The following is a 115,343-nucleotide window of genomic DNA, read 5'->3' as shown; positions in this document are numbered from 1 at the left end:
CAGGCAAGGAAATGGTTGAAGAAAACTTCTACGGGGGTATTTGGCGTGATTAATGTAGCGAAGCTGTATGAATGCAAGCCTTCATTCGGGTTTTTCGCCCAACAACTCATGTACCCGGAAAAGCTGGATTTTCATCCGGCTTTTCTGGAAGCATCATTTGATCCGGACCATCCTGCGTATACGCACGCTAATATGTATTGGTCTCTTATGCAAGAGTTCAGCATCGAAGAGATTCAGGAGATGTATACGGAAACCTTCGATTTTCAAAAAAATTGCGCATTATATATGACTTACTTCAAGTTTGAAGATGCAAAAGAAAGAGGACAAATGCTAGTCAAGTTAAAGGTTCTGTATGAGATGTACGGCCTTGAAATGTCGGATGGGGAGCTTCCGGATTACTTACCGCTCATGTGTGAATTTCTGTATGCCGCCGAATGGGTGCAAGATCCGAAGACGACAGAAAACCTCCGCATGCCCGTTGCGATTTTGGAAGACGGCACCTATCATTTGCTTATAGCGCTGGAAAAAATGAAAAGCCCGTATTTTCATCTGGTCAAGGGACTGCGCGAAACGCTTAAAGCTTGCGTAGAACAGGAGGCAGCCGCGCAATGATGATGCTAGAGCAGTTTTTATGGGTCATTTTCCCGTATATGTGTGTGGTCATCTTTATTGTAGGCCATATTTTCCGCTACAGAACTGACCAGTTCAATTGGACAGCGAAATCGAGCGAATTTATTGAAAAGAAACAATTGATGATCGGAAGCCTTTTATTCCACCTGGGAATTATCCCGGTTATTTTCGGTCACGTGTCCGGTTTGGGTATTCCAAAAACCTGGATGCATGCACTGGGTGTAAACGATCATCTGTATCACATTGGAGCAGTTTATATTGGTGGAATATTTGGAGCCATAACGTTTCTCGGTATGTTGATCCTCACATCTCGCCGTTTTACAATACGCAATGTGCGCCGTTTAAGTACAGCGTCTGATTTGATTGTAAACGTATTGCTTTTGGCCATTGTATGCATGGGGCTGTTTGCGACTCTTGTAACGAATGCGGTACAGCCGGAATTCGATTATCGGGAGACCATCTCGATCTGGTTCCGCGGTTTGTTCATATTCCGTGTCGACCCAACACTCATGAGAGACGTACCGATATCTTTCAAGCTTCATGTACTTATGGGCTTTGCCATTTTTGCATTTTGGCCCTTTACCCGGCTTGTGCATGTGTGGAGTGTTCCGTTGAATTATGTGCGCAGAAGTTATATCCTTTACAGAAGACATAAATCGAATTAGGAAAGCGGGCTCTGCCTTCTTTCCTAATTTTATTAGGAGAGAGTGATGAATAATAGGATGGATTATCAAAGGGAGCTTGAGCGAATACGCGAACATTTCGGTTATGATTTCATGGCGCTTGCTCTGGTTGAACCGGCCGAATATCAATACGTAATTAAATGGAAAAATGCAGCCGGTAATTTAAATGATCGCTTTAAGCGGATTGTGCTGCAATCCGGTAAGGGCATAGCAGGAATCGTGTTTAAAACCGGGAAATCCGTTTTCATTCCATCTGTTTATCAATATGTGGGGGCAGACAACCTGTTTAACTATCCGATCGTTCAATCCGAGAAACTCAAGAGTCTCGGGGCTGTTCCCCTATGGAATGATGCTCGCGTCGCGGGCGTACTGCTTGGTGGATTTCGGGAAGAACAGCTGATGACCGAAGCCATGATGCGTGATTTGGAAGCCTTGGCGCATAGGGGAATTGGAGAGTTGAACGGGAAGGAAGTGATGTGAATTGACATTGTCTGTAGGGACTGGCTCTTTGAGTGCGCTAATGGTGAAGTTGTTTGAGAACAGTACGGAAGCCATTTTCTTTTTTGATAGGCAAGGGAATACCCTAGCCATGAACCCGGCAGCTGAAGAGATTGTGGGCGATGACGTCCTCATTCAACTCTATGAAGGGAAGAACAGAGCTTTATGTGGAACATGCAGGGGCTATACAAGCGAAACGGAGCCCCGTACCTGCCTTAACTGTTATTTCAATATGCCAGAATCCAAGGATTTCGCTTCTTTTCAGGTGTATCTGGAAACAAAGAGCAACGGAATGGTTCCCTATGCAGCTTCTTTTCACACGATTGATTCTGAACATGGAACACGGGTGTTGATGTTGAGAGATTTGACCCCGCAATTTCAGACGCAGGAAAAATTGTATGAAAACAAAATGATGAAGCATGTCATTGAAGCGCAGGAAAATGAGCGTAAACGGCTTTCCAGGGAACTGCACGACAGCGTCGCCCAGGAATTGATGAGCGCGGTTGTTGAACTACGGGTGTTAAAATACATGACGAATGATGAACAGCTCCTAAAAAATATGAAGCAGACCGAAGCATCCATGACGCGGTTGCTGGATGATATCCGCAACCTGTCTGTGGAACTACGCCCCGCCACACTTGATGATTTTGGACTTGAAGCGGCATTTCGTTCTCACTTTAAGAGGGTTGAACAAAGCTTTGGTCTGGTAGTTGAATTTGTGTCGGATCTTCCCCAAAAGCGATATGGAAGTGAAAAGGAAACGGTCATTTACCGTGTCTGCCAAGAGGCTGTTCTCAATGCCTTGAAGTATGCCCAAGTAGACATGGTTAAAGTTTCTTTGACTGAGCACGATCATATGCTTCGTTTGACTGTAGAGGACGATGGAATTGGCTTTGAAAAGGGGAGCAATCCTATTGGAACGGGATTAGGTTTATATGGTATGCAGGAGCGAGCAGAGCTGGTAGGCGGAAGTTTTGGCGTCCTTTCAAATGTTGGTCAGGGAACCAAAGTCTTTTTACAAATTCCGATTGGCCAAGAGGAGGAATAGAGACTTGATCAAAATTGTGTTAGCGGATGACCATGCTATTGTACGAAGCGGATTTTCCATGATTTTGAACTTCCAATCGGATATGGAGGTTGTCGGAACGGCTGCAGATGGCATTGAAGCGTATACGATGGTAGCTAAATATCGTCCGGATATTCTAATCATGGACCTCAGCATGCCCCCAGGCGAAAGTGGATTGATCGCCACAGGCAAGATTAAAGAGGACCACCCTGATACTAAAATTCTGATTCTGACCATGCATGACGATGAAGAATATCTATTTCATATTTTGAAGAATGGTGCTTCAGGCTATGTTTTGAAAAATGCTCCAGATGAGGAGCTATTGCTTGCTATACGAACCATTCATGGGGGCGGGATCTATATCCATCCTAAAATGGCTACTTCTCTCGTTCGTGAGTTCATCAAAAAAGATACGACGTCACAATCAGAAGATCCGTATGAGATCCTGTCCAAGCGGGAACTGGAGATTCTGCCTCTGGTCGCAAAGGGTTACGGTAACAAGGAAGTTGCAGAAAAGCTGTTCATCTCTGTCAAGACGGTGGAAGCGAACAAAGCGAAAATCATGGAGAAATTGAATTTAAGAAGCCGGCCTGAACTGGTCCAATATGCATTAAAGAAAAAAATGCTGGACTTTTAGGTGATGAAGAAGAACATTTTAAAGAAAAAATCTCTTGAACAAACCAAGTCGCTTCTTAATAGAGGCGTCTTTTTTTATTTTCAGGGACTCCCCCGTTAGGGAAAGGGGAGTCCCCTATATTCGATAAGATCGGCTAGCGGCTACAATGGGGACAGAAAATTCAAATCAATAATTCGACAGAAAAAACGTTGAAAAGGTGAGTTAAATGATTAGAAAAATGCAGTTGCCGTTACAAACATTGAACTTGATTCTTGGATTCATGGTATGGGTTATCATTTCTTCTCTTATGCCGTTCATTACGGAGGATATTGTGATTCCACCCGGAAAATTGGCTATGATCACGGCGATTCCGGTCGTACTTGGTTCGATTCTGCGCATTCCGCTTGGTTATTATGCCAACATCTTCGGAGCAAGAATCGTTTTTCTCGTTAGCTTTATTTTGCTTTTGTTTCCCGTCTACTATATCAGTGAAGCTTCTACGATGATGGATTTAATTATCGGTGGCTTGTTCCTTGGGATTGGAGGAGCTGTGTTCTCGGTTGGGGTGACTTCGCTGCCGAAGTATTACCCAAAGGAAAAGCATGGGTTTGTAAATGGGATGTATGGTATAGGAAATTTGGGAACAGCCATCACTACCTTCTCGGCCCCTATTGTGGCTACCCAAATTGGCTGGGCCCCTACAGTGAAGCTATATCTCATTGTGCTGCTTGTTTTTATCGTTTTGAATTTCTTCTTAGGGGATCGTCATGAAGCTAAAGTAAAGACGCCAATTATGGAGCAGATTAAAGGCGTTTACAAAAATGAGAAGCTTTGGTTTTTCTCGCTCTTTTATTTTATTACATTTGGCTCATTTGTAGCGTTCACGGTGTACTTGCCGAATTTCCTGGTATCGAATTTTGAGCTGACTAAAGTGGATGCAGGGATGCGTACAGCAGGCTTCATTGCGATTGCCACTTTCTTCCGCCCCATCGGTGGCTGGCTGGCGGATCGGTTTCAGCCCCTGTTCCTGCTGGTAGGTACGTTCTCTGTTTATACGGTCGCTGCGATTCTTTTGGCTTTTTCACCAGGGATCACCCTTTATACAGTAGGCTGCTTGGCGATCGCTGTATGTGCTGGAGTGGGGAACGGCGTCATTTTCAAGCTAGTTCCATTTTATTTTAATAAACAAGCAGGTATAGTTAACGGAATTGTATCCATGATGGGCGGTCTCGGTGGCTTTTTCCCTCCGATCTTGTTGTCGACGATTCATGCCGTTACTGGCCATTATTCCATTGGATTCATGCTACTTTCCCAAGTGGCGCTGGCTAGCCTGATCCTCGTCATATGGCTGTATTATCAAGGGACACAATCTAATGAATGAGCGTTATTCCAGACAAATCTTATTTAGACCCATTGGTGGCGAAGGGCAGCGTAATCTATCCGTTGCTGTCGTCACCATTATCGGTTGCGGGGCACTGGGTTCCGCCATTGCCGAAACACTGGTAAGAGCGGGCGTTGGGGAGCTTCATCTTGTTGACAGGGATTATGTAGAGATGTCGAATCTGCAACGCCAGCAACTGTTCACGGAGCAGGACGCCGCGGAAATGCAGCCCAAGGTTATGGCAGCCGAAAAAAGGCTGAAAGCCATACGAGAAGACGTACGGTTGCACACATATCTCGATAATTTGGATGCCGAGCTTGTTCAAGAACTTGCCAGCAAAAGTATATTGCTGATGGATGCTACGGACAATTTCGAAACTCGTCTGCTTATCAACGATGCTGCACTGAAGACAGGAATTCCATGGATTTATGGAGCCTGTGTTGGAAGCACAGGCGTTGTTTTTCCATTCGTGCCGGGCGAGTCAGCTTGTTTACGCTGCCTTCTGCCATCGCTGCCTGCGATCAATCAGACCTGCGATACGGCTGGAATCATCTCGCCTGCAGTCCAGGTGACAGCCGCCCTCCAATGTGCAGAAGCCATGAAGTGGCTGAGCGGCAGACATGATAAGATGCGCCGCAAGGTTCATCTATTTGATCTATGGGAGAACACGCAGATGGACATAGGGATTTCCCGCATCCGTAACCAAGATTGTCCAACCTGTGGAGAATATCCTACGTTTCCTGCACTGACGGCATCATGTCGCTCGGCGTATGCTGCGCTGTGCGGACGGGATGTGGTACAGGTTCTTCCAGACCCCCATCGTCCGATCACGCTCGATGATGCAGAGAAAATGGGCAGGCTTATAGCAGATAGTGTAAAAAGAACTCCTTATTTCGTTGAATTTTATGCTTTTAAGCATCGAATGATTTTATTCAAAAACGGAAGGCTTCTCATACACGGTGTACGAAGTGTTGCCAACGGTCAAAAACTATATCATCAGCTGTTCGGTTAAATGAGATGTAGATACAAAAAGCAGAAATATTTATAAGAGTCTGTCACCGGAGAGTGGCTTGTCCGGTGGCTGGAAGGTGGAAAAGATGAGTGTATTTGAAATCGTAACGGAGCCCATTCTCCCGCAGGCTTATGCGGATTATGTCCTAAGGCCGGAAGCGGGAGCGGTGACTGTGTTTACAGGGCACGTCCGAGAATGGACTCAAGGCGTACGGACCTTATACCTCGCTTATGAGGCCTATGTACCCATGGCCCAAAAAAAACTCGCGGAGATTGGCCACGAAATCGAACAGAAATGGGAAGGGACAAGAGTGGCAATTGCGCACCGGGTTGGCGAGCTTCAAATCGGTGATATCGCCGTTGTCATCGCCGTTTCTTCAGCACACCGCTCAGATGCATATGAGGCGAATGAATACGCGATCGAACGAATCAAAGAAATAGTTCCAATTTGGAAACGAGAGATTTGGGAAGATGGAATGCAGTGGGTCGGATATCAAAAGAAAAAGCCGGGGGAGATCAGTCATGATTAAGCTGTACTATTTTGCGGGACTCCGTGAGGTGACGGGGAAAACAGAAGAATTGGCAGACTTGGCGGGCCAAACTGTGGGTGATTTATCCAATTGGATAACAGATCAATATCCAGATATGCCGATCAAGTCTGTACGAATTGCGATAAACGAGGAGTATGCGTTGTCTACGGATGTATTACAGGATGGAGACGTTGCAGCCTTCATTCCCCCAGTCAGCGGTGGCTGATGATAACGCTCCAAAACACTAGAAAAGGAGGGAACGTATGAATTCGTATCCGCTGAAGGACCCATTGCGGCGGCCAATTCGTGATTTACGTATATCTGTTACGGACCGCTGCAATTTCCGCTGTTCCTATTGCATGCCCAAAGAAATCTTCGGCGACGATTTTGCCTTTCTTCCCAAAAGTGAATGTCTGTCGTTTGAAGAGATTCACCGACTGGCGAAGCTCTTTGTGTGCCTAGGAGTAAAAAAAATCCGACTCACAGGCGGCGAACCATTAATGCGCAGGAATCTACCTGACCTGGTCTCCCAAATCCTGTCCATTGACGGAGTGGAGGATGTCGGCTTGACCACCAATGGTTTGCTGCTAGGACAGCAGGCTAAGCCCCTCTATGACGCGGGGCTACGACGGCTTAACGTCAGTCTGGACGCTCTGGACCCTGAGCTGTTTGGGCGGTTGAATGGGCGGGGGATTAAGCCTGATGTTATTTTGAAGCAGATCGAATATGCAAGAGAAGTCGGCTTTGAAATCAAGGTCAATATGGTAGTTCAAAAAGATCTAAATGATTCCGAAATTTTGCCGATGACCGCTTATTTTAAGGAGCAGGGAATAACCCTTCGCTTTATCGAGTTTATGGATGTAGGTAATGACAACGGGTGGAGCTTCAAAAAGGTACTAACCAAAAAAGAAATCGTTGAACGACTTAAGAATGTGTACGAGCTGGAGCCGATGGATCGGGATTACTTTGGAGAAGTGGCAAAGCGTTATCGTTATAGAGACAGCGACGCGCAGGTTGGCTTTATTACTTCGGTTTCTGAATCATTTTGCTCGTCCTGCACACGTGCCCGCTTATCGTCTGATGGCAAGTTTTATACGTGCTTGTTTGCTTCAGGCGGATTGGATCTACGTCAGATGCTTCGTAACGGGACAAATGACGAAGAGCTGCTTGCTGTGATTACTTCAGTATGGGAACAACGCACAGATCGGTATTCCGATGAACGTACTGAACAGACAGCAAAAAACAGAAAAAAGATTAGCATGTCCTACATTGGCGGTTAACATTTTATACCAGAAAAAAGTGCTGTATTTGTCGTGACTGCCCCAAAAAAGAAAGCGCAAACATTTTTGTTGGCAAAGCTTAAATTAAGTGTTATTATGATGTTGGGATTGTTACTGAAAAGGCAAAACCCGAGGCATGGAATTAATATTTCCATGTGTTGGGTTTTGCCTTTTCTTTTAGAAATACAAGATTTGTGATATCCTGCACGATATGAATATCTGGCCCAGCCATAACGCAGAAAGGTGAGTGATATAAAGCCTTACAAGTGCTGAACAACAAAGATGATGACGTCAACCAACGAATCGACATCCGAAAAATGATGTCATAGGACGTGGTTAACCGACTATATCCATTTGCAAAACGGAATATCAGATCGGTTTGAGAGCACTCAAGATCATTCAGGGAAAACGTAAGGCTTTTGTCTCTTGATATGAATGCGTTTTCATAACACGAAGTTGTAAATCAAATACATTTTAATTTGATTTATGACGAAGGTTTGATCGGCTATTACCGTCTTGTGACCTATCTGAAATTTCGCCCAGCAACTAAATCCTTTTTTAAATTTTTGTGGGATAAGGGGGCAGTTAGATGATCATAGCGAAAATATTTAATAATAACGCCATAATAGCCAAAGATTCAAAAAGGGATGAATTTGTTGTTATGGGTCGAGGTATTGCGTTCAAAAAGAGTGCGGGAGAACAAGTAGAAGAGCATTTAATTGAAAAGGTCTTTGTGCTTAAACAGAAGGATGCCTCAGAGAAATTTAAATTATTGCTAGAGGATGTTCCTTCAGAATATGTTTCGTTATGCTATGACATCATTGAATATGGAAAAAGCATATTAGAGGCACAATTGAGCGATTATATATATGTTTCGCTTACAGACCACATGAACAATGCACTTAAAATGTTTGATGTAGGGCTTAAAAATGCAAATCCGTTAATCTGGGAAATTAAAAAATTTTATCCCAAAGAATTTGGGGTTGGATTAAAAGCACTGGAGTTCATTGAAGACGAAACAGGCAAATGCTTGTCAGAAGATGAAGCAGGCAATATAGCCCTTCATTTAATAAATGCTCAAGTAAACAGCTCCTACAATAAGGTAGCGGATGTTGCTCAGCAAACTCAAAAAATACAGGATATCTTAAATATTATTAAATACTCTTATAACAACACCATAGATGAACACTCAATCAGTTATGAACGTTTTATTACACATTTAAGATTCTTCTTTCAGCGATTAAATAAAAAGGAAAAAACAGAACTGGAAGACGATTTTTTGTGGAGGCAAGTGAAAGCCAAGTATAAAAAGGCTTACGGCTGTATGCTGAAGATCGAAAAATACTTGAACACGGTAATGTCAGATGAGGAAAAGCTGTATATAACGATTCATATTCAGCGTTTGACCCAAAGACAAAATTGAATAACTCTTGGATTGTTACTGGTAAAGCAGGCGAAACCAACCTAGATCGAATTTGATCTATTTGGTTTCGCCTTTTTTTATAAATACCATTATTTTGAATAGTTCAATTCCCTCGAAGACACAATATATAGGCAGTCTATACCATTGCTGAAACGCTCTCGAGATGGATGCAAAATGCCAAATACAAATAAAGGGGAAGTTACGATGAAGTATGAGACATTAGCAAAAGACATTATCAAAAATGTCGGCGGCAAGGGAAATGTGAATAGTCTAACTCATTGTGTTACACGTTTGCGTTTCAAACTAAAAGATGAAAGCAAGGCTAATACAGAGGTTTTGAAAAATATGGATGGTGTTGTTACAGTAGTAAAAAGTGGCGGACAATACCAGGTTGTTATAGGTAACCATGTACCGGAGGTTTACGCTGACGTTATTGCTTTAGGCGGTTTCTCGGAAGCGTCTTCAGAAGAGGTATCAGACGAAAAAGTGAGTTTGTTCAATAGATTCATTGATACGATTTCAGGTGTATTTACACCAACGCTTGGTGTCCTGAGTGCCACGGGTATGATTAAGGGCTTCACTGCCTTATTTGTAGCTTTGGGCTTGCTTACCACAACATCAGGTACCTATCAAATTCTCAATGCTTTAGGTGATTGTTTGTTCTACTTCTTTCCTATTTTCCTGGGGTATACGTCGGCCAAAAAGTTCAATGCCAACATTTTTATAGGTATGGCCATAGGGGCATCTCTTGTTTATCCGACATTTAGCACGATAACAGCCTCGGGCAAACCGCTATACACTTTATTTGGCGGAACCATATTTGAATCTCCGGTATATTTAACATTTCTGGGCATTCCGGTCATTCTGATGAGCTATGCGTCAACCGTTCTTCCGATTATCATATCCACCTATGTAGGCTCAAAAATAGAAAACTTCTTTAAAAAGGTTATCCCTAGCGTAGTGAGAACATTTTTGGTTCCGTTTTTCACCTTGTTAGTTATTGTTCCATTAGCACTGATCGCAATTGGACCTCTCTCAACTTGGGCTGGTCAGCTGCTGGGAGCAGGAACCCTCTTTGTGTATAACTTAAGTCCGATTATTGAAGGTATAATCATGGGCGCTTTCTGGCAAGTATTTGTTATTTTTGGATTACACTGGGGACTTGTTCCTATCGCTATGAACAACTTAGCAGTGCTTAAATTCGATCCGATCCTTGCTGCGACGCTTGGAGCTTCCTTTGCTCAGACGGGTGTTGTGCTGGCGATTCTGCTTAAAACAAAAAATGTAAAGCTAAGATCACTTTCCATTCCAGCTGTCATCTCGGGGATTTTTGGTGTTACAGAACCAGCTATTTACGGGATTACATTACCACGTAAGAAGCCATTTATTTTAAGTTGTATAGCGGCTGCAGTAGGTGGCGGTATTATAGGAATGATGGGAACTAAAGGGTACATCATTGGCGGATTGGGTATTTTCGCCATTCCGAGCTATATCAGTCCGGCAGGAATAGACAGCGGATTTTATGGAGCTGTTATTGGTATCCTGGTAAGCTTTGTATTAGGCTTCCTGCTTATGTTCTTTAGCGGATTTAAAGATGATGAAGTGAAAGAAGCGAACAAGGAAGACAGCACAACAGGAGCAGCTAAAGGAGAAATTTTAGTCAAACAAGAGACTGTGATGAGTCCGTTAAAAGGTGAAGTGAAACCTTTATCTGAAGTCACGGACGAAGCCTTTTCGACAGGTGCACTGGGAAAAGGGATTGCCATTGAACCTTCGGAAGGTAAGGTCGTTTCACCTGTAGATGGCGTATTAACATCATTATTTTCGTCAGGGCATGCGATCGGAATTACCAGTGATCACGGTGTTGAAGTCCTTATCCATGTAGGCAAGGATACGGTCAAATTAAAAGGCAAACACTTTTATCCTAAAGTAAAACAGGGGGATGCTGTTAAAAAAGGTCAGCTGCTCATGGAGTTTGATATGGAAGCGATCAAAGAGGCTGGCTATGTTCTGACCACACCTGTAATCGTTGCCAATACTGCGAATTACCTGGATGTAATTGAAACAGAGAAGAAGTCGATTGAGTATCAAGAGGATTTATTGACGGTTGTAGTCTAATTCTGATAATGAGCTTAGGCTTCCGACGCGGTTTTTGTACGAAGCCATTGGAGGGAGCCTAAGCAGATAAAATGTTGAGGAGGAATTAAACAATGAAAAACACAACTAATTTGGAGTTTCCGCAAGGATTTTTATGGGGAGGGGCTACGGCTGCTAACCAATTTGAAGGTGGATATAACGAAGACGGTAAGGGATTGAGCACCGCCGATGTAATTACAGCTGGGACACATACGACTTCCCGAAGAATTACACCTGTATTGGAAGAAGGAATGAACTATCCAAGTCACGAGGCTATTGATTTCTTCCATCACTATAAAGAGGATATCCGTTTATTTGCAGAAATGGGTTTCAAGGTCTTTAGAATGTCCATTGCCTGGTCAAGAATATTTCCTAACGGAGATGATACAGAGCCGAATGAGCAAGGCTTACAGTTCTATGATCGTGTATTTGCAGAATTGAAAAAGTATAATATCGAGCCTTTGGTTACGATCTCACATTACGAAGCGCCGTTTAATCTAACTCAAAAATATAATGGCTGGTCAGATCGCAGAGTCGTCGATTTTTATGTGAGATATTGTGAAGTGCTTTTTAACAGATACAAAGATGTCGTGAAATACTGGTTAACCTTTAATGAAATCAATATCTTAACCTTGTCTTTTGGCGCGTTCATGGCTGGAGCTATGATGCCGGAGGGGAATGGAGAGCTTGCCCATGCTACAGTGAAGGATGAGCAGGTTCTGTATCAAGCTTTGCACCATCAATTTATTGCCAGCGCAAAGGCAGTAAAGCTGGGTCATGCAATCAACAAGGACTTTAAAATCGGCTGTATGATTGCTTATATGTGTTCGTATCCACTTACATGTCATCCTGATGATTTACTGCTGGCCCAACAAAAGGATAACTTGAGCAACTTCCTGTGTTCAGATGTTCAAGTAAGAGGAGCCTATCCCGGATTTGCCAAGCGATATTTTAAAGAAAATAATATTGATATCGCCATGCAAGAAAATGATGAGAATATCCTTAAAGAAGGCTGTGTGGATTTCTATACCTTCAGTTATTATTCATCTACTTGTGTCAGTGCCGATCCCAACCAGGAGAAGGTGGGAGGGAATTTATCCATGGGATTAAAGAATCCTCATTTGAAAGCAAGTGCTTGGGACTGGCAGATCGATCCACAGGGATTAAGATGGTCCCTCAATAACATTTATAACCGATATGAAATCCCATTAATGGTTGTTGAAAATGGTCTCGGTGCCGTAGATACAGTGGAAGAAGACGGTTCAATTAGCGATGATTATCGAATTGACTATCTGAAACAACACATTGAGCAAATGAAAGAAGCGATTGCTGATGGGGTAGACTTGATAGGCTATACTCCGTGGGGATGTATTGATCTGGTAAGTGCAGGAACCGGTGAAATGAAAAAGCGTTATGGCTTCATTTACGTTGATAAGGATAATGAAGGCAACGGTACACTTGCCAGATCCAGAAAGAAGAGTTTCTATTGGTACAAGAACGTGATAGAAACGAATGGAGAGCAGTTGGATTAAATCTTAAATCCTAATGCCTGATTTGCGAGTGGAGAGAACCCAAAAACGGGTCTTAAAAAATATATACAGCCAGCGCGTGCCAATGTTCAATCGGTACGCGCTGTTTGAATTTATTATGAAACGAAAACAATCTTTTTCCAGTAGTAACAGAAAACATGCGAAAATTCTCGGCAGTGATAACTTACATGAAACTACCTAAAAGAAAATGAACATGGTATACGTATGAAGAAAATGAATTGTATTTTTAAATTGACTAAACACATTGGATGAAAATGTCGAAATATAAGATAGGGCATATATCAAAATAAAAGGAAGTGGATACATATTATGAATCAAGTAGAAGCTGTTTTGGCCGCTATGCCGTTTATCAAAGAAGCTGCACGACAAGATGTTTCAATTTCTGTAATGGATGGAGAAAAGTTTCTGTTCTTTCAATCAGGTAAAAGTTTAGTGTATGACTTCAAAGCAGGCGACCCTCTTCCTGACGTCCACAGAAACTTCAAAATGTTAGTGGGTGGTGAAAAGACCAGAGAGCGTTATGCTGCTGAAGTTTTTGGAATCGCTGCTGATTCATATTTTCATCCGATTAAGAATGAACAGAATGAAATTGCGGCTGTAATGTGTATTACCTATAGTATGGATAATCAAGATCAATTGAAGAAGTTGATGACTCAAGCTGAGGAGGTTACCAGCAAGCTAGTTGAAGGGATTCAGCATGTGGCGGCCCATTCGGAGGAGCTTAGTGCGACAGCCGAAGAAATCTTGAGCAATACGAAACAGGCGGTTGAAGATTCCGGTAACGTGACTGAAGTGGCCGGCTACATTAAGGAAATTTCAGAGCAGACAAACTTGCTTGGATTAAATGCAGCAATTGAAGCAGCCCGGGTGGGTGAGGCAGGAGCGGGTTTTGGCGTTGTCGCTACAGAAATCCGCAAAATGTCTACGGGCACAAAGGAAGCAACTGGACGAATTGAACAGTCCTTGCAAGCTGTCAGACAATCGGTTTATAACATGGAACAAGAGATCACGCAGATTGCAGTTTCCTCCCAAGAGCAAGCCAAGCTTGTAACGGAATTTATGAATGTTATTGATCAATTAAATGTAACCAACCACGGCTTGAGAGGGTTAGTAGAAAAAATAACGGATGATGTTGACGCAGAATAAAGCATGAAAAAAGTCTCGGTCTGTGAAATGTGCATTCCGTAATGGAAGTGTAGATCACAGGCCGAGACTTTTTTCTAATAGTCAGTCATTATGAGTAATGTTTGTTTAACAGTGCAGTATCATAATACTCTTCGAAAGATTTAATTTTATTGTTTTCAAATTTAAAGATCTGTACATAGATTCCGTTGTATTTTATTTTTTTGTCTTCTCCCCATGCTCCATTCGCTGTGATATCAATGTGGCTGCGTGTTTTTGTCACAATCGTGTTAGGATTTTCTCCGACCATAAACTCATCAATTGTCCATTCGAATGTCCCTTTCATATCATTAAAAATGGGATTAAAGAAACCTTTTACGGCATCCCAGCCTTCTTGAACAGAATCGTGCAAAACAGCCACATCATCAGTCGTAAATGGGGTAATGACAACCGGATTATCTTCAACCCACAGAGAATAAAATTTGTCCGTGTCCCCTAGGTATAAAGAAAAAAAGTCGATAATGACATCCATATTCTTTTTAGCAACTTCATTTTCGCTGCTGAATGAAGCATTAATAGTTACATTTTTAATTTTTTTTGGATTCATTTTGTCATTCTCCTTTATGAAAAAGATATTGAGTGGCTCCAGCAAAATCTACTTGTATATCTTGCCCGCTAATATAGCTGGATAAGCTACTATTTATTAATAATAACGCATTTGCTTGATCCTCGGGAGTAGCAATTCCTGCGACGGAGGTAAAATCTTCAGATATCACTTTTTTAAATATGATATTAAAATCTTCAGTCATGGCTGTGTTTGTTGCACCTGGAGATATTGTATTTATTCTAATATGCTGCTCTGAATAAGCCATTGCCACATATTTCACCCAGGCCACGAGTGCCTCTTTTGATAAAAAGTAAACTCCGTTTTCTTCCGTTTTCTGTGCCATTACCTTTTCATCAGACAAATGGCTATCCAGCCAGTTTTGTGCTTCTTCATAGGTCTTACAAGAAATAAGCGGCAGCAAAATTTCCTTTTTTGCTTCCCAAGCAAAAGCAGCTACAGAAGCTACAATAGCAATGGCGGAATGTGGATTTAATTTTTCTTTAATTAGCTCAACAAAATGCTTGACTCCAACAAAATTAATATTCATGACTTGTTTAGGGGTAAATGTTTTTCCAGCATAAGAGGTTCCAGCAATGCCCGCACAGTTAAAAACGAAATCGACTGTATCAGGTAATGCGCCTACTGCTTGTTCAATTGATATTTTACTTCCCATATCGATAGGGATGTATTGTTTTACTTTAAACTGAGGTTCCTTGATATCCAGCGCGTAAACCTGTGCGCCCAGTCCAATTAATTTTTGTGCCGTTGCTTTACCGATTCCAGTTGCACATCCTGTAATGACTACTACTTTTCCGTTGTAGCCCAAATCTGTCAAGTTACTGCTCATCGGAACGCCTCCTTAATTATTCGTGATTATATTCACATAATTAGTATAAAATATAGGTAATTAAATAATAATAGACTGATTTTTGAGAGTGTTAAAAATTTAGACAGATGCTCAATAGTGTACAATATAAAATAAAACATCTTGCGAGGGCCTAACATGATTCGAAAAACAACTCCTAAGGAACTTCTTGCTGAATCCTTGATAGACTTAGCCAAAAAACATCCGATCCAGTCGATCACCGTAACGGATATTACTGATAATTGCCAGGTCAGCAGGCAGATGTTCTATTATCATTTTTCAAGTAAATATGATTTAATTTCATGGATTTATAGTGATAAGGCAGATAAAATTATTGAACAATATATAGAGAAAGAGTCTTGGGGACGTGTTGCCGGGAGAATTGTAGAGTTTATTAAAGAGGATTATATCTATTTTAAAAAAGCTTTTGACGATGATACTCATTTGTCTTTTTATAATAATATTTTTGACTATACTGTTGAATGCCACACCAAATATATACTTAAGAAAACCAATAGTACTTCGTTGCCTCCAGACATCCTTTTCGCTATCAGATTCAACGCATATGGGGGAGTGAATGTGACGAAAGACTGGCTTGAGAATGGCATGAAGGAATCTCCGGAAGAATTGGGTGAACTAATATTCTCAGCGATGCCCTTGCCTATAAAAAAGCATTTTTATTTAGATTGATAACCTGACTAAAAGTTATAAATCTGACTCTCCAGTCTTCATTTTACTTGGATGTGAGTTAGTATAGAGAAAGGATAAAAGAAGAAAGAAAGGCAGTCATGAAATGGATATTCAATTAGATAAAGCTCCCTGTGGATATTTTTCGATCTCGGACTCAGGCCTCATTTAATCGGTGAATCAAACTTTTTTGGATATGCTACTTTATGACCGTAGTGAATTGCTCGGACGGCCTAATGCGCAAGTGTTATGCAACAGGAAGGTCTTGAAAACAATACTCTTCTTCATTACTATGAGCCATATCCGACCCAGTTTTCTTCCAGTGGACAAATGATTGAACTACAGTTTGCGCTTTCAGGTCAACGTCATGTGGATGTGGCTGGTCTGGATTATACACTCCCGAAGGGGCAAGGGGCACTTATTTTTCTGCAGGATGTCAAAGCCTGGTTTCATCCTCCATTTAATGAGCAATATACATCATTTGCACTCGGCATCCCTGTTTCGTTGTTTAACTATGCGACCTCACAGTTGGTAGCTCGTCAGCAGGTAGCCATTGAATTTAATCAAATTCTTAAGGGAGCTGCATATGGCCCGGCAAATCCTTGAATCCAGCATGATTGATCCTCCCTCACTGATCACATTATCCAAGAAAGTTGGCCTAAACGATTTTAAATTAAAAAAGGGGTTCAAGGCTTGTTTTGGAACTACTGTATTTGAATATTTGCGTCACATTTGTCTGGACTATGCGATGAAGCTGCTACGAACTCAAGAAAGCAATGTGACAGAAGCAGCGATGGCTGTAGGATACAGTAATGTGAGTGCATTTTCAGAGCAATTTTTCCGCGAATACGGAGTGAAGCCATCATCCATAAAGAAAGTATTTTTAAACTAAAATCCGTTTAACCGTAGAATAATCCGTATATAGGCAGCAGGGTTTTGCTATCACTCGTATACTTCTGCATAGAGAGAATCTATAACAGAGGAGTGTACGAGGATGAATAGAATAAAAGGGAGCATCTTTTTTAGTGTATTTGTGGCTATGCTAGGGCTCATGCTTATTGCTCCAATTATGCCGCCCCTCATTCGTGAATTAGGATTAAGAGAAAGTCATTCCGGGTTAATCATTTCGCTGGGTTCCATTACCATGGTCCTAATGGCTCCAGTATGGGGAAATCTGAGTGATGCAAAAGGACGCAAACCTGTAATCCTGATTGGGTTCATAGGGATGTGTGTAAGTTGCTTGCTATTTACGCTTACTCTTTTTGGCGGGTTAAATGGATGGCTCAGCGGGTGGCTGTTATTAGTCCTGCTGATTGTTACACGCGGTTTGATAGGCGGGTTTATCCCGGCGGTATTGTCATCTTCCCAAGCCTATATGGGAGATGTGACGGAGGGAGAAGATCGAGGTACTGGGATGGCTATCATTAGCGCAGCCAATGGGCTTGGACTGGTATTTGGGCCCGCTATTGCAGGTGCCTTTACTTTAATAGGGCTGTTATGGCCCTTATATTTTGGGATCGTGATTGCCGCTGTTGCATTTGTAGTGGCTCTGCTGGCGATTCCCGCTGCCAAACCCGTTATTCAGCAAAAGCCGGCTCGGATTAACCCATTTCAGTCTGGACTACGGATGTATTTGTTTGCAGGTTTGGTTACGATGATTAGTATTGTGACCATCCAGGTTATAGGCGGATTTTATTTGCAAGATCAATTAGGCCTTTCATCCGAAGAAACAGCAAGAGTCGTTTCCTTTGGGCTCATGTTTTCCGGGGCAGCCATGTTGATTGTACAGATCGTTCAGATGAAATGGCTTAAATGGCAGCCTAAGCCGATGATTTTGCTTGGTTCTCTGTTCCTGATTACGGGAATGGGATTATTTCTGGTGTCAACCAGCTTGATCGTTTACTATGCAGCGTTCTTTATGTTTGGTATAGGTACGGGCTTGCTAATGCCCGGCTTTATGGCTGGTGCTTCTCTGTCTGTCAGTAAAGAACAGCAAGGGGGAGCCGCTGGTTTAGTGGCTGCTGTTCAGGGCATTTCTGCGATCATTGCTCCTATTTTGACGACGACTCTGTATCGGGTGGACAAATATATTCCCTTTGCGTTTATAGCGGTTCTGGTAGCTGTTATGGCCGTCATTCTGTTGGGGGTAAGAAAAGGAAAAAGTGATCAGATCATGTGATCAGCAAATAGGTTTCCCGTAGGCAAACAGCGGGAAGCCTATTTCGCTTGCTCTGTAGTTAAAAAGTCTTAATGTTCCTATTCATCACTGTATAATCCACGCGGGCTCTTTGTCATTATTTTTTCAACGATAGTGATGGGAAAGGCTGGAGATTTTCAGGAACAAAAGGTCTGATGTTTACTCGTACATCTTGGTAAGATCCTTCAGGGAGGTAATTGTACTTCCTTCCCCAAGGGCCCCGAATTTCCACTCACTTCCATAGCGGTATACCTCACCTACACGTATACTGCACATTCCCTTATAGTCGTCCGTCAAATTGAACCGGAGAATCTCTTCTGCATGGGTCGTATCGACCATTCGAATATAAGCGTTGTCTACCATACTGAAATCCTTACTACGGCCAAAACTAAAAAAACGGAAGATATTCACAATAAATACGACCTTGTGCACATCCTGAGGTAGTTGGTGGAGGGACACCGTAATGACTTCATCATCGCCGTCACCATGTCCTGTCAAGTTGTCACCACTATGTACGACGGCTCCACAAGGACTGTTTTTATTGCCGAAATACACTAAATTTCCCCTTTTATCCAGCTTGCCGTTCTCATTGAGAAGAAGGGCTGACGCATCAATATCCATCGTTCTACCCTTCATAGGGTCCCAACCAAGCCCTACATTAAGCACGGATAAGTGCGGATTGTTCTTTGTCAGGTCTACCTTCTGCCCTTTAACTAGATTAATACCCAAAACGGTTCCTCCCGCTAGCAATATTTGGTCCTACCCTGAAATTGTAGCACAATTATCGCAAAATAGCCTAAAAGAAACCGCTTCAGACGTATGCTGCCGCTCCGGGCTTTTTGTCATGTATTACGATAACAAGTATTTCTTTTTTGTCCACTTTTTGGTTCATATTCTACCCTTGGATATAGTATTAGTGTCATACCTTACTTTTTATATGGCTTACGTTTTTTGCAGGTAGATTCATGAAGGTATATTTACAGTGAAAAAGTAAGTTTATTACATTGACAAAATCGACAAAAGACTGCTAGAATCGTAAAAACAATTAAACAAAGCAGAATACTATGATATGAGTGAATATCCACCTTTTGGTAGAATCAAGGAGTCGTCGCTTATGTTTCAGCCAGCACATGTTTTGAAATATGCCTCGATTGAGGAAGCCCTCTCCAGTCAGCCCAGAAAATCAGTTGCAAAAATTGACGATACCTACCAGGATGTTCCCGCCATTTTTTTTCTGATTAAAGGTTATGAAGAAGGCCCAACAGTATGGATTCAGGCTGCTCTGCATGGAGATGAATACGATGGAATCGTAGCTTGCATTCATCTAATAGAGCATCTTGATGTGAACTGTTTGAAGGGGAATATTATCGTTTGTCCGATTACCAACCCGAGCGCTTTTCAGGCCGGAACCAATGAAAGTCCGCTGGACGGCGTTAATTTGAACCGGGTGTTTCAGCAGGAACGGACAGACACGTATTCCTATCGTTACGGAGAATGGCTTGCTCAGAAGATCACGTCTTCGGCCCATTTCTTCATTGATCTGCACGGGGGAGGCAAATATCTGGACGTATGCCCGTTTGCTATGGTGGCCAGCGATCAGACTTTGGCCTATGAAGCCGCTTTGGCAGCGTTAAAGGCTGTGAATCTGACGGCTATCTATACGTGTGAATCCCGGGCCAAGGGGATGCTGATCAATGAGGTTTGTAAATATGGAATTCCTGCTGTGCTGCTGGAAAGCGGAGGCGGTTCGCATTGGACAGAGGAAGGGGTTGCCGCAAACCAACAGTCTCTGTATGCTATTCTCGCTGAACTGCACATACTGGCGGGTACGCCCGCTTCGGTTGTGGGGAAGGGCGACGCGCACCGTGTTACCAAAATTGAAGAATTAAGGTTTGAAGCTTCCGGTTTACAGAGATTCAGGGCGTCGGCAGGTGACGAGGTCAAGCTTGGCGATCCGCTGATCGAAGTCCTGTCTTTCCCTGAATACGAAACGCACCGGATTATTTGTCCCGTAGATCACGCTGTTATCCTGTCCATTCATACGGCATCGGTCGTTCATCAACACGATTATGCCGTCATGCTGGGGATTATTGAATAGAAATTTATTTTGGGGGTTATACATCATGAAAAAGTCCAAGCTGCTAGTTATTTTGACCCTGTTATCCATCATCGTTGCAGGCTGTTCTACGACCAGTACGACACAACCTGCACAGGATGGGAAGTTGGAAATTACCATCGGGAGAGCGTTTGACATTAACGGGCTTGATCCCGGCTTTCTGACGGAAAATGCGCAAGTTGTAGATAATATTTTTGACACTTTGGTAAAACGGGATGACAAGGAGCAATTGGTTCCCGGTCTGGCTACAAGCTGGAGTCAAGTGAACGACACGACCTGGGAGTTCAAGCTGCGCAAAGGCGTTACGTTTACCAATGGCGAGCCGTTTAATGCGGACGTCGTAAAATATACGATCGACCGGGTGCTGAATCCCAAAAATAACGCTCCGACCGCAAGTTACATTTCGACAATTAAAGAAGTTAAAGTGGTGGACGAATATACTGTTCATGTCATTACGAAAAAAGCGGACCCGTTAGTTCCGACCCGCTTTAACCGCTATCCGACTGAAATGGTTCCTCCGAAGTATGCAGAAGAAGCCGGACAGGAGCAATTTGCTCAAAAACCGGTTGGCACCGGGCCTTACCAATTTGTGAAATGGGATAAAGGCAGCAGCGTCGAGCTGGAAGCCAACAAAAATTACTGGGGCGGCGAGCCTGCGGTGAAAAAGGTGACGTTCCGTTCGATTCCGGAAGCTTCCACACGGGTAAGCGCCCTGCTGAATGGCGAGGTGGACATTATTACCGCAGTTTCGCCTGAGGATCGGGACAAGGTGACTTCTTCCTCCACAGCCAAGCTGTCCACGGTGGAAAGAGCAGGCAATACCGTGTATGTGGGCTTGAAAACGGATAAGGCTCCTTTTAACAATAAAAAGGTCAGACAGGCACTGAACTATGCTATTGATGTAAAATCCATCGTGAAAAATGTATTGAAGGATGCGGCTGTCGAAACGAACAGCCTGATTGGGCCAAAAGATTTCGGATACGCCGGCGAGTTTGATGCTTATGAATATAATCCGGAGAAGGCCAAACAGCTGTTGGCTGAGGCGGGCTATCCTAAAGGGTTCTCTATAACGCTGGATACGGTAAACTGGTACATCAAAAATACGGATGTGGCCCAGGTGATTGCCGAGCAATTGAAGGCTGTTGGTGTGAATGTCAAGGTAAATAACGTGGAAAGCTCGGTTTATCGCACGCTGATTCCATCCGGTAAGCAATCTGATATGTACGTATTGGGCTGGAGCAGCACGAACACGCTGGATGCCGATGCCGCGATCTATGCTATTCTGCGTTCCGGGGAGTCTTACTCCACCTATGCCAATCCGAGTGTGGATGCCAAGCTGGATGAAGCCAGATCGGTAACGGATGAAAACCGCCGCAAGGCTCTGTATAAGGAAATTGAACAGGAAGTACTGGAAGATGCGCCGAGAATTTTCCTGTACCAGGAGAACCAATATTATGGCGTATCCGACCGTTTGAACTGGAATGGACGTGTGGACGGCTCTATGCCGGTATCGACCATCACGGCCAACAACAAGTAAAATATGTTTTGTCAGAACATATGGGAGCTTGAATGGGAGTGTGTTTTGATTGAAACGTTATGTGTTTAGGCGCTTTTTACAATCGCTGCTGGCTGTGCTGGGTGCGGCTACCATCGTATTTTTCATTATTCGTCTATCTGGTGATCCTGCTCGTCTGATGCTGCCGCCGGAGGCCGGCGAGGAGCAGGTAGCCGCGCTGCGGGAGAGCCTGGGATTCAATCAGCCGTTATGGATGCAGTATGTGGACTATATTAAAAATCTGGTAACCGGCGATTTGGGGAACTCCTTATATTATAAGGATTCGGCCTTGAAGCTTGTACTGGAGCGAATGCCTGCGACGGTTGATCTGGCCGTTTCGGCGATTGTGATTGCGATCGTTGTCGGATTGGCAGCAGGAATCATATCTGCCTACAAAAAGAACAGCTTCATTGATTATGTGATCAGCATATGGATTTTTCTCACCCAGTCCTTGCCCGTATTCTGGATCGGTATTGTATTGATCATGATCTTTGCGGTCAATCTGCATTTGCTGCCGACCTCGGGCAACCGGGGGCTGGCATCGCTAATTTTGCCAGCAGTTACGCTGGCGGCTTATCCCATTGCTCCGATTGCCCGGACGATGCGAGCCTCTTTGATCGAGGTTATGAATCAAAGTTATATGACCACCAGTCAGGCGCAGGGATTTTCCAAGCGGCAACGGATACTCCGGCGGGGGCTGAAAAATGCCTTCCTGCCGGTTGTAACCGTCATAAGCCTGGAGTTCGGTGTGATGATCGCAGGAGCGGTTGTGACCGAAACGATCTTTTCCTGGCCGGGTGTGGGACAGCTTATTATACAGGGAGTCAGCAACCGGGACTTTCCGCTGGTGCAAGCCAGTATCCTGGTTGTCAGTATCATTTATATCCTGATCAATTTTATAACCGATTTAATATATCTCTGGATTGATCCGAGAATTAAAGTGCAATAACGAAGAGAGGAAACACAATGAAGAGAAAATCTCTGCTTCGGGGGAACGTTAAGGGAGTAGCCAGCATAACGTCACTTTGTTTTATTTTTGCATTATCGATCTTTGCTCCTTTTTTTGCCCCATTTGATCCCTATAAACAGTCATTGCAAGACATCCTGATCCCGCCGTTTAGTCATTTTAGCTCGCAATCGGGGATCAGCCTGCTGGGGACTGACCAGTTGGGCAGGGATGTACTCAGTCGTCTCTTTTATGGAGGAAGACTCTCCTTATGGATGAGTTTTCTTGCTGTTTTTATCGCTGGTATATTGGGCAGTGTCATTGGCATTATTTCAGGGTATTACGGCGGCAAAGTGGATGCTCTCATGATGCGGCTTGCTGATATTCAAATGTCCATTCCAAGTATGCTAATGGCAATTGTTATGGTTGCGGTTCTCGGGTCAGGCTTGACGAATATCGTTATTGTCCTTTCTATTACGGGATGGGTTACTTTTGCGAGGGTGGTCCGAAGTCAGGTGCTGTCGCTCAAGGAACTGGAGTATGTCGAGGCGGCGAAGGCGATGGGAGTCTCCGACTTTACGGTGATGCGCAGACATATTTTTCCCAACACCTTATTTACAATTGTTACGCAGGCCGCGCTCCAGATGTCCCATATGATCTTGTTGGCGGCATCGCTCAGCTTTCTGGGCCTGGGTGTAGATGTGTCAACCCCGACATGGGGAGGCATGATTAATGATGGCAAAAATTATATCAGCTCCGCATGGTGGCTTTCTACACTGCCGGGTATCGTCATTGCTTTCGTAATCTTGACTATCAATTTATTCAGTGACTGGTTGAGAGACAAGGCCGAAATTTAAAGCTGGAGGGAGGGATTGGATATGGTTATCATTTCCCGCGAACAGATTGTACAAAGCGGTATTACCGATGCAAGGGCGGCACAGCACATCATTGAGCGCACCTTTATACAAAAGGCTGCTGGCAATGCGGCGGGTGCGCAGGAAATTGCCATGATTCCGGACAGTCTCGAAGCAGGAGCCTTTTATTCCTTGCCGGCTTATTTAAAAGAGGAAGGTGTGGCAGGCATCAAATGGACCTCGCATGTTCCTAAAGCTTCTGGCAACCAGCCTTACACGCATCCGCTTATTATATTGAATGATTTGCAGACAGGCGTACCTGAAGCTTTGCTGGAAGGCGAGCTGGTCAGCGGATTAAGGACGGCAGCGGTGTCGGCGACAGCCATCAAATACTTGGCCGACCCCATGGCAACGTCTCTGCTTATCTGCGGTTCGGGGTTTCAGGCGAATCATCAGTTGAAGGGTGTACTACCCTTTTTGCCTCATTTGAAAGAAGTACACATATGGAGCCGGAATGCTGCACATGCGGATCGAATGAACCGGGATGTGGCGGATTTGCTCCAAAGCTTGAATATAACCGGCCGTGTGCATAAGGAGCTGCCCGGCTGTTTGGATTTTGCCCAGATCATCATTGGCGCCACTTCTGCGGCCACCCCTTATTTGCATTCCGACCATTTTGTTAATGGACATTTATATTTGCACATTGGGATGCGGGATATTGATTCCCCGGCGGTTGCACAATTCGATGAAATTATCTGTGATGACTTTCGCGGAGGGGTCATGACGAGCAGTCAGTCGCTTTTCCGGTTGGCCAGAGAGGATGATGGGCTGGAGCGTAAAGTAACGCTGCTGGAACATATTTTGTTGAAAAAGGCGGCGCTCAGGCAAAATGCCGGACAAAAGCTGATGTTCAACGGATTTGGCTTGTCCATATTCGATCTGGCTCTGGCTCAGGCCGTATTGAAGCAGCTGCAAGCGCAGGAACCTTCTGCCTTGCCGACATTCCCTTTGTTCAAGGAGATACACCATGGCGGGAAATAAAATCGTTGAAGTAAAAAATTTACAAATTGATTTTGAAAAAAATCAACAAGTGACCTCCGTTTTTTCCAGCTTGTCCTTTGACATCTATGAGGGAGAAATGGTTTGTCTGGTAGGCGAGTCCGGCAGCGGTAAAAGTGTAACGGCCAAAGCAATTATGCAGTTGCTGCCGATACCTACCGTGACGTATTCAGGCGGTCAAATCCTGTTTAACGGACAAGATTTGTTGAAGCTGAGCGAGAAGGAAATGGTTAAAATCCGCGGGAAGCAGATGGCGATGGTGTTTCAGGACGCGCTGAGCGCATTGAATCCTGTTTATACCATTGGAACGCAGATGGTTGATGTCATCCGTTTACACGCATCCACTAAAATGGGCAAAAAAGCTGCGCTGGAGCAGGCCAAAGAGCTGCTGCGGCAGGTGGAAATCCGTAACGTGGATGAAGTGGTAAATCAGTATCCGTTTCAACTGTCCGGCGGGATGAGACAGCGGGTTATGATTGCGATGGCCCTGTCCTCCAAGCCGCAGTTATTGCTGGCGGACGAGCCGACAACGGCTTTGGACGTGACCGTTCAGGCTCATATTTTGAAGCTGATCCGCAGGCTGAAGGAGCAGTATGCCATGACCATATTGTTCATTACGCATGATTTGGGCGTTGTCTATGAGATGGCGGACAGGGTCATCGTAATGAAGCAGGGAGAATTGGTGGAGGAAGGAACCAAGACAGACATTTTCTCTGATCCCAAGCATCCCTATACCAAACAACTGTTGAACAGTATGCCGCGAATTTATTTTAAAGACGTGTTGTAAAGACTGTTACAGAAGGAAGGGGAGTGGAGTCATGAGTCGGCCGATTTTAGAGGTTGCGCATTTGAATAAAAGCTACAGAACGAAAAGCAATACCGATTTTGCTGCGGTAAAGGATGTTTCATTTTCCTTGATGAAAGGGGAAACACTGGGCATTGTTGGGGAGTCGGGCAGTGGGAAAACGACTGTAGCCAAAATGATTGCAGGCATGATTCCTGTGACATCAGGCGATATCTCTCTGGATGGCGAGCGTCTAAGCGGAACGAGGACCCGTTCCAAGGCTACGAAACGGAATATTCAGTATATTTTTCAGGACCCGGTTTCTTCCCTGAATCCGAGATTGCAAATTAAGGATATTTTGGCTGAGCCGTTAAAATTATATTTTAGTCTCACGAAGCAGGAGATAAACACCCGTATTGATGATCTGTTGAATGATGTCGGATTACCAAATGCGTACAGGGAGCGTTATCCCAAGGAATTGTCCGGGGGACAGTGCCAGCGTGTCGGTATTGCCCGTGCGCTGGCGGCTGAGCCAACGATTATAGTCTGTGATGAGCCGACCTCTGCCCTGGATATGACAATTCAATCTCAAATTTTGGAGCTGTTAAAAGACTTGCAGCAGAAATGGGGCATTTCTTATCTGTTCATCGCGCACGGGCTGGAGGTTATTTATAGCATTTCCAATCGGGTCATGGTGATGAAGCAGGGGGAGGTCGTGGAGTTTGGGGCGACAGACGAGATTTTCAACCGTCCCGAGCATGCTTATACACAGTCTTTGATCAACGCTATTCCGCAAATACAAATCCCGTATTTTAATTAATATTTTGAAGGAGGAGTTACCTATGAGCATTGTACCTTTACTGCAGGTGGAGGATATGTCCCCGGAAGCCAAAGACTTTTATGAGGAAAGATCCAAGAACGGAAGAATCACCAATATGGTGAAGACTTTACTGTATTCGATGCCGTCCTTTCGTGCGATGGAATTTTACCCAGTTCGAAACGAATTGCAAAAAATTATCGGAAGCCGGGCCATTTACTTTTACTGCTATGCCATTTCCACGGAAAATGACTGCCTGGTTTGTTCCACCTATCATGCCAAGCTGCTTAGAGATTTGAATCTTACTTTTGAACAATTTGAATTTACAGAGATTGAAAAAATATTGATCGATTATGGCAGAGGTTTGGTTAATAATCCCAACCATATCGAAGACCGGATTTATGAAGATTTGAAGCGTCATTTTTCCAATGAGGAAATTGTGCTGATTACAACAGTCGGGTGCAAAATGATCGCTTCCAATATTTTTAACGAAGCGATGAAAGTGGACCTAGATGAGTATTTATTTGAAGTTGAATTTGACAAAAATATTCTCCCGACCAAGTCGTAACCAAATAAATGAATATTTCAAAAAGATCCTTTGTCCTGTTGGACAAAGGATCTTTTTGCATTATACACACAGTAATCTGGTAACACAGTATCGCTATACTGTAGTGACGTTAGTTATATGACATTATTTTGCTGAATTCAAATATTAAAGTTACATATGATGTAACTTTAGTGCGTGAACGACAAAATTCGTCATTTTTTTTAGTTATTCAGGACGTGGTTCCTTCTCCTGTTCCTTAGTACAATTAATCAAAATAACAAGTGATGATAAAAAAGATGACAAAAAAGAAAACAAGGGAATAAGAACAAGGGGGGGCAGGCTGTGGCCGTTTACACACTACGCAGATTAATACAGATGATTCCGGCACTGCTTGGTATTATCGTCATTACATTCATTATCTCGAGAGTGCTTCCGGGTGATCCTGCCGTGATGCTTGCGGGGGAACAGGCTACACCTGAGACAATTGAAAATATTCGCAGTAGCATGGGACTGGATCAACCGAAGTACATTCAATTTTTTCATTATGTAGTTGGATTGTTTCAAGGTGATCTGGGTCAGGCTTATCACACCGGGCAATCAGTGGCGAGTGATTTTGCTACCCGGTTTCCGGCAACCATCGAGCTGGCGCTGGCAAGCTTGGTTATTGCGATCCTGGTGGCAATCCCGATTGGGATTTTGGCCGCAACCCGAAAAGAATCCATTGTTGACCACATTTCACGTGTGTTTTCTTTGATCGGTGCATGTATGCCGATCTTCTGGATTGGACTGTTGTTCATTTATATTTTTTATGCCAAATGGGGCATTGCTCCTGCGCCAATGGGCCGAATCAGCGGTGACATCAATCCACCAACAAACATTACGGGACTTTATGTAATCGATAGTTTGATGACTGGTGATTTTGTAGCTTTAAAAAGCAGTTTATCCCATTTAGTCCTGCCAGCAATCTGCCTCAGCACAGGTACGATGGCGATTGTGGCACGGATGATGCGTTCCAGCATGTTGGAAGTCATCGGGCAGGATTTTGTCCGAACGGCCAGAGCCAAAGGTCTGCGTGAGGGAGTAGTCATTTACAAGCACGCTCTGATTAACGCTTTTATTCCGACACTTACCGTACTTGGCTTGCAGGTCGGCTATCTGATTGGTGGGGCGGTTATAACGGAAACCATTTTTACCTGGCCGGGAGTCGGCAGTTATGTGACGGATTCCATTTTGGCCGCTGATTACGCGCCCATTCAAGCTTTTACCTTAGTGAGTGCGTTGATTTACAGCTTTATCAACCTTGGAGTCGACCTGGTTTACGGATTAATTGATCCGCGTATCCGGTACGAATAATGACACGAAGCAAAAAAGTAAGGGGAGGTACTCGGATGAGCACTGCAAGTGATTTGGTAGCAAAAGCGGCTGTACCTCAGCCCAATGCAGCCGCTATACCGAAAAGAAAGACCTTTTGGCGATTGTTGTTTAGCAACAAGCTCGCTTTAATCGGATTCATCTTTATTGTGGGATGGACGCTGATCGCGATCCTCTCATCATGGATCGTACCACATGATCCTTACGTAACCGACCCGGCTAACAAGCTGTTGCCGCCAAGTGCAGAACACTGGTTTGGGACCGATAATTACGGACGTGACATTCTCAGCCGTGTTATTTATGGAGCGAGAATCAGCATATGGACCGGGATGATCGCCGTGTCGATCTCATTTATCATCGGCGTACCGCTTGGAGCCATCGCTGGCTTCTACGGCGGTCGAATGGGCAGCATTATTATGCGCTGCATGGATATTCTGCTTGCTTTCCCATCGCTGGTACTGGCTATGGCGATCGCTGCGGCCATGGGACCAGGACTGATGAGCGCACTTATCGCCGTGGGGATTGTAGGCATACCCGAATTCGCCAGACTGATTCACGGACAAACCATTTCTCTGCGGGAAAAGGAGTTTGTTGAGGCCAGCCGGGCCATTGGTGTAACGAACGGAACGATCCTGTTTCGCCACATTCTACCCAATGCGCTTGCTCCACTGCTTGTGAATGCAACGCTGGGGATGGGCTTTGCCATCCTGACCTCTGCCAGTCTCAGCTTCCTCGGTCTTGGCGTCAAACCCCCGATTGCCGAGTGGGGCGCGATGATTTCAGAAGGGCGGGCATATATCATTTCCGGTGAGTGGTGGATTGTGACCTTCCCGGGTCTTGGAATTGCGACAGCTATTTTGGGTTTCAATTTGCTTGGAGACGGTTTGCGGGATGTGCTTGATCCCAGACTGCGCTCTAGCAAATAAAAATAAATAGATCACCAAAGGGGAGAACGTAAGCTATGTTGAAAAAAGGTCTTTCTCTAATTGTCGTCTTGTCTACGTTGCTTTGGACGGCAGGCTGCGCAAGCAATGCCAACAGCCCGTCCGCTTCATCCGGCGAGAAGGGTGCAGAAGCTTCAGCCCCGCCAAAGGCGATTACGCTTGCCTACTCGGAGGGAGGGTCGACCATGGACCCTGCTGAAGCAAGTGATCTTACATCGGACACCCTTGTGCTTGCGCTCTATGATCAGCTTGTGACCTACGGCAAAAAATCTACGGACAGTGGTGAAGTCGCAGACACGGAAGCAATCAAGCCCATGCTGGCTGAGAAATGGGATGTTTCCGCTGATAACATGACCTATACAATGCATCTGCGTAAAGACGTTAAATTCCAAAGCGGCAACCCGCTGACCGCCAGTTCTGTGCTGTATTCCTTGGAGCGGCTTAAAAATTCCGATTCCGGTAGCTTCCTTTATGGTATGAGCTCTATCAAAACCGCTACAGCGCCGGATGAGCACACCGTTGTCATTACATTGTCCCAGCCTAATCATATGTTCCTGCAAATTCTGTCTTTGTATAACTTTTCTATCGTGGATGACGTGCTTGTCAAAGAGAAGGGCGATGGCGAGTATTTGAAAACACATGCGGCAGGCTCCGGTCCGTTCAAGCTTGAAAAATGGGACCCTGCGACAGAAGCCGTCTTTAATGCCAATGCCAGCTACTGGCAAGGTGCGCCAAATCTGAGTAAAGTAACGATGAAGTTTACCAAGGAAGCCTCCAACCGTGTACTCCTGCTGGATAAAGGCGATGTCGATATGGCGATTGAAATTCCTGCAAAGGACGTTGCGAAGCTTGAAACCAACGCTGATCTGAAGGTTCAATCCAACGCAAGTAACCGGATTCTGTATTTCGCCATGAACAACAAAGTAAAACCTTTTAATGATCCAAAAGTACGTCAAGCGATCTCTTATGCCATTCCTTACGACCAATTAATCGACGATGTCATGTATGGTCAAGCGAAGCAAATGAAGAGTTCCGTAGCGAGCAACACACCGGGCTACACCGATGCGGGCTACAGCTATAAGCATGATCTGAACAAAGCGAAACAGCTGCTTACCGAAGCGGGTTACCCTAATGGGTTTAATTTCGACCTGACACTGGGTTCGGGCTTCCAGGACTGGGCGGATGACGCCGTGTTGATTCAAGCTGAACTTGCCAAAATCGGCGTGAAAATGAACGTTGTCAACGTTGCCCGTGCACAGTTCCTTGAACAACAACGAGAAGGCAACCTGACAGCATACATCTCCAAATGGACCTCCTTCGTCAATGACCCGGGTTACCATCTTGGATTCCTGATGTACAGCAGTGGTTCCTCGAACTATATCCATTACGCTAATCCAGAAGTGGATAAGCTGTGGGAGCAAGCAGGCAAAGAGCAAGATGAAAATAAACGAAAAGAACTGTATGGCAAAGCACAAGAACTTATCAATCAAGATTCGCCTTGGGCGTACCTGTATGAATACAATCGGGTTGTTGGCATGGGCAAAGACGTCACTGGATATGTTTACTACCCGGATGAAGTGATCCGATTCTACTCATTGAATAAAGAGTAAGTTGCTCATCTTACCCTGATGCCTACAGCCGAAGGCTATCATTTTACACCTGAAGTATGAAGCTGATCTGTATGGAAAGTAAGGGTTCAGTTAGCGATATGGAAAACGTGAAAGGGTTGAATGGAAATGACAGATTGGAAAACGTTAGTTCTTGATGAAATAGAAAAACGGCAGGATGAACTGCTTGAGCTTTGCTCGCGGTTAATTCAGTTTCCCTCGGAAAATCCTCCAGGTGATTCACGTGAAATCAGCCAGTTTATTATGGACTACCTTAAAGAAGCGGGGATTGAAACAACTGTACATGAATCCGGGCCAAATATGTGGAATCTTATTTCCGACTATGGAACTGAATCCGTAGATGGAAAAAAACTGATCTTCTGCGGACATACGGATGTTGTTCCGGCCGGGGATCGCACTCGCTGGGATTTTGACCCGTTTTGTGGCGAAATCCGTGACGGATATTTGCTGGGCCGCGGCGCTTCGGACATGAAGGCGGGCTTGGGTGGATTGATTTTTACAGTGGCGCTGTTATCCAAACTCGGTGTACCACTTGAGGGCGCATTGTCGCTGCTGGTTGTTCCAGACGAAGAAACCGGGGGCCATCTTGGGGTACCTTGGGTGCTGGAAAGAAAACTGATTGAAGGAACGGCTGCTGTAATTGCAGAGCCTTCGGGCCCGCAAAATCCGACGATCGGTCAAAAAGGAAGCTGCTGGTTTGAGTTTACCGTTGAAGGTACGCCGGGTCACGGCAGTCTGCAACCGATCGCAGGTGAAAGTGCTATTTTGAAAGCAGCCAGAGGAATTGAAGCCCTGCAACAACTGTGGGATATCAAACCGGACATTCCGGAAGAAGTCAAAGAGATCATTGAAATTTCCAAGCGTTATGTAAGCGAACGGGAAAACCCGGCTTATGGGCAAGCCTTTGACCATGTAACAGTGAACATCGGTACGATCCAGGGGGGCACCAAAGTCAATGTGGTTGCCGACCGTTGTACGGTACAAGTGGATTCCCGCGTTCCTTTTGGTGTAGACCACCGGGATGTACTGGCTAGAGCGAAAGAATTACTTGCTAGTGTAGACATTCACGTTGAACCCAAGCAGTTCGGGTTTTTCGGTAATGCCAACTGGACTCCGCCAACCGAACCGATTGTGTATGATCTTGTGGATTCCATCGCTGAGGTTAGCGGTAAAGAAGCCTATGGCGTGTTGCAGTGGGCAACCAGTGATGCACGTGCATTCCGCAAATATAATATTCCGGTATTGCAATATGGACCTGCCGACCTGGGAACCATCCACAACTTCAACGAAAGAGCTCCGGTATGGCAGATCATTCAATCCGCGAAAGTATACGCCTTGACGGCGCTTAAATATCTGAAAACTACAAAAACAGAAGCTTAAGGGGAGCTGGACGTATGATGAAACAAGTTTACGAGGTATATGATCTTTTGGATAGCCCGTCCGCCAGCGGGACGGAAGTAAAAGCTTATTTGGAACAACTGGGTCAAGCGGACATCAGCGTCACAACTGTTCAGGGTGAAAAAGGCTCTACAGATTTTATCAAAGTGGTTATTGCTGGGAAAAACGGCCGTATTCGCGGTGGCAATTGCCCAACTCTGGGTGTAATTGGTCGTCTTGGCGGACTTGGAGCACGTCCGGAAATGATCGGATTTGTATCTGATGGCGATGGCGCGGCAGCAGCGATTTCAACAGCAGCCAAGCTTTTGACTATGCAGTCCAAAGGTGATGTGCTGGACGGCGACGTGATTATCTGTACGCACATTTGTCCGGATGCACCTACCCAGCCGCATGATCCGGTTCCATTTATGGATTCGCCAGTAGATATTTTGACTATGAACCAGTATGAAGTGACTCCCGAGATGGAAGCCATTCTGTCGATTGATACCACAAAAGGGAATCGTGTCATCAACCATAAAGGTATTGCTATTTCCCCTACCGTACGCGAGGGCTACGTGTTGCGGATCAGCGAAGACCTTGTCGATATTGTGCAGACCGTAACCGGCGAACCGTGTGTTACTTTTGCCGTGACCACACAGGATATCACACCTTATGGCAACGATCTGTATCATATCAACAGCATTTTGCAGCCAGCGGTAGCAACATCGGCTCCGGTTGTGGGTGTAGCGATTACCGCAGCCGCCCCCGTACCAGGCAGTGCAACGGGTGCAAGCCACGAAGGCGATATTGCGCTGGCAGCCAAAGTGGCTGTCGAAGCAGCCAAGGCCTATGGACGCGGACAATGCTCTTTTCATTCGGAAAAAGAATTTCAACATATCACCAAGCTGTACGGAGACATGAAGCATTTGCAAACGATGGGCAAGTCCGAATAGGCTCGTTCCTTTTAGATAAAAACGTGAAGATACATTGTGGACAAGGAGGGGGAAGAGGACATGGCACAATTGCTTGAAGTAACCAATCTCCGCACAGAGTTCAAGACTGCGGCGGGTACCATCCGGGCAGTGGACGGCGTCGATCTGTCGGTTGGCAAAGGGGAAACACTCGGGATTGTTGGGGAATCCGGGTGTGGCAAAAGCATCACTTCCCTTTCCATTATGCAGCTTCTCCCCAAAGGGCTTGGGAAAGTAGCTGCTGGTGAAGTGCGGTTTAACGGCGAAAACATACTGGATTACTCAGAACGGAAAATGCGTTCAATTCGAGGCAATGAGATGGCTATGATTTTCCAGGAGCCTATGACTTCGCTGAATCCCGTGTTCAAAATCGGTAAACAAATTGCCGAATCTGCCAGATACCATCACGGTGTAAGTAAACATAAAGCCAAGGACATGGCAGTGGAAATGCTGATTAAAGTTGGCATCCCACGCCCAGAGAAAGTAGCCGTTTCTTATCCGCATGAGCTCTCGGGAGGGATGCGCCAGCGGGTTATGATTGCAATGGCAATGGTCTGCAATCCGAAGCTGCTGATCGCGGATGAGCCGACCACGGCACTCGACGTGACCATTCAGGCGCAAATCCTTGATTTGATGCGTGACCTGCAAAAGTCCGAAGGAACTTCCATTCTGATGATTACCCATGACCTTGGCGTTGTAGCCGAAATGTGTGATCGGGTAGTTATTATGTACGCCGGGCAGGTGGTGGAAGAGACGGATGTCAAAACGCTTTTTAAAGATCCCAAGCATCCGTATACACAAAGTCTGTTAGCATCATTGCCGCAATTGAATAGTGATCAGGAGCGTCTGGCTTCTATTCCGGGCCAGGTTCCCAACCCGCTCGATATGCCAAAAGGCTGCCGTTTTGCACCACGCTGTCAGTTTGCCAAAGAAATTTGCCTTGCAGAGGCCCCGGAGCTTGTGGAAGTGGAAGCTGGGCACAAAAGCCGCTGCTTGCTACAGCAGGAGGGATATCATGAGTACACTGCTTGAAATACGTAACCTGAAAAAACACTATCCGATCAAAAAGGGACTTTTTTCCAAAGAAGTGGGAGCAGTCAAAGCGGTGGATGGTATAACGCTGTCGGTACAGCAGGGCGAAACTCTGGCCATTGTGGGGGAATCTGGCTGTGGCAAATCTACAACAGGTCGGGCAATCCTCAGACTGATCGAGCCGACGGATGGAGAAGTTCTGTTTAACGGTACGGATATACGGAAGCTAAATAACGAGCAACTGCGCAAATTCAGAACGGATATGCAGATGGTGTTTCAGGACCCCTTTGCTTCACTTGATCCAAGATGGACGGTGCAGCAGGTGCTGGAAGAACCACTCATCACCCATGAAAAGTTGAGCAAAGCACAGCTCAAGGAGCGTGTAGAAAACCTGCTCGAAGTGGTCGGATTGTCCCCTTATCACGCTCATCGTTACCCGCATGAATTTTCGGGCGGTCAACGTCAGCGGATCGGGATTGCAAGGGCACTGGCGCTCAATCCCAAATTTATCGTTTGTGACGAGCCGGTCTCAGCGCTCGATGTGTCCATTCAGGCGCAGGTGCTCAACCTGATGAAGGACTTGCAAAAACAGTACGACCTGACGTATATGTTTATTTCCCATGATCTGTCGGTCGTCAAATTTATTAGCGATCGCGTTGGTGTGATGTACCTGGGCAAGCTGGTCGAACTCGCACCGACCAAAGAAATGTTCAAGGAGCCGCTGCATCCTTATACGAAGGCGTTGATGTCTGCGGTACCTGTAGCCGATCCGGAAGCGGAACGGGACCGGATTGTACTCAAAGGCGATGTGCCGAGCCCGGAAAATCCGCCCAGCGGCTGCGCGTTTCACAACCGCTGCCCGGCAGCCATGGACATTTGCAGCAAAGTACAGCCAATCTTTGCCGAAGCTGCACCAGGTCGGCAGGTCGCCTGCCACTTGTACCCGACCTCCACGCCGGAACAAGCGATAGCCGGACAGGCATAAGCTAGCTAAAAAAAATACTTTATAGTAAAATTCAAGCCTGAATTCGCCCCAAACGGATTCAGGCTTTTTTAATGAGCGCTGCTTTGAAAGCATACATATTTTTCTAATAGATCCATTTTAAGATTCAATATATGAGGTGGAATTTCAACACCTGTAAATCAAGCATATAACATGCATGGATACAACATTGACGTATAATCGATGGAAGCGTTTTAATTTAAGTATAGAAATACAAAAGAAGACCTCAGGGAGGACATAAGAATGTTAAAAGTGAAAGCGCTTAGATGCGAGCATTTAAATAATCCGATTGGACTTGGTTGTAAAAAGCCGCGACTCAGTTGGCAGATTGAATCTGACAAAATGTATGTTTCACAAAAACGGTTCCAATTGCAAGTATCTGTTAATCTCACTTTTGAACCGCTGATCTGGAATCATTTTTCCTATTCGGATCAATCCATTTTGTTTCCATATGAAGGCCCTCCACTAGAATCAGGACAAAGATATTATTATCGGGTAAAAGTGTGGGCTCAGGGAGCGGGTGACACAGAAGCAGAAGAATCGGGATGGAGTGAGTCCGGCTTTTGGGAGATGGCGTTGCTCCATGAGCAGGACTGGAAAGCACAATGGATCACGGTGAAGGAGCGGAACATAAATGAAGAGTTTCAGACGCGCGCTCCTTTTGCCACTTCCAAGTGTTTTTCAGTTGAGGGAAAAGTGAAAAAAGCAGTCATTTATGCTACAAGCCTGGGTCTGTATGAACTGGAGTTAAATGGACAAAGAGTGGGCGATGCTTACTTTACCCCAGGATGGACGGATTATAACGATCGTGTCCAGGTGCAAGCGTATGACGTGACTTCTGCCATTCAAGAACAAAATAACCGAATCACAGCAACGGTGGGAGAAGGCTGGTATAGCGGTTATCTGGGCTGGCAGAAGCGCAAGGACACCTACGGGGACACGAATGCATTGCTACTACAAATGGAGATTAGTTATGAAGATGACCGTTCTGAACTCATTTGCTCTGATTCTTCTTGGGAGGAAACGAGCTGTGCCATTTTAATGTCGGATATTTATAACGGCGAAATCTATGATGCCAGACTTGAGCAGCGGACACCCGAACATAGCTCTTTAACGGAACGGAAAATGATGCAGGTCGTCCCGTTCCCATTAAGTCATCTGGTTGCTCAGGAGAATGAGCCTGTCCGTGTGATGAACCGATTGAAGCCTGTTGAGCTCATTCGAACCCCCAAAGGCGAGCTTGTGCTTAACTTGGGTCAAAATATGGTAGGATGGCTGGAATTTAAAGTTGAAGCGCCCGAAGGTACGGTTTTGAAGCTGGTTCATGGTGAAGTGCTAGACCAGCAAGAGAACTTTTACAGGGATAACATTCGTGATGCAGCTCAGCAGATTACGTACATTTGCAGTGGGAAGGGGAAGGAGATATTTCGGCCACATTTCACTTTTCAAGGCTTTCAATATGTAAAGCTTGAGGGCTTTCCGGATGGCGTTACAATTGAAGATTTTACGGGCGTTGTTCTGCATTCGGATATGGAGAATATCGGGGTGTTTGAGACATCCGATCCAAAGCTCAATCAATTACAGCACAATATTGTGTGGGGGCAAAAGGGGAATTTCCTGGATGTGCCAACCGATTGCCCGCAGCGCGATGAGCGATTAGGCTGGACCGGTGATGCACAGATTTTTGCCAGAACGGCCAGCTTCAATATGAATGCGGTTTCCTTTTTCCGAAAGTGGCTGAAGGATTTGGCTTATAACCAGCTGGAGAATGGGGCAGTGCCTTTTGTAGTGCCGGATGTCCTCAAAGGAACCTTTGCCGATAATATGGACAAAACGACGGCAGCATGGGGAGACGCGGCGGTTATATGTCCGTGGACCATGTATCAATGCTATGGGGATAAGCAAATTTTAGCTCAGCAGTATGACAGTATGAAAGCATGGGTGGATTACATCCGCGCCCAGGGGAACGAAGAATATCTTTGGGATACCGGCTTGCAGCTTGGAGACTGGCTGGCGCTGGACAGTGAAGAAGGAAGTTATTTTGGGGCGACCGACGGAACGCTGGTGGCAACTGCTTACTTTGCATATTCGACTCATATTTTGGCGCAGACGGCCAAACTGCTTAATCGTTATACCGATTACAACACATATAAAAGCTTACATGAGGGGATTAAAACTGCTTTTGCGAACCGCTACTTCGATGACGCTGGCCAACTGACCTCCAATACTCAGACTGCACAGATTGTTGCTCTGCACTTTGGATTGGTGCCGGACAAGTATAAAAAGCAAGTGATCCAGGAGCTCGTACGGCTTATAGAAAAAAATGATATGCATCTGGATACCGGCTTTGTGGGCACACCCTACCTATGCCTGGTTTTATCCGACAATGGCTATACGGATGTAGCTTATAAGATTTTATTCCAAAATGATTATCCTTCATGGCTCTATCAGGTTGAACGGGGGGCAACGACCATGTGGGAGCATTGGGACAGCATCAAAGTGGACGGCTCGTTCTGGAGTACAGATATGAACTCGTTCAATCACTATTCATACGGTTCAGTTGGAGACTTTATGTACCAAAATATTGCCGGAATCGATGTGGTTGAAGCGGGTTATAAAAAATCACGATTAGCTCCTAAACCGCCTGCTAATCTTACTTCGGCCCACGGGAAACTGGAAACGCCATATGGTGCGCTGGAAGTCCATTGGGAAATCGTGAATGAAGAAATGCAGATGACGGTTCGCGTTCCGCATAATGCGACGGCTGTGATTACACTTCCGGGAGTTATGGAGCCGGATGCATTACAGCAGACCATTGCAACGCAATATCCGTCGATTCAGAATCCGCCTGTTTATATACCACAGGAGCTGGCTGGGAGAATGGGGATTGCAGGTGAACAGGAGATTTTCCAAAGGAGCGGAGATCATGAAATTACGTTTACGGTCGGTTCAGGGAAGTACGTCTTCCAGTACAGATACTGCCAGACTACCCAAGTTCCTGCACATACAACCAGAGGCTAAATAACATAGACTAGAGGTGAGAGTAACTTGATGAATATAAAAAACAAAGTATTGTTTAAAACAGCGTTGCTGTCCATTTCGTTAGTACTGACATCAGCGAGTGCCATTTCGGCTATCATACCGATGATGCTGAATCAATTATCAGGGGTTTCTAGTTCTTTGATTGAAAGTGTAGTTACTATTCCATCCTTCACGATGATGCTGTTTGTGCTGTTGAGTGGTCCGATCTCTTCCCGATTGGGCAAAAAAAATACAGTCATGCTAGGACTTTTGCTCGTGGTCATCGGCGGAATCCTTCCTATGTTCACTACTAACATTACATGGATTCTCGCGTTGCGACTGGTATTAGGTGCAGGTCTCGGGATGTTCAATTCGCTGGCTGTTAGCTTAATTAGTGATTTTTTTGAAGGGGACGAACGTGCCCAATTAGTAGGCTTTCAAAGCGCCGTTCAAGGGCTTGGAAGCAGCTTAGCTACTTTTGTGGCAGGACAGCTTGCCTTAATCGACTGGAAGTTTGCCTTTTTATGCTATGCTATCACCATTCCTGTTGCGCTGTTATTCTTTTTTATCATTCCCGAACCAGAGCGTGTGGAGCCTACAGCGGAGCGTTCAACAGGAACGGACCACAAGAGCGGCGGAGTATCCATACCTGTACTTGGATTAGGAGCTGCACTTTTCCTGTTTATGACCTTTATCATGATTGTGTATACTAAAACAGGTATTATGATTGCTGAAAAGAATATGCCTAATCCTGGTTTTTTAGGAACCGCGTTAACGCTGTTCTCCTTGGCAACTATGATTGCAGGCTTCTTGTTTGGTAAAATATATAAATGGTTTAGAAATTACGCACCCTTTATCTCCAGTCTATTAACAGCAACAGGTTTTGTAATGCTGTGGTTTGCTCAGAATGTTACCATGGTTACTGTTGCCATGCTTATCATTGGCTTTAGCTTTGCGCTGTTTATTCCTTATATCTTTACCATACTAACTAAAATCGTGCCTAAAGGCAGTGAGACGATATCTATTTCGATTGCAATGGTAGGCTCCAATTTGGGAGCGTTTGCTTCACCTTATATCATCAAGTTAGTTGGCATGTTGTTTGGAAATGAAACCGCCTCATTTTCCTTCCTCGTTTCTGCGGTTGTGTTTATAATTGCTGCACTCATCTGTTTGGGAATCGCTATTAAAGAAAGAGGAAGCAAAGCTCATGCTGTAGTCCATAGTTAATGGGAGTCATCAGGTACAGGTAGTTTTTTCAACGGGCGGAGAACCGCCCGTTTTTCCATCATATAATGAAGGAGGAGTCAGTGTTTATGAACCTTCATGAGTTGGACCAGTTGTTGAGAACCAAAACGGAAATCGAACTTTTACAACAACAAAACCATCAAGTTATTAATGATCTCTCCGAAGAATCGGAGGACGAACGATACTATGATATAAATCAGAATATGTATCGTATGCCCGCTTTGTTTTTCTTTGGAGAACATGATATTTATATTAGCAAGCACAATAGATTTGCTCCGATGCTGGAGCACATGCATGAATTTATTGAATTAAACTATGTTTATTCAGGTAAGTGCAATCAAATCATAGCAGGCAAAGAAATTCAGCTTTGTGAAGGCCAAGTGTGTGTCCTGGATAAGGATGTGCCGCACAGCATCGCTCCTTTGGGAGAAGACGATATCCTTATTAATATCTTGCTGCAAAGAGAAACGATTTCTTCTCTGTTCTTACAACGGTTATCCAAGAAAAAAAGTCTGATTGGCGAATTTCTCGCCAACTCTGTCCTCCAGCATCAACACCATAATCACTTTATTATTTTTGAGTCGCAATATAATGAAAACCTTCAATATACACTGCGCAGAATCTTAATCGAATATTTTTCAAGGTATGAGGATTCGATGGAATTAGTCAAGGCTTACTTGCAAATTATTTTTGGAGAATTGGTCCGTGTATTGGAAAGCGAACATAATATTCATTTAAACCAGCAGGAAAATAATATTACATCTATTCTGAATTACATGGAAGAGCATTATCAGCATTTAAGTCTGCAACAGCTATCTAATCATTTTAATTACAATAGTACGTATTTAAGTAATAAGTTAAAAAAGGTAACCGGTCTTACTTACACTCAGCTTATTGCCAATATTAAACTTAATGCAGCCTATTCTCTGGTTGTGAACACCAACCTGCCGTTCGAAATGATATTTAAGCAAGTTGGATATAACAGCATGAGTTTTTTCTATAAAAAATTTAAAATGGCTTATGGCGCTACCCCGCAAAATATCCGAAACAAGCAGTTGAGGAAATGAAGGATATCCAAGGATCATGTAAACGCTATGACCATTATATGGTGTAATAGACGTCCAATTTTAATTGGGCGTCTATATGTTATAATAGCTGCAAATTCATAAGCACAAGGCTGATGAAATGATAGGTTGCTGGATACCTTTATTTCCGGCAAAAGGGAGGATACATCCTTGGAAGCGATACTAAGACGGCACTGGCCGGAGTGGAACGGAACGTTGCAGAAACGAACCGGGGGTTGGAATAATACGACGTATTTTGTTAAGGGTGGTAGGCGAAGCGGGGTGCTGCGCGTCTACGATACACACAGAGATAGGGACAAAATTGAATTTGAGCATGCTGTTTTGCAGGCGCTAAGTATGCATTCACTATCATTCAGGGTGCCGATGCCAATTCGAACAGTGACGGGAGAGACACTCGCTCAGCTTGAGAAGGAAAGCGGCAAATATGTCTGTCTGTTCGATTACATAGAAGGCAAATCACCACTGGAGCAGGAATCATGCTTTGCCTATTCCTTTGGCGAGGTCACGGGTGAATTATCTGCTGTGCTTGCGACATTCAATCTTGATATGGCTCCAGTTTACCGACCGTATTACGCCTTGCAGCAATCCTACCCATTGTGTAACCAGGAGATAGTTCGAGAGATTTGCCTACATCCGCCAGAGCCCCTAAAAACTTTGCATGACGAGCTGCGATGGATAGGAAAAGTATATGATGAGATTACAGATTCGCTTCATGCATTGGAAGAGTTGCCGCATCAGCTTGTACATGGGGACTTGAACGCTTCCAATTTGTTGGTAAAGGATAACGATCATAGCCAAGTGGCTGCACTGCTTGATTTTGAGTTTTGTACGTTAGACGTTCGGGTCATGGAACCAGCGGTCATTTTATCAGGATTGTTGGGTCAACCGGAGGAGACGAGAGCAGTTCGGGATTTTTGCCGGGGCTTCAGCCGCCGAGTTCATCTGTCCCAAACCGAGATTGATGCTTTACCTGTATTGATGCAGCTCAGGAAGGTAGATGTATTTCTTCATTTTTTGAGCCGCTTTCTAGAAGGAACGGATCAGCCACATGTGTTACAAGAGCAGGTCAAGCAGATCGCTGCCGACTTGCTGCAACTGTCTACCCGAAGTAGCTGGATTCAGGAGGAGTTGATCCTCGCAGGAATGGCGTATGAATGAACTTTATCGCAAGATGAGGAGGAGATTGGCAGACACTCGTTCATATGCGGAAAAGAAACCATCCGAGTGGTTGTATCCAAAGCTTGAGATCACAGCAATTGTAAAAGGATACGACGAGCTGAATCAGTGGGTGATTTTGGATCAAACACAGGTTTTCAAAAATCAGTTCGCGGGTTGAAAGTGGATAAGGGGAATGAACATGCATACTTTAACGGTTGATCAAAGTGAACCCTTTTCCAAAGTCTTCTCCATACTACGATCAATACATACCTCTCAATCCTGTTGGCTGGAATTTTCCCCGGGGTGAATTTCCGGACAGCTATATCCATTTTTTGAATACTCTAACGGCGGGGAGTTTCAAAATGGAGAACGTTATTTTCAGTTTTTCGATACCGAAGATTTGAGAGAAATGAATCTTGCTTACGAGCTGCCGGAGTATATGCCGAATGCCATGTCGTTTGGGGTATGACGATTGCAGACATGCTGCAAATTCTTTCATTGAGCTGTGTACAGAAACATGGGAACTATATGAATAGCAAATAGCGAGATGCCGATTTTTTTGGGCTTCTCGCTATTTTTAATCATTTTACCCCTGAAAAACCTCAATGAAGGTGCTGTATGTCCCTATGGCTGAATTTGAGATATTTGTTCAATCAACGAATCGACCGCCTCATCCACCAGGTAGGGGCCATTGTTCCATTTATCACGGGAAACATTAATAATGTGATTATTTTTCACAGCGGGAATCGTTTGGTACACAGGCTCGCTGAACAACTGCATGGTTTGCTTCAACTCTTGATCTGTCATTTGAGTAAAGAAATAGTCAGCCGGACGATGGACCAGAGCTTCCATGGAAAGAGCAGTTCCGCCATCGGCATAGGGTTTGAATTGCTCAGGCATCTGGAAACCGAAATCCTGATAAATCAATTTTCCGAGCGTACCGCCCTCACCTCCAAGCAGTACCTCTCCCTTGTGAATAATGAAAGAGATTGCGGTAGTATCTGCTTTAATGGGGATGCGAGTTTGTTCCCGAATGCCCTGTAATTTTTTCTCGAACTTAGCAATCCAGGATTCTGCTTCTGTTTTCCGGTTCATAATGTCGCCAAACGTCCGTAGTGTATTCACCACGTCTGGATCGCCACCCCATGCTACTGCAATAGTTGGGGCGATTTTTTGGTACTGCTCAAAGGTTGCTTTGTCGTGAAAATCCGACAGTATAATCAAATCCGGCTCCAATTCGGAAATGGCCTCGATATTACCTGTTCCTTTGCCTATGCTAGCGACATCAGCCATCTTCTCAGGATAAAGATCGAGTATCTCCTGATTGACACCTACCGGTTTTAAGCCTAATGGAAGCAAATAACCGCCGTATGTAATAACAACAGCCCTTTTGGGTTGAACAGGAATTTCCATTTGTCGACCAAGTGCATCTGTATACGATCTTGTTTCAATTGGTTTCGCAACGTCACTCGCGCCGCCGCAAGCTGCCAGCAGCAGAGTTAGGCTGAACAAAAGGGTAACAGCAAAAGCAGGCTTAAAGCTAACATTCATATCGTTCACTCTCCAAGCATCATGTTGATAATGATTATCATTGTTACCAATATAACGTTGTCCTGATCGGGGAGCAATGAATGATTTGAGTGTAAAATTTGTATTTGTTGAACTTTTTGAAACAAGGCTATGCATTTTAAATTGTGTTGGGGTTTCGCCGGTTTGCTTTTTGAAAAGTCTACTAAAATAATAAAAATTGGTATAACCAACGTTTTCGGCAACTTCCTGAATGGAAGCATCTGTATCAGCTAACAGGGATTTGGCCCTGTTGATGCGGGTCTGAACGACATACTCGATAGGGCTGCATCCATATTTTCGCTTAAACACCTTTACGAGGTAGTGGGTACTGTAATGAAACCGTTTAGCCATCGTCTCCATAGCGATTGGTTTTTGAAAATGCTCTTGAATATATTGAGCTATTTGTGTAGCCAGATCCGGCTCGGATATTTTGATTTCCTTCATCTGTAGTTGACGAAAGTGTTCATGCACGAATTGATAGAACAATCCATTCACTTGCAGTTTGTCCAGTTCATTTCTATTAGACCAATGCTGATTCATTTGTTCGACAAGCGATATCAGGGGGAGCGGATAGAGGGCCTGAAACGCATAGTTTTGTCTAAATCGAGCCATCCGATCTTCTCGTTCGAATGAGCTTTGACCCGCTCGCTCTTGAACGGGTTTGTATAAAATGAGGTAGTATTCAAACGGCTGGTTTAAGCACCAGATATTCAGACTTGCTCCTTTTCCGCCGTGGAGAACCTGAAACTTGGCTGCTGAGGTTTCGATTTCATCAAGCATCAATCTGGCTTCTCCTTGATTGGCGAATAGAAATCCGCTTGAAGGCAGGGAATAGGAACTCAATCTCTCTCCAGGCTTCATCGTAAAATGACGAATGTCCAGCACCTTAACCGGCGTTTGGCTCCATAATCTGATCGTTTCCAGCCACTCCATAAAAACACCTCGAAATAATATAAGTTAACACATGCGTAGCGGTGCATTCGGCCCTTGTTACATCGGCTTAAGCTTCCCAGGGCATATAAATATCTATCGTGCTGTCTTTTTGTTCCAGAGAATGAATATCAGTCCAATACTCGAAATCAAAAGAGCGAGAAGCACTGATCCCCCTATCACGGATTGAGTCATAGGTTCCATCTATTTGGGATTCAGGTCCCTGATGAGTGACCTTCACATATATTCCAGCCGGTATCGTATGACGAACTAATCCCTCTGGAATATATGCAAAATTGCTGACTTCTGCCGCAACAATACTTACGAACGGAACATCTGGCGTCCATTCGTCCTCTGGGTAAACTTGAATCAAGTAAATTCCGTCTTCGTCTAATCGACTTGTAATTTCATGACGCTTGTCAAAGAGTTCTTCGCGTAATCTTACGACAATTCCGGTTTCCAGATCTTGATTTAACGACGCGGTTACAGAGTATCCTACGAGCTTCGTCTCATTACGTTCCAGCGTAAGCACTTCTTCCATTGTCATTAAACACACAACCTCCTATTCATAACATTCATATTATAACTAGGTAGCCAGTCAACAGACGGTTTAAAATCGATTATACTATATAATTCGAACGGTATCAGACCAGTCAGTAAAGGTACATCTGCTTGATGAAGCCAATAAGTGTATTTCGGTAAGCAGCATAATAATTTCGTAACCTCACAGATTCTTTCCCGTATAAAGATAAAAACATGATCCGCCCCATTCCCGTCAGGGAAGAAATGCAACCATGTTTAACCAAAATAGAAGTTGAGGTAATGCATCGTATGAATGAGGAATTTATAAATCATGCCAATACAGGATATCGATTGGCTGAGCAGAAGGCGGTTCAGTATTTTGCATCACTTTATGCACAGGTCATAGACAAAACTTATGTAACTATCCTGACAGAAGATATTCAAATGTGGAAAAGGGATCATATTGATCATTCTTCATGGCTATCCTTCTTTTCGAGGGCAAAGAGAAAACCTGATACTCGGGATTATCATAGATACATTCAATGGCTGAATTATACAGGCAAATTGGATGATTACCTGGATCGAAGCGTCTCCTATATTTATATGAGGGATCTAGGCAAAGCTCTGGATTCTCCTGACACACAGTCCCGGATTCAGCGTGTCATTGCTGACATCAAAAAACACTTGATTCAATCCACCAGTGCAAACGGGGGAGACCATCCAGAATTTATGAATTTGGCCGGGTTGTATCGGTGGGCGCAGAAGGAAGGTATAGAAACCGCCACAATTTGGGTGATCAACAAGCTTAGGTCCGTGTCCTCCCATATTCCAAAGGAAATGGATGCCGAGCAAGCCCAGCGCAAACTGATTAAGATCATTATCGGGGTTATTTTGCATGTGATGGAAGAAATGGACGATACTGTGTCACCTGGCGAACGTACTTGCAGACTTGATGAAGCGATCAGACTTGGTTACTCCTATGGTCTAACCTATCCTTTCATAGACGATCTTCTCGATTCGCAGGTTTTGACCGCGCAGGAGAAAGAACAATATTCCCGAATGATACGTACTGCGCTTCTCACTGGAGCTGTGCCTGAGTTGGGCGATTGGACCGGAAATAATATGGAGTTAATTCAATACATACACTCAGAGCTCTCGGATGCTTTTGAGTATATTAAGGAACATCAGCGGCCGGATACACAGCAAACCTTTTTCGAGCAGTCCTATGTCTTTTTTCATTCCCAGGATATCGACCGTGTCAAGGACCTAACGCGTGCTAACTACACTAATGAAGAGCTTTATATACCTGTCATTTTAAAATCTTCTTCTTCCCGATTGATTGTCCGTTCCGTGATTGGTGCTCCCGAGGATGAGGGCTTTGAGCAACGAACATTCTTTTATGGTATTTATAACCAGTTGGCTGATGATTTTGCGGATATGGTTGACGATATGAGTGACGGTGTGGTAACACCCTATACGTATTATTTAAAATACCATGATCAGCGTTCGGATCTCATCAATCCCTTTGAATTGTACTGGGCAGTTATCTCTTATTTGATCCACAACGTGTATGATTCCGATGCCATGGCCCGTGAGGTGATACTGGATCGTGCAATGAATGGACTCAAACGTTATAAAGAACGTGTAGGTACTGAAAAGTATAATGAAATGATGGAGATCTTTGCATCCGGAAATCCGGAATTCAATCGACTTATCCAAGAGATGGTGCGAAAAGCGGACAATGTAGATTTCTTCGATAAACTGCTTCGGGACCAGATGATTACCAGTCTGAAAAACGATTCCAAGGAAAAGGAAGACTTTTTCAATACGTTCAAAATGATCCGCCATCAGATTAACAACCAATTAAAAATTACCAAACCTCATGTGATTCCAGCGATGAAAGGGCAGCTTATTGATGCTGCAAATTACAGTCTCGAAGGGGATGGGAAGCGGATACGGCCTATATTGACTTGGGTAATGGGTGTGAACGAATATGGACTTGACGCATCGGCAATCGTGCCGCTTCTGAGATCATTGGAGTATATGCATACCGCATCCCTGATCTTCGATGATCTGCCTTCTCAGGATAATGCGTCTACCCGTAGAGGGCGTCAGACCTTGCATCAGGTGCATAATAGCGCTACCGCGGAATTAACCGGTCTGTATCTGATTCAGAAGGCGATTGGGGAACAATCGTCACTTGACCAGTTCAATGCCGAAACCGTACTTGCTTTGATACAATACTCGGCCCAAAAGGCAGAAGATATGTGTATGGGACAGGCGATGGATCTGGATTCCAAAGGAAAGCAATTGACACTGGAGCAGTTAAATATGGTGTGCTTTTTCAAAACCGGAGTGGCATTTGAGGCTTGTCTGGTGATGCCTGCCATGCTCGCACAGGTCAAGGAGTCGGAAATTGCTGCTTTGAAGAAATTCGCGTATCACGCGGGGATTGCCTTTCAGATTAAAGATGATTTACTTGATGTGGAGGGAGATCTGCTCTTACTCGGAAAACCTGTTGGCCAGGATTCTGAGAACAACAATTCGAATTTCGTATCCATCCTGGGTCAGGAAGGTGCCGGTAAAGAGATGTGGGAACACTACTGCCTTGCTATGGAAGCGTTGAAAGAGGTACCCCGCAACATCGCTTTTCTGAAGCATTTAATGAATTATATGGTAACCCGGGACCGTTAAAAAGGGGCGTACCCCATTGCTTAATATAAGCGATGGGGTATTTTACGAATTTAAGTGTTACCTTTTACGCTCACTCCATGGAATTCATTCGGGCCCGAAGCTTTTCAACTCTTCATCATATCCATTAAAACTTGATATGCAATGGGTAAGGAAGTAAAGCCGTCACGCTCTAAAAAGTGTCCTCCGTGCTCTACTTCGTGGAAATCAGCTTGGATATCTTTCGCTAGTTTCTTACTGAGTGCAAAGGGGACAATCGTGTCATCCTTTGAAGCAATAACTGTACGCATCTTTACTGAGTCCATGATTTGCTCATAATCCAACTTATCAGTTGTAAACTCATCTAATGACGGCAGGGTTGGCACTGGATCGGTAAAACCGGAGACGAAGACAAGACCACCGAGTTGCTCTGGGATACTTACTTGCTGCAAATATCTTAATATGGAAACACACCCCAAGCTATGACCAACAAAATAGGTATCCTTATGTAGAACCTCAATACTTGATAATAACTGTTGGGTCCACTCATGAAGCTGGGGAGCTTGCGAATTGGGCATATCCAATATATCTACAGAAACGCCATCTTCCTGTAGCTTGTCTTGTAGCCAAGGAAACCAATGATCAGACGGTGAAGCAGTGTATCCATGGATGATATACACTTGTTTTTTGTTTTGTAGGTTTGTCACAATAGGTTCTCTCCTATTCATCCTGTATTGTTCTTGATTTGTTGATGATATATGTCCCAGTTTGGTATAAAGACTACTGTTTTAGTTTAGCAAATTCTCCAAGCTCGTGAGAAGCTAAAATAATAGTCATATTTGAGGATTTTGCAAAAATCCAATAAGCGACTTCCAATGAACAATATATAGATCGAAATGGTCTAGTTCGTCTATATATTGCACTTCGGAGCGACTGGAATCGAATTTTGAAAAATCCTGATTTGTCTGTCCCAAGCTCACTTTCACAGGATAAATATTCTTTATTTTAGCAGCACTGTTATTTTTGTTACAATATTAAGCGCTTTCTTCCGATATATATATCATCACGGTGTAATCTCTTAATTCTTATGGTTTGGGGGATAGTATCCATGGGAGCAACGTGATCTATTATACATAGACGACTGGAGGGGTTTTGATGAGAACAAAACTATCAGACAGCACTAAAAAAGTAAAAGGATTTAGAGATTTAAAGGTAACGACAACGATGGTCTCCATGATCATGATCAGCTTGGTGGGTTTGCTCATTGTATCGTTGGTAGGGGTTCTCGGCATGTATCAAGCTAAAGAGGGACAAGGTATTTTGTATATGGATCGCTTTCAACACCAAACGAATATTCTGGAAGTGAAAAGTGATTTTTATAACATGCGGGCCAACTACACCAAAGTACTCGATAATGAGGAGTACACAGATAAACAATATAAGCAGGTACAGAAGGGAAAAGACAGCGTTGCATCAGGGTTAAGTAAATTTTCGCAAAAGAATCTGGACCCGAAGGAACAGAAACTGTACGAGGAACTAAGAAGCAGCATAGACACATATTATCAGAATATTGAGCAGATCATGGCAGTCAAAAAAAATACCGGAACATATGACAAGGAAGAGAGAGGCCGGATTAATACATCCAGTACGGCAATTGTTAAGATACTGACCGATATTTCTGATTACAACAATGAACAATCGGCCAACTTATATCAAAATACGCAAAATGAGATAAAAATGCGCACAATTGTTTTGATCGTGATTCTGGTCCTAGTACTTGCTGTCCTTAGTATGATCTCCTTTTCGGCCATTCGGAATATCCGTTCTCGGATGAGCACCATTACGAAATACTGTGAAGAGATTACCCAAGGCAATTTAACGGCAGCACTTGATCCGACCCTGCTCAAGGGAAATAACGAAATCGCTGTCATTGCACGTGCCATTCAACAAATGACAGATTCAACCTCAATGGTTATTACGGGAGTTATCAATGAATCCCGCCAAATTAATCATCTAAGTGATCAGACGAATCATAATATGACCGATCTCAATGAGCGGATTAGAGACGTATCGGCTACAGTCGAACAGCTATCAGCAGCGATGGAGGAGACTTCGGCATATACAGAAAACATGAATCATTCTGCCGATGAAATGCAGCGGGCGGCAGAGTACATTTCGCTCAAAACTCAAGAAAAAGCGCAGTCTGCCTATGATACAAGCCTAAAGGCCGAAGCGTTGAAGTATGAAGCGAGTGAGTCCAATAAAGCGTCCAAAGAGATTTACCGGAAGGCCAGTGAAAAGATGACGGAAGCGCTGGAACAAGCCAAGGCGGTAGACCAAATTCGTATACTTTCCCAGTCCATTCTGGAAATTACGGCCCAAACCAATTTGCTGGCTTTAAATGCATCTATTGAAGCGGCTCGAGCCGGTGAGTCAGGTCGGGGGTTTGCAGTTGTGGCTAACGAGATTCGCAAGTTGGCAGATGGGTCCAAGCAGGCGGTAGATCAAATTCAGAATGTTACTCAAGAGGTTGTACAATCTGTAGCCAATCTGACGACCAATGCCGAGGAATTACTGGATTTCCTGCATGCCAAGGTGGGCAAGGATTATCAGCTGCTTGAGGATACGGCAGAACAATATTACAATGATGTAGTTGAGCATACGAATACAGTTAATGATTTGAACGCCACATCTAAGCAGGTGAATGCAACGATCCAAACCATGGTGAGAGCTATCCACGAGATTGCAACAGCCAGCGAACAGTCTGCCGTATCTACTCAGCACATTGCTGAGAACATGGTTTCATCGACGGAAAAGTCTCTTGAAGTGGCACAACAGTCTGATCAGGTGAAGGAAAGCGCTACCCGATTGAATAAACTGGTCGAAGGTTTTACTATTTGACGAAGCTAGTCTGGTGAGTGGTATTCCATATGAAGGGTTGACTTCATTCGCTTGATAGGCAGGGGCTATAGGTAACAATATAAACCAAAAATGCAGTTGAGGGAGCCGCAAGAAGGCTCCCTTTTTGATTTTATCCTCTACGGTAGCCTTCATTTGGCTACTTAACGAAGATAAAATGCTTAGAAAGGAGATTTCAATCAGGAGTCTAAAGCACGTAACTCTTCCTGTTCAGCCATTTGCATCAGCTTATAAATCTGCCGGGTCGTGTTCACATTCCGCACCGTCATATGCTGGTACAGACTGGAGCCGGCCAGTTTCGTCATCCCGCTTGTTGTGACATGTTCTCTGCTGACAGAAAACAGAATGGCCCCAGGCGTATACATTATATTGCCTATTCCCGGCTTCAAAGGAAGCTTCTCCAGAACGGCAATATCGTTAATTTCATCCCACAGAAACAATACATCACTTTTCATCTGTGTATCATTAGACCATTCCTCCGGTAATGCCTTCATAATCGCCTGGATTTCCGCCATATTGCGAACGATGACCCGGATAGGTAAGCTAAAATCCTCCAGAATCGCCTGCTCCAGTTGGAGCGTTAGCTCCTCGTTGGATTGAACTTCACTGGAAAAAATGATGTTTCCGGAGTTGATGTAAGTCGTCACATGGCTCATGCCTGCCTTCTCAAACGTTTCCTTGAGCTTTTTCATATTAATCTTGTTGTTGCCACCCACATTAATGCCCCGCAGCAATGCAATATAAATCATATAAGGCCCACCTCTCTTGTACAAAAGGATTTTATTAACACAGGGATAGATATTCAAATAAATAAGCGGTTTGATTTTCGCCAAGCAAATGATGCAACAACGGTTCTACGTGCTCGATAAATTCATTTTTGGTTTCGTATGTGTCCTCGTCTTTTAGCTCTCCCTTAAAGGTACGGGCAGCTTCAATCAGGATGGAAAGAGCCGTAAAGAAGTCAGCCAAAGAGTCGGCAACCTGCTGTGGCGCGCCACCTTCATACGCAGCATATACAGGGGAATGGGCTGCCCCAGTATCGACAATAAGTGGATCGTCATTATAAGTGGCGATTACGACATGATGGGGCGGCCACGAGGAGGATTCCTGGACAAGCTCGCCAGCTCCAATCCAGCGATAGCCTAGCTGTTGTCGATATAGATGCTCCGGCGCAGCAAAAAAGAGAACAGCCCGTAGGCTTCATTATACAAGTTTTGTTGTTGTACAAAACGGGCCAGAGCTCCGCTTAATTGTTGCATGTGTGTTCATTCCTCTCTGCTTGCAGGAGACTTAAATACGCCTTTTTTCAGAATTCCCTACATATTATCTGTTTCTAATATATCATAATATGGAAATAAAGAACATATGCTTCTATATTTAAGCAGTACGATTAATTCATTATGCAGCCTTATTGATCCAGCCAGATTAATATTACAATATAGGTTGAAATGGATAGATTATTTAAAGAAGGGATGGCGACATGTAACTTTAGGAAAAAGCCTTACCTATGCAAGGAGGAAAAATGTCATTTTCTAAAATATACGACTATAAACTAAGAGCTTATTTCAACGAACGCATTTCTGATTTAAATCATGAATATAAACGATACAGATGATATTTCGTTGGTGCGCTGGCATGATTTATTTAATGGGCCATCATTCGTGCTAATAGACCATGATTTTCTAAACGAAGCTGACGCTGAGCGTCTGATTAGATTGCTATCATTAGCTTTTAATGTTTTCGATATCTTATTATCAACATCAAGATTCGCATCTTAGAGATGAATCCTATGGATTTGAGATTGCCCAAGACAGGGTGCTTTTTCTTCATCATCTTTTATTTGAATTGGGTTTAGGTGATGATATCTATGAACGTCTAACGATTGAAAATAATAAAATGATGTTCAAAATGGAAAACTCACAAAAATGTGATTTGCACATGCTTATTGATGTTTTGCATGAACATATTCACAAAAGTAAGATGGACATGGATATACAAGCAGCACTGGAAAAGATTAAATGCTTACAAGGCCAATTAGTCAATTTTATTATGGGCAGTCATGATTTATATGATTTTCAATACGATGATTTCAATAAGCCTTCGTAGATGCAAAGATATTTATGAGGACCTATAGCTCTGATAAAAATAGGATTTTCCAGGTTCTTCTCGACTGTGTGAATGAGTATCAATCTCCAACAGAACAGTTAATTTCCCATTTGATACTAATGAATTATTCCTATTTTGTACTCAAAAGAAAGAAATCCGGGCGAGATTACATACTTTAAGGCATTGTGTAAGAAAAGGCCGGGATTCTTTATGAAAGTATTAGCTGCATTGCTTGAAATCAGATTTTTTATCGATCAAGCAAGCTTTGCAAACGAACAGTATATCCTGAAATACCGCCAAAGGTGTGTTATAAGATAACAGAGTATGGAGAATCTTTTAGTTCTGTTTTCGAGGTGATTGAAAAGTGAAGGAAAGAACGTCAACGACGTTAAATCCTTGGTTGGGAAGAGGCATTAAGTGACATTTGTTGCGACACTACATCAGGCCAAATGCAAAAAAAGACTAGTGACCAGGAGTTTTGACATCATGAAAAAACAGTTCAGTATTGAACTCGCTGCTCCTTCGGATCTGGAGGCGGCGGATCTCGTTTTTGAAAGTTCCATATCTGTGGCATTTGAACAGGAGGGACTGGAAGCCTTAATCGACGACATGCAGCAGGAGATTGAGCACAAAAAGCGGTTGCTGCGTACATCTTTGTCAGCTTTGAATTCGGACTTGTTCTTCCTGATGGCCAAACATAACCATAACGTCGTTGGAACGATCTCTTATGGCCCTTGCGGAGAAGCTATCAGGAAATGTACCAACGATGAACTCGGACATGTGGGGACATTGGGAAGTTTATATGTGCTGCCCGGTTACCAAGGACAAGGAGTAGGCTCGACGCTAATTCGGGCTTTGATGACCAGGCTGAAGGAAATGGAAGTTACGCATTTTTGCCTGGATAGCGGCTTCAAAATAGCCCAGACCAAATGGCTACGGAAATTTGGCGCACCCTACACCATTGCGAAGGATTATTGGGGCAAGGATGGAGATCACATGGTGTGGCTATGTGAAGTGCAGGATTTTTTATAAGAAATGGAGTGAAAACCGCCTGTCGCTCAATTCTTGACCTGTACCAGAGATGAATGTGAGCATATGGTGACATAAAGAGTTCAACCTGCCATCCTGATGTGCACTCGTTTATAATAGTAAAAAAAGGGACAAGGAGATGAACTCAAGATGAAAAAAATAACCTTGATAGCTACGGGGTTAGTTGCGGTTGCCATAGGGACATACCTGATTGCAGGGAATGCCCAGCGAGAAGAAGCAGATAACCAAGGGGCGTCAAATATCAAGCAATTGGTGCATGATTTCAGTACAAGAAAGGCAACGGCCCAGTCCGCTTCCATCACTTCCAGTCAGTTGAGCATAACAGAGGATGGTACCACAACAAAGGCCTACGCTTTGCCTGATAACGAGTTTTTCCTTTCGATAGCCCCATATATGGAACAGACTCACCCTTGTGCAACCCATAGCCTGACCGGTTGTCAAGGTGAAATGAAGGATGAAGAGTTCAGTGTAACGATTCACGATTCTGATGGAAATTCAGTCATGAATAAAACCTCAATAAAATCCCAGCCCAATGGATTTATTGATCTATGGCTGCCGCGTGACAAAACCTATAGCGTTACGGTGGAGCATGAGGGGAAAATTGCAAAATCCAAAATCTCCACGTTTGAAAACGACGATACCTGTATTACCACGATGCAATTGGGTTAACGCAATAAATTCAAATCTATATCCGGATTCCTGTGTGCAGGAAAGGGACTGGGAATGCTTACAAAGCTCTTAACATTCGGAAAATATAACGACACCAGGCACCAACTACCCCGTGGTAGGAGTGCCTGGGTCAGCGTTGCGCTGAACCGGAAAGCAAAGCATGTCAGTGTTTCCGTTGACCATTCGACACTGTCTTTTATCATTGACAAAATTGTATTTCTCCGTCATAATTCAAAAAAATGATAATGATTATCATTATCTATAAAATGTACATACACGAGGAGAATATGTTCTATGAAGAAGGGTTTGAGCGGGATTTTAGTGTTGCTGGTTTTTGCGCTTGTTCTGGCAGGCTGCGGAGCGGCAGGCAATGTATCGGATACAAGTCAGGCGTCAACTTCCGGCAGCACACCAGCCGAAGCAGCGGGACCTGTGAAAGTAAAGCATAATCGTGGCGAGGTCACACTCGACCGGCCAGCACAACGTGTTGTTGTGCTGGAATGGACATTTACGGAGGATATGATTGCGCTGGGTGTTCAGCCCGTTGGTAATGCGGATAATGCTGGATACAAGCAATATGTGACTCCAGAGGCGGCTCTGGACAGCAGCGTGACCGATGTGGGAACACGCAACGAGCCCAATCTGGAGGCGATTGCTGCATTGAAGCCGGATCTGATCATTTCCAATGCTGATGGAAATGAAGCTATCTATGATCAACTTAGAGCCATTGCACCGACAGTCGAATATAGTCTGAATAGCGGTAACGGCTACGATCATGACAAAATGGTAGAGATTTTCAACAACATCGCGGTCGCTCTTGGAAAAGAAGACAAAGCGAAGCAGGTGCTGAAGGAGTTGGATCAGCATTATGCGGAAGCCAAAGAAAAGCTCGCCGCTGCTGGTAAAGCGGATTTCCACTACATTCTGACACAGGCGTTCACTTATCAAAATGCGGCCAGCCTGCGCATGTTTTCGGATAACTCGGTGGTCGCCGGGACACTGGCGAAGAGCGGGCTGATTAACGATTGGAAGCCGGACAAGCTTGAACAGTATGGTTTTTCAACCGTTGGCATTGAAGCGTTGTCTGCCGTTCAGGACAGCAACTTCATCTATATTGTGCAGCCGAACGATGATGTTTTCGGAGCAGCGCTGAAAAATAATTCGGTCTGGAACGGCCTGAATTTTGTCAAAGAAAAACGCATTTATGCATTGGACAGCAAGACATGGACGTTTGGCGGTCCCATCTCATCGAAAGCGCTGGTTGATCAGGTTGTTGCGGCGATTACGAAATGAGCTAGGTCCCAGTATTCCGTCCGGTTTAGAATCGGCATAGTCTCTAAAACCGCAGCACAAAAAGCCCGCGTCTCCCGCGGGCTTTTCGCTGTATCCTCTTACTCACTCCTCGCCAGCTAAACCCGTCGCTCCAGCTCCCTGGGTAGCACCTTACATTACTAAACCCAGCTTCATTCATGGCCAATAGATTAGGACAGGTGGATGCGCCTGGAGCAGTGGCAGTAAGACGAAGATAGCAAAACTTTAAATTGTGTATACTAAAAACCTATTAAAACAACTGCAAACTTCCGACATATTATCTAAGAGCTTTTCGCTCAATACTCCTCGGGGGGATGGCAGCATGTCACAAAATATTAAAAAGCGCGTATTCAGATCATCCAGCATTGCGAACACATTAGCCATTGTGTTGTTAGTCATTATCGTTGTCGTCTTTGCAACCTTGGGGACGTTCATGTTTGCAAGCACGCAAAGCATACTTATCAAGCAGCAAGAGGCCATGCTCCAGACGAAGACGCAGGCCATCGTCAGTCAATTCGATGCGTTGTTTAAGGAAAAGGGATCGCTTGTCAAACAAATGTCAACGAACAACCTTTTTCAGCAATACATAGAAACAACCCAATCGTCAGAAATGGTGAAAACTTCTCCATATGCTGCGGAAACAGAAGCAACTCTGGCAGCCATTGTAAAGGCAGAGCCATCTTTTGCCGACGCCTGGATTGCAGGAATATCTGGCAAAGGCTTCTTTCTTCAGAATGATGGTGCTGCTTCCAAACCGGATTACGATATCCAAAAACGTCCGTTCTTCAAGCCAGCTGTTGAAGCAAACGGTTTATACTACTCGGATCCCTATATTGACGTCGCTACGGGTAGTGTGCTCATGGGTATTTTCTATCCGATCAAAGATAACAGTAACCAATTAATTGGATTTGCAGCAGCTGATATTGCCTTCAAAGATATCCCTGCCCTTATGCAAAGCTATTCGCTTGGAAGCACTGGTTATTCGATTCTTGCATCCAAAACAGGTGATATTTTGTATCACCCCGATCAGACTAAAGTGTTGAAAGAAAAGATTAACGAAAGCACAGGTGATCTTGGGGAGATCGGAAAGAAAATGATTGCCGGCGAGTCCGGAGTACAGCTGATTAATGACAATGGAGAACGTCGTTATATCGGGTATGCAACCAGTAAAGATACCGGGTGGTCCGTAGGCTTAACCATTTCTGAGCAAGAGGTGCTCACAGAATTAAAAGCCTTTACTTGGCTTACCATTGGCGGTTTTGCCGCAGCCACCATTCTGCTGGTTGTGATTTGTTATATAACGCTCCGTTATCTGTTGAGATCGATACCGAAGTTGCTCGCAAAAATCAAGCTGATTGAAAATGGAGATTTAACCGTTCAGTTTGATACGCATTCCAACAACGAAATCGGGCAAATTTCTCAAGGAGTTTACACCATGGTTCAAAAAATTCAAGGCATGCTCCAAATGGTGGGTGGCTCAGCTCAAGTCTTGAATCAGTCTTCTCACGATCTGCAATCCATATCTTCCAGAACCGCGGTCACGATGAACGATACTGCAACAGCAATCAATGAAATTGCCAATGCGACGAACTACCAGTCCATCGAAACGGATAACATTTTACAAAAAACCGGAGCATTATCCGGCCAAATTGACGAAATTGCCAATGATGCCAAAGCCATCGAAACGATGGTGCAAATCTCTGCTGAGCAAAGCGGACAGGGGCTTGCTGTAGTAGATCAGTTATCCAGATGGGCTGAAGAAAATCACAATTCCACACAAGCGATGTCGTCTATTATTCAGGATATTGATCTGAGCCGTCATGAGATTTCGAGCATCGTGGATACGGTCAACCAAATTGCAACGCAGACCAACCTGCTGGCACTCAATGCTTCCATTGAAGCTGCACGTGCAGGAGAACAGGGCAAAGGGTTTGCTGTTGTTGCCGGGGAGGTTCGCAAGCTGGCTGAGCAGACGGCACTGGCGACACAGGAAATCTACAAGAAGGTACGTGTGATTGAAGAAAAAACCAGCGTATCGGTTGAGCATACGGCTCACGGCCTGAAAATTGCAGAAGAAAATGCCAGATCGGTGAAGAACACCAAGCAAGTATTCTTTAGCATTAACAAGGATTTGGAAGATTTGAAATTGCGAATGATCCAGATTAGCAACAACACCTCCAAAGTCCACAAGCACAAAGATGAGATTTTGCAGGCGCTGGAAATAATCTCTTCCACCACGGAGGAGAATTCCGCTTCAACCGAAGAGGTTAGCGCCAGCACGCAGGAACAATTGGATAGCATCGAGCAGGTTGCTGAACTATCCAAACAATTAAACCAATTGTCCAATAAGCTTCAAGACGAATTAAAACAGTTCAAGGTTGAGTAACAAGTCTATTAGGCATGATTTTGACTAAATATTCAGCAAAGCCCGCGATCAGCGCGGGCTTTTTAGCTTCAACAGCTGTTGTGGGGTAGAGGGCATGGTAGCTGGTGCGGGATACAGATAGATTAAACGTATAAACTGAAATTTAGCGGGGTGAAGATATGAATTGCTTTGAAAAAAATATGGTGTCCGTCTGGTACGGTCACTTTGCCTCTGATGATGAGTTATTTGAATATGTTGAGATTAAATACCCGGAAGATGAGAATGAGGATGTTTTTAGCGATTTTTTAAATGACCATGAAATAGATGATTTTGACGAAGATTTTGCTGAAGGAGTCTTTCTGATGGATGGGGCAGATAATGGTATAAAAGATGTTTCCTTTGTTGATTCTTTTTTATCTCCACTATTACATGATTTGAGTAAAATAGATGGCAAATATAATTCGTTGTTCTTTATATATGATTGTAATACAAGCGGTCTATCTGAAAAAAATGGCGACAAAATGCGCTTTTTAACGGCTTATCCTTATTGTATTAACAAATGAGAAACAAATAATCAGGCTCATCTTTTGTTTATGTGGGGAGTAGAGCGAGTTCCAATTGGATAGCTACTGAACCTGAAGCTGGAGTATCTGTTGGAGAAGGTGGCGGCAGTGCTATGGGATGATGTGACGGAGGAACTGGACAAATAAAGGTAAGACATTTTATGATAATGTAAATTGGACTTAATGGATCAATAATTTACTCTGAAAGAATCAGGGACTTGAGATGAATATCCATCTTAAGTCCCTTTTTTTGTGCAAAATTAGATTTCCAATTTTTTGAACGGCTGATATACTAAGGAGGCAAGTGAGATGAAGATAAACCTACTTTATCGGGATGAAAAAACGATCAGCGTACGCTTGGAGCGATACGGAGTCAAGGAGCGGGAAGGGATTCGATCCATACCAGGCAGGAAATGGGTTCCAGACGAAAAAATCTGGGCGATTCCGTACAGTATCTCGGCTGTAGAAAGCCTGTTGGAGGCGTATCGGAGTTGTAAGTTCGAGTACGACGAGCGCTTGAATAAAGAACTACCGTACATCCGGGAATGGCTGGATCGACGGGACACGCTGGCTAATGCGGTTCCCTCTTCTTCGGAACGAGGTGAATGGAATCCGGATCAGCGGCAAGAATTGCGCGATGCATTGGTAGCAAGGGGGTACAGCAGCAAGACGATAAAAGCTTACATATCGCAAACGGAACGCTTTTTCGCCGATTTGCAAGGGACCGAAGCAAGCATAAATGATGCGGTGGTGCAAAAATATGCGCTGGTGCTGCTCGAAAAAGGTCTTTCGCACGCTTATGTTAACCAAGCGATCAGTGCGTTGAAATTTTATTTTCGCCATGTGCTAAAGCAGCCCAAATCCTCCGCCTATGTTCGTCCGAAAAAGGAGAGTAAACTACCGGATGTGCTGTCCCTGAATGAGGTCATGCGTCTGTTGAAAGTAGTGAAAAATCCAAAGCATAAGGCTATTCTGTACCTGACGTATACATCCGGGCTGCGGGTAAGCGAAGTGGTGAGGTTGCGTCCTGAAGACTGCGACCATGAACGGAAAGTGCTGAAAGTCCGTCAGGGAAAGGGCAGGAAGGATCGGCAAACGCTGCTCTCCGAAGCGGCTTTTGCGGTGGTCGAGCAGTACATAGGGGTGGAGCGGCCAGAAGACTGGCTGTTTCCAGGGCAGAGGGAAGGCCGCCACCTGACGGAACGTTCAGCGCAGAAAGTGTTTGAAAAAGCGCTGGCTGAAGCGGACATTCGCAAACAGGTGAGTATCCATTCGCTAAGGCATTCCTTTGCGACCCACTTGCTGGAGAATGGGATTGATCTTCGCTATATTCAGGAACTGCTAGGGCATCAGAGTGTGCGAACGACGGAGCGGTATACACATGTGAGCAGACGGGACATTGGGCGGATTCAAAGTCCGTTGGATCGGATGGGCGGGCTGGAGGATTGAAACGCAGAGAGTGCGGGAATAAGGAGCAAAGTGCAGGTTCACGAAGTTCGTGAATATGACGAAGAGAGCATTCTTTCGGAAGTTCGTAAATAAGACGTTATACGACAGAATCAAAATGAAAAAGAGCCAGCAGGCTCTCAATCTAGAGATATATGTAATTCGTTATGCAGGTGAAGAGCGTCCTTAAAACCTTGCAAATAAATTTCACGTTCTAAAATAGATTGAACAGAAAAGCTCAGCATCATCGTAAAGGAATAGGGTCTTCTGTATATTCTCCGGTACTCCTTCATGTAACTGTTTGAAGTAGAGATTCCGTTCGGATGAGAACTGGTTGTAGCTGGAGTTGTTTTTGATAAGCTCGCCATATAAAGATTCAATTCGAGTATGAATCAGTGAATCAAGTAAGACTTCTAAAGAATTATGCATTTTGAACACCATTCAATGTATTTGATTTTATGAATAAAAGTTCAACTTATTAAACATAATTTTATCATATCAAATAATTAAGTCAATACATGTTGAAGATGTTTTTGATAAAGGAAATATACTTTCATATAATTAAAGAAAAATTCACTTGATGTGTGAAAGGAATATCAGATGATTAGTTATAAACCTTTTCAAAAATTATTGATCGACAGGGAGATTAAGAAGCAGGATTTATTGAAAATGACAGGTATTTCGTCTGCTACAATGGCGAAACTCAATACGAATGAATATGTATCATTAGAAGTGATTGATAAATTATGTACAGCTTTAGGTTGTCAACCCGGGGATTTATTGGAGCACATAGTGGAGAAATAACCGATTAGGTTAAAGCACCAAGAATGATGTTGGTTAATCGAAGAAGTGATTCCGTCGTATAACATAATATTCAAGCAGCGGCTCCGTTGGAGCCTTGGTCTGCGGAAGGATTTTCGAAGAGGCATTTCGGCAGACAACCCCTTCGAGGTTCATGAATACAGAAACGTTATACGAAACCCCTTAAATCCAAAAAAGGACATGAAAATATATGGATGAACACTTGAAACCTAATAGGGCAGAGCTTGAATTCTTAAATCTAGCGTACAATAGTTTTTATGATATTTTTGATGAAATATTTGAAGACTCATTTTGGGAGAAGGATGCTTATTATCGGTTCTCAAAAGTCAAAGATGCTTTTACAATCTATGCTGAATTATTGAATTATGAACCAATTAAGTGGGTAGTTGAAGAGATGAAAAAACGAAGACCTCCTTTGGAAGCCGAAATTGGAAGTGAACTATTTAAGTTTGTAAGAAATCTGTTTGCTCATTTTCCATTCTACAAAAATTGGGATGAAGTATGGGTAAGTAAGACACTATGTAATTGGGTTAGAGAGGGACAAACAATTGATCGATTTCTTAGGAAATATACTGGTCGTACTGAAGTGAAGTATAGATTCTGGGAAGCAGATAAAAAGAAAATGACATATTTAAGCATTAGGTTCTCAGATCAGTATACAGAGAATACAAGAATTTATTTAAAGGACATTTTAACTGAAACTGAAGGTGTCAAATTTTCTTTAATATTAATGAAGCAAATAATAGATACACAAGTGATCAAGGAATGATATGTAGACAATTCAAAGAGAAAGGGGCCTCGTATAACATTATATTCACGCATCGGGCATACGCCCTCGGTCCGGCAGAGGGATTTCGGGGAAGTAGAAGCAGCCGGACACACTTGGCATTCGCCAAGCGTCGAGAATACGGGAACGTTATACGACAGAATCACAAAAAAATATAAGATTACTTACAAAATGAACGGAGTAACACAATGAAATTAACAATGTATAATTTACTTAAATGCGGTTTTTTTTCAGATAATCTGCCATCTAAGATATTCACAAGTATAGAGTTAGCAGATTTTATAAAAAGTCATCCAGCTACAGTAAGTTCAAACTTAACTAATTTAAAATCTAAAAAGATTGATTTCACCCCTTGTTTGTTTATTTCAAGTTATAAAAGCGATCTTGAAAGAAGAATCATAGCTCTTCCCCATATAGATTTGTATTCTATATTGTGTGAAAACATTGAAAAGCACAGATTAGTTATAGAAAATAAGTTTAAACAAAATGAACACTCATATTCCAATATTATTTTGCCAAATCAGGTAAAAGGCTACAATGTTTTTTCTAGATTTATGAAAAATTATTATGATAGAACAATTTATTCTGCTGGTTATAAGTATCTTTTGAATATTGATCTAAGCAAATGCTATGAGAATATTTATACACATAGTTTAACTTGGGCCTTGTATGGTAAGGAAGATTCGAAAAACGAACTAAAAAAATCACCGAAACAAAGAGATACTAAGTATTTGGGCTATGATGAATTTGATAAATTAATCAGGTCTATAAATAACAATGAAACTAAGGGCATCCCGACAGGTCCTCTGAGTTCCCGAATAGTGTCGGAGATTATCTTGTCATCTATTGATGAAATATTGGATCAGGAAGGATATCATTTCAAACGTTATGTAGATGATTATAATTTTTATTTTCGTAATGAAAGCGAGATTAATGAGTTTATACCTCATTTTCAGAATATCCTGTATGATTATAAACTGCATATAAATACAGAAAAAACTGAAATTAATAAGTATCCATATCAACTGAATCAGGACTTTGTCAAAGTTTTAAGAGAACATGATTTCTCTAAAGATGGATATTTGAAATATATTGAAAAAATGATAGAACTACATCAGAATAATAACAAAGGAGTTTTAAAGTATGGACTAAAAATCTTGAGTAGCCATAATATTGCTAATAAAGAGAAAGGACTTGTTTTTTCTCATTTAGTGAATATAATTCTTACATTTCCTAACATGGCGGAATATGTACATAATATAATTCTAAAAAATAATTTTGCTTTTGATAAAAGTATACAACGTAATATAAATGATATATTGGAAAGTTGTCTTAAGTACAAGCATGAACTTGAAACTATATGGTTAATTGCGGTGATGTGTTCTCTCGATATGAATATTGAAATCAATAATCTTGTAAGTATTATCAATTATTCCGAGCCGCTCTCTACGATAATGGCTCTAGATTATATTGAAAAGAAAAAATTAAACAGAGAAAGTAAAATTCAGACTTGTATCAATGATTTGAAAAGAAGATTAAGTAATGAATCTATTTATGGGGATAAGTGGTTATTGATATACGAAATTAATAGAAACAATTGGATTAAAGGGTTGAAGCAGATACTAAATCAAAGTTTACTGTTGAAAGATGCCTTAAATAATGATGTGCGCTTTTACTTAAGTCCTATTAATTGAATAGATCTTATACACGACGTAAGCTCAGTATAGAGTAATTCTAAACGTACTTATAAGTGTCTCTTCTGATGATTTTAATGTATTAATCATATGTTGTTCCTCCATTGGTTAACTATATAGAGTTATTATATAACCCTATATAGTTAATTTTAAGGTGAATATTTTGACTTGATAAAGTTAAAACTTCGCTTTTCGTTGATGATTGCTGGTATGAAAGATAAGATAGAATTATGGAGGGGAAAAGATGAACGTAATCAAGTGCAATATACGAGAACTCATGGCAGAACATCGAATAGATGATATAACAGAATTGATGGCTAAATCGGGCTTAAGTCGGAATTCAATCAACAAGCTGTATAGGGAAACGAATATAGAAACAACAAAATTGGAAACCTTATTCAAGCTATGCGATACATTTAACTGCAAATTATCAGATTTAATTGAATATATTCCTGAAGAAAACCAATAGTCAAGGCAGATTAGAGAAGCGATGTACAGCGGTAGTAAAGGCGGAACTACTGGTTGTGGAACGAATACCAATGAACATTCTGATTATTGTGTAAACATTAGTGCTAAAAATGGTTGTAAGAACTAGAATAGTGAAAACATCAACTGTCCTTTGGAGAATCTTAGGGCAGTTAATGTTTTTTGAATAATTTTAGATTTGTTTTGTAAGATTTTAAAGTTCTCATGTGTTTAATAGCTTAGTAATAACAAGAGGATCTTACGACCCTCTACATACCAAAATTTTGAAATTCACTAAAGAGTTGCAGAGCATCTTTGAAACCTTGTATGTAGATACTTCGTTCTAGGATGGATTGCAGAGAAATTTGAGCGTCTTCGTAAAGAAAAACCGTATGTTGAAGTTGATCGGGTAAAGCTTCACGAAGTTTTTTAAAATATTGATCTGTCTCCGAAGAAAGCTGATTGTACTCCTTATGATACTCTAGAAGCTCAGTATAGAGTAATTCTAAACGTATTCTTATAAGTGGCTCTGCTAATGATTCTAATGTATTAATCATATGTTATTCCTCCTCTTGTTAACTTTATAGAGTTATTATATAACTCTATAAAGTTAAATGCAAGGTAAATATTTGACTTGATAGAGTTAAAACTTCGCCTTTCGTTGATGATTGCTGGTATGGAAGATAAGATAGAATTATGGAGGGGCAAAAGATGAACGTAATCAAGTGCAATATAAGAGAACTCATGGCAGAATATCGAATAGATGATATAACAGAATTGATGGCTAAATCGGGATTGAGTCGGAATTCAATCAACAAGCTATATAGGGAAACGAATATAGAAACAACAAAGCTGGAAACCTTATTTAAGCTATGCGATACATTTAATTGCAAATTATCTGATTTGATCGAATATGTACCTGAAGAAAACCAATAGTGAAGGCAGATTCGAGAAGTGATACCGTCGTATAACATAATATTCAAGCTGCGGCTCCGTTGGAGCCTGGGTCTGTTGGATGGATTTCGAAGATGAATTTCCGCAGACAACCCCTTTGGGGTTCATGAATACAGAAACGTTATGTGAAATCATCGCAAAGAATAAGAAACTGACTTCACAAATCTTCTATATTGAAATTTATCAGAGGTGAACTGTAGACATGATGAACTTTACAAGTAGATGTCCTTCAATCATTAATCGAATGCAATTGCGTAAATGTATAGCGTTATTAGGGGAAGAGTATAATAGTTTGCCATACCATATCTATTTATATAAAGATCGACTTGAACTTGAGATTGAAATGCATGAAGCCCCCAATATGTTAGAAGACTCGTATAATACAATTTTAGGTAATGAAGTGGCTGTACCAATTGGTATTTGTCTTGATGACATTCAAATGATTAAGATATTTCCTTTTAATTTAGATGATACTGAAATTGATGTGATTAAGTGTAAGATCATCTGGTATGTTTTTCATGAAATTCGTCATGCATGGCAAAATTCAAGGCATATTTATACTGAAGACAACATTGACCTAAACACAGAAAACATAAAAGAATACTATGAACATGAGTCGGAGAGAGATGCGAACTCATTCGCTGATAAAATGTATGCAAGTAATGTAGAACATATATTAAGAATTCTTGAGGTCAATAGAGGTATTATGATCGATTCTAAGAGTTTTTATAGACATAAATAATAAGTTTAAGTTTATTCGAGGCAGGCGCTGGCATTACATAGCACAGTATCTACGCTGCGGACTGTTCGGCCCTTGGTTTGTTTGAAGCAGTAAGCGGAAGAGTGAATCATCTCACAATCTCAGGAGGCCAAGTCCGTCGAACCAGGTGCATTTGCTCCTTAACCCCCTCGGGTTCGTAGATACAAGAGCGTTATGTTAAATCATCAATAAAGAATAGGGAGGTATGAGATGGCTAGTTTCATCTGGGGAAGAGATCCTCAAGAAGCTTATAAAAATCCTTATGAATACGAAGCTCAGAACCAGTTTTACAGAGAAGCGAGTGAATTGTTGAGATTATTGATTGAGCACATGACAAAAAAATCAGGTACATATACACGTGACGACCAAAGTGCTGAAAAGGCTATTTGGATGTTATCTCTTGATTCTTTAGAATCTTTAATTGATTGCCTTGATTTACTTAGAGATAAAAAGCATAGGATTGCAGGTAGGTTATTTCGTGATGCTGTGGAAGCAATGGATACAGCCTCTTATTTTAATTCCAATGATATAAAGAAAGATAAGTATTTAAGAGACTGGTACAAAGATAAAGTAATACAGAATAGCATTTACAGAAACTACATAAAAGAAAATGATGAACAGGAGTGGGAAACACTACAAAAATATTATAAACAATTATCCAAAATTAATCATAGAACATATAGATCATTAGCATATTCTTATTCATTAGGTAGTAGTAAAAGGCTGATATATGAAGGTAGATATGAGAGCGGATTAATGGTTCCTCCTCATGTGATAGCAATGTATTATGCTTTGCTTGGTGGCTTAATCAGTCATTTCATAATAAGAATAATTGATTGCAAATTGATTTCTGTTGAAGAAGTAGATAGATTTTGGGATCACGCTTTGGAAGAGGAAACTATAGAAAGAAGATTTGCTACACCAAAAGAAGTATTTGAAAGATTTATCAAAGAAGCTGATGACATCACATAACATAATATTCACGCTGCGGGCATTCACCCTTGGTCCGGCAGGAGCCGGACACCCAGCATATGCTGGGTCGTGAATACAGGAACGTTATAGGAAATCAGCAAAAGTAATTAATTGATGAATTAAACTAACGGGCAGTTATGCTTAGTGGAAATGAGCAAAAGCAGCCCATCCTCTGACGAGGAACGAGCTGCTTATTACTTTTCTATCTCTTTTTCCATCTTGGAGTACCTATTCCCTCAAAATTGAGGTTTTTACAGGGCTATTATTCAAGTGCTGGAAATTACAAATATGGTATTATGTCCTCGTTTTAACGGCTAACCCACTAAACGATACAGGCCCAACAACATCGGCTCTTGTATTTGCAGTAAGGTTTTCTGCTGTGACTGTGTAAACATGGGCACCGGCTATTACATTTCTATCTTCCGCCTGGAACGTAACTGCATAATTTTGTTCAGAACCAGCAGATTCGATACCTTGTTGGGTGTTGAAAATCTCTCTTCCATCGCGGAAGATTCTAAAGAGTATTTGCGCAATGCCAGTGACACCTCGAACACCCACAGTTGCTACTAAATCTACCCGATTAGGTTGAGAATTGACTGGAATACGTAAAGTGATTGTTGCAAGGCGAGATCTTGCTGGTGAACGTCGGATAATAAATGAGTTTGCTAAGTTGAATCTACGGCGCGGTTGTACGGCAGCTTTATCGAGAATACGTACCAAAATATCAACTCCTCTTGTTTGATATCTCCAAGATATGTTAGACACAAAGAGAATGATTGGACAATTATGTAAGATGCTTTGATTTGAATCAAATACATTATGAACAATGGTAAAGAGCAAATTACAGGTGGTGGTGAATAATTGTAAGGGGACGTACAAGAAATCCTAACCTACTACGTACTTCATGACTGTAACGTTACTAAATAATTATTATCCACCAGGAGCGCCTCAGCAGACATAGAATGACGTTAACGGGAAACGATAGTTAAAAAAATGATTTTGTATTTCGAAGAAGGCGCTGACATCCTATAACATAATATTCGCGCTGTGGCCGTTGGCCTTGATCTGCTAGGAGTTTTTTCGAAGAAGAGGAGTCAGGCAGATACATCCATTCCCCTAAGATAGGAACTATCTAAGAGAAATGGACGTAGCGAATACGAGAACGTTAGACGTAATTCCTAAAAAAATAATTAATGAACTGACTATAAGATCATTTCAATTAGGGGAAGATTCGTAATGATTATTAAACCAAATGACTTTAATGTGAAAGAACTAAAATATCGTATTAGATCTACAGCAGTTGAAGATGCAAAAAGCTTGTCTGAACTACGATTACAAATTGATAGCGAGACAGAAAATATGGACAGAGAAAGTGGAGAAGAATTTATTGACGCCTCCGGATTTGAGGAGATAATTAAAACAGATCAAGAGAGTCCAAGGAACCTATTCTTAGTTGCTGAAATTGAAAATCGCATTGTTGGTTTTTCGCGGTGCGAAGGAACAAATTTAAAGCGACTATTGCATAAAGTGGAATTTGGAATATGCGTACTAAAAGAATTTTGGGGATATGGAATTGGAAAGAATCTATTAAGAGAGTCTATAATATGGGCTGATTCAGTTGGTATACAAAAAATGGTATTGAACGTGTTAGAGACAAATGAGAACGCAATAGAATTATATAAAAAACAAGGATTTGAAATTGAAGGAGTATTAAAACATGATAAGTTGCTTACTGATGGTAGACTATACAGCAGCATTGTAATGGGTAGATTTAAAGAAAAATAAAACAAATGTTAGCAATTCATAGGAGTCAGGAACTACGCATAACATAATATTCAAGCTGCGGCTCTTATGGAGCCTTGGTCTGCGAGATGGATTTCGGGGAGGGATTTCAGCAGACAACTCCTGACGGGGTTCATGAATACAGAAACGTTATGCGAAACCTCAGTAAATTAAATAGGGTACATGGAAGTGAGTTGATGGAGGGACCAATCATAACTTGTATGAGTATAGGCGTTTATGCTCATGCACTTAGAAGAGGCAATAAATACATCGTAAAAAATGAGGACAGGGATAAGTATAGAATCATTGGAAATCACGGGAAAGCAGTTTGGATATCAAAAGCATTTTTTATTGAAGGAAATATAGAAGTGCCTTATTTAGAAACATGGAAGTTTGAGGATGATCCAAAGGAGTTTGATTTGGTGGAGGTGACCCTTACTTTTTCGGATGGAAGTGAACGGTGGAGTTTGGTGACAACCCCTCAAAAATTAGTGAATTACTTTAAAAAAGAAATGGAATCACCAGGATTTAATATTAAACATCTAATTATAACGAAAACAATGGACCACGACGATATTGAAAAAACATTGAAATATTTAGAGGTAAATGATGGATTAACAGAAGCAAGCAAACCTTTGGAACGTTGATTCGGAGAGGACAGAGGAATTGCATAACATAATATTCAAGCTGCGGCTCTTATGGAGCCTTGGTCTGCGAGATGGATTTCGGGGAGGGATTTCGGCAGACAACCCCTGACGGGGTTCATGAATACAGAAACGTTACGCGTAATTACTGCAATTCTAAAGAAGAGAGGAGAAATACAATGGATCAAATCAAATATCCGATTGGTCAATTTCAACACAAAAACAATCTTTCAAATGATGAAATAATAAATCTTATTAAACAAATTCCTGAACTAATTAAGCGATTAAATACATTGCTGATTGGTCTCGAACAATACCAGTTGGAGACTCCGTATCGGCCGAACGGTTGGACAGTAGAGCAGGTCATACATCACTTAGCTGATAATGATATGAATGCGTACCTGAGATTTAAAAGAGGATTAACTGAAAATAATCCATTAGCAAACACATATCGAGAAGATTCGTGGGGAGAATTAATTGATTACAAGAAGTTGCCCGTAGAGAATTCGCTATCACTTATTGAAATATTGCATCATCGCTTTTTAGTGTTGCTGAAAGAACTTAGTATAGAAGAGTATAAACGGACTATACAAACCGAAGTATTAGGAATAATTACATTAGAGACAGCTATACAAAGATTTATTTGGCACCACAAACACCATGCATCCCAAATCGAAAACCTAATAAGAAGAGAGAAATGGAAAGACATATAAGAAAGAGGGTAATTGTAAGGAGTTCAAAGATGGCAGTAACAACGCATAACATAATATTCAAGCTGCGGCTTCTGATGGAGCCTAGGTCTGCAAGATGGATTTCAGGGAATCATTTCAGCAGACAACCTCTTCGGGGTTCATGAAAACAGAAACGTTATCAGAAATCTGCGTAAAGATGGTGAAATAAATGAAAAGAGGCATTTGCTTTGAAATTCCAAACTCATATGGCAGCTTTCTTGGAGAAATATTAAAACCAATCGGAATAACTTCCTTCAATTGGTTTATTGGAGGAGAGGAATCTTATTTAATAGTTGATGATAAATTAGGAGATAGTCTTTTTCCAGAAATGATGATTGGAATGAAAGGAGAAGAACTAAAACAGATTATTGAAAATAAGAAGTACTACTTAATATTTGCGAATTTAAAGGCGTATCCATTAGAAACAAAAATAATTGATGTAATGTCATATGAAGAATATTTATTGAGTGAGTGCCAATTAGTTCTCCTTGTGATTGATAGTGTGTACATAGCAGTCTATTGTAAAGACCATAAAAAACTTGAAGATTTATATGAACACATAAAGAGACAGGGATTTGAATCTCTTGAATATATAACTGATGAAAATGATACAAGGACAAGACTATCTATTTGGTGATTAAAACAAAAATTGATTTTTGCGCTTCTTTCTATTCAATAACAATATGTTCCCCACATTAATTGAAGGTGGTGGTGATAAAAGAGTTTATAAAATTTCTACTAATACAAGTGAAAAGATTATACTTACAAGGATTACAGGATAGCATTCTGCTCGCGGTTTCCTTGCTGAGTAAGTCTATAGTCTATAGGGGCAGAAGGCGAAAGTGAAAGGCCAAATGCCCATCAAGCGCGAGTCTGTAAAATATATTGTGTAAACTCTCAAACCCATTAAAATGGAAGTAAGAGAAAGGTTGGGGAGAACACATGGGACTTTGGTCAAAACAGCAACTTCGGGAATTCATTAAAGAGAACAATCTGGTAACCGCGCAAGATGCACAGAATGCGTTAAAGGATCTATTTGCAGAGACGATTCAGGAGATGCTGGAAGCTGAAATGGATACCCACTTGGGCTATGGAAAGCATGAAGTGAAGGCGAAACTCACTCCAAACAGTCGCAATGGAAAGAGCCGTAAAACGGTAGTCAGTGAGTACGGCGAACAGGACATCGCCATTCCTCGGGACCGCCTGGGTGAGTTTGAGCCCCTGGTCGTTAAGAAGCATCCATCGAATGTAACGGGCATCGAAGAGCAAATCATCGCCCTGTATGCCAAAGGGATTAGCACTAGGGAAATCCAGGATCATCTGGGACAGATGTATGGCATTGAAGTCTCCCCTACGCTCATTTCCAATGTCACGAACAAGATTGTGCCTCTCATTAAAGAATGGCAGAATCGACCTCTGCAAGGCGTCTATGCGATCGTCTATCTGGATGCGATCCACTTTAAAGTCAAGCAAGACGGGGCCATTATCAACAAGGCCGCCTACATGGTCATTGGCATCGATCTGGACGGAAACAAGGATGTGCTGGGCATGTGGATTGGTGAGAATGAGTCCTCCAAGTTCTGGCTAAGCGTACTGAATGAGCTTAAGAATCGCGGGGTTCAAGACATCCTCATTATCTGTGTGGATAACCTGTCTGGATTCTCTCAGGCGATTGCAGCCTGTTATCCCCAAACCGAAATTCAGAAGTGTATTATTCACCAAATCCGCAGCTCCACCCGTTACGTGTCATACAAGGACATTAAGAAAGTAACAGCCGACTTAAAGCCCATTTACAAGGCAGCTACCGAGGAAAGTGCCTTACTTGAACTTGACCGTTTCGAGGAAGTTTGGGGAGCCAAATATCCCCTGATTATCCGTTCTTGGCGGACCCATTGGGACGAACTTGCTACCTTTTTCAAGTACCCACCTGAAATCCGCAAACTCATCTACACCACCAATATGATCGAGAGTTACCACCGTCAGCTTCGTAAAGTGACGAAGGGAAAGAGCATTTTCCCTACCGATGAAGCCCTACTTAAAATGCTCTATCTGGCCACCGTCGATGTCACTCGAAAATGGACAGGCCGTGTCCAAAACTGGGGGCAAATGCTACTCCAGCTTTCGGTCTTTTTCCCCGATTCGGGTCGGTCAACACTTGCGTTAGATTCGCGTTTTCCCCCTCGGGGGAATCTATGCTTAAAAGAGTTTACACAAAATTATTGACAGACCCTCAAGCGCAGCGATCTTAAACTAAACCAAAACAAGCCGAAGCGACAAAAACACACGCTTCGGCTTGTTTTATATTTGTTTCTTATTTTTATCCCTTACTTCCCACTCACCGACTTAAACCATTCATTCACTTCTTGCGTAATCTGGTCACCGCCATTGGATTTCCAATTGGCTACAAATTGGTCAAAGGCATCGATCGGCAGCTTGCCGTAGATGATTTTGTTGAAGGTTTCCATTTCGGACTGGCGAAGCAGGTTCCATTTGGATACCATCGTTGGTGTCGCAGCACCGGTGAAGTAGTTTTGCTTGCGAATGTCTAATTGCGACATGACTACCTTGGCTGCGGCCCAGTTTTCGGGTTTGCGGAACTCGGCCATTTGTTTCTCATAAGGGGTTTCTGGCGTTTTCCCATCAGCCAGTTTAACGAGTGTCTTCATGTACAGATTCGGGATACGTGCGGGACCAGTCAGGAAAGGAAACTCATTGGAGAAGTCTTTAATCTTCTTTTTATCACTGGTCGGTTGTCCGTCCACGATGTCCCAATCGTAGCCTTTGGCGAAGCCGTATTCATATTTACTGCCAGCGGCCGGGTTAGCCAGGTTATCGAGCAGATAGTTATAGTACAGGAAAATGGCTTCAGGATGCTTCGCGTCCTTGTTAATCATAATACTGGCGTTGACGCCGGCGTTCTGCCATTTCGTACCGATGAGTCCATCTGGACCTTTTGGGACTGGATAAGCTTTAATTTTCGCTCCAGGCACATTCTTCAACAGATCGGGGGCTGGCCAGTCTGGAATCCAGTTGGATCCGGGCAGAATACCTGCGGTGCCTTTCGTCCAGCTCTCCGCAGATTTACCTTCATCCCACAGGGCGGAGTCGGTATGAATATAGCCTTTTTCCATCCACTCACTAAGCTTCGCGAGTGCCTGCTTTGCACCTGGATTAATGGAGCCGTACTCCAGATTGCCATGGGCGTCTTTGTTCCACTGCTCCTGGACCGTGCCGTATGCTCCGAATAACCAATCGAGTGAGCCCATCCAGGTGTTTGTATTATTTTTCAAGGAAATTGCGAGTGGAAAAACTTCATTAGGTGCTAAGCCATCCGGGTTCTCGTTCTTGAATTTATCCATGATATTTTCAAGATCCGCGATGGTTTTGGGAGCTTCCAGATTCAGCTTTTCCATCCAATCTTCCCTGAGCCACAGCAGCGTGTCGTCATTATCTGTGTATTCCAGGATCGGTATATTGTATTTCTTGCCGTCCTTGGTGAAAGGGTACCATAGCTCCGGATGCGCTGCCGCGTGGTCTTTCAGAATTTTATTTGCATACTTGTCGAACAACTCATCGATGGCAATGAATTGACCGGAATCAATAAGTTGATTGGTCAATACCGCATTGGTGGGTACCGAAACGAAATCAGGCAGCTTCTCGCCAGAGGCAATGGCCAACTGAAGCTTTTGCTTGTATTGATCATCATTGGCCGGATACCAGGTATCTTTATGCTTCATGCCCAGCGTTTCCAGCATCCACCGATCGTGAACGTTATTTTCTTTGGTGTCCCCTTGAACATATTTCTTCGGCATCAACACCGAACTGAACTCAATGGGTGGATCGTATTTCCCTTTTGCAAAAGCAGCTTCTGCTTCGGGTGAACCGACCGCCGCCGGCGTATTATCGTTCGTGGCATTCTCATTGGATGTTTCGCCACTGCCACAGGCTGTAATTGTGATAAGTGCGATGACCATGAGCAGCGACCACCATGCTTTGAATTTGATCATTCTTCAATCCCCCTACGGTGTATGATCTTTACAAGTGTAACTGTACCAAGTCGGCGGGGATGGCATCTATATGAGTTTTTTAGTTTCGATAGGACTCTATCATGCTATTTATGATGGTCTCTGTACTCCTGCGGCGTGACCCCAAACTGGCGTTTGAACACCTTGATAAAATAAGCAGGGTCCATATATCCAATCTCCATGCTGATTTCATATACTTTTTTGGTGGTCATTTTCAGCTTGTGACAGGCACGATCCATGCGCAGGCGCGAGATATAATCACTTATGCCTTCACCAGTTTCAATCTTATAAATCTTGGACAAATGGGTCGGATGCAGATTGACATGGTCGGCCAGTACACGGAGGGAAACATCCAGATGCAGGTTTTTATCCGTAAAATCCTGAATCTTCTTCACATACTCGGAACGTATGTCTTTGATTTCGTTGGACGTGCCTTCCTTGAGTTTGCCGAGCACACTAAGCGACCATTTTCGCAGTTTACTGATGGTGGAGAAAGCTTTCCCGCTCTGCAGCCACTCCATATCGCTACCCATTAAGGTAGCCAGAGTAAGCCTATTTCGGTGTGCGAGATTGGTGAAAGAAGCCGTAATTAAAAAACCTGCCTCCATACAATGCTCCCACGATTCCGACCATTTCTCATCCAGCTCCTCACAGACGGCTACTATTTTTTCTTCTGCGGCATCCCATTGCCCGCTTTCCAACAGATGAATGAAAGAGGGCGGAGTATACAGGACATCCAGGGGGCCTTGCGCTGCGGGCGTTTCCACGTCACTGACCCGCATCACGAATTCGCGCTCATCTCCGACAATTTGCCGGAAATAAGCCGAGGCCTGCCGAAAGCGGTCATATAGCTGTTCTGGAAACGGGAACCACTCGGTGATGACGATGGAGAGGGAACCCTTCAGGAACTGCTTGACCTTAGACTGAAGCTGCACAGAAAGCTTCTCCAGTATAGTTTCTTTTCCAATGTCGGTATCGTTCTCTTTAAGTTGAATCAGAAACACCAGATATCCATGTTCCTCCTTCACGCCCCAGACTTCCATAAACTCACCCATAATCTCTTCAGCCATATTGCTTACTGCATATTCGATCAAGGTTTGATCGTTGTTGTCATAGTGCCTGAATTCTTCTTCCATACGTACAAGCATTAACGCGTAATCTCCGTCGTGGAAGGGCAGATCGTAATTCGCAAGTTTCCGTTCCCATTCGCCGGCTGCGAATCGATGTCCCTGTAAGGCCTCAAGGAGCAGTCGACCACGTAAATGGGGCAGATTCTCCCGAAGGGTAAACTGGGTTCGTTTAAGTGAGCTTATGAGCTCCCATTCTGTGTTTAATTGATCAATGGCCTTTTGAACGGCGCCCATCAATTCATCGTCAGTCGGTGGTTTCAGCAAGTAATCAACGGCCTCGTACTGGATGGCTTTTTTGGCGTAATCGAATTCGGAATATCCGGATAAAAGAATACACTTTATTTTTTTGTCACGGACTCTGATCCGTTCGATCAGTTCAATACCTGTCATTTCGGGCATCTGAATATCCGAGATCACAATATCAATGGGGTGCGTATCGATAATTTGTAGTGCTTCATGTGCTGAGTAAGCTTTATGCACATGTTCAATCCCCAGCGTGTGCCAGGGTTTGGTCATGGAAAGGTTATCTACCCAGTGTGCTTCATCGTCTACGATGATCATCTGCATGTTATTTGTCTCCTTGATGGTTTGTATATATAAGTTGAACGAATGATTTTACACGGGACCACTGCGCGGTCAGAACCACCTTCCGATCGCTGTTATCCCCAGATTTTTTGAATCCCTTACAAAAGGGGAAATCCGGGGATAAGCCTATGCTTCCGATGTAGCTTTCTTTCAGAAAGCTTTTAGGCGAACGCTTTGCTTCTCCAGATTTGTTCTGCCCTCTCCGTTATCGTGTAAATGTTTAGTTCAACTTATATCGTTATGATTTTCTTCCTCTGTTGGAATCTCCCAGATGATCTCTGTTCGGAATCCGCCGAGCGGGGACGGCTTGAAAATAAGGCATGACTGATTGCCGAATAGGTGCATGATCCGCTGGTTCGTATTCCAGAGACCACAGCCCATCTCCTCCTGCAGCGGCTGCTGCATTTTACGATTCAGAGCTTCCAACTGATCCGGGCTCAGGCCGGGTCCGTCGTCATCAATGTAAATTTTGCAGAAACCGTCCGAGCTTTCCCCGCTAATTCGGATTTCACCAGATGAATACGACTTCGCTACGCCGTGAATGACCGAATTTTCCACAATCGGTTGAAGCATTAAACGTGGAACAGACTGGCTAAGCATATGCTCAGGGATATCGATATGATATTCAATTCTCCCATTGCGCAGCTTTTGGATATCCAAATAGTTGACGAGCAGCTTGATTTCTTCCTTCAAAGAAGACGTTTCTCGTTCCACTCGGGTGGTATAGCGATAGTACGCACTTAAGTTATAAGCCATAGAAATGACCGCTTCTTCATCCTTCATCTGGGCCATATTGATGATATAGCCAAGGCAGTTATACAGAAAATGGGGATTGATCTGCGCCTGCAGCTGCTTCAGCGTGGCTTCCCGGGCTCTGATCTTTTCATGAAATACATTCTCGATCAGATCTTGAATTTGATGAGACATATCATTAAATCGATGAAACAGAAATGAGAACTCATTCTGATCCTTGCTATGCAGACGTACGGAATAGTCTCCCCGCTGCACACGCTGTAAGCCCTGGATCAGCTTTTTGATCGGATATTGAACGTTTCTGTACAGTAGTATTGAAGCGGAAATGCCCACAACAAATAGCAGAACCATAAAGAGATAGAACAGGTTCCGACTGAGTGAAATGGGTTGCAGGATCTGATAGAGTGGGACCACATCTACTAAATGCCAATCCAAATATGAAGACTTTACAGAACTGACCAGATAGTTCTTCCCATTCAGCTTCACGACATCCGGTGTAGTGTCCTCCGGGGAGTGAGTATCCAGATAACGAATGAGTTCTTCGGATAGCTGCTTGTCTGCACTGCGGTTCAGAATGGGCGAATTCCCTTTGTGATAAAAGAAGGGATCGCCTTGTCCACCTTTCTTGTACGTGTCCAGCATGTTCTGAATGTTCTCATAACTGAAGCTGGCTTCAATCACCAGGTTGCTTCCCGTCAACATCCCCGGCTGGGCCAAGGAATCGGTAAAGAACCAGTAAAAGGATTGAAGCTCCTCTTGAGATTCCGCACCATGATCACCATATGTCCATTGGCCACTCATATTTCTTTTTAGGTAATTCTCATCATACCCTGATGATCTGTTGTAGTTGGCGATGACATCTTGGTTCTGCTGTGAATACACAGCATATCGGGTGGGCCATATATCTGTGACCCCGGATTGAAGCATCATCTTTTCCTGAATGACATATCGGGTCTGCATCTGGTCATAAAGATCATCCCACATGTTCAAACCATTGAATGCTCTGACATTGGGATCTCTAGAGAGAATAAGACTGAAATCCATCATCTGATTAATGCGGGAATCGATCTGACTGGATAAAAACGTGAGCTGTTTGGTATTGGATATTTGCAGCTCTTTGCTTACGACATCGTAGGTGACATTGTTCGAGTAGGTATACATGATAATAATGGGGATGAACAAAACCACGATTAAGCAGTTTATTTTGGCAAACAGACTAAACCGGGATCGAGCCGTTCCTTGGAATAATATAAAGCGCTTCCATAAATTCATAAAAGTCTCCTTCAATCGATATTCCTAACAAAACCATATCCAGCCTAACAATGTTATATAGTCAGACCTGAGGATTGCCTGATACTATTTATAGCAGAGATCCCCATTACACACAAAAACTTTCTTTTGGGAACAGGAGAGCGCTATGGAGGCTAATATGGAGGCTAACCGGGTGCCGCAGGCGAACATTGGGAGCAAGCCGAATAGAAGAAAAAAGAAAGTCTATAAACAACCATGGATTCTCCACTTGATGGTGTTGCCGGCGGCCATTATGGTTTTTATTTTTTCGTATATTCCGATGTCCGGGATTCTTATGGCATTTCAAGACTATAAACCTGCACTGGGTTTTTTCAATTCTGAATGGGTCGGACTGAAGCATTTCAGGCACATGTGGGAGAATGATTATTTCCTGCAAATTACGTGGAATACGCTGTTTTTTGCCTGCTCCAAAATTGTAATGAACCTGATTATTCCGTTTATCTTCGCCTTATTGTTGAATGAGGTCAGGAAGATGGCGCTCAAAAGAACCATTCAAACACTCGTGTATCTTCCGCACTTTTTGTCTTGGGTTACGCTTTCAGGCATTCTGATCGATATTCTGGCCCAGACAGGGATCATCAATCAATTCCTTTCCTCTGTATTCGGCATCAAGCCGATTTTCTTCCTGGGGGATGGCAACTGGTTCCGCTTTACGATCATTGCAAGTGATGTCTGGAAGGAGTTTGGCTTCAACACGATCATTTTCCTGGCGGCACTGTCCGGTATTAATCCGTCACTCTATGAAGCGGCTGAAGTGGATGGGGCGGGGCGCTGGAAGCAGACGATGTATATTACCATCCCGACGCTTATTCCGATTGGGATCGTGATCGCAACCCTGGCACTAGGCAATGTGCTCAATGCAAACTTCGATCAGATCTTTAACTTATATAGTCCATTAATCTATCAGCAAGCAGATATCATTGATACCTTTGTGTACAGGGAAGGTCTGCTTAGTGGGCAGTTCAGCTTCGCTACCGCCGTGAATTTATTTAAATCGGTTATTAGCTTAATCCTGATCGTGATCTCATACCGACTGGCCTACCGATTCGCGGGGTACAGAATTTTCTAGAAAGGATGAATGACGAGTCGATGTACCATAAAACGATTCCATATCGAGTATTCAGCATATTCAATAATGTGTTCCTGACCATCCTTTCGCTGCTCTGCTTGCTGCCTTTATATCACTTGCTCATGGTATCTCTTAGCGCATCCGCACCTGCCAATGCCGGACTGGTTACGTTCTGGCCGATTGGCTTTACGCTTGAAGCCTATGCTAAGACGTTTGATAATGCCAATTTCCTCTCCTCCTTGTGGGTGTCTGTGGAGCGGACGGTACTTGGAACGGGACTTGCGTTAGTGGTAAATACGATTGCAGCGTATGCGCTCTCCAAGGAGACGCGAGTCTTCCGTGCACGCAATATCTACCTTTGGTATTTTGTCATCACCATGTTATTCAGCGGTGGTCTCATTCCGGGCTACATTCTGATTCTGAAGCTTGGACTGATGAATACATTGCTGGCGTTGATTCTGCCTGGATTGGTTGCGGTATTTAACATTATTCTGCTGCTTAATTTCTTCCGTACCGTACCCAAGGATCTGGAGGAAGCCGCTTTTATTGATGGGGCGGGGCATTTGCAGACTTTTATCAAAATATATTTGCCCGTCTCCATACCCGTCATTGCCACGGTTTCCCTATTCATGATGGTCGGACATTGGAACTCTTATTTTGACGGGATCATCTATATTCGAGATTCAGAAAAGCTTCCGCTGGCGACATTTATGCAGACGATTATCGTTCAGGCCGACATGTCCAAGCTCGACCCGGAAGCCGTCGCCAATCTGTCCCAGCGAACCATTCGGGCCTCGCAAATCTTTATCAGTGCACTGCCGATCCTGCTCGTGTATCCGTTTCTGCAACGTTATTTTGTGACCGGGATCGTGGTCGGGGCGGTAAAAGAATAATAAATCTACCTATTGAAATAGGGTTTGAAAAGGGAGTTACTGAACTAGTCCGAGACTAGGCCATGTAACTTCTTTTTTAGTAACGTAGAGGTGGGGGAGAGTAAAAACTCAACGCTTAATTTAGTAGTAGTTATAACGCAGCGCTATAAGCATGCCAGCACGAAAAATATCCAGCGTATTCAGAGCCTGCTGGATCACATGGATATGGAAGCTTGAGCACTCTGCTTAATATTCCTTTTCCACCAATTTTTTCTTCGCAAGTGGAACTGAGTGAGTTATCATATATGTAGTTCAGATACTAACTTGAAGGTGCAGTATTTACGAAGTACATAGATTAGATGTTAGTTGAAATACACGCAATGATGAAATGAGGGAATGAGATGCCAGAATATTCTCAAATCCAAACCTATATAAAAGTGCGATCAAAGTAATATAAAAGAGATCATGGCTTGACTTTATAATCGCATTAAATGACTGTGGGATTAAAGACGCTGATAAGTAATGAGCAAACTGCCATCTTGTATCATTATCAGCGTTAGGTGAAACCATAGCTATGAATCTATCAATTGAATGTTATCCTGGGGGCAAATATGAAAACATATATTTACTTTGTTAGACATAGTGAATCATCCAAATCGGAAGGAAATGAAAGAACTCGAGGATTAACTAAAAAAGGAAAGTTTGATTCCCATAGAATAACCGAACTGCTGAAGGATGAAGGAATTAGTGTATTTATTTCAAGTCCATATATTCGAGCAATCCTAACAATTGAAGAGTTGGCACAACAAAGTGATAAAGAGATTTTAGTGTTTGAAGATCTTAAAGAACTTGTATTTTCAAGAGAGGATACGATTATTCCAGACAAAGAAGTATACTCACTCGTAAGTAAGATGTTTAAAGACCCTTATTATAAGGAACCTTTTGGTGAGTCCATAAATGACTGTCAAAGACGAACTGTAACAAGATTAAAAGAAATAATAATGAACTATAAGGGGCAGAAGATAGCAATAGGAACACATGGGTTGGTCATGATATTAATGATGAGATACTTCGATGATCAATACGGGTATGAGTTCTTAATGAAAACCTCAAAACCAGATGTATATAGAATGGAGTTCAACGATGAAGAATTAATAGATACTCAAAGAATATATAAAGAAGTGAATTGTGGGTGAATTCGAGGAAGGCTGTGATATCATATAACATTGCATCCAACGCTGCGGGCCGAGACAAACTCGACCCTTGGTCCGGAGGAGGCATTTCAGGGAAGTGGATCCACCGGACACATTCAACCGGCTAAGCGGCAGAGCCACCCGGACCTGCGGTCCTTAAGCCGCTTGGACGTCGTGAATACAGAAACGTTGAGTGAAATTCTATTGAAAGCCACTAGCCAAATAAATGATATAATACAATTAAAAACGTTTGGAGGGATTAATCGTGAAGTGGCAGGAAGTACAACAAATCTTTCCGAATCAATTTGTGAAGTTCGAAATTATTCATTCTGAAGAGAAAGATAGTCAAGAATTCATAGATGATGTTGCTGTAATTGGCCCTGTGAGTGATGAAGAAGCAACTAAAGAATTATTGAATAGCAAAGAGAAGACCTTGATTTATCATACTTCTAAGGATCGGGTTATAGTGAAAGTTCGGAAGAATGTTGGTCTAAGGAGATATCTATAAATGAAAATTGAGTATAAAGATGGATTATTATTTACGGAAATAACGATTCATTATAATGGACAGAAGAAAGTAATAAATAATGTAGTTATTGATACAGGAGCAAGTCATACATTGATTTCTCAGGATGAAGTGGATGATATTGGAATTCGAGTCGGCTTAGAAGATGACATTATAACCAGTTATGGAATCGGAGGTAAAGAACATGCATTTACCAAAACGATAGAGGGGATACAGGTAGGAGAATATATCTTAAGGGATACCCCAGTAGACTTTACTTCATTTAGATATCATAACATTAACGGATTACTAGGGTTAGATATATTAATAAAGGGCAAATTTAATGTTGATCTAGAGAACTTTGAGCTCCTACATTAAAGAAGCTGGCAGATGTTTAGAAGGTTAATCAGGGAAGAATAGAACTTCATTTAATATAATTCAAGCTACGTCTCCTTCGGAGCGAGATGGATCTCGAAGAGGGATTACAAGCAGATAACCCCTTAGGGGTTCATGAATACAGAAACGTTAACTGAAATTCCTGCAAGATAAATAAAAGTAAGGGGAATCAACAGTGCCTTACACTAGACCAGTAATAATTGATCCATATTATGATAAACCTGAATGGATTACGAACGAAGTTACTCGAGAAGAAATTATCTCCCTTTCTCCTCAATCAAGTGAGCAAGATGTTGAATTATTTTTGATTCTTCTATTTGGTTACAATCATATCAATATAGAACAATCATTTTGTTTGTCTTTCAATGAATTACTGCAGCAAGAAGAAGTCGCTATTTCAGGAGGGATCGCTTTCTTTGAAGACGAGAGTAAATATATATTACCAAGTTGTTGCTGTGGGTTAGAAGATTTTTCTAATGTTATTTATTCTATTTCAAATAAACAAAGTCCATGGATGGGACATGATCCTACCCCAGGTATTACATATATCGGTGATCAAGCATATGTTTGGCCAGATGATCAAGAAACACTCGATAGTAATGTTTATTTCCCTATACAATATTCATATAAAGAACTAATAGACAGTCTAGATAAAACACGAAAAGAAATACAGGGATTTATTGAGGACCCATTATATAAATGGATTAACAAGAGAGACAAAGAGATTGCTGGCACTATGAGAGATCGGATGAAACAATGGATTATGAAATAAGAAAGTTATGGAAGTATTTCGAAGAAGACAGGAACTCCAGTTAACAAGGTATCTACGCTGTGGGCTTTGCCCTTGGTTCATCAGAAGCTGAATCAGTGAACAATCCTGCGAGGCTAAGTCCGTTGGACCCAGTCGCTCCAACTGCTCTCATAATATGTTATAACGTCTGATTATCATGACGCCTATGTTACAATAGGGTGACAAAGGAGGAGTCATTATTGAATAAACAAAAAATCGTGATTATTGGCGCAGGGATTGTCGGGGCGTCCGTGGCCTATCATCTGGCCAAACGAAATCAAGATGTAACAGTTATTGAACGACACCCCGCCGCGGCGCGTGAAGTCACGGAAAAATCTTTTGCCTGGATACATACGACTCATCGGGTGGCTCCCGAATACTGGCATTTGTACGATGCAGCTTTGGAAGAATATCATACGCTTCAGCAAGAGCTGTCCGAACTGAAAATTCACTGGCATGGAGCGCTGACTTGGGGCACTCCGCCCCTAAGGGAGCAACTCCACTTTCAAAAATTAAACCGGGAGCAGCTTGAGGCATTGGAGCCGAATCTGAAGGAATATCCGGATGAAGCGATGTTTGCCAGCGAAGAAGGTGCGGTGGACCCTATAGGGGTAACGGAGCTGTTGTTGAGCAAAGCGCAGGAGTACGGAGCAAAGGTTCAGTTCGGCACCAACGTTACACAGCTGCAGCAAGAAGATTCCCGCCTGGTCGGTGTCCATACGTCCAAGGGCTTTCTGGAGTCGGATGTCGTGGTATTGGCCGCAGGTACAGGCATACCCGAACTTTGCAACCCGTTAGGTTGTCCCGTGCCGGTAACGTCGTCGCCTTCCATTCTGATTCGGATGAAAACTGCGAATAAACTGATACGCACATTAATCTCAAATGCGCAATTTGAAGCGCGTCAACTGACGGATTATACGCTGCTGGCTGCGGAAGATTATATCGACGAGTCGGAGGAAAACGGACCAGAGGCGGTCGGTAAGCGAGCGTTCGACACGTTGCGTCGCAGTCTGAAGGACGGGAATCAACTGGAACTGGAAAGCATAAAGGTCGGGATGAGACCAATGCCTGAAGACGGCTATCCGATTGTGGGCTTCCAAGATCACATAAAGGGACTTTATCTGACGGTGATGCATTCTGCGATTACGCTGGCGCCGCTGATTGCGCATCTGGCTGCAAGTGAAATAATCGATCGGGAATCAAGAAGTGAATTAGACCCTTGTCGACTCTCCCGATTTTAGGACCACTCGAGGGATGTTCTCGCTGTTTCTCGCGCGTGAGGTTGTGAATCAAGTGGAATCGCATGTACGTGAGGTGCTGTAGGACAATATACAGCTCCAGCATGACGATGGTGGTCGTCCGACCACGAGCAAAATCACAGTGTCTTTCAACTTTCAAAAGGTGGGGGCCAGAATGTAGAATACAAAGCTTCCCAAAATCAACATTACCGTTTTGTAAGTACGTTCACCCCCATTCGTTGACTCCGTGTTGACCTCGATACTCCTGAGCACAACGCAAAAGAGTACATTGCCACATGAGCGATGTACTCCAAATTACATACTGTATATCTGCTTAAGCCTTCTACTCTTCCCCAGTCGCAATAGAATTCTCCTCATAAGAAATCCAATCGCTCCAGCTTCCCGGATATAACCGCACCTTACTAAATCCTGCCTCGCCCAAGGCCAGCACATTCGGGCAGGCGGATACGCCGGAACCGCAATACACGATAATTTCTGCATTCCGGTCAAGGCTGGCAAAGTGCTTTTCCAGTTGTTCCACATTTTTTAATATACCCTTTTCGTTCAATACCTCTTTCCAAAAGAAATTCACTGCACCGGGGATATGTCCTGCTGCTTGATCTATGGGCTCTTCCAGTCCCAGGTAGCGCGGCCGCTCTCTAGAGTCGATCAATGTATAGGAGCCAACAGTAACCGAGCCTGCGGACACACGTTGTACCTCTTGCATGGTTGCGAGCATTTGCGGCTGTACATTTGCTACAAAGGTCGAGGGAATGCGAATCGGCTGGTCTGCCGTGACCGGGAACTTCGCTTCCTTCCAAGCACTGTAGCTTTCATCCAGCACATATACCTGCTCGTGACCGAGATAGCGCAGTAGCCACCAGAAGCGGGAGGCCATCATGCCGCCTTGATCGTCGTAGGCAATGATGCGTGAATCTGCGTTGATTCCGGCGCGACTCAGGCGCGCGGCAAGTGTGTCAGCATACGGCAAAGGATGACGTCCACCATGCTCACCCAGAGGAGCCGTGAGGTCTTCCTCCAGATCGAAGTGGATAGCCCCTGGAATATGATCTTCATTAAATTGAGCCCGTCCCGCTCCGGCTTGTCCGAGCAGAGAACGGCAGTCTGCGACGATGATATCTGGCTCATATAGTCGAGCTAACAGCCAGCGTTTGGATACAATGGATTTCATAAGGGATTCCGCCTTTCCTTTTTATCATTAAGATTATTCAATTGAGTACCGTTCATGAAAATGGGGTAAATAAGTTAAGAACCTGTCTTAAGGGGAAGCTCACTGTCAGGCAATTCACTTTGGTGGACGACTTGCTTCTTGAAATCTGTTCCGTATCGGATAAAAACCCATACCCCGAACAGGATGAAGAAGCCTGCGCCAAATTGTAAGGCAGAAAGTTTTTCTCCCAGCAACACCCAGGCTAGCAAGGAAGAAATAACGGGTTCGCCGAGTACTGCCATCGACACCGCGGTGGCGTTAATGTATTTGAGCAGCCAGTTAAACAGGTAATGGCCGAACAGTGTGGGCACTATGGCGAGCAACAGGAACAATCCCCATTCCCGTGGTGCATATCCGGTAAAAGGAATGGCGTTGACCATATTATACAGCGCAAGCGATGTAGCAGCGATGGCGAATACCCAAAAGTTATACACAAAGGCGCTCAAATGCTCGCGCAAATGCTTGCCCATCAGCATATGGATAGAGACGGCTACCATACCCAAGAAGGACAGTGCATCTCCGAGCAGGGCTTGTCCCGAGGCATGAAAATCTCCGGCTCCGATTGCCAGTGAGCCGACAAAGGCCATGCCCATTCCGATGAGCATAGCGCGGTTTGTGCCTGTACGGAAAAACAAAAAAGAACCGAGCATGACAAGGATCGGCTCCAGTGTCATAATAACGGTAGAGCTTGCAACTGTGGTCAGTCGCAGCGAGCCCATCCAGAGCAAGAAGTGCAGCCCTAGTGCAATACCGGACCAGAGGATCAGCATCCATTGCTTGCGGCTCAGGCTGAATAGCTCGGTACGGTATTTCCAGACTAGAGGCAGCATGACGAGATTGGTCAGGTACAAACGGTACATAGCGATGACGGACACCTCGGCTTCAGACCATCTTACGAAGATCGAGGAGAACGAAATAGCGATAATACCTACGATGTACAGTAATTCAAAGGAAAATGACGGTTTGTGCGCTTGATTCATGTGACAGCTCCATCCAGTACGGAGGAGGAATAATACGTGTACGATTCCTTCCATCGGTATCTCTAAAATTAGGTTAATACAGCCCATTATACCGTACCTGACATCCGCGTGGAATATAAAAAGCGATGCAGGAAGAAGGATTTTAAGTATGGAGCTGCGTAGAACTTTTGCCGCACAAACTCGTCTATCATAGTGGAGGTGGATTTTATGAAAAAACGCAACACATTTTCAATCATACTGTTAACTGTAGTGGCAGTGCTGGCTCTGTCAGCCTGTGGAACGAAACCGCAAACCAATAATACCGCACCTCAAGGGGCAGACCAACCGCAAACGCAACAGCCACAAGTGAAACCGGAGCCGATCGCCGAGCCGGAGGCCAAAAAGGGGACAGGCGTATACAACGGAGCCGCTGACCCGCACACGGTTGAAATTGAAACCAATGGCGAAGCCCAATCTTTCCAGTTGGGTGACGGGCTGGACACGGTGGTAGCCGGACTTGAGGAAGGCGATTCAGTCGCATTTGAATACAACGAAAAAGCAGTGGAAGGCGACGCGGTTGCCAAGCAACTGATTTTGACGAAAATACAAAAAACAGAAGCTGCAACAGGCGGCACACAAAACGGCAGCTCCAGTCAGGCAGTAGGCGGTGAACGCTCGAAAACGCAAGCTTTTGAGCTTAGCCTTGAAGGGAAAAAGGAAAAGCAGACAGCTACACTGGCAAAAGGAGAGGGATATTCACTGTATGTGTTTGACCCCATGTCCCTGTTTCCTGATCAAAACCGCGTAGCCTTGGCTGTAGATGATAACTATTACGCTGAAATTACGAAGCTGCCTTCCGATTTTAATCTGGACGAGCTTCAAAAGGAAGGCGAAAAGGATCTGGCTTCCGTCGGTAAAGCGGTGAAAATAGATAAAGCCAAAGTTCCTCAAACGCTGACCAGCAGCCGTCTTTTCCTGCAAGCGAACGGTTCGAAGGTCACACGCCAATATATTGTTGTAGAAAATAAAACAGGCGGCTTCATCGTGAAGGTAAACATTCCTCAGGGCGAGCCTGCCGAAGGCTTCGAATCCTTCATTTATACATCGTTGGAGAGCCTACAAGCTAATAAATAACCCTGCTTTGATGTCGGGATGAATCATGAATTTAAGGCAGTCATGTTGCTGGAAATTGTTATTTTTGGTGCTAGGTTAGAGCTATAAGGGTCTAATCTGTAATTGCGAGACCTGCACTTTTGTGCTATAAAGGATGAGAGAATAAGATCATTCCGGCTTGCGAAGTCGTATGAAGCGATAAAGGAGTTGTTAGATTTACTATGTCCATCGAAATGAACACACAAGAAGTCATCAACGTGATTAAAAACAGTAAGAAAAAAACACCTGTTAAAGTATATGTAAAAGGGGCTTTGGCTTCCGCATCATTCGGTGAGAATGTTCAAGCTTTTATTTCCGGAGACAGCGGCGTTGTATTTGGCGATTGGGCTGACATCAAGCCTGTTCTGGACAGTGTTAACGCTAATGAAGAAGACTATGTGGTGGAAAACGACCGCCGCAATTCCGCAGTGCCTATGCTCGATCTGAAAGGCATCAATGCCCGCATCGAGCCAGGCGCGTATATTCGCGATATGGTTGGTATCGGTAATAACGCAGTCATTATGATGGGTGCAGTCATTAACATCGGTGTCACCATTGGTGAAGGCACAATGATTGATATGAATGCTGTACTGGGCGGCCGTGTTAAAATAGGTGATATGTGTCACATCGGTGCAGGCGTAGTCCTTGCAGGTGTTATTGAACCTCCATCTGCACAGCCTGTTGTGGTAGAAGATGATGTATTGATCGGTGCGAACGCGGTCGTATTGGAAGGTGTGCGAATTGGTAAAGGTGCAGTCGTTGCAGCTGGAGCAGTCGTAACCGAAGATGTACCTGAATATTCCGTAGTTGCAGGTACACCTGCACGCGTGATCAAACAGGTCGACGATAAGACCAAATCAAAAACTGAAATCTTGAAGGACCTGCGCGTTCTGTAAGACTGAAAAAAGAGTTTTAAATGCACAAAAGGTGAACGATTCCTTGTCAGTGGAATGAAACATTGACAGCACAATTTAGGGACGAAGCACAACGGACAAGGCTCGGCGGCTGCGCCGGGCTTTTGTCCTTTTGTTCTTTTGTCTGATAAGCCTGATGAGTTAGATAAAGGAGGCGGATTAGCGGAATGAGCACGGTCGATTATCGTTCTTTTGTTCAAATACGGAGGGATTTGCATCAAATCCCCGAGCCTGGCTTTGAGGAATTTAAAACGCAGCAGTATCTGCTGAATTATTTGGCAACGCTCCCTCAGGAGCATTTGGACATTCGTACATGGCGTACTGGCGTACTGGTGTTGATTCATGGAACGGCTCCTGCACGTCGATATGGATATCGCTGCGATATGGATGGTTTGCCAATCGAGGAAGAGACGGGCTATGATTTCCGTTCGACCCATCCCGGCTACATGCATGCATGCGGTCACGATTTACATATGACGATTGGATTGGGGATTGTTTCTCACTTTGCAAACCACCCGATCAAGGATGACCTGGTTGTATTGTTTCAGCCTGCCGAGGAAGGACCGGGCGGAGCGTTGCCGATGCGGGACAGCAGCGAGCTGGCAGACTGGCTCCCGGATGAAATCGTGGCGCTGCATGTTGCACCCGAATATCCGGTTGGCACGATTGCGACTCGCCCGGGCATCCTATTTGCCAATACGTCGGAGCTTTTCATCGACTTGAAGGGTACAGGCGGACATGCGGCATATCCGCACAAAGCGAATGATATGGTGGTGGCGGCCTGTCAGTTGGTCGGACAACTGCAAACGGTTGTGGCCCGTAATGTGAACCCGCTGGATTCAGCGGTCATTACGATTGGCAAGGTCGGCGGTGGTACGAAGCAGAACATTATTGCTGAAACAGCCCGTTTGGAGGGTACGATCCGAACGTTGTCAGCCGATACGATGACACTGGTCAAATCAAGGATTGAAGCGCTGGTGCGCGGTGTTGAAGCTGGGTTTGAATGCCATGCAGAAATTCATTATGGCTCGAATTATTTACAAGTGTTCAATGAGGCCAAGGTGACAGAGGAATTTATGAATTGGGTCCGTGAACGGCAGGATGTACAGCTCATTGAGTGCGGTGAAGCGATGACCGGAGAGGACTTCGGATATTTTCTGGAGCGGATTCCGGGTCTAATGTTCTGGCTTGGCGTTGATACGCCTTATGGTCTGCATCATGCCAAGCTGGAGCCTGCGGAGGAAGCCATTGGGGTGGCGATTCGTGTGCTGACAGACTATTTCACATGGAAATCCCAAGGTTAAATGATATAGTCTGAATAATTAGGTTTAATGAAGTGAATGAAATGGAATGAAGTCGAATGTTGAGGGAGGGTGTTATGGGAGAGCAAACCATCATCCGATTCGAACGGGTGACCAAGCAATATGACAACGATCCACCGGTGCTGGCTGATGTCAGCTTTGAGATTGAACGTGGTAAATTCTATACGCTGCTGGGGCCCTCCGGTTGTGGCAAAACAACGATTTTGCGTATGATTGCGGGTTTTGCAGAGCCGACGGAAGGCTCGATTTATTTGAATGACAAGCTGATTAATCGTGTTCCAGCCAATGAACGGCAGGTCAATACGGTTTTTCAGGACTATGCCTTATTTCCACATCTGAATGTGTTCGAAAATGTGGCTTTCGGTCTGCGAATCAAAAAGATGAACAAAAAGGCCATTCAGGAGAAGGTTGCGCAGGCATTGTCCTTTGTCAATCTGGAGGGCTACGACGAACGGGAAATTTCTGAGATGTCCGGAGGGCAACGCCAGCGTGTCGCCATTGCACGAGCCATCGTCAATGAGCCGGACGTTCTGTTGCTGGATGAGCCGCTGTCTGCACTGGATTTGAAGCTGCGGACAGAAATGCAGTATATTTTGCGTGAAATGCAGCAGCGACTTGGAATCACCTTTATTTTCGTAACGCATGATCAGGAAGAAGCGCTGGCCATGTCGGACGAAATTTTTGTTATGAATAAAGGAAAGATCGAGCAGAGTGGTACACCGAATGATATTTATGATGAGCCGATCAATCGGTTTGTTGCTGATTTTATCGGGGAATCCAATATTGTGCCAGGACGCATGATTGCGGATTATCAGGTGGAGTTTAATGGTCGGCAGTTTGAATGTGTCGATGGAGGATTACGCCCGAATGAACCGATTGAAATTGTGATTCGACCAGAGGATTTGGAGATTACAACCGTTACAGAGGGCAAACTGCGAGTAAAGGTGGATACCCAGTTGTTCCGTGGTGTTCACTATGAAATTAGCTGCTATGATGATTCCGGTCAGGAGTGGCTGGTGCATTCTACCAAAAAGGCGGAGCTGGGCAGTGAAATCGGCCTCCATTTTGACCCGGAAGCGATCCACGTGATGCGGTTCGGGGAAACAGAGGAAGAATTTGATCGGCGTCTGGAGGCCTATGAAGAGGTGGAGCAGCATGTCCGGTAATACGAGAGCAGCGTATCTGCTGCCTTACTATTTATGGATTGTGCTGTTCGTAGCAGCCCCGGTTGTGCTTGTGTTTTACTATTCGTTATTTGATGTGGACGGCCATTTCACGTTCAGCAACTATGCCCAATTTCTGACCCCTGTCTATTTGAGCATGACACTGAGCTCGTTTTGGTATGCGCTGCTGATTACAGTATTCTCGCTGTTAGTGGCTTATCCGGCGGCGTATTTGCTGACCCGAACCAAGCATAAGCAACTGTGGCTGTTGCTCATTATTTTGCCGACGTGGATTAACCTATTGCTTAAAACATATGCTTTTATCGGGATTTTTGGTACTTATGGTCCGGTGAATGCTGTGTTGGGCTTGGTCGGATTGGGTGGTCAGCAATTATTGTTTACCAGCTCCAGCTTTGTGTTTGTATCGGTTTATATTTTTGTGCCGTTTATGATTTTGCCCATCTATAATGCGCTGGAAGGGTTGAATCCTTCACTGCTGGACGCCGCGCGTGATTTGGGCGCTTCCAAGTGGACGGCGTTTCGCCGGGTTATTTTCCCATTAACGCTATCTGGTGTGCGATCCGGGTGTATGGCGGTATTCATCCCGGCGCTGTCGCTGTTTATGATTACCCGTCTGATTGCGGGCAACCGTGTCATTACATTGGGAACGGCGATTGAACAGCATTTTCTGGTCACACAGGATTGGGGTATGGGCTCTACGGTTGCGGTGTTCCTGATTTTGGCGATGGCAATCATTATGCTGATTACCTCAGGAACGAAACGGAGGGTGCGGCATGGCAAATAAGAACCGGTTTGGGAATATTTATTTGGTGCTCGTTTTTCTTGTGCTGTATGCACCTATTTTGTACTTGATGTATTATTCGTTCAATAGTGGCGGGACGATGCACCAATTTGAAGGGTTTACGCTCCAATACTACAAAGAGGTGTTTGCAGACACTCGGCTGATTATCATTGTCATTAACACCTTGGTCATTGCGTTGTTGTCCTCTGCGCTGGCTACGATTATTGGCATCATGGGAGCGCTGGCTATTCACCAGATGCAGAACCGTCGGGTCAAAAATACGCTGCTGTCGCTCAACAATGTGCTGATCGTGAACCCGGACGTCATTATTGGCGCATCCTTCCTCATTTTATTCACGATGGTGGGGATCAAGCTGGGTTTTTACTCGGTGTTGCTGTCCCATATTGCATTTAGTGTGCCGATTGCGGTCATTATGATTTTGCCGCGGCTTCAGGAAATGAGTCCATCGCTGGTGGATGCGGCCCGGGATTTGGGTGCCAGCCGGATGGATGTGCTAACCAAGGTCATTTTACCTTTTATCAAGCCGGGGATTTACGCGGGCTTCTTTATGGCGCTAACCTACTCACTGGACGATTTTGCGGTGACCTTTTTTGTGACAGGGAGCGGCTATTCGACCTTATCAGTGGAAATTTACTCGCGTGCCCGCCAAGGGGTTTCCCTGTCTATCAATGCGCTGTCCACGCTCATTTTCCTGTTTACCGTGCTGTTGGTGGTGGGGTACTACTTTATTATGCGCAAGGCGAATCGGAATGGGAAAAAGGAGCCTGCGGCGGAAATGGGGGTACCTAGATGAAGTCGCTTGTGCGCGTGTTTCTGTCGATTTTTATCATTTCGTTCGGTCTGATGGGGGTGGCGGCATGGCTCAATTCCAGTCAAGGCTATTCCGGTGGCAATACGCTGACGGTATACAACTGGGGAGACTATATCGACCCTGAGCTGCTGGCAAGGTTCCAGAAGGAGACGGGGATTACCGTCATTTATCAGACGTTTGACTCCAATGAGGCGATGCTGACGAAAATTGAGCAGGGAGGAACATCGTTTGATGTAGCGGTTCCTTCGGAATATGCTCTGGCTAAAATGAAGCAGGAGCACCTGTTGCTCCCGCTGGATCACAGCAAGCTGCCGAATTTGAAGCATGTGGATGCTCATTTTCTGAACCTTTCGTTTGACCCGAAAAACCAATACTCTGTGCCGTATTTTTGGGGTACGGTTGGGATTGTGTTCAACCCGGAGCTAACGAAGGGCATTGATTTTCATAGCTGGGATGGTCTGTGGAATCCAAAGCTGCGTAACAACCTCCTGCTGGTCGATGGTGCGAGGGAAGTCGTGGGTATGTCGCTGAACAGCCTCCACTATTCCTTGAACGATACGAATGAGGCGCATTTGCAGCAGGCTTTAGCGAAACTGGAGAAATTAGCGCCCAATGTCAAGGCCGTTGTCGGTGACGAGATTAAAATGCTGCTGGCAAACGAGGAAGCTGCTGCCGGGGTTGTGTGGTCCGGCGATGCGTCCGAAATCATGGATGAGAACGACAAGCTGGATTACATCGTGCCGGATGAAGGCTCCAACCTGTGGTTTGATAACATGGTTATTCCGAAAACCGCCACCCATGTGGACGCGGCCCATAAGTTCATCAATTTTATGATGCAGCCTGATGTAGCCGCCCAAAATGCCGAATTTGTAGGCTATTCCACACCTAACGAGGATGGAAAGAAGCTGTTGCCAGAGGATATATCCGGTGACGAGCGCTTCTATCCACCATCTGAAATTACGGATAAGCTGGAGGTCTACGACAACCTGGGCAAGCGGATGCTGGCTCATTACAATGAATTGTTCCTGCAATTCAAAATGCATTTAAAATAAGAGAGCGGCGGCGCGTGGATTCAGGTTTTGAGCTTTAGAGGCCGCTGCGGGAGCGGATGGTGCTTCCCATCGCTGTTAAATTCCGATTTTTTTGATTTGAAGTATAAAGGTGAAAATCGGAATTTAAAGGCGAACGCTTCGCTTGTCCAGCACCATTCCGCCCCCTCCGCTGCGCCATGCTTAAAGCTAGCATCCATGAATCCTACGCCGACGGTGAGGGAGTAGTCGGAGAACGAACAGGCCCTTGAATCTCCTGGTAGGAGGAGATTCAAGGGCCTATTTTATTTTACTCACCGTGCAAAGCGGTGAGTATTGTTTTTGACCCTGCTGCCCCACACACGTTAGAGACTTGTGGGACTTTAAGGCGGGTAGTAGCGAAGCGGGCCATTTGAATCTGGAGAAGCGGCAGCGTTCGCCTTTGCAGGGGGATTCTTACCTCTAAATGTCTTACACAATCCAAAGAATCCCCCTGCAACAGCGATCGGAAGATCAAATGGACCGCGAAGCGCCTCCCCCACCTTAACTCCTCACAATTCCTTTAACAAACATTTCTATTTTATCCAATCCCTGTTCCAACACATTCTGTCCGTAAGCATAGGACAACCGAATGTATCCTTCGCCATAGGAGGAAAAGGCATCTCCGGGCACGACAGCCACCCCATGTTCTTCCAGCAGCTTCAGGGTGAAATCCATCGAGCTTAAGCCAAAATGGGCGATGGAAGGGAATAGATAAAAGGCTCCCTCGGGCTTTTCAAGTGGAATGCCCATGTCGATTAGCCTTCCATGAACATAGTCACGGCGCTTGCGGTATTCCTTGCGCATCGGAAGTGCATCGTCGACACCGACGGTCAAGGCTTCCAGTGCAGCATATTGGCTGATCGAGCTGGCGCAGGTCACATTGTACTGATGAACCTTAACCATATGCTGTGTAATTGCAGCGGGTGCAAGCGTAAAACCAATCCGCCAGCCCGTCATGGAGTGCGATTTGGACAGGCCGTTGATGACGATGGTGCGTTCCCGCATGCCTGGAAGGGCAGCAATAGACACGTGTGACGCATCGTAAATCAGTTCGCTGTATATCTCATCTGAAATGATAAACAGATCACGGTCTCTCAGCAAATCTGCGACGGCTTCCAGCTCTTCGCGGCTCATCACTCGTCCGGTTGGGTTCGAAGGATATCCGAGGATGACGGCTTTCGTCCGTTCGGTCAAATAAGGCTCCAGCACCTCAGCAGTTAGCTTAAAACCGCTATTGCGGGTGTCAGCCAGCACTGGCACCCCACCTGACAAGCGGATCAATGGCTCGTATCCGGGGTAGATGGGCACAGGCAAAATGACCTCGTCACCGGGTGACAAAATGGTGCGCAGGGTAATGTCCAGCGCTTCGCTGGCTCCGTTCGTTACGATAACCTCATCCTGTCCACGGTAATTCAGTCCGTATTTATGGGCTACAAACGCTGCTGCCGCTTCTCGCAGTTCGGGCAGTCCCGGATTTGGCGTATAGGAGGTGCGTCCTTCGTTAATCGCCTGGTGGGCGGCTTCCATAATATGCGGAGGGGTAGGGAAATCCGGCTGCCCAATCGTTAAGGATAGGGTTCCGGGCAATGCGGCAACTTTATTGGCAATCTTGCGGATGCCGCTGATTTGAATGTTTTTAACCTGATCGTTAAGCAAGTGCTCCATAGCGTATGTGCCACCTTTTTCTGTATTAGAACAAGTTTACAATAATTTGATCAGATTATGCTACGGCGGGAAGCATTCATTTTACATAATTCAGGTACTGGTTTGACTATTTTATGGTATGTTTAAACATGGAATATATATTGTAAGCGTGATCATAGCTAAAATTGGGAGGAGCGCGTCTTTTAATGAAACAAGAATACATAGCAGTAACGTTACCCAGGAAATTAAAAAGGTTTGGGGTCGCATGGCTCAGTGTGGCACTGGTGCTGTCGGGTGGAGGGCTGGGGTTACTGTCCGATGGAAAAGCTTCAGCAGAACCAGCGCCTATCGTAGAAACGGAGGTGCAATCATCACCCACGTCTGTTGGGACAAGTGTATACGTAGATGTCTATGTGCCGGATAAGCTCCGTATCCATGATATACAGGGAGCAGCCCATCGTTCACCTTATGAGGGGAAAAAGGTAACGGATGTTGAAGGAATAGTGACGATGGTGAAGGGAAGCAGCTTCTTTATGCAGGAGGCGGACGATAAGGTGGATCAGGATGAAAAAACATCCGAGGCCATTTTAGTGTACAAGCCTGGCAGCGGTGTGCAGGTTGGGGATGAGGTATGGGTAAGCGGCTCTGTGAAGGAATATACGGAAAGAACCTATGCTAGCAAGCCAGTTGACCTGACGACCACGGAAATTGTAGCTTCTTCGGTTTCGGTGATCGCCAAGGACCGTCCACTGCCATCTCCGATTTTGCTTGGAAAAGAGGGGCGTGTGATGCCGACATCTGTTGTGGATAATGACGGAATGACGGTGTTTGATCCGCAGGAGGATGGATTGGACTTTTTCGAAAGTCTGGAGGCTATGCGCGTAGAGTTGAAGGATGCACGAGTCATCGGCCCTTATGGTTATGAAATCCCGGTCAGGATTGATAACGGGGCGAACACAGGCGAGGTATTGACCGAAGCAGGCGGCTTGATGCTGACCGAAGAAAGTCTGAATCCGCAGCGGATTTTGATCGACGCCAAACCTTCGGTTCCGTTGAAAACAGGGGATCGTTTTGCGGGTCCCATCACGGGAATTGTGAGCTATAGCTTTAGCAATTTCAAGCTGTTGCCGGAGCGTCTGCCGGATATTGTGTCAGGGGGTCTCCAGCCAGCCAACACACGTCTGGTACAGGATGATCGTAAGCTGACGGTCGCTTCCTTTAACGTGGAAAATTTCGATCCCGGTGATGGAAAACGGATTGATCAGCTCGGACAGGCCATCGCCGTGAATTTGAACCACCCGGATATTGTAGGACTGTTAGAGGTTCAGGACAATAACGGTGAGAAGGATGACGGCACCACAGATGCTTCGGAAAGCTTTCGGGTGCTGATTGAGGCGATTCGTGCTCATGGAGGACCGGAGTATGCTTTTACAGATATAGCACCTGAAAATAATAAGGATGGCGGCGCTCCTGGCGGCAATATCCGGGTCGGCTTCCTCTACAATCCGCAACGTGTCACGCTGATGGACAAGCCGAAGGGAGATTCGGTTACATCTGTGACCTATGGAGAGCAGGGGCTTTCACTCAATCCCGGTCGTATTGATCCGCTGAATGAGGCATTTGAATACTCACGAAAGCCGTTGGCTGCTGAATTTGAGTTTGACGGTCAGCAGGTGATCGTGATCGCGAACCATTTTAATTCCAAAGGGGGCGATCTGGCGCCATTCGGAGGGATTCAGCCACCCGTACGAAGCAGCGAAATACAGCGGGCGAAGATTGCAACGATTGTGAATGGTTTTGTGAAGTCGGTACTGGCTCAAAACCATCAGGCGAATATCGTCGTATTGGGAGATTTAAATGATTTTCAATTTTCCGAAACGCTCGCTTTGGTCCGGGGACAGGAATTGACGAATCTGGTAGATAAGCTGGATGAGAAGGAGCGGTATTCGTATATTTATGAGGGGAATTCGCAAACACTGGATCATTTGTTGGTCAGTCCGTCCATAAGTGAATCATCCGTGCTGGATATTGTTCATATCAATGCGGATTTTAGCGCGGCGGACGGGCGGGTAAGTGATCATGATCCATTGGTTGCTCAAATTGGCTTGCCACGCCAAACAGTGGAACCGCCAACAGATGGCGAGAGTGGTCGGAATAAAGATGATGACGATGATCAGCAGGAGAGCAATGGCAGCAACAACACCGGGAACCATAGTAGTGGTAACGCGAGTGGAACGACGAATAACGGACAGGGTGAGACTGCGAATAGCGGGCAGAATGGTAACGGTTCGTCAGGCGTTAATGTGGTGCAAGCCAAGTCCATAGTAACAGAGCAAAACGGACTGAAAAGAGCAGTCGCACAGGTACCAGCCGCTGACATACTAAATGCGATTCGGAACGGGGCGAACGGTACGCTCGTAGTCCGTGCAGGGGAGCAGGCGGATGCTAAGCTATTCGAAGTGAATCTAAACGGAGATGCTTTGGGTGCTGTTTTGAATGACCGTATTCACACCCTGCGAGTAGAAACGCCACAGGGAGGATATGAAGTAGCAACAGGTCGTTTGTCTGTTCAAAAGCTGACTGACACCTGGCAGGTGCCTGTACAACAGATTTCCCTGAGCTTTACGGTTACGCTGAACGAAGGATTGACTAATCGCACAGATATTCCGGCAGGGCGCAAGCTGGTGCAGGCTGTGGATGTTGTGGCGGAGTTACGAAGCGAAGATGGACGCAAGCAGCCGTTGGCAGGTAGCCATAATTCCGGTAAAGGGTATGAACGTTATCTGCTACGTGTTCCCGCAACGGTAGATATGAGCCAACTTGCTGTAGTGAAGGTATCCACCAACCAAGCCGGACAGTTGTCCTATCATCCGGTTCCGTTTACCGCTTCTGGCGAGGAACTGACTGTGTATGGACGTTCGGGTGGAACCTATGTCGTGCTGGATGGCGGAGAAGCTAATGCAAGCGGATCGTTTAGCGATATTTCCGGTCATTGGGCGCAGCAGGACATTTCACGCTTGGCAACTCGTCTGATTGTGGCAGGGGCAAATCAGTCAGCGTTCACCGCTCATGAGACTGGTGAGATGGGTTTATCGAACGTACGCTTTAAGCCGAATGGTCAGGTACAACGCTCGGAGCTGGCTACGCTGCTGGTTCGTATGCTTGGACTGGAGCATTCAGATCGCATGGTGAAGGGCTTTGACGATGTACAATCGGAATTGTGGTATGCGGATTCGGTGCGTACCGCAGCCGCTGCTGGACTGATCAATGGCTATGCAGACGGCAGCTTCAGACCTGATGCTCCGGTATCGAGGGAGGAGCTGGCTGTGATTGTAGAGCGAGCCCTGCGCTTCGCCGGGACTGCGGAAGATACAGCGGCAGGAAGTGCCTCAGCGTCATTATCGGATGCACAAGCCATTTCTACATGGGCAGCTCCGGCTGTCAACACGCTGTCCGGCTTAGGTATTATGAAGGGAGACGAGAAGGGACGTTTTGCTCCAGCTGCATCGGTGACGAGGGCAGAAGCAGCGGCTGTATTATCTCGAACTCTGGATAAGTTGAATTGGGAACAGTAGTATAATGATTGAAATGTCAGATTGATTGACTTTCTGCGGTAGTTAAGTTATCTTTTGTTGGAGAAGCAGCATGAAAATTTGATTTTATAACTGATGAAGAGGTGAAATGTCATGGCAGTAACAGCCAAACAAATTTTTGTGAATTTACCAGTAAAAAATCTGCAACAGTCCATTGATTTTTTCACAGCAATCGGATTTGAATTTAACGCGCAGTTCACCGATGAGCATGCAACCTGTATGATTGTCAGTGAGCAAATATTTGTTATGTTGCTGGTTGAAGAGCGTTTTAAAGCATTCACTACAAAAGAAATTTCGGATGCAACGAAAACAACAGAAGCGATTGTTGCCTTATCGGTGGAGAGTCGAGAAAAGGTGGACGAAATTGTCCACAAGGCTCTGGCAGCGGGCGGCAAGCCTTCAAACGAACCTCAGGATCACGGCTTTATGTACGGATGGAGCTTTCAGGATATAGATGGGCACCTGTGGGAGCTCTTTTATATGGCAGAGCAATAAGATGAAATAAAGCTAGACATACAGAAATTAAAGTAACACCATGGAAAGTAAGCGATCCTTAAAGGATGGTTTGCTTTCTTTATTATTATCAACATCACCGGGGAGGAATCACCATGTCTAATGAAATAGCAGTCTATCCCGTTCAAGCTCTGAACGATGCACTGACAGATACACTGACCCGGCTGTTGATCGATGTGGTGGCGGACGGTGCTTCTATTGGATTTTTACCGCCAATGGCTTATCAGGAAGCAGTAGCTTATTGGAAGAGTGTCCTTCAGGATAGTGTAGTCCTGTGGATTGCGGAGAAGGACGGTGTGCCTGTGGGAACTGTGCAGCTCCATTTGGCTACAAAGGCCAACGCAACTCACCGTGCGGAAATTGCGAAGCTCATGGTGCATCCGTCTGGGCGCAGGCTTGGGATTGCGCGTCAACTGATGCAGGCTGCGGAAGAGGAGGCGCTGCGTCAGGGCAGAACGCTGATGGTGCTGGATACGAGGGTGGGCGATCCTTCCAATAAGCTATACGAATCTAACGGATTTGTGGAAGCGGGCGTGATTCCAGGGTATGCCCAATCGGCTGACGGTCACCTGCACGCTACCCGATTTTATTACAAACCACTAAATCCGTACCTGAGCCGTTGCTGAGTATTTGGCGAATAACTGTGTTATATACAGGTAATAATAGCTTGTTATACGATTTAATATGCTTTTTCCGCTATTCGACTGGAAAAGCAAGGGAATGGGAACGTATAATGAAATGGAGACCGTCTAAAGGTTCTCTTTATGCCAATTCGGCGGTCTGGATTGAAGATCGTAGTATATATAGCGGAGGAATCGATGAATATGAGGCTGGAGCATGATTTTCTAGGTACCAAGGAAGTGCCGTCAGACGCCTATTACGGTGTACAAACACTGAGGGCAAAAGAGAATTTCCCAATTACCGGCCAACGGCTTCATCCTGAGCTGATTAAAGCCATGGCGATCGTCAAAAAAGCAGCAGCAACGGTAAACATGGAGCTGACCCGCTTGCATCGTCCTAAGGCGGAGGCCATTATTCAGGCAGCTGACGAGGTGATTCAAGGACAGTTGCACGACCATTTCATCGTCGATCCGATTCAGGGCGGCGCAGGCACGTCCATTAATATGAATACAAATGAAGTGATTGCGAACCGGGCGTTGGAGCTGATCGGCAAGCAGCGTGGAGATTATCAGGAGATTAGTCCTAACAACCATGTCAACATGGCGCAATCGACAAACGACGCTTTTCCTACGGCTGTCCATCTGGCTGTTCTAAGTATGATTGACAAGCTGTTGGTCACCATGAGTGAGCTTCAGGAGGCGTTTTCACGTAAGGCGAAAGAGTTTGACAGTGTGATTAAAATGGGCCGAACTCACTTGCAGGATGCAGTACCGATCCGGCTGGGACAGGAGTTTCAGGCTTATGCGCGTGTGTTGGGTCGTGATATCGGACGTGTCCGTGCCACGAAGCAGCATTTGCTGACAGTCAATATGGGCGCAACTGCGGTGGGCACCGGCTTGAACGCAGATCGCCGTTATATTCAGCGTGTCGCGGAGGTGCTAGCGGAAGTAAGTGGTTTCCCTGTAGAGGCTGACGAAAATCTCGTCGATGCCACTCAAAACACGGATGCTTATACGGAAGTGTCTGCCGCGTTAAAAATTTGCATGATGAATATGTCCAAGGTAGCAAATGACATTCGCCTGATGGCCTCGGGGCCGCGTGCTGGTCTCGGAGAGCTGAGTCTGCCCGCCCGTCAGCCGGGTTCATCTATTATGCCGGGTAAGGTAAATCCGGTAATGTGTGAGGTCATCAACCAGATTGCTTTTCAGGTCATTGGGAATGATCATACGATCTGTCTCGCTTCCGAGTCTGGTCAGCTAGAATTGAATGTGATGGAGCCTGTGCTTGTCTACAACCTGCTGCAATCGCTGGAAATTATGAAGCAGGGCTTTCATGTCTTCCGCATTCATTGCGTGGACGGAATTGAAGCGAACGTGGAGCGGTGTCGTGAATATGTCGAAAACAGCGTAGGCATTATTACCGCGCTCAATCCCCACCTCGGATATGAGGTCGTATCACGCATCGCCCGTGAGGCGATTACAACTGGCAAATCGGTACGCGAGTTGTGTCTGTTGTATAATGTACTGACTGAGGAAGAGCTGGACATTATTTTGGACCCGTATCAAATGACTCAGCCGGGTATTGCCGGAGAGTCGCTGCTGAATAGGGAATAATAGTGCGGAGTTTAGAATGCAGGCAGCTTTGAGGCAAAATGAAGACAGCCCCGTCGAATCCGGCGGGGCTGTCCTTGTGTAACACGGTGTCAGCGTGAGATGTGGAATGCCCTGCTAAGGAGAATACACCGACCGCTGCACGCCTATTGTAGAAAAGGGGAAGAGGAATGCTGCTGGAGCAATTATCGGCATATAAGGAATTAGGAATAGGATTCATTATACTACTACTGTTACTTGTACTCATCATCAGAGGACTGATACGTCGGCGCAGAAATCGGATTTTACGTGATCTGGACCCGCGAAAAATCGGGATTCAGGATATAGACCGCATGGAGGATGGCTCGGAATTTGAGCTTTATTTGCAACGGTTGTTATCTGCGCTCGGCTATAAGGACATCTACAAAACGACCAGTAGCCGCGATTTTGGAGCGGATCTGGTTTTTACAGACCGTGAAGGTGTCAGAGTCGTGATTCAGGCCAAGCGTTATGCAGTACAAAATCCGGTCGGTTTGGGCGCAGTGCAGGAAATTTACACCTCCATGCGTTATTATGCGGCAGACAAGTCTGTCGTTATCACTTCCGGACGCTACACGGAATCCTGTAAAACACTCGCTGCTGTTAACGGAGTTAAGCTATTGGATCGCGGCGATCTGGTGGACATGATTGATCTGTTCAAGGCTAAACATCGTGAGGAGGTCATGAATCTAATAGAAAGTAAAGCCGACGTGATTGCCTCCAAATGGAGCAGGAGCAAATGATAAAAGGGACTGAACTACCAGGCGACGAGATGAAGCCTGGTAGTTCAGTCCCTTTTATTTTTAACATGATGCCTGCATTTATAAGAGACTCCATATATAAAATAGTAAATATAACCAAACTATAATTCTTTATTTACAATGAATTTACAGAAAATCTTATGAAAAAAAATGACTTTATAACCGATATAAAGATGTTGGGGATTTGCAAATTATGCTGAGGTGATATGTCATGAAGAAACAGGTTCAGTTATTAACATTGAGGTGGGTTCCCATTGTCACTATTTTTGTTTTATTGCTGGGTGCATGCGGGCAGCCAGTAGCACAAAACAAGGCGCAGCCGATTAAGGTGGGAATAGTATTGTCAGATATTGGTCTGGGCGACCAATCTTACAGTGACGCGGCTTTTCGGGGCTTGGCCAAGGCGCGGGACGAGGGGAAAATCGTTTTTGAATATCGGGAAATTTCCGAGACCAAAACATATGATGCTGCTTTTGAACAGCTTGTTCAAGAAAAATCCGATTTGATTATCGGGCTGGGGTACATGGTGAAAGAAAGTTTGGAAACCGTTGCGAAAAAATATCCGGATCTTAAATTTGTAATTGTAGATGAAAAATCCGATTTACCGAATGTGGCTTCCATTATTTTTAAAGAAGAAGAGGGCAGCTTTTTGGCAGGGGTTGTTGCAGGAATGGCGAGCCGTACCGATCAGGTAGGCTTTATCGGGGGAGTGGAGTCTCCGCTGTTGAAAAAGTTTGAGGCCGGATATCGGGAAGGGGTTCGCTCCGTTAAGCCTGATGCACAGGTTACTGCTACGTATGCGGGAGATTTCGGCAAGCCGGAGCTGGGCACGGAGATTGCACGCGATATGATCAATCAGGATCGAATTGATGTGATCTATGCGGCGGCGGGTCTTACAGGTGTAGGTGCGTTACAGGAGGCACAAAAGCAGGAAAAGTTCGCAATCGGGGTCGACAGCGACCAGTTTTTCATTGCGGAAAAAGCAGTAGTGACCTCGATGATTAAAAATGTGGATATCGCCATATATACAGCAGTTAAAAGCTTTGCAGATCATCAAAGAAAATTTACGGACCAGAATATGGTGTTCGGTCTTGCGAAAGAAGGCATCGGTTTGGCGCCTATTCGTGTTTTGACATTGAACCCGGATCAGCAAAAGCTGCTGGATGACTTGAAGGGACAGGTCAAGTCCGGCAGTCTTACTGTGCCCACCCAATAAATTTTCGTAAAACGGAGGATGATTCCTGATGAAACTGCAAGGTAAACTGGTGCTTAACGCGATGGTTTCCCTGATCGCATGCCTGGCTTTAGTGGCCTATATTATTTTTCAATTGATCCGTATCAACTCGCAAAGCAGTAGTCTCGTTCCAGCTATGCTGAATGTACAGCAGCTCAATGCTTATTTGATTCAGTCAGGACAGGCGCTGCAAAACTACTCTTCTTCCATGACAGAGAGCAATAAAACGGATGTGCAAAATCAACTGGGTCAGGCGGAAAAAACGATTACTTTGCTTTCGCAAGGCATGATGCAGACCGAAGCGCAGCAAAAACGCCTGAATACCGTTAAAACAAAATTTAGCGAACTGAAGGTTGCGACGGATAAAGCGATGAGCACGGGAAGCAGCCCTGAATCCAAACGTAATGCGATGCGTGTACAGGGTATCCAGAACGATGTGTTCATGCTGGATATTCTAACGAAAGCGCGTTATGACGAATATACAGAGGAATTGACCAAGAGTATCCGCTTTACTTGGCAATTGGCCTTGGTAGGCGCTGTTCTGCTTCTGGTGGCGGTGGGGCTATATAATACATATACATCCAGGCAACTTGCCCTCAGAACCCGCAAGTTGACGGATGCCGCGAAGCAAATTGCCGATGGGAATTTGACGGTGCAGCTCGCGCAAACGAAGGGACGTGATGAGCTGGACGAGCTCAACGAATCGTTCCGGTTCATGATCGGGAACTTGCGTAACATTGTGCTCTCTATTGACCAGTCGGGGAATCGTGTTGATCTGATGGCTCGGGATATTGACCAGCATAATGAGGCCATGAAGGAAATCGTGACGCAAGTTAGCACCTCGACAGAGGAACTGGCGATTGGTAGCCAAAAGATTGCCGAGGATCTGTCGACCACCGTTGGCGTTGTGGATGAGATGCAGCAGAAGTTTGAAGCGAATTTGTTGGAGACCAAGCAGTCCTCTACATATAGCGAAGACGCATTGCGTGTCATTGAGCAAGGTACACGTGTGATGAGCGATCAGCTACGCATTGTAGCAGAAAATCGTTCAGCGATGTCCGAGGTGGAGCAGACGGTCAAGGAGCTGGAGGCCAATGCAGCCGAGATTACAACCATGACCGGCTATGTATCCGAGATTGCCAGTCAGACGTCGCTGCTGTCCTTGAATGCTTCAATTGAGGCTGCGCGCGCGGGTGAGGCTGGAAAAGGCTTTGCTGTCGTTGCCAATGAAGTCAAAAAGCTGGCGAATCAATCGGAGTCGGCTGTGAAGCAAATTTATACCGCTGTCGAGGGCATTACGCAGGCAATGAATAAGGTGAAGACCTCTGTGACACAAAGTCAGGAGCTGTTCCGTGAGCAGGAGAAGGCGACTTCGTCTACCGGGGAATCGTTCACTGAGATTAGCGGTAAAGTACAGCAAATTGCCAGCCAAGTCAGCAAGCTGTCAGCGGATATGAATGTATCTCGGGAACTGAGCATACAGGTACAGCAAGCTATTGAGAACATCAGCGCAATTACCCAGCAATCCGCCGCAGGCAGCGAAGAGATTACCGCCTCCACGGTGGAGCAGAAGCGTTCCTTTGAGGAATCGACTGAGAAGGTGAAAGAGCTTCGTCAGATTCGTGAGGAGATGCAACGAGAGCTAGATCGTTTTCAGGTGGAAAAAACAGGCTAAGCAACACGAAACCCGAAGAAGAAGCCTTACCTCATGAAGGGAGGCTTTTTCTTTATTAAAATCGTCTTTTTACAATAATAGTAAATTTTTTATTGTTCTTTGTAGAGTTAATAGGCAGGGAATTCCACAACTTACGTCAAATAGATTTAGGGAGTATATTTTAGCCCATACGTTGTTGGCAAGAGATCATGGAAAACGAAGTCCGGAAGGATGAAGTTACGGGAATGCTACGATTAAAGCTTCGATTGATCCTGAAAAATAAACAGACAAGGCTGATTCTGCTGCTCACACTAAGCGTATCACTCATTATTAGTGTGATCGGCTTGCTATCGTATTCGGGATACCGCAAGGGTTTGGATACTGAATTAAACACACCAAACATAGAACTGCTGCAAATTAATCTGGATGTGACTAATAGGGCATTTCGTGAGTCCGATAATAAGGCGCTGGATGCGGCCTATTCCCGGGATGTTGAGGCATTTGCACGTTTGCAAACGGATGAAAAATCGCTATCAAACAACGCTTCCGTCATCAAACGGCTTCAAAAATATTTGAAAGCCCTTTCTTCGCATGAAGAGATTCATTCGGTTGAAGTTATTTCTTTTGAAAATCATGCTCTCGTATCCAGCGAATACGGCTACTTGCCTGATTGGGACCAAGCACCGGATACGACTTGGGTTCCCTGGATTCGGGACATTCAAAGGAAGCCATTACTGATTAAGCGAAGATGGTACGGCACGAATCATGAAAATGGAACGGTAGAACTGCTTTCGCTGGCAAGACCCGTGGTAAAGGATGGGCGGGTCATCGGTGCGGTGCTGGTCGATCTGGATTACGATCGCTTTTTCTCCAAGCTGTATATTCATTTATCCAACTCGCAATATGTGTACGATCTGGAGGGCGAACTGATCTATCCCAAGTTAAAATCTTCAGTGCCCTTAAACGAAATGGACAGGGTTTTGAAAGAATTGGATGTGAGCCCCTATGCTTATGTGGAGGTAGGGGGGATGGAGTATATGGCGAACCAGACTTTTTCCGATGTGACGGGCTGGCGTCTGGTATCGCTTGTTCCTATGGACAAGCTGCTGAAACATGTTAAGCTGGCCCGCAACATGATGTTGTGGTTGGCCTTTATTTCTATACTGGCGGGTTGCTCAGCGGTTTACTATTACAATTATGCGGCGTTTCGCCCTATGAAAAGAATTAATAGCCTGCTGAATTCAGGCTACAAAGGAACGCGTCAAGGTGGATTGTATGATCTGGAGCCGGTCATTGGCAAGCTGGTTGGGGAGTTCCATCGCAAATCACTGGTGGTGGAGCGAAGTTTACCGGAGCTACGTTCCAAATATATTGAAGATGTCATCCAGCGTAGAATGGGCATACAGGAAATGCGTATGAAATGGGAGCAGTATTTTTCCGATTGGGACGGTAGCTCTTTGGCTGTGATGATCGTGTCGATTGATCGGTATTCTACTTGGGCAGCAAGCTTTCCAGAGGAGGATAAAATGCTGCTCAAATATGCGCTGAATAATATTTTGCTGGAATGGCTTGAACCTCACTGGAAGGCGGTAAGCGCGCCAGATGAGGAAAGCGGGTTCGTTGTACTACTACAGTTAAGTGAGAGCGAAGATGAAGCTATAACTGTGACTGAGACTGGGGCTGATGCCGATGTCACAGACAGCATTCTGCTCCGCAAAAGCGCAGACAGGCTGATTCAGGTTGTGGATGAGCATCTTCCCCTGACTATTTCCATAGGAATGGGTCCTGCATTCTCCGATATCCATGAGTTACGTCAGTCATTCGTAAAGGGGAAAGAAGCCCTTGGTTTGCGTTTGTATGAGGGATATGGACGTTCGCATATGAGTACGGACAGCATGAGGGAGGGCGCTCACGTCTCATCAGCGGCGGGAAACCGGAATGTGGAAATCATTCGTGCCATAGAGTCACAGGAAGCCGGAGCAAGTATAAAGCTGACCAGTCAATGGGGAGAAGAACTTCGTCTTCACAGGACCTCTCCGATGCAGGTGTACTTGTCTGTACATGAGTTGATGGAGGAATTGCTGAAATGGTGCATGACTCATAGTGTGACGCCGCCGGATCAGCTGGTCGATTACCACTGGAATCAGATTCTGACGCTTGATCTTTCAGATATGGAGAAGCAATTGTTTTCGATTGTGGCTGATATCGGGGAAAAGCTTACTGGACACAGACAGTCCAAGGAATTTGTACGTGTACAGGAGATGATGGATTACATGGAACATCATTTGCATTTAAATATCGGGCTTCAGGAAATTGCAGATCAGGTCCATATGAGCGTGTCATCAGTGAGCAGTATGTTCAAGGAAGAGACAGGCAGCACCGTATACGACTACTTGACTGGTTTGCGAGTGAAAAAAGCGTGCGCTTTACTGTGTGAAACACATCTGAAAATTGCAGAGATTGCAGATCAGGTCGGATACCGTAATGAAAACAGCTTTATCCGTGTATTCCGCAAACATAAACAAGTGACTCCTGGGAAATTCAGGGAAATCAACAGATGTTCCAATGGATATGCAGATCCGCCAAAAGGTCGACATTTTGGGAATTTGGAAGATAAATTCGAAGATTAAGCGATAGCTGTAGCCCCCGCGTTGCGGTACATTGACTTCATGTAAACGCAAAAATCATGGCTGAAAACGTCTGGGGGTGAAAACGGGTGCGTGACTGGCCCAGTTCATTTTTCGGAAAAGAGGAAACGTAATGAAGAACAAGCCATGGCAAAAATATGTGCTGGTTGCGGCGGGAGTGGCTTTTCTTTCTGCCTTGAGTATCAGTGAATATGTGGATCAACACGCTTTGCATGACCACAGTGGTGCATTTCCTGTGAAGCCTATTACCCTCGTCGTTCCTTATGCGGCGGGTGGCGGGACGGATATCACGGCAAGAGCATTGGCGAAAGCCGCCGAAAAGCATCTCGGACAGCCGATCATCGTCGTTAACCGGACGGGTGGAGGCGGTTCGGTCGGGCTGATGGAAGGGGCTGAGGCGCAGGCGGACGGTTACACTGTAACGTATCTGGTTGCGGAGCTGACCACACTGCCACATCTGGGACTGCTGCCCCTCACCTATGAGCGCTTTAAACCGCTGGTCCAAACCAATATGGACCCTTCTGCCATCACGGTTAGAGCGGACGCGCCCTGGACGACGGCCGAAGCATTTCTGGAGGACGCTCATGCTCATCCCGGCAAGCTGAAAATGGGCAATGCAGGCACAGGGAGCATCTGGCACCTTGCTGCTGCGATGCTGGAGCAAAAAAGCGGAGTCCGCTTTACCCATATCCCTTATGAGGGAGCAGGGCCAGCCGTTTCAGCGTTGATGAGCGGCTTCGTGGATGCTGTGCCGGTCAGTCCTGCGGAAGTGAAAAAGTATGTGGACCAAGGGAAGCTGCGCATACTGGCGATACAGGCAGACACCATTTCGGAAGCGTTTCCAAATGTGCCTACGTTACAGCAGGCTACTGGGCTGCGTGTACATTTTATCGGGACTTGGAGAGGGCTGGCTGTGCCCAAGGATACGCCGGATGAGATTGCTCAAACCCTGGCGGACGCACTGATCAAGGGGACGAAAGAGGAGAAATTCAGGGAAGAAATGCGTAGGCATGGATTGGGACTACGTGTTAAGGATGCAGAAGCATTCGCACGACAGTTGAAGGAAAGCCATGACACTTTTGCAAGACTGATTCCCGAACTTGGCTTGAGCCGCAAGTAAAACGGCCTTGTTTTTGCACTGGCAAAAACGAAAGGGTTGAATGAAGTTATGAAAATCAAACAAAACATTGATAAAATTCCAGGGGGCATTATGCTGGTGCCGCTGTTTATAGGCGCATTGGTTCATACTTTTATGCCTTGGGCCGGGGACTACTTTGGATCGTTCACCAAGGGCCTAATGACTGGGACGGTACCGATTTTGGCGGTGTGGTTTTTTTGTATGGGAGCTTCGATTGATGTACGAGCTACAGGTACCGTATTGCGTAAATCAGGTACACTCGTATTGACTAAAATTGCAGTCGCTTGGGTGGTGGCGATCATTGCGTCTAAACTGCTGCCCGTCGGTGGCGTGGAAAGCGGGCTTTTTGCCGGACTGTCGGTATTGGCGCTGATTTCCTCCATGGATATGACGAATGGTGGGCTATACGCCTCCATTATGCAGCAATATGGTTCCAAGGAAGAGGCGGGGGCATTCGTACTGATGTCGCTGGAATCCGGTCCATTAGTGACCATGCTTATTTTGGGCAGTACCGGACTGGCCGTTTTTGAGCCGCAGACATTTGTGGGGGCGGTATTGCCATTTTTGGTCGGGTTCACACTGGGCAATTTGGACCATGATTTCCGTAAATATTTTGGTAACGCCACGCATGCCCTTATTCCCTTCTTCGGTTTTGCACTGGGTTGTTCCATCGACCTGAGTGTCATTGCCCAAACAGGCTTGCTCGGAATAATATTAGGTATTTTCGTTATTATCATTACAGGCATTCCGCTCATCCTGGCAGACAAATATATCGGCGGTGGCAACGGCACTGCGGGAATCGCAGCCTCCAGCACGGCAGGTGCAGCGGTAGCGAATCCGGTCATTGTGGCCAATATAAAGCCAGAATTTCTGCCAGTAGCACAATCAGCAACAGCATTAGTTGCTGCTTCGGTCATCGTTACCTCTATTTTGGTACCTATTCTCACGGCTTACTGGGCCAAATATATGAAACATAAGGAAGAATCCAAAGGAGCGGGGCCTGTAAACCCAGGTGCCAATGTGCCTAAATAAAGCTCGGATGATCTTTAGTCTCTCCATTACCCGGGAAATGCTTTTGCAGATACGTCTTATATCCTAACATCACAAACTTGTCCTAAAACGCTACTGCAAACATACATATGTAAGCAGAGGAGCGTGATGGAATTGGAAAACAAGGTGCGTCGCTACTATCAGTTAAAGCAGAAGCAAAAAGAAATTGAGGGTGAACTGACTGATTTGCGTAATGACATTACAGCTCATTGTGCGGAACAGGGAGTGGCAGATTGGGAAATTGGCAGTTATCGCGTTAAAGTTGTACAGCAGCACCGTAAGGAATACGACCATACCAAGCTGTATGATTCACTGCCTGATCCGCAGCTATGGCGCTTGTTTTCCAAACCGGATACTTCGAAGATTGCCAGTTTGCTTAAACTCAAGGTCATCGCAGAGGAGCAATTAAAAGATGCTGTTTCTCTCAAAACGGTGACCCTATTACAGGTGGATAAAAAATAAAATGTAGATCATAGCGTTACTTTACAAAGTGCTGTAGCCTCAGAAAGGTTATTCGGTATGCGTCCGAATAGCCTTTTTCGCCTTTCCAATTTGCGTGATAGCTTTGGAGTGGTGTACTCTAGTAAAAGTTGGTTGAGACGGAGGAAGTATACATTGAACATGGAGACTGCTGTCAGTAAAGTATTTTTATATGTTTTCTCAATTTTAGTTGCGTTGGCTTCCTGTTATGGATTCATGTTGTACTGGATGTGGCAGTTACCGGAGCTTGCGGACGAATTTTCTGATCTGGAAAATGGACTTGCTTTATTTGCCGCGGGTATCGTGTTTGCCTTCATTGCTTTTGTTGTTCACCTCATTCTACATATCCTAATTTTCGCTCATCTACTTCATCGTAACGGCTACTCTATACATGTGAAAACATTGCTATTCCCCAAGGAAACAAACAACAATACAATCCTCCGTATTTGTCTGCTGGTGGTTCAGTTGATTTGGATCGTTTATGCTACCATTTTACATACAATTCCGCTGTTTTCGGTCATTAGTTTTACGCTGGTTTTTATCAATTATAGTATTTGGTTGTTGCAATTTTTGACGGAGAGACAAGGCAGGGAGGTTCGGTTGTAGGGATGTATCAAAGGAAGAGGAAAAGAGCTGACTCCCGTTTGTGGTGGGGCCAGCTCTCTTTTACTGTTGTTATCCTTGGCCGTTAAGCACCTGCCGAAAGTAAAACCGATACGTATTATAAAGGAACGTTTGGAGTGGAAGCTGAACCTCCAACTGATATTTACTCATGATAAAAGGGAAGCGCGTCTTTCCTTTTTTCCGAAGCTCCCTGACTATGTCCTCATTCATTTCTGTTGTTGTGGTAAGCTCCCCGATCAAAGTCTCCACATAAGGCCAGCAATGCTCCAGCAATAGCTGAAGGCATTCCTGATCGTCCTCCTGCTGATAGCGTTGAATATAATCTTGCAACTCTGTATCCACCTCCACGCTATATTCAGCTACTTATCGGACAAGCTTTTCCCCAGCCCTTTGAGAAAATGAATCCCAAAACCCATCGCCCGGTTTACATCCGGATCATTCATGGCCTTCATGAGATCGCGCAGGCGGGTCTTTTTGTTCTGTTTTAAATGCTCTTCGGCTTCGTTCAGGCCCGTAGTGACGCTGCCCACCAGCTTTTTCATCAGCTCGGGGTCGACCTCGGACAGCATGCCGGCTGCTCCCATCAAATTGTTGATGATATTCGTCACAGGCTTGCGCGTCGCTTGTCCTACAGCAATTTTGGCGATGCTTTCCTTGGCTTTCAGCATAGACTGAGCCGCTTCGAGAAGACCACTATCGTGCAGCTCACGCACAATTTCGAGCGTCTTCTGCAATGCCACCCCGTTGTCCGCCAGATCAGCAGTAAGCTGATCCAGCGATTGCTTTTGTCGTTCTTCTTCTGTCAACACACGTTTTCGCACGATTGAAATAGGCTTAGCCATGAGTCCGACCTCCTTATTTTTGATCCACCAGATCGACGTAACCGGGACGATTCCATTTCCGATCCACTTCAACCCCATTTTGCGGATGACGCTGTTTATAGCGCGGGTTGATACGTGGTAGCGGATTTTGACCATCTACCTCCAAAATGTGCATTCGTACCTTGTTTTGTTTATAAGCCGGTGTGTTGGTGATTACATCGAATGCTCCGCCAGTTAACAGGTTCACGGCGCTGTCATGGCTGCTGGAGTGCATAGGTACGTAGACATCGGTTCCATGCATCCGGTCGGTGATGAGAACACGCAGCTTCACGGCACCATATGGCGATTCCAGACGAACCAGCGATCCGTCCTTGACTCCACGTTCCTCGGCTAATTCCGGCGATACTTCCACAAATACACTTGGAAGCTTGAGCTGAATACCCGGCGATTTGGTTGTCAGATTTCCTTCATGGAATTGTTCGAGCAGTCGACCGTTGTTTAAGGTCAGATCGAATTCAGCCGGGTATTGTTTAGGCTGCACATATTCGAAAAGACCAAGACGTGCCTTTTTATCCGGGAAGTTAAAGCCGTTGGTGTGTAGAAGCGGTGTGTTGCTGCCATCCGGCGATCCCCAGTGAAAGCTGTTCCAGCCTTCCAATACGTCATAATTACATTGGGAGAAAAATGGAGTGAGTGATGCCATTTCCTCAAAAATTTCACTTGGATGGCTATAATTCCAATCAAATCCCATGTGCTTGGCAAATTGGCTAAAAATCCACCAGTCCGGTTTGCTGTCTCCTACAGGTTTGAGCGCCTCATATAAACGCTGTACACGACGTTCGGTGTTCGTAAAGGTACCGTCTTTTTCGAGCGAAGGTACGGCTGGCAAAATGACATCCGCGAATTCTGCTGTTTTGCTCAGGAATACATCCTGAACGACGAGGAAATCCAAATTGGCCAGCATTTCCTGTGTATGGTTGGAGTCTGCATCCACCCACGCCATTTCTTCTCCGGCGATATACATCGCTTTCAGCTCACCTGTTTCAATGGCCTCCAGCATTTGGATATTGTCCAGTCCGCGTTGGCCTGGAATGTGTACCCCGTAGGCCGCTTCGAACTTGGCACGAATGTCATCGTTGGTGACAGGCTGATAGCCCGGGAAAATATCCGGCATCGTGCCCATGTCAGCAGCACCCTGAACATTGTTATGTCCGCGAAGCGGATACGCGCCTGCACCTGGACGCATAAAGTTTCCAGTCACCAGCAGCAGGTTGGCAATCGCAATAGAGGTGTAGGAGCCTGCGATGTTTTGCGTTACACCCATGCCCCAGCAAATGGCAGTGCCGTCGGCTTCATGGACCATAGTCGCTACCTCAATCAGCGTCTCTTTGGAAATGCCCGTTTCCTGCTCTGCAAATTCCAATGTAAAGTTCTCCAGCAACTTCAAATATTCGGGATAAAAGTTTACGTTCTCTTCAATGAATGTTGCGTCATGCCAGTTTTGTTCAATGATGTACTTGGTTATAGCGGATAACCATACATAATCTGTACCTTGCTTCGGACGAATGAACAGGTCCGCACGATCCGCCATTTCATGCTTGCGCAGGTCGACCGCGATCAGCTTTTGACCGTGCAGCTTATGCGCACGTTTAATACGGGTAGCCAGCACCGGATGTCCTTCTCCCGGCGCACAGCCGACCAGCATAACCAGTCCTGCTCTGGCAATGTCTTTAATCGTACCGCTGTCGCCGCCAATGCCTCCGGTGTGTTGCAGCCCCCATGAGGCGGGGGATTGGCAATAGCGCGAACAGTTATCGACGTTATTCGTTTGGAATACCTGACGCGCCAACTTTTGCATCAAATAGTTTTCTTCATTTGTAAATTTGGACGAGGAAATAAAGCCGAGCGCTTCCCCGCCATACGTTTCTTTAATAGCACCCATTTTGCTGGCCATCAGACTCAGTGCTTCTTCCCAGGTTGCTTCCACAAATTCGTCGCCTTGACGAATTAAAGGGGTGGTCAAACGCTGATCACTGTTCACAAAATCCCAGCCGAATTTCCCTTTAACGCATGTGGAGATGCCGTTCACAGGTCCTTCAGAAGTAGGCTGTACCTTCAAAATTTTGCGACCTTTGGTCCAAACCTCAAAGCTGCAACCTACGCCGCAAAAGGTACAAACGGTTTTAGTTTTTTTCGTACGGGTTTCACGCATGGCTGCTTCGGCTTCGGAAATGGCAAAAATACCGCTATAGCCCGGCTCCACTTCCTTAATTAAATCTACCATCGGATTTAACAAGTCCTTCTCCATGCCGCTCATGAAGCCTGCTTCACCCAGCATGGATTTCTCCATCAAGGCGTTACAAGGACAGACCGTTACACACTGACCGCAGCTGACGCAGGAGGAATCATTAATTGCAACACCATCATCCCAAATGACGCGAGGGCGTTCTGCTTCCCAGTCAAGAGAGAGGGTTTCATTGACCTGAAGGTTTTGACATACCTCTACGCATTGGCCGCAGGCAATACACTGATTCGGGTCATAGCGGTAAAACGGATGGGACATATCGACTTCCGTCGGATCAACCTTGGGCTGATATGGATATTTTTGATGCTCAATTTCCATAAGCTCTGCCGTATTATGCAAGGAACAATTACCATTGTTGTTATCGCACACGGTGCAGTAGAGGAGGTGATTTTCCAGTAATCGATCCATGGCTTCTGTTTGGGCCGCTTTGGCGCGGTCCGAGTTTAATTGAATATTCATTCCGTCTGCAGCGAGTGTCGAGCAGGAGCGAACGAGCTTGCCGTTGACTTCCACGATACAGGTATCACAGGTGCGGATCGGATCGACCTCAGGAACATAACATAGTTGGGGATGGGCGATGTTATTTTCGTTAATGACTTCAAGAATCGTTGCGCTGTCTTTGGTTTTCAGTTCCTGTCCGTTTAATGTAATTTTGATCGTACTCTCAATCACGGTTCAGGCTCCTTTCAGATTTGAAATTTAAAAATTAGAAATAAAAAAACTCCACCATAAACACAAGTGCTCGTGATGAAGCACTTGTGTTTATGGTGGAGTAGTGACCAAGCTCTAGGTCCTGGAGGCCAATCCGCCATATGCGTATGTATTAATAACAGACGGTACACACCGCTTGTATATCAATAACCTGAATATGTCATTTTCTGCATGTCATCAGGTGTAACTATAACGTAAAATTTAAGATAGTTCAACGGTACATTATTAAATTTTTTAATTGATAATGATTATCGTTTGAGAAAACGAAAAAGCATTGACAAACGTTCGAGGATTGCTAACAATAAGAATGTAATCTATTGCAGAGCATTCGTGAATGGAGTGTGCGTGGGGAATCGCGTATACTTTATTTGTCGCAGCGCTTGTTAGCTTGATTTTTCTATATCACATGATGTGAGGGTTCGTAGAATCCTGATGTAGATAAATTAACCGGCATTTAGCAGATTCTTCGATGTGTTCGATGGCGAAGGATTTGTTGTGATGTCGGTTTTTTGGTTCTGTATAAAATGAATTGAAGTTCACACGGTGCCACTACACAAACGGATGATGCTTCCCATCGCTGTTGCCCCCAGATTTCCTGAATGAACGAACAATGGTGGAAATCTGGGGAACAGTTTATGCTTACGATGCGAGCTTTCCTCCGGAAAGCTTTCAGGCGACCGCTATCGCTTGTCCAGCACCATTCCGTTTGCTCCGTTTTTGATGTGAATTTCTCAAGTTCATTTTATACAGTTCCAATATAGGGTTTAGGTATTATTAATGAAGACGGATTGAGGTGAACGGGATGGCGAACCGGAGCGACGATCAATGGAATCGTCCGTTACGGGACTTGAGAATATCCGTCATAGACCGGTGTAATTTTCGGTGTCGGTATTGTATGCCGGAAGAAATTTTTGGCCATGACTATCCGTTTTTGCCAAAAGAAAAAATATTGACCTTTGAGGAAATTACCCGGCTTTCCCGTATTTTTGTCTCTCTGGGAGTTACCAAGCTGCGCATTACGGGCGGCGAGCCGTTGCTGAGAAAGGACCTGTCCTCGCTCATTCATTCGTTAACTCAACT

107 protein-coding genes and 1 pseudogene (2 of these 108 cut by a window edge) are annotated in these 115,343 nt (G+C 44.5%); 88 read left to right on the top strand and 20 right to left on the bottom strand.

What is annotated here, in order from left to right; translation table 11 throughout:
• From narH to ABIA61_RS09415, 15 genes are all read left to right on the top strand, one after another.
• Nucleotides 1-53, top strand: the 3' portion of a protein-coding gene (gene narH / locus ABIA61_RS09485; RefSeq protein ID WP_404521155.1) for a nitrate reductase subunit beta. The gene continues 1,531 nt to the left of window position 1, outside the view; 53 of the gene's 1,584 nt are visible here — the last part of the coding sequence; its start codon lies off the left edge, out of view; the stop codon is at nucleotides 51-53.
• On the top strand, nucleotides 46-612 hold the full coding sequence (narJ, locus tag ABIA61_RS09480; protein ID WP_404521157.1) for a nitrate reductase molybdenum cofactor assembly chaperone: 567 nt from the start codon (nucleotides 46-48) through the stop codon (nucleotides 610-612). The genes narH and narJ overlap by 8 nt, the downstream gene beginning before the upstream one ends.
• Nucleotides 612-1,295, top strand: coding sequence for a respiratory nitrate reductase subunit gamma (narI, locus tag ABIA61_RS09475; RefSeq protein WP_404580653.1), 684 nt, complete (start codon nucleotides 612-614; stop codon nucleotides 1,293-1,295). The genes narJ and narI overlap by 1 nt, the downstream gene beginning before the upstream one ends.
• A 45-nt stretch (nucleotides 1,296-1,340) precedes the next feature.
• Entirely contained in the window at nucleotides 1,341-1,793 is a 453-nt protein-coding gene (locus ABIA61_RS09470; RefSeq protein WP_044647999.1) for a GAF domain-containing protein, read from the top strand.
• Between the two features lies 1 nt (nucleotide 1,794).
• Nucleotides 1,795-2,859: an ATP-binding protein gene (locus tag ABIA61_RS09465; protein WP_404580630.1), complete on the top strand. Its 1,065-nt coding sequence runs from the start codon at nucleotides 1,795-1,797 to the stop codon at nucleotides 2,857-2,859.
• 7 nt (nucleotides 2,860-2,866) lie between these two features.
• Nucleotides 2,867-3,514, top strand: coding sequence for a response regulator transcription factor (locus tag ABIA61_RS09460; protein WP_404580652.1), 648 nt, complete (start codon nucleotides 2,867-2,869; stop codon nucleotides 3,512-3,514).
• A 205-nt stretch (nucleotides 3,515-3,719) separates the two neighbouring features.
• A complete protein-coding gene (locus ABIA61_RS09455; protein WP_404580629.1) occupies nucleotides 3,720-4,874 on the top strand; it encodes a nitrate/nitrite transporter in 1,155 nt (384 codons plus the stop codon).
• Nucleotides 4,867-5,886: a ThiF family adenylyltransferase gene (locus ABIA61_RS09450; protein WP_404580628.1), complete on the top strand. Its 1,020-nt coding sequence runs from the start codon at nucleotides 4,867-4,869 to the stop codon at nucleotides 5,884-5,886. Before ABIA61_RS09455 ends, ABIA61_RS09450 begins: the two co-directional genes overlap by 8 nt.
• Nucleotides 5,887-5,971: 85 nt before the next feature.
• Complete coding sequence (locus ABIA61_RS09445; RefSeq protein WP_404580627.1) at nucleotides 5,972-6,415, top strand: molybdenum cofactor biosynthesis protein MoaE; 444 nt, start codon at nucleotides 5,972-5,974, stop codon at nucleotides 6,413-6,415.
• On the top strand, nucleotides 6,408-6,641 hold the full coding sequence (locus ABIA61_RS09440; protein ID WP_404521168.1) for a MoaD/ThiS family protein: 234 nt from the start codon (nucleotides 6,408-6,410) through the stop codon (nucleotides 6,639-6,641). Before ABIA61_RS09445 ends, ABIA61_RS09440 begins: the two co-directional genes overlap by 8 nt.
• A gap of 37 nt (nucleotides 6,642-6,678) precedes the next feature.
• Nucleotides 6,679-7,695, top strand: a complete 1,017-nt coding sequence (gene moaA / locus ABIA61_RS09435) for a GTP 3',8-cyclase MoaA (protein WP_404521170.1) — start codon at nucleotides 6,679-6,681, stop codon at nucleotides 7,693-7,695.
• A gap of 589 nt (nucleotides 7,696-8,284) precedes the next feature.
• On the top strand, nucleotides 8,285-9,118 hold the full coding sequence (licT, locus tag ABIA61_RS09430) for a BglG family transcription antiterminator LicT (RefSeq protein WP_404521171.1): 834 nt from the start codon (nucleotides 8,285-8,287) through the stop codon (nucleotides 9,116-9,118).
• A 204-nt stretch (nucleotides 9,119-9,322) separates the two neighbouring features.
• Nucleotides 9,323-11,236 carry a beta-glucoside-specific PTS transporter subunit IIABC gene (locus ABIA61_RS09425; protein WP_404521173.1) on the top strand — a complete coding sequence of 638 codons (1,914 nt, stop codon included), beginning with the start codon at nucleotides 9,323-9,325 and terminating at the stop codon, nucleotides 11,234-11,236.
• A 92-nt stretch (nucleotides 11,237-11,328) separates the two neighbouring features.
• Nucleotides 11,329-12,786: a glycoside hydrolase family 1 protein gene (locus ABIA61_RS09420; protein ID WP_404521175.1), complete on the top strand. Its 1,458-nt coding sequence runs from the start codon at nucleotides 11,329-11,331 to the stop codon at nucleotides 12,784-12,786.
• 327 nt (nucleotides 12,787-13,113) lie between these two features.
• Nucleotides 13,114-13,950 (top strand): methyl-accepting chemotaxis protein, encoded by an 837-nt coding sequence (locus ABIA61_RS09415; protein ID WP_283652722.1) that lies wholly within the window; start codon nucleotides 13,114-13,116, stop codon nucleotides 13,948-13,950.
• An 88-nt stretch (nucleotides 13,951-14,038) separates the two neighbouring features.
• Here ABIA61_RS09415 and ABIA61_RS09410 read toward each other — a convergent pair whose 3' ends face one another.
• The gene (locus tag ABIA61_RS09410; protein WP_283652721.1) at nucleotides 14,039-14,533 is read right to left on the bottom strand and encodes a nuclear transport factor 2 family protein; all 495 of its coding nucleotides are present in this window, start codon (nucleotides 14,531-14,533) and stop codon (nucleotides 14,039-14,041) included.
• A gap of 4 nt (nucleotides 14,534-14,537) precedes the next feature.
• A complete protein-coding gene (locus ABIA61_RS09405; RefSeq protein WP_404580626.1) occupies nucleotides 14,538-15,380 on the bottom strand; it encodes an SDR family oxidoreductase in 843 nt (280 codons plus the stop codon).
• 156 nt (nucleotides 15,381-15,536) lie between these two features.
• Here ABIA61_RS09405 and ABIA61_RS09400 point away from each other — a divergent pair, with 156 nt between their 5' ends.
• The 4 genes from ABIA61_RS09400 to ABIA61_RS09385 all read left to right on the top strand — a co-directional run bounded on the left by ABIA61_RS09400 (nucleotide 15,537) and on the right by ABIA61_RS09385 (nucleotide 18,264).
• The gene (locus ABIA61_RS09400; protein ID WP_404521178.1) at nucleotides 15,537-16,088 is read left to right on the top strand and encodes a TetR/AcrR family transcriptional regulator C-terminal domain-containing protein; all 552 of its coding nucleotides are present in this window, start codon (nucleotides 15,537-15,539) and stop codon (nucleotides 16,086-16,088) included.
• A 246-nt stretch (nucleotides 16,089-16,334) separates the two neighbouring features.
• Nucleotides 16,335-16,691, top strand: coding sequence for a hypothetical protein (locus ABIA61_RS09395; protein ID WP_404580625.1), 357 nt, complete (start codon nucleotides 16,335-16,337; stop codon nucleotides 16,689-16,691).
• A complete protein-coding gene (locus tag ABIA61_RS09390) occupies nucleotides 16,672-16,977 on the top strand; it encodes a helix-turn-helix domain-containing protein (protein ID WP_404580624.1) in 306 nt (101 codons plus the stop codon). Before ABIA61_RS09395 ends, ABIA61_RS09390 begins: the two co-directional genes overlap by 20 nt.
• 102 nt (nucleotides 16,978-17,079) lie before the next feature.
• Nucleotides 17,080-18,264: an MFS transporter gene (locus tag ABIA61_RS09385; protein WP_404580623.1), complete on the top strand. Its 1,185-nt coding sequence runs from the start codon at nucleotides 17,080-17,082 to the stop codon at nucleotides 18,262-18,264.
• Nucleotides 18,265-18,441: 177 nt separating this feature from the next.
• Here ABIA61_RS09385 and ABIA61_RS09380 read toward each other — a convergent pair whose 3' ends face one another.
• Nucleotides 18,442-19,011 (bottom strand): TerD family protein, encoded by a 570-nt coding sequence (locus tag ABIA61_RS09380; RefSeq protein WP_404521182.1) that lies wholly within the window; start codon nucleotides 19,009-19,011, stop codon nucleotides 18,442-18,444.
• Nucleotides 19,012-19,396: 385 nt separating this feature from the next.
• Between ABIA61_RS09380 and ABIA61_RS09375 the strand changes: the two genes are divergently transcribed.
• The 20 genes from ABIA61_RS09375 to ABIA61_RS09280 all read left to right on the top strand — a co-directional run bounded on the left by ABIA61_RS09375 (nucleotide 19,397) and on the right by ABIA61_RS09280 (nucleotide 41,973).
• The gene (locus tag ABIA61_RS09375) at nucleotides 19,397-20,380 is read left to right on the top strand and encodes a M14 family metallopeptidase (RefSeq protein WP_404521184.1); all 984 of its coding nucleotides are present in this window, start codon (nucleotides 19,397-19,399) and stop codon (nucleotides 20,378-20,380) included.
• A gap of 25 nt (nucleotides 20,381-20,405) precedes the next feature.
• Entirely contained in the window at nucleotides 20,406-21,935 is a 1,530-nt protein-coding gene (locus tag ABIA61_RS09370) for an ABC transporter substrate-binding protein (protein WP_283652714.1), read from the top strand.
• Between the two features lie 49 nt (nucleotides 21,936-21,984).
• On the top strand, nucleotides 21,985-22,902 hold the full coding sequence (locus ABIA61_RS09365; RefSeq protein WP_283652713.1) for an ABC transporter permease: 918 nt from the start codon (nucleotides 21,985-21,987) through the stop codon (nucleotides 22,900-22,902).
• Between the two features lie 17 nt (nucleotides 22,903-22,919).
• The gene (locus tag ABIA61_RS09360; protein ID WP_283652712.1) at nucleotides 22,920-23,756 is read left to right on the top strand and encodes an ABC transporter permease; all 837 of its coding nucleotides are present in this window, start codon (nucleotides 22,920-22,922) and stop codon (nucleotides 23,754-23,756) included.
• Nucleotides 23,757-23,777: 21 nt separating this feature from the next.
• Nucleotides 23,778-24,794 carry a hypothetical protein gene (locus ABIA61_RS09355; RefSeq protein WP_404521190.1) on the top strand — a complete coding sequence of 339 codons (1,017 nt, stop codon included), beginning with the start codon at nucleotides 23,778-23,780 and terminating at the stop codon, nucleotides 24,792-24,794.
• Entirely contained in the window at nucleotides 24,781-25,599 is an 819-nt protein-coding gene (locus ABIA61_RS09350) for an ABC transporter ATP-binding protein (protein WP_404521192.1), read from the top strand. Before ABIA61_RS09355 ends, ABIA61_RS09350 begins: the two co-directional genes overlap by 14 nt.
• Before the next feature lie 31 nt (nucleotides 25,600-25,630).
• Complete coding sequence (locus ABIA61_RS09345; RefSeq protein WP_404580622.1) at nucleotides 25,631-26,416, top strand: ABC transporter ATP-binding protein; 786 nt, start codon at nucleotides 25,631-25,633, stop codon at nucleotides 26,414-26,416.
• A 22-nt stretch (nucleotides 26,417-26,438) separates the two neighbouring features.
• On the top strand, nucleotides 26,439-26,981 hold the full coding sequence (locus tag ABIA61_RS09340) for a carboxymuconolactone decarboxylase family protein (protein ID WP_404521194.1): 543 nt from the start codon (nucleotides 26,439-26,441) through the stop codon (nucleotides 26,979-26,981).
• Between the two features lie 321 nt (nucleotides 26,982-27,302).
• Nucleotides 27,303-28,313 carry an ABC transporter permease gene (locus tag ABIA61_RS09335; protein WP_283652707.1) on the top strand — a complete coding sequence of 337 codons (1,011 nt, stop codon included), beginning with the start codon at nucleotides 27,303-27,305 and terminating at the stop codon, nucleotides 28,311-28,313.
• A 35-nt stretch (nucleotides 28,314-28,348) separates the two neighbouring features.
• Nucleotides 28,349-29,257, top strand: coding sequence for an ABC transporter permease (locus ABIA61_RS09330; RefSeq protein ID WP_283652706.1), 909 nt, complete (start codon nucleotides 28,349-28,351; stop codon nucleotides 29,255-29,257).
• Nucleotides 29,258-29,292: 35 nt separating this feature from the next.
• Complete coding sequence (locus ABIA61_RS09325) at nucleotides 29,293-30,885, top strand: ABC transporter substrate-binding protein (RefSeq protein ID WP_283652705.1); 1,593 nt, start codon at nucleotides 29,293-29,295, stop codon at nucleotides 30,883-30,885.
• 126 nt (nucleotides 30,886-31,011) lie between these two features.
• Nucleotides 31,012-32,283 (top strand): M20 family metallopeptidase, encoded by a 1,272-nt coding sequence (locus ABIA61_RS09320; protein ID WP_404580621.1) that lies wholly within the window; start codon nucleotides 31,012-31,014, stop codon nucleotides 32,281-32,283.
• Between the two features lie 14 nt (nucleotides 32,284-32,297).
• Entirely contained in the window at nucleotides 32,298-33,233 is a 936-nt protein-coding gene (locus ABIA61_RS09315) for a DUF1177 domain-containing protein (RefSeq protein WP_283652703.1), read from the top strand.
• A 60-nt stretch (nucleotides 33,234-33,293) separates the two neighbouring features.
• Nucleotides 33,294-34,283, top strand: a complete 990-nt coding sequence (locus tag ABIA61_RS09310) for an ABC transporter ATP-binding protein (protein ID WP_283652702.1) — start codon at nucleotides 33,294-33,296, stop codon at nucleotides 34,281-34,283.
• Entirely contained in the window at nucleotides 34,267-35,268 is a 1,002-nt protein-coding gene (locus tag ABIA61_RS09305; protein ID WP_283652701.1) for an ABC transporter ATP-binding protein, read from the top strand. The genes ABIA61_RS09310 and ABIA61_RS09305 overlap by 17 nt, the downstream gene beginning before the upstream one ends.
• A gap of 261 nt (nucleotides 35,269-35,529) precedes the next feature.
• A complete protein-coding gene (locus tag ABIA61_RS09300) occupies nucleotides 35,530-38,307 on the top strand; it encodes a family 78 glycoside hydrolase catalytic domain (protein ID WP_404580620.1) in 2,778 nt (925 codons plus the stop codon).
• 30 nt (nucleotides 38,308-38,337) lie between these two features.
• A complete protein-coding gene (locus ABIA61_RS09295; RefSeq protein WP_404580619.1) occupies nucleotides 38,338-39,534 on the top strand; it encodes an MFS transporter in 1,197 nt (398 codons plus the stop codon).
• Between the two features lie 86 nt (nucleotides 39,535-39,620).
• A complete protein-coding gene (locus tag ABIA61_RS09290; protein WP_404521204.1) occupies nucleotides 39,621-40,619 on the top strand; it encodes an AraC family transcriptional regulator in 999 nt (332 codons plus the stop codon).
• A 168-nt stretch (nucleotides 40,620-40,787) separates the two neighbouring features.
• Nucleotides 40,788-41,795 (top strand): phosphotransferase, encoded by a 1,008-nt coding sequence (locus ABIA61_RS09285; protein ID WP_404521206.1) that lies wholly within the window; start codon nucleotides 40,788-40,790, stop codon nucleotides 41,793-41,795.
• A complete protein-coding gene (locus ABIA61_RS09280) occupies nucleotides 41,788-41,973 on the top strand; it encodes a hypothetical protein (RefSeq protein WP_404529708.1) in 186 nt (61 codons plus the stop codon). Before ABIA61_RS09285 ends, ABIA61_RS09280 begins: the two co-directional genes overlap by 8 nt.
• Before the next feature lie 446 nt (nucleotides 41,974-42,419).
• Here the strand turns inward: ABIA61_RS09280 and ABIA61_RS09275 are convergent, their stop codons facing one another.
• Complete coding sequence (locus tag ABIA61_RS09275; protein WP_404580618.1) at nucleotides 42,420-44,225, bottom strand: helix-turn-helix domain-containing protein; 1,806 nt, start codon at nucleotides 44,223-44,225, stop codon at nucleotides 42,420-42,422.
• A 139-nt stretch (nucleotides 44,226-44,364) separates the two neighbouring features.
• Nucleotides 44,365-44,841 (bottom strand): GyrI-like domain-containing protein, encoded by a 477-nt coding sequence (locus ABIA61_RS09270; protein WP_404580617.1) that lies wholly within the window; start codon nucleotides 44,839-44,841, stop codon nucleotides 44,365-44,367.
• A 275-nt stretch (nucleotides 44,842-45,116) separates the two neighbouring features.
• On the opposite strand from ABIA61_RS09270, the gene ABIA61_RS09265 reads away from it, so the two are divergent.
• The gene (locus ABIA61_RS09265) at nucleotides 45,117-47,510 is read left to right on the top strand and encodes a polyprenyl synthetase family protein (RefSeq protein ID WP_404580616.1); all 2,394 of its coding nucleotides are present in this window, start codon (nucleotides 45,117-45,119) and stop codon (nucleotides 47,508-47,510) included.
• 104 nt (nucleotides 47,511-47,614) lie between these two features.
• On the opposite strand, the gene ABIA61_RS09260 is transcribed toward ABIA61_RS09265, so the two are convergent.
• A complete protein-coding gene (locus ABIA61_RS09260; protein WP_404580615.1) occupies nucleotides 47,615-48,214 on the bottom strand; it encodes an RBBP9/YdeN family alpha/beta hydrolase in 600 nt (199 codons plus the stop codon).
• Between the two features lie 427 nt (nucleotides 48,215-48,641).
• Here ABIA61_RS09260 and ABIA61_RS09255 point away from each other — a divergent pair, with 427 nt between their 5' ends.
• Nucleotides 48,642-50,387 carry a methyl-accepting chemotaxis protein gene (locus tag ABIA61_RS09255; protein ID WP_404580614.1) on the top strand — a complete coding sequence of 582 codons (1,746 nt, stop codon included), beginning with the start codon at nucleotides 48,642-48,644 and terminating at the stop codon, nucleotides 50,385-50,387.
• Between the two features lie 197 nt (nucleotides 50,388-50,584).
• Here ABIA61_RS09255 and ABIA61_RS09250 read toward each other — a convergent pair whose 3' ends face one another.
• Both ABIA61_RS09250 and ABIA61_RS09245 read right to left on the bottom strand, forming a co-directional pair.
• On the bottom strand, nucleotides 50,585-51,154 hold the full coding sequence (locus ABIA61_RS09250; RefSeq protein WP_404580613.1) for a DUF1697 domain-containing protein: 570 nt from the start codon (nucleotides 51,152-51,154) through the stop codon (nucleotides 50,585-50,587).
• Between the two features lie 34 nt (nucleotides 51,155-51,188).
• Nucleotides 51,189-51,374 (bottom strand): hypothetical protein, encoded by a 186-nt coding sequence (locus tag ABIA61_RS09245; RefSeq protein ID WP_404521220.1) that lies wholly within the window; start codon nucleotides 51,372-51,374, stop codon nucleotides 51,189-51,191.
• 765 nt (nucleotides 51,375-52,139) lie between these two features.
• Between ABIA61_RS09245 and ABIA61_RS09240 the strand changes: the two genes are divergently transcribed.
• The 8 genes from ABIA61_RS09240 to ABIA61_RS09205 all read left to right on the top strand — a co-directional run bounded on the left by ABIA61_RS09240 (nucleotide 52,140) and on the right by ABIA61_RS09205 (nucleotide 59,918).
• Nucleotides 52,140-52,511 (top strand): hypothetical protein, encoded by a 372-nt coding sequence (locus ABIA61_RS09240; protein WP_404580612.1) that lies wholly within the window; start codon nucleotides 52,140-52,142, stop codon nucleotides 52,509-52,511.
• Between the two features lie 302 nt (nucleotides 52,512-52,813).
• Nucleotides 52,814-52,879, top strand: a complete 66-nt coding sequence (locus ABIA61_RS09235; RefSeq protein WP_404580119.1) for a hypothetical protein — start codon at nucleotides 52,814-52,816, stop codon at nucleotides 52,877-52,879.
• Between the two features lie 118 nt (nucleotides 52,880-52,997).
• Nucleotides 52,998-53,543, top strand: a complete 546-nt coding sequence (locus ABIA61_RS09230) for a GNAT family N-acetyltransferase (RefSeq protein ID WP_404580610.1) — start codon at nucleotides 52,998-53,000, stop codon at nucleotides 53,541-53,543.
• Between the two features lie 147 nt (nucleotides 53,544-53,690).
• A complete protein-coding gene (locus ABIA61_RS09225) occupies nucleotides 53,691-54,230 on the top strand; it encodes a CueP family metal-binding protein (protein WP_404580608.1) in 540 nt (179 codons plus the stop codon).
• Between the two features lie 294 nt (nucleotides 54,231-54,524).
• Complete coding sequence (locus tag ABIA61_RS09220; RefSeq protein WP_283652687.1) at nucleotides 54,525-55,523, top strand: ABC transporter substrate-binding protein; 999 nt, start codon at nucleotides 54,525-54,527, stop codon at nucleotides 55,521-55,523.
• Nucleotides 55,524-55,863: 340 nt separating this feature from the next.
• Nucleotides 55,864-57,927 carry a methyl-accepting chemotaxis protein gene (locus ABIA61_RS09215; RefSeq protein ID WP_404580607.1) on the top strand — a complete coding sequence of 688 codons (2,064 nt, stop codon included), beginning with the start codon at nucleotides 55,864-55,866 and terminating at the stop codon, nucleotides 57,925-57,927.
• Between the two features lie 158 nt (nucleotides 57,928-58,085).
• Nucleotides 58,086-58,469: an immunity 22 family protein gene (locus ABIA61_RS09210; RefSeq protein ID WP_149093863.1), complete on the top strand. Its 384-nt coding sequence runs from the start codon at nucleotides 58,086-58,088 to the stop codon at nucleotides 58,467-58,469.
• A 309-nt stretch (nucleotides 58,470-58,778) separates the two neighbouring features.
• A complete protein-coding gene (locus ABIA61_RS09205; RefSeq protein ID WP_404580606.1) occupies nucleotides 58,779-59,918 on the top strand; it encodes a tyrosine-type recombinase/integrase in 1,140 nt (379 codons plus the stop codon).
• Nucleotides 59,919-60,055: 137 nt separating this feature from the next.
• Here the strand turns inward: ABIA61_RS09205 and ABIA61_RS09200 are convergent.
• Nucleotides 60,056-60,344: pseudogene (locus ABIA61_RS09200) on the bottom strand (hypothetical protein).
• Between the two features lie 171 nt (nucleotides 60,345-60,515).
• On the opposite strand from ABIA61_RS09200, the gene ABIA61_RS09195 reads away from it, so the two are divergent.
• The 4 genes from ABIA61_RS09195 to ABIA61_RS09180 all read left to right on the top strand — a co-directional run bounded on the left by ABIA61_RS09195 (nucleotide 60,516) and on the right by ABIA61_RS09180 (nucleotide 63,687).
• Entirely contained in the window at nucleotides 60,516-60,719 is a 204-nt protein-coding gene (locus tag ABIA61_RS09195) for a helix-turn-helix domain-containing protein (RefSeq protein WP_404580604.1), read from the top strand.
• A gap of 208 nt (nucleotides 60,720-60,927) precedes the next feature.
• Nucleotides 60,928-61,506: a hypothetical protein gene (locus tag ABIA61_RS09190; protein ID WP_404580603.1), complete on the top strand. Its 579-nt coding sequence runs from the start codon at nucleotides 60,928-60,930 to the stop codon at nucleotides 61,504-61,506.
• Nucleotides 61,507-61,712: 206 nt separating this feature from the next.
• Nucleotides 61,713-63,218: an RNA-directed DNA polymerase gene (locus ABIA61_RS09185; protein ID WP_010345207.1), complete on the top strand. Its 1,506-nt coding sequence runs from the start codon at nucleotides 61,713-61,715 to the stop codon at nucleotides 63,216-63,218.
• A gap of 244 nt (nucleotides 63,219-63,462) precedes the next feature.
• On the top strand, nucleotides 63,463-63,687 hold the full coding sequence (locus ABIA61_RS09180) for a helix-turn-helix domain-containing protein (RefSeq protein WP_404580602.1): 225 nt from the start codon (nucleotides 63,463-63,465) through the stop codon (nucleotides 63,685-63,687).
• A 265-nt stretch (nucleotides 63,688-63,952) separates the two neighbouring features.
• Here ABIA61_RS09180 and ABIA61_RS09175 read toward each other — a convergent pair whose 3' ends face one another.
• On the bottom strand, nucleotides 63,953-64,240 hold the full coding sequence (locus tag ABIA61_RS09175; RefSeq protein ID WP_404580601.1) for a DUF6809 family protein: 288 nt from the start codon (nucleotides 64,238-64,240) through the stop codon (nucleotides 63,953-63,955).
• Between the two features lie 154 nt (nucleotides 64,241-64,394).
• On the opposite strand from ABIA61_RS09175, the gene ABIA61_RS09170 reads away from it, so the two are divergent.
• From ABIA61_RS09170 to ABIA61_RS09160, 3 genes are all read left to right on the top strand, one after another.
• Nucleotides 64,395-64,619: a helix-turn-helix domain-containing protein gene (locus ABIA61_RS09170; RefSeq protein WP_010345211.1), complete on the top strand. Its 225-nt coding sequence runs from the start codon at nucleotides 64,395-64,397 to the stop codon at nucleotides 64,617-64,619.
• Between the two features lie 220 nt (nucleotides 64,620-64,839).
• Nucleotides 64,840-65,379 (top strand): hypothetical protein, encoded by a 540-nt coding sequence (locus tag ABIA61_RS09165; RefSeq protein WP_023989624.1) that lies wholly within the window; start codon nucleotides 64,840-64,842, stop codon nucleotides 65,377-65,379.
• A gap of 228 nt (nucleotides 65,380-65,607) precedes the next feature.
• A complete protein-coding gene (locus tag ABIA61_RS09160; RefSeq protein ID WP_404580600.1) occupies nucleotides 65,608-66,369 on the top strand; it encodes a hypothetical protein in 762 nt (253 codons plus the stop codon).
• A 294-nt stretch (nucleotides 66,370-66,663) separates the two neighbouring features.
• Here ABIA61_RS09160 and ABIA61_RS09155 read toward each other — a convergent pair whose 3' ends face one another.
• Entirely contained in the window at nucleotides 66,664-67,089 is a 426-nt protein-coding gene (locus ABIA61_RS09155) for an exosporium protein C (protein ID WP_075154545.1), read from the bottom strand.
• A gap of 516 nt (nucleotides 67,090-67,605) precedes the next feature.
• On the opposite strand from ABIA61_RS09155, the gene ABIA61_RS09150 reads away from it, so the two are divergent.
• From ABIA61_RS09150 to ABIA61_RS09130, 5 genes are all read left to right on the top strand, one after another.
• Complete coding sequence (locus ABIA61_RS09150; RefSeq protein ID WP_404580599.1) at nucleotides 67,606-68,154, top strand: GNAT family N-acetyltransferase; 549 nt, start codon at nucleotides 67,606-67,608, stop codon at nucleotides 68,152-68,154.
• Between the two features lie 86 nt (nucleotides 68,155-68,240).
• Nucleotides 68,241-68,798 (top strand): hypothetical protein, encoded by a 558-nt coding sequence (locus ABIA61_RS09145; RefSeq protein WP_404580598.1) that lies wholly within the window; start codon nucleotides 68,241-68,243, stop codon nucleotides 68,796-68,798.
• Nucleotides 68,799-68,974: 176 nt separating this feature from the next.
• Nucleotides 68,975-69,508 carry a YfiT family bacillithiol transferase gene (locus ABIA61_RS09140; protein WP_404580597.1) on the top strand — a complete coding sequence of 178 codons (534 nt, stop codon included), beginning with the start codon at nucleotides 68,975-68,977 and terminating at the stop codon, nucleotides 69,506-69,508.
• 187 nt (nucleotides 69,509-69,695) lie between these two features.
• Entirely contained in the window at nucleotides 69,696-70,163 is a 468-nt protein-coding gene (locus tag ABIA61_RS09135; RefSeq protein WP_283652650.1) for a DUF2691 family protein, read from the top strand.
• Between the two features lie 305 nt (nucleotides 70,164-70,468).
• Nucleotides 70,469-71,749 (top strand): IS256 family transposase, encoded by a 1,281-nt coding sequence (locus ABIA61_RS09130; protein ID WP_404580596.1) that lies wholly within the window; start codon nucleotides 70,469-70,471, stop codon nucleotides 71,747-71,749.
• Between the two features lie 101 nt (nucleotides 71,750-71,850).
• On the opposite strand, the gene ABIA61_RS09125 is transcribed toward ABIA61_RS09130, so the two are convergent.
• The 3 genes from ABIA61_RS09125 to ABIA61_RS09115 all read right to left on the bottom strand — a co-directional run bounded on the left by ABIA61_RS09125 (nucleotide 71,851) and on the right by ABIA61_RS09115 (nucleotide 77,291).
• Complete coding sequence (locus tag ABIA61_RS09125) at nucleotides 71,851-73,533, bottom strand: type 2 periplasmic-binding domain-containing protein (RefSeq protein ID WP_404521431.1); 1,683 nt, start codon at nucleotides 73,531-73,533, stop codon at nucleotides 71,851-71,853.
• Nucleotides 73,534-73,637: 104 nt separating this feature from the next.
• The gene (locus tag ABIA61_RS09120; RefSeq protein WP_404521433.1) at nucleotides 73,638-75,248 is read right to left on the bottom strand and encodes a response regulator transcription factor; all 1,611 of its coding nucleotides are present in this window, start codon (nucleotides 75,246-75,248) and stop codon (nucleotides 73,638-73,640) included.
• A gap of 243 nt (nucleotides 75,249-75,491) precedes the next feature.
• Nucleotides 75,492-77,291 carry a cache domain-containing sensor histidine kinase gene (locus ABIA61_RS09115; protein ID WP_283652646.1) on the bottom strand — a complete coding sequence of 600 codons (1,800 nt, stop codon included), beginning with the start codon at nucleotides 77,289-77,291 and terminating at the stop codon, nucleotides 75,492-75,494.
• A 157-nt stretch (nucleotides 77,292-77,448) separates the two neighbouring features.
• On the opposite strand from ABIA61_RS09115, the gene ABIA61_RS09110 reads away from it, so the two are divergent.
• The 7 genes from ABIA61_RS09110 to ABIA61_RS09080 all read left to right on the top strand — a co-directional run bounded on the left by ABIA61_RS09110 (nucleotide 77,449) and on the right by ABIA61_RS09080 (nucleotide 83,396).
• Nucleotides 77,449-78,399: an ABC transporter permease gene (locus ABIA61_RS09110; protein ID WP_404521492.1), complete on the top strand. Its 951-nt coding sequence runs from the start codon at nucleotides 77,449-77,451 to the stop codon at nucleotides 78,397-78,399.
• Between the two features lie 20 nt (nucleotides 78,400-78,419).
• Nucleotides 78,420-79,292, top strand: coding sequence for a carbohydrate ABC transporter permease (locus ABIA61_RS09105; RefSeq protein ID WP_404521435.1), 873 nt, complete (start codon nucleotides 78,420-78,422; stop codon nucleotides 79,290-79,292).
• A 590-nt stretch (nucleotides 79,293-79,882) separates the two neighbouring features.
• Nucleotides 79,883-80,467 carry a histidine phosphatase family protein gene (locus ABIA61_RS09100; protein WP_404521436.1) on the top strand — a complete coding sequence of 195 codons (585 nt, stop codon included), beginning with the start codon at nucleotides 79,883-79,885 and terminating at the stop codon, nucleotides 80,465-80,467.
• A gap of 262 nt (nucleotides 80,468-80,729) precedes the next feature.
• Nucleotides 80,730-80,972 (top strand): hypothetical protein, encoded by a 243-nt coding sequence (locus ABIA61_RS09095; RefSeq protein WP_044647366.1) that lies wholly within the window; start codon nucleotides 80,730-80,732, stop codon nucleotides 80,970-80,972.
• Nucleotides 80,973-81,347, top strand: a complete 375-nt coding sequence (locus ABIA61_RS09090) for a retropepsin-like aspartic protease (protein ID WP_404521438.1) — start codon at nucleotides 80,973-80,975, stop codon at nucleotides 81,345-81,347. It abuts the gene before it with no gap.
• A 193-nt stretch (nucleotides 81,348-81,540) separates the two neighbouring features.
• Nucleotides 81,541-82,137: a YacL family protein gene (locus tag ABIA61_RS09085; RefSeq protein WP_044647365.1), complete on the top strand. Its 597-nt coding sequence runs from the start codon at nucleotides 81,541-81,543 to the stop codon at nucleotides 82,135-82,137.
• 218 nt (nucleotides 82,138-82,355) lie between these two features.
• Complete coding sequence (locus tag ABIA61_RS09080) at nucleotides 82,356-83,396, top strand: NAD(P)/FAD-dependent oxidoreductase (RefSeq protein ID WP_404521440.1); 1,041 nt, start codon at nucleotides 82,356-82,358, stop codon at nucleotides 83,394-83,396.
• A 340-nt stretch (nucleotides 83,397-83,736) separates the two neighbouring features.
• On the opposite strand, the gene ABIA61_RS09075 is transcribed toward ABIA61_RS09080, so the two are convergent.
• Both ABIA61_RS09075 and ABIA61_RS09070 read right to left on the bottom strand, forming a co-directional pair.
• On the bottom strand, nucleotides 83,737-84,585 hold the full coding sequence (locus ABIA61_RS09075) for a sulfurtransferase (RefSeq protein ID WP_404580595.1): 849 nt from the start codon (nucleotides 84,583-84,585) through the stop codon (nucleotides 83,737-83,739).
• Nucleotides 84,586-84,659: 74 nt separating this feature from the next.
• Nucleotides 84,660-85,604, bottom strand: a complete 945-nt coding sequence (locus ABIA61_RS09070) for a DMT family transporter (RefSeq protein ID WP_283652639.1) — start codon at nucleotides 85,602-85,604, stop codon at nucleotides 84,660-84,662.
• A 207-nt stretch (nucleotides 85,605-85,811) separates the two neighbouring features.
• Between ABIA61_RS09070 and ABIA61_RS09065 the strand changes: the two genes are divergently transcribed.
• The 7 genes from ABIA61_RS09065 to ABIA61_RS09035 all read left to right on the top strand — a co-directional run bounded on the left by ABIA61_RS09065 (nucleotide 85,812) and on the right by ABIA61_RS09035 (nucleotide 92,820).
• The gene (locus ABIA61_RS09065; RefSeq protein ID WP_283652638.1) at nucleotides 85,812-86,717 is read left to right on the top strand and encodes a hypothetical protein; all 906 of its coding nucleotides are present in this window, start codon (nucleotides 85,812-85,814) and stop codon (nucleotides 86,715-86,717) included.
• A 200-nt stretch (nucleotides 86,718-86,917) separates the two neighbouring features.
• Nucleotides 86,918-87,631 (top strand): 2,3,4,5-tetrahydropyridine-2,6-dicarboxylate N-acetyltransferase, encoded by a 714-nt coding sequence (gene dapD, locus ABIA61_RS09060; protein WP_404580594.1) that lies wholly within the window; start codon nucleotides 86,918-86,920, stop codon nucleotides 87,629-87,631.
• 185 nt (nucleotides 87,632-87,816) lie between these two features.
• Nucleotides 87,817-88,953 carry an N-acetyldiaminopimelate deacetylase gene (locus tag ABIA61_RS09055; RefSeq protein ID WP_404580593.1) on the top strand — a complete coding sequence of 379 codons (1,137 nt, stop codon included), beginning with the start codon at nucleotides 87,817-87,819 and terminating at the stop codon, nucleotides 88,951-88,953.
• Between the two features lie 74 nt (nucleotides 88,954-89,027).
• Nucleotides 89,028-90,137, top strand: coding sequence for an ABC transporter ATP-binding protein (locus tag ABIA61_RS09050; RefSeq protein WP_044647358.1), 1,110 nt, complete (start codon nucleotides 89,028-89,030; stop codon nucleotides 90,135-90,137).
• Nucleotides 90,127-90,939 carry an ABC transporter permease gene (locus ABIA61_RS09045; RefSeq protein WP_044647357.1) on the top strand — a complete coding sequence of 271 codons (813 nt, stop codon included), beginning with the start codon at nucleotides 90,127-90,129 and terminating at the stop codon, nucleotides 90,937-90,939. Before ABIA61_RS09050 ends, ABIA61_RS09045 begins: the two co-directional genes overlap by 11 nt.
• Nucleotides 90,929-91,750 carry an ABC transporter permease gene (locus ABIA61_RS09040; protein ID WP_025685655.1) on the top strand — a complete coding sequence of 274 codons (822 nt, stop codon included), beginning with the start codon at nucleotides 90,929-90,931 and terminating at the stop codon, nucleotides 91,748-91,750. Before ABIA61_RS09045 ends, ABIA61_RS09040 begins: the two co-directional genes overlap by 11 nt.
• Complete coding sequence (locus ABIA61_RS09035; RefSeq protein WP_283652633.1) at nucleotides 91,747-92,820, top strand: ABC transporter substrate-binding protein; 1,074 nt, start codon at nucleotides 91,747-91,749, stop codon at nucleotides 92,818-92,820. The genes ABIA61_RS09040 and ABIA61_RS09035 overlap by 4 nt, the downstream gene beginning before the upstream one ends.
• A 519-nt stretch (nucleotides 92,821-93,339) precedes the next feature.
• Here the strand turns inward: ABIA61_RS09035 and ABIA61_RS09030 are convergent.
• Complete coding sequence (locus ABIA61_RS09030; RefSeq protein ID WP_404580592.1) at nucleotides 93,340-94,503, bottom strand: aminotransferase A; 1,164 nt, start codon at nucleotides 94,501-94,503, stop codon at nucleotides 93,340-93,342.
• A gap of 185 nt (nucleotides 94,504-94,688) precedes the next feature.
• Here ABIA61_RS09030 and ABIA61_RS09025 point away from each other — a divergent pair, with 185 nt between their 5' ends.
• The 12 genes from ABIA61_RS09025 to ABIA61_RS08970 all read left to right on the top strand — a co-directional run bounded on the left by ABIA61_RS09025 (nucleotide 94,689) and on the right by ABIA61_RS08970 (nucleotide 110,408).
• Nucleotides 94,689-98,057: an S-layer homology domain-containing protein gene (locus tag ABIA61_RS09025; protein WP_404580591.1), complete on the top strand. Its 3,369-nt coding sequence runs from the start codon at nucleotides 94,689-94,691 to the stop codon at nucleotides 98,055-98,057.
• 111 nt (nucleotides 98,058-98,168) lie between these two features.
• On the top strand, nucleotides 98,169-98,570 hold the full coding sequence (locus ABIA61_RS09020; protein ID WP_283652630.1) for a VOC family protein: 402 nt from the start codon (nucleotides 98,169-98,171) through the stop codon (nucleotides 98,568-98,570).
• A 113-nt stretch (nucleotides 98,571-98,683) separates the two neighbouring features.
• Nucleotides 98,684-99,214 carry a GNAT family N-acetyltransferase gene (locus tag ABIA61_RS09015; protein WP_283652629.1) on the top strand — a complete coding sequence of 177 codons (531 nt, stop codon included), beginning with the start codon at nucleotides 98,684-98,686 and terminating at the stop codon, nucleotides 99,212-99,214.
• A 198-nt stretch (nucleotides 99,215-99,412) separates the two neighbouring features.
• On the top strand, nucleotides 99,413-100,822 hold the full coding sequence (gene aspA / locus ABIA61_RS09010; RefSeq protein WP_014282606.1) for an aspartate ammonia-lyase: 1,410 nt from the start codon (nucleotides 99,413-99,415) through the stop codon (nucleotides 100,820-100,822).
• A gap of 167 nt (nucleotides 100,823-100,989) precedes the next feature.
• Nucleotides 100,990-101,580: a restriction endonuclease gene (locus tag ABIA61_RS09005; RefSeq protein WP_283652628.1), complete on the top strand. Its 591-nt coding sequence runs from the start codon at nucleotides 100,990-100,992 to the stop codon at nucleotides 101,578-101,580.
• 229 nt (nucleotides 101,581-101,809) lie between these two features.
• Nucleotides 101,810-102,814, top strand: a complete 1,005-nt coding sequence (locus ABIA61_RS09000; RefSeq protein ID WP_283652627.1) for a BMP family lipoprotein — start codon at nucleotides 101,810-101,812, stop codon at nucleotides 102,812-102,814.
• A gap of 28 nt (nucleotides 102,815-102,842) precedes the next feature.
• Complete coding sequence (locus ABIA61_RS08995) at nucleotides 102,843-104,507, top strand: methyl-accepting chemotaxis protein (protein ID WP_283652626.1); 1,665 nt, start codon at nucleotides 102,843-102,845, stop codon at nucleotides 104,505-104,507.
• Nucleotides 104,508-104,695: 188 nt separating this feature from the next.
• The gene (locus tag ABIA61_RS08990) at nucleotides 104,696-107,116 is read left to right on the top strand and encodes an AraC family transcriptional regulator (RefSeq protein WP_283652625.1); all 2,421 of its coding nucleotides are present in this window, start codon (nucleotides 104,696-104,698) and stop codon (nucleotides 107,114-107,116) included.
• Nucleotides 107,117-107,246: 130 nt separating this feature from the next.
• A complete protein-coding gene (locus tag ABIA61_RS08985; RefSeq protein ID WP_283652624.1) occupies nucleotides 107,247-108,254 on the top strand; it encodes a tripartite tricarboxylate transporter substrate binding protein in 1,008 nt (335 codons plus the stop codon).
• Nucleotides 108,255-108,302: 48 nt separating this feature from the next.
• Nucleotides 108,303-109,304, top strand: coding sequence for a 2-keto-3-deoxygluconate transporter (kdgT, locus tag ABIA61_RS08980; RefSeq protein WP_283652623.1), 1,002 nt, complete (start codon nucleotides 108,303-108,305; stop codon nucleotides 109,302-109,304).
• 126 nt (nucleotides 109,305-109,430) lie between these two features.
• Nucleotides 109,431-109,784 (top strand): hypothetical protein, encoded by a 354-nt coding sequence (locus tag ABIA61_RS08975; protein ID WP_283652622.1) that lies wholly within the window; start codon nucleotides 109,431-109,433, stop codon nucleotides 109,782-109,784.
• A gap of 234 nt (nucleotides 109,785-110,018) precedes the next feature.
• The gene (locus tag ABIA61_RS08970; RefSeq protein ID WP_404580590.1) at nucleotides 110,019-110,408 is read left to right on the top strand and encodes a hypothetical protein; all 390 of its coding nucleotides are present in this window, start codon (nucleotides 110,019-110,021) and stop codon (nucleotides 110,406-110,408) included.
• Nucleotides 110,409-110,477: 69 nt separating this feature from the next.
• On the opposite strand, the gene ABIA61_RS08965 is transcribed toward ABIA61_RS08970, so the two are convergent.
• Genes ABIA61_RS08965 through fdhF form a run of 3 tightly spaced genes read right to left on the bottom strand, consistent with a single transcriptional unit; the run spans nucleotide 110,478 to nucleotide 114,224 of the window.
• The gene (locus ABIA61_RS08965) at nucleotides 110,478-110,756 is read right to left on the bottom strand and encodes a hypothetical protein (RefSeq protein WP_404580589.1); all 279 of its coding nucleotides are present in this window, start codon (nucleotides 110,754-110,756) and stop codon (nucleotides 110,478-110,480) included.
• Between the two features lie 29 nt (nucleotides 110,757-110,785).
• Entirely contained in the window at nucleotides 110,786-111,268 is a 483-nt protein-coding gene (locus ABIA61_RS08960) for a helical membrane plugin domain-containing protein (protein WP_404580588.1), read from the bottom strand.
• A 13-nt stretch (nucleotides 111,269-111,281) separates the two neighbouring features.
• Nucleotides 111,282-114,224, bottom strand: a complete 2,943-nt coding sequence (fdhF, locus tag ABIA61_RS08955; protein WP_404580587.1) for a formate dehydrogenase subunit alpha — start codon at nucleotides 114,222-114,224, stop codon at nucleotides 111,282-111,284.
• 841 nt (nucleotides 114,225-115,065) lie between these two features.
• On the opposite strand from fdhF, the gene moaA (ABIA61_RS08950) reads away from it, so the two are divergent.
• A protein-coding gene (gene moaA / locus ABIA61_RS08950; RefSeq protein ID WP_283652617.1) for a GTP 3',8-cyclase MoaA crosses the window boundary here: on the top strand, nucleotides 115,066-115,343 show its 5' end (the start). Its footprint extends 736 nt past the window's final position; only the first 278 of its 1,014 coding nucleotides appear in the window; its start codon is at nucleotides 115,066-115,068; its stop codon lies beyond the right edge, outside the window.

Source organism: Paenibacillus sp. RC21, assembly GCF_044907935.1.
In the GTDB taxonomy this organism is placed as follows: Bacteria; Bacillota; Bacilli; order Paenibacillales; family Paenibacillaceae; genus Paenibacillus; species Paenibacillus terrae_A.
The sequence above is the reverse complement of the archived record's forward strand: the minus strand, read 5'-3'. Positions and strand labels throughout refer to the sequence as shown.

Excerpts from the sequence above, each read along its gene's own strand:
- ABIA61_RS09030 (WP_404580592.1), bottom strand. The coding sequence starts at position 94,503 with ATGGAGCACTTGCTTAACGATCAGGTTAAAAACATTCAAATCAGCGGC.
- ABIA61_RS09130 (WP_404580596.1), top strand. The coding sequence starts at position 70,469 with ATGGGACTTTGGTCAAAACAGCAACTTCGGGAATTCATTAAAGAGAAC.
- ABIA61_RS09230 (WP_404580610.1), top strand. The coding sequence starts at position 52,998 with ATGAAAAAACAGTTCAGTATTGAACTCGCTGCTCCTTCGGATCTGGAG.
- ABIA61_RS09170 (WP_010345211.1), top strand. The coding sequence starts at position 64,395 with ATGAACGTAATCAAGTGCAATATAAGAGAACTCATGGCAGAATATCGA.
- ABIA61_RS09150 (WP_404580599.1), top strand. The coding sequence starts at position 67,606 with ATGATTATTAAACCAAATGACTTTAATGTGAAAGAACTAAAATATCGT.
- ABIA61_RS09160 (WP_404580600.1), top strand. The coding sequence starts at position 65,608 with ATGGCTAGTTTCATCTGGGGAAGAGATCCTCAAGAAGCTTATAAAAAT.
- ABIA61_RS09310 (WP_283652702.1), top strand. The coding sequence starts at position 33,294 with ATGGCACAATTGCTTGAAGTAACCAATCTCCGCACAGAGTTCAAGACT.
- ABIA61_RS08995 (WP_283652626.1), top strand. The coding sequence starts at position 102,843 with ATGAAACTGCAAGGTAAACTGGTGCTTAACGCGATGGTTTCCCTGATC.
- ABIA61_RS09110 (WP_404521492.1), top strand. The coding sequence starts at position 77,449 with ATGGAGGCTAACCGGGTGCCGCAGGCGAACATTGGGAGCAAGCCGAAT.
- licT (WP_404521171.1), top strand. The coding sequence starts at position 8,285 with ATGATCATAGCGAAAATATTTAATAATAACGCCATAATAGCCAAAGAT.
- ABIA61_RS09405 (WP_404580626.1), bottom strand. The coding sequence starts at position 15,380 with ATGAGCAGTAACTTGACAGATTTGGGCTACAACGGAAAAGTAGTAGTC.
- ABIA61_RS09175 (WP_404580601.1), bottom strand. The coding sequence starts at position 64,240 with ATGATTAATACATTAGAATCATTAGCAGAGCCACTTATAAGAATACGT.
- ABIA61_RS09115 (WP_283652646.1), bottom strand. The coding sequence starts at position 77,291 with ATGAATTTATGGAAGCGCTTTATATTATTCCAAGGAACGGCTCGATCC.
- ABIA61_RS09120 (WP_404521433.1), bottom strand. The coding sequence starts at position 75,248 with ATGCAGATGATCATCGTAGACGATGAAGCACACTGGGTAGATAACCTT.
- ABIA61_RS09105 (WP_404521435.1), top strand. The coding sequence starts at position 78,420 with ATGTACCATAAAACGATTCCATATCGAGTATTCAGCATATTCAATAAT.
- ABIA61_RS09185 (WP_010345207.1), top strand. The coding sequence starts at position 61,713 with ATGAAATTAACAATGTATAATTTACTTAAATGCGGTTTTTTTTCAGAT.
- ABIA61_RS09425 (WP_404521173.1), top strand. The coding sequence starts at position 9,323 with ATGAAGTATGAGACATTAGCAAAAGACATTATCAAAAATGTCGGCGGC.
- ABIA61_RS09065 (WP_283652638.1), top strand. The coding sequence starts at position 85,812 with ATGAAAAAACGCAACACATTTTCAATCATACTGTTAACTGTAGTGGCA.
- ABIA61_RS09290 (WP_404521204.1), top strand. The coding sequence starts at position 39,621 with ATGAACCTTCATGAGTTGGACCAGTTGTTGAGAACCAAAACGGAAATC.
- ABIA61_RS09075 (WP_404580595.1), bottom strand. The coding sequence starts at position 84,585 with ATGAAATCCATTGTATCCAAACGCTGGCTGTTAGCTCGACTATATGAG.
- ABIA61_RS09275 (WP_404580618.1), bottom strand. The coding sequence starts at position 44,225 with ATGAAGCCTGGAGAGAGATTGAGTTCCTATTCCCTGCCTTCAAGCGGA.
- ABIA61_RS09215 (WP_404580607.1), top strand. The coding sequence starts at position 55,864 with ATGTCACAAAATATTAAAAAGCGCGTATTCAGATCATCCAGCATTGCG.
- ABIA61_RS08990 (WP_283652625.1), top strand. The coding sequence starts at position 104,696 with ATGGAAAACGAAGTCCGGAAGGATGAAGTTACGGGAATGCTACGATTA.
- ABIA61_RS09450 (WP_404580628.1), top strand. The coding sequence starts at position 4,867 with ATGAATGAGCGTTATTCCAGACAAATCTTATTTAGACCCATTGGTGGC.
- ABIA61_RS09025 (WP_404580591.1), top strand. The coding sequence starts at position 94,689 with ATGAAACAAGAATACATAGCAGTAACGTTACCCAGGAAATTAAAAAGG.
- ABIA61_RS09070 (WP_283652639.1), bottom strand. The coding sequence starts at position 85,604 with ATGAATCAAGCGCACAAACCGTCATTTTCCTTTGAATTACTGTACATC.
- narI (WP_404580653.1), top strand. The coding sequence starts at position 612 with ATGATGCTAGAGCAGTTTTTATGGGTCATTTTCCCGTATATGTGTGTG.
- ABIA61_RS09320 (WP_404580621.1), top strand. The coding sequence starts at position 31,012 with ATGACAGATTGGAAAACGTTAGTTCTTGATGAAATAGAAAAACGGCAG.
- kdgT (WP_283652623.1), top strand. The coding sequence starts at position 108,303 with ATGAAAATCAAACAAAACATTGATAAAATTCCAGGGGGCATTATGCTG.
- aspA (WP_014282606.1), top strand. The coding sequence starts at position 99,413 with ATGAGGCTGGAGCATGATTTTCTAGGTACCAAGGAAGTGCCGTCAGAC.
- ABIA61_RS09325 (WP_283652705.1), top strand. The coding sequence starts at position 29,293 with ATGTTGAAAAAAGGTCTTTCTCTAATTGTCGTCTTGTCTACGTTGCTT.
- moaA (WP_404521170.1), top strand. The coding sequence starts at position 6,679 with ATGAATTCGTATCCGCTGAAGGACCCATTGCGGCGGCCAATTCGTGAT.
- ABIA61_RS09090 (WP_404521438.1), top strand. The coding sequence starts at position 80,973 with ATGAAAATTGAGTATAAAGATGGATTATTATTTACGGAAATAACGATT.
- ABIA61_RS09375 (WP_404521184.1), top strand. The coding sequence starts at position 19,397 with ATGTTTCAGCCAGCACATGTTTTGAAATATGCCTCGATTGAGGAAGCC.
- ABIA61_RS09355 (WP_404521190.1), top strand. The coding sequence starts at position 23,778 with ATGGTTATCATTTCCCGCGAACAGATTGTACAAAGCGGTATTACCGAT.
- ABIA61_RS09345 (WP_404580622.1), top strand. The coding sequence starts at position 25,631 with ATGAGTCGGCCGATTTTAGAGGTTGCGCATTTGAATAAAAGCTACAGA.
- ABIA61_RS09190 (WP_404580603.1), top strand. The coding sequence starts at position 60,928 with ATGGATGAACACTTGAAACCTAATAGGGCAGAGCTTGAATTCTTAAAT.
- ABIA61_RS09370 (WP_283652714.1), top strand. The coding sequence starts at position 20,406 with ATGAAAAAGTCCAAGCTGCTAGTTATTTTGACCCTGTTATCCATCATC.
- ABIA61_RS09180 (WP_404580602.1), top strand. The coding sequence starts at position 63,463 with ATGAACGTAATCAAGTGCAATATACGAGAACTCATGGCAGAACATCGA.
- ABIA61_RS09330 (WP_283652706.1), top strand. The coding sequence starts at position 28,349 with ATGAGCACTGCAAGTGATTTGGTAGCAAAAGCGGCTGTACCTCAGCCC.
- ABIA61_RS09390 (WP_404580624.1), top strand. The coding sequence starts at position 16,672 with ATGGCCCGGCAAATCCTTGAATCCAGCATGATTGATCCTCCCTCACTG.
- ABIA61_RS09415 (WP_283652722.1), top strand. The coding sequence starts at position 13,114 with ATGAATCAAGTAGAAGCTGTTTTGGCCGCTATGCCGTTTATCAAAGAA.
- ABIA61_RS08975 (WP_283652622.1), top strand. The coding sequence starts at position 109,431 with ATGGAATTGGAAAACAAGGTGCGTCGCTACTATCAGTTAAAGCAGAAG.
- ABIA61_RS09045 (WP_044647357.1), top strand. The coding sequence starts at position 90,127 with ATGTCCGGTAATACGAGAGCAGCGTATCTGCTGCCTTACTATTTATGG.
- ABIA61_RS09020 (WP_283652630.1), top strand. The coding sequence starts at position 98,169 with ATGGCAGTAACAGCCAAACAAATTTTTGTGAATTTACCAGTAAAAAAT.
- ABIA61_RS09470 (WP_044647999.1), top strand. The coding sequence starts at position 1,341 with ATGAATAATAGGATGGATTATCAAAGGGAGCTTGAGCGAATACGCGAA.
- ABIA61_RS08985 (WP_283652624.1), top strand. The coding sequence starts at position 107,247 with ATGAAGAACAAGCCATGGCAAAAATATGTGCTGGTTGCGGCGGGAGTG.
- ABIA61_RS09300 (WP_404580620.1), top strand. The coding sequence starts at position 35,530 with ATGTTAAAAGTGAAAGCGCTTAGATGCGAGCATTTAAATAATCCGATT.
- ABIA61_RS08970 (WP_404580590.1), top strand. The coding sequence starts at position 110,019 with ATGTTGTACTGGATGTGGCAGTTACCGGAGCTTGCGGACGAATTTTCT.
- ABIA61_RS09100 (WP_404521436.1), top strand. The coding sequence starts at position 79,883 with ATGAAAACATATATTTACTTTGTTAGACATAGTGAATCATCCAAATCG.
- ABIA61_RS09295 (WP_404580619.1), top strand. The coding sequence starts at position 38,338 with ATGAATATAAAAAACAAAGTATTGTTTAAAACAGCGTTGCTGTCCATT.
- ABIA61_RS09225 (WP_404580608.1), top strand. The coding sequence starts at position 53,691 with ATGAAAAAAATAACCTTGATAGCTACGGGGTTAGTTGCGGTTGCCATA.
- ABIA61_RS09040 (WP_025685655.1), top strand. The coding sequence starts at position 90,929 with ATGGCAAATAAGAACCGGTTTGGGAATATTTATTTGGTGCTCGTTTTT.
- ABIA61_RS09260 (WP_404580615.1), bottom strand. The coding sequence starts at position 48,214 with ATGAATAGGAGAGAACCTATTGTGACAAACCTACAAAACAAAAAACAA.
- ABIA61_RS09125 (WP_404521431.1), bottom strand. The coding sequence starts at position 73,533 with ATGATCAAATTCAAAGCATGGTGGTCGCTGCTCATGGTCATCGCACTT.
- ABIA61_RS09445 (WP_404580627.1), top strand. The coding sequence starts at position 5,972 with ATGAGTGTATTTGAAATCGTAACGGAGCCCATTCTCCCGCAGGCTTAT.
- ABIA61_RS09265 (WP_404580616.1), top strand. The coding sequence starts at position 45,117 with ATGCATCGTATGAATGAGGAATTTATAAATCATGCCAATACAGGATAT.
- ABIA61_RS09035 (WP_283652633.1), top strand. The coding sequence starts at position 91,747 with ATGAAGTCGCTTGTGCGCGTGTTTCTGTCGATTTTTATCATTTCGTTC.
- ABIA61_RS09270 (WP_404580617.1), bottom strand. The coding sequence starts at position 44,841 with ATGACAATGGAAGAAGTGCTTACGCTGGAACGTAATGAGACGAAGCTC.
- ABIA61_RS09240 (WP_404580612.1), top strand. The coding sequence starts at position 52,140 with ATGTTTTCGATATCTTATTATCAACATCAAGATTCGCATCTTAGAGAT.
- ABIA61_RS09195 (WP_404580604.1), top strand. The coding sequence starts at position 60,516 with ATGATTAGTTATAAACCTTTTCAAAAATTATTGATCGACAGGGAGATT.
- ABIA61_RS09420 (WP_404521175.1), top strand. The coding sequence starts at position 11,329 with ATGAAAAACACAACTAATTTGGAGTTTCCGCAAGGATTTTTATGGGGA.
- ABIA61_RS09050 (WP_044647358.1), top strand. The coding sequence starts at position 89,028 with ATGGGAGAGCAAACCATCATCCGATTCGAACGGGTGACCAAGCAATAT.
- ABIA61_RS09205 (WP_404580606.1), top strand. The coding sequence starts at position 58,779 with ATGAAGATAAACCTACTTTATCGGGATGAAAAAACGATCAGCGTACGC.
- ABIA61_RS09255 (WP_404580614.1), top strand. The coding sequence starts at position 48,642 with ATGAGAACAAAACTATCAGACAGCACTAAAAAAGTAAAAGGATTTAGA.
- ABIA61_RS09165 (WP_023989624.1), top strand. The coding sequence starts at position 64,840 with ATGATGAACTTTACAAGTAGATGTCCTTCAATCATTAATCGAATGCAA.
- ABIA61_RS09410 (WP_283652721.1), bottom strand. The coding sequence starts at position 14,533 with ATGAATCCAAAAAAAATTAAAAATGTAACTATTAATGCTTCATTCAGC.
- ABIA61_RS09250 (WP_404580613.1), bottom strand. The coding sequence starts at position 51,154 with ATGATTTATATTGCATTGCTGCGGGGCATTAATGTGGGTGGCAACAAC.
- ABIA61_RS09000 (WP_283652627.1), top strand. The coding sequence starts at position 101,810 with ATGAAGAAACAGGTTCAGTTATTAACATTGAGGTGGGTTCCCATTGTC.
- ABIA61_RS09135 (WP_283652650.1), top strand. The coding sequence starts at position 69,696 with ATGAAAAGAGGCATTTGCTTTGAAATTCCAAACTCATATGGCAGCTTT.
- ABIA61_RS09340 (WP_404521194.1), top strand. The coding sequence starts at position 26,439 with ATGAGCATTGTACCTTTACTGCAGGTGGAGGATATGTCCCCGGAAGCC.
- ABIA61_RS09220 (WP_283652687.1), top strand. The coding sequence starts at position 54,525 with ATGAAGAAGGGTTTGAGCGGGATTTTAGTGTTGCTGGTTTTTGCGCTT.
- ABIA61_RS09055 (WP_404580593.1), top strand. The coding sequence starts at position 87,817 with ATGAGCACGGTCGATTATCGTTCTTTTGTTCAAATACGGAGGGATTTG.
- ABIA61_RS09210 (WP_149093863.1), top strand. The coding sequence starts at position 58,086 with ATGAATTGCTTTGAAAAAAATATGGTGTCCGTCTGGTACGGTCACTTT.
- ABIA61_RS08960 (WP_404580588.1), bottom strand. The coding sequence starts at position 111,268 with ATGGCTAAGCCTATTTCAATCGTGCGAAAACGTGTGTTGACAGAAGAA.
- ABIA61_RS09395 (WP_404580625.1), top strand. The coding sequence starts at position 16,335 with ATGCAACAGGAAGGTCTTGAAAACAATACTCTTCTTCATTACTATGAG.
- ABIA61_RS09385 (WP_404580623.1), top strand. The coding sequence starts at position 17,080 with ATGAATAGAATAAAAGGGAGCATCTTTTTTAGTGTATTTGTGGCTATG.
- ABIA61_RS09015 (WP_283652629.1), top strand. The coding sequence starts at position 98,684 with ATGTCTAATGAAATAGCAGTCTATCCCGTTCAAGCTCTGAACGATGCA.
- ABIA61_RS09315 (WP_283652703.1), top strand. The coding sequence starts at position 32,298 with ATGATGAAACAAGTTTACGAGGTATATGATCTTTTGGATAGCCCGTCC.
- ABIA61_RS09455 (WP_404580629.1), top strand. The coding sequence starts at position 3,720 with ATGATTAGAAAAATGCAGTTGCCGTTACAAACATTGAACTTGATTCTT.
- ABIA61_RS09305 (WP_283652701.1), top strand. The coding sequence starts at position 34,267 with ATGAGTACACTGCTTGAAATACGTAACCTGAAAAAACACTATCCGATC.
- ABIA61_RS09005 (WP_283652628.1), top strand. The coding sequence starts at position 100,990 with ATGCTGCTGGAGCAATTATCGGCATATAAGGAATTAGGAATAGGATTC.
- ABIA61_RS09140 (WP_404580597.1), top strand. The coding sequence starts at position 68,975 with ATGGATCAAATCAAATATCCGATTGGTCAATTTCAACACAAAAACAAT.
- ABIA61_RS09145 (WP_404580598.1), top strand. The coding sequence starts at position 68,241 with ATGGATTTCGGGGAGGGATTTCAGCAGACAACTCCTGACGGGGTTCAT.
- dapD (WP_404580594.1), top strand. The coding sequence starts at position 86,918 with ATGTCCATCGAAATGAACACACAAGAAGTCATCAACGTGATTAAAAAC.
- ABIA61_RS09440 (WP_404521168.1), top strand. The coding sequence starts at position 6,408 with ATGATTAAGCTGTACTATTTTGCGGGACTCCGTGAGGTGACGGGGAAA.
- ABIA61_RS09400 (WP_404521178.1), top strand. The coding sequence starts at position 15,537 with ATGATTCGAAAAACAACTCCTAAGGAACTTCTTGCTGAATCCTTGATA.
- ABIA61_RS09350 (WP_404521192.1), top strand. The coding sequence starts at position 24,781 with ATGGCGGGAAATAAAATCGTTGAAGTAAAAAATTTACAAATTGATTTT.
- ABIA61_RS09280 (WP_404529708.1), top strand. The coding sequence starts at position 41,788 with ATGAATGAACTTTATCGCAAGATGAGGAGGAGATTGGCAGACACTCGT.
- ABIA61_RS09360 (WP_283652712.1), top strand. The coding sequence starts at position 22,920 with ATGAAGAGAAAATCTCTGCTTCGGGGGAACGTTAAGGGAGTAGCCAGC.